The organism is Streptomyces speibonae (assembly GCF_984686075.1).
Map to the genome: position 1 here is coordinate 2834275 of NZ_OZ480260.1, position 112917 is coordinate 2947191.

General features: G+C 71.2%; 101 protein-coding genes and 6 pseudogenes (2 of these 107 cut by a window edge). 44 read left to right on the forward strand and 63 right to left on the reverse strand.

Features of this window, described 5'->3' with window-relative positions:
• Positions 1-392: the 5' portion of a succinyl-diaminopimelate desuccinylase gene (gene dapE, locus AC5L3C_RS12520; RefSeq protein WP_493649062.1), read on the reverse strand. 688 nt of this gene lie to the left of the window's left edge; the window shows 392 of its 1080 coding nt (coding positions 1-392); the start codon lies at positions 390-392; its stop codon lies beyond the left edge, outside the window.
• 84 nt (positions 393-476) lie between these two features.
• Here dapE and AC5L3C_RS12525 point away from each other — a divergent pair, with 84 nt between their 5' ends.
• Together AC5L3C_RS12525 and AC5L3C_RS12530 are read left to right on the forward strand one after the other, a co-directional pair.
• Complete coding sequence (locus tag AC5L3C_RS12525; RefSeq protein WP_493649063.1) at positions 477-1505, forward strand: VldE C-terminal domain-containing protein; 1029 nt, start codon at positions 477-479, stop codon at positions 1503-1505.
• A 127-nt stretch (positions 1506-1632) separates the two neighbouring features.
• Positions 1633-1911 carry an ATP-binding protein gene (locus tag AC5L3C_RS12530; RefSeq protein WP_493649064.1) on the forward strand — a complete coding sequence of 93 codons (279 nt, stop codon included), beginning with the start codon at positions 1633-1635 and terminating at the stop codon, positions 1909-1911.
• Positions 1912-2309: 398 nt separating this feature from the next.
• Here AC5L3C_RS12530 and AC5L3C_RS12535 read toward each other — a convergent pair whose 3' ends face one another.
• A complete protein-coding gene (locus AC5L3C_RS12535; protein WP_493649065.1) occupies positions 2310-3407 on the reverse strand; it encodes a bifunctional succinyldiaminopimelate transaminase/glutamate-prephenate aminotransferase in 1098 nt (365 codons plus the stop codon).
• 118 nt (positions 3408-3525) lie between these two features.
• Positions 3526-3843: a ferredoxin gene (fdxA, locus tag AC5L3C_RS12540; RefSeq protein WP_073947263.1), complete on the reverse strand. Its 318-nt coding sequence runs from the start codon at positions 3841-3843 to the stop codon at positions 3526-3528.
• 140 nt (positions 3844-3983) lie between these two features.
• Here fdxA and AC5L3C_RS12545 point away from each other — a divergent pair, with 140 nt between their 5' ends.
• Together AC5L3C_RS12545 and AC5L3C_RS12550 are read left to right on the forward strand one after the other, a co-directional pair.
• Positions 3984-5039 (forward strand): GNAT family N-acetyltransferase, encoded by a 1056-nt coding sequence (locus AC5L3C_RS12545; RefSeq protein WP_493653846.1) that lies wholly within the window; start codon positions 3984-3986, stop codon positions 5037-5039.
• A gap of 17 nt (positions 5040-5056) precedes the next feature.
• Positions 5057-5929 (forward strand): transglutaminase family protein, encoded by an 873-nt coding sequence (locus tag AC5L3C_RS12550; RefSeq protein ID WP_125504383.1) that lies wholly within the window; start codon positions 5057-5059, stop codon positions 5927-5929.
• Positions 5930-5978: 49 nt separating this feature from the next.
• Here the strand turns inward: AC5L3C_RS12550 and AC5L3C_RS12555 are convergent, their stop codons facing one another.
• The 6 genes from AC5L3C_RS12555 to AC5L3C_RS12580 form a co-directional block, all read right to left on the reverse strand.
• Positions 5979-8231 carry a hypothetical protein gene (locus AC5L3C_RS12555; RefSeq protein ID WP_493649066.1) on the reverse strand — a complete coding sequence of 751 codons (2253 nt, stop codon included), beginning with the start codon at positions 8229-8231 and terminating at the stop codon, positions 5979-5981.
• A 194-nt stretch (positions 8232-8425) separates the two neighbouring features.
• Positions 8426-8818, reverse strand: coding sequence for a DUF6113 family protein (locus tag AC5L3C_RS12560; protein WP_125510067.1), 393 nt, complete (start codon positions 8816-8818; stop codon positions 8426-8428).
• Positions 8819-8835: 17 nt separating this feature from the next.
• On the reverse strand, positions 8836-9705 hold the full coding sequence (gene mshB / locus AC5L3C_RS12565) for an N-acetyl-1-D-myo-inositol-2-amino-2-deoxy-alpha-D-glucopyranoside deacetylase (protein WP_493649067.1): 870 nt from the start codon (positions 9703-9705) through the stop codon (positions 8836-8838).
• Between the two features lie 54 nt (positions 9706-9759).
• Positions 9760-10362: a Uma2 family endonuclease gene (locus AC5L3C_RS12570; protein ID WP_125504386.1), complete on the reverse strand. Its 603-nt coding sequence runs from the start codon at positions 10360-10362 to the stop codon at positions 9760-9762.
• A 52-nt stretch (positions 10363-10414) separates the two neighbouring features.
• Positions 10415-11305: a helix-turn-helix domain-containing protein gene (locus AC5L3C_RS12575; RefSeq protein ID WP_493649068.1), complete on the reverse strand. Its 891-nt coding sequence runs from the start codon at positions 11303-11305 to the stop codon at positions 10415-10417.
• 228 nt (positions 11306-11533) lie between these two features.
• Positions 11534-11986 carry an ATP-binding protein gene (locus tag AC5L3C_RS12580; protein ID WP_493649069.1) on the reverse strand — a complete coding sequence of 151 codons (453 nt, stop codon included), beginning with the start codon at positions 11984-11986 and terminating at the stop codon, positions 11534-11536.
• 154 nt (positions 11987-12140) lie between these two features.
• On the opposite strand from AC5L3C_RS12580, the gene AC5L3C_RS12585 reads away from it, so the two are divergent.
• Positions 12141-13016: a helix-turn-helix domain-containing protein gene (locus AC5L3C_RS12585; protein ID WP_493649070.1), complete on the forward strand. Its 876-nt coding sequence runs from the start codon at positions 12141-12143 to the stop codon at positions 13014-13016.
• Positions 13013-13285: a DUF397 domain-containing protein gene (locus AC5L3C_RS12590; protein WP_125504389.1), complete on the forward strand. Its 273-nt coding sequence runs from the start codon at positions 13013-13015 to the stop codon at positions 13283-13285. Before AC5L3C_RS12585 ends, AC5L3C_RS12590 begins: the two co-directional genes overlap by 4 nt.
• Positions 13286-13535: 250 nt before the next feature.
• Here AC5L3C_RS12590 and AC5L3C_RS12595 read toward each other — a convergent pair.
• Positions 13536-15273 (reverse strand): annotated as a pseudogene (locus AC5L3C_RS12595) (IS1634 family transposase).
• Between the two features lie 158 nt (positions 15274-15431).
• On the opposite strand from AC5L3C_RS12595, the pseudogene AC5L3C_RS12600 reads away from it, so the two are divergent.
• Both AC5L3C_RS12600 and AC5L3C_RS12605 read left to right on the forward strand, forming a co-directional pair.
• A pseudogene (locus AC5L3C_RS12600) lies at positions 15432-15665 on the forward strand (Scr1 family TA system antitoxin-like transcriptional regulator); the annotation flags it as partial.
• Positions 15662-15871 carry a DUF397 domain-containing protein gene (locus tag AC5L3C_RS12605; protein ID WP_125504390.1) on the forward strand — a complete coding sequence of 70 codons (210 nt, stop codon included), beginning with the start codon at positions 15662-15664 and terminating at the stop codon, positions 15869-15871. The pseudogene AC5L3C_RS12600 and the gene AC5L3C_RS12605, both read left to right, overlap by 4 nt.
• Positions 15872-15883: 12 nt before the next feature.
• Here AC5L3C_RS12605 and AC5L3C_RS12610 read toward each other — a convergent pair whose 3' ends face one another.
• From AC5L3C_RS12610 to AC5L3C_RS12640, 7 genes and pseudogenes are all read right to left on the reverse strand, one after another.
• Complete coding sequence (locus AC5L3C_RS12610; RefSeq protein WP_240661162.1) at positions 15884-16264, reverse strand: hypothetical protein; 381 nt, start codon at positions 16262-16264, stop codon at positions 15884-15886.
• 416 nt (positions 16265-16680) lie between these two features.
• A complete protein-coding gene (locus AC5L3C_RS12615) occupies positions 16681-17562 on the reverse strand; it encodes a phosphatase PAP2 family protein (protein WP_125504391.1) in 882 nt (293 codons plus the stop codon).
• A 95-nt stretch (positions 17563-17657) separates the two neighbouring features.
• Positions 17658-18617, reverse strand: a complete 960-nt coding sequence (locus tag AC5L3C_RS12620) for a hypothetical protein (protein WP_493649071.1) — start codon at positions 18615-18617, stop codon at positions 17658-17660.
• On the reverse strand, positions 18614-18955 hold the full coding sequence (locus tag AC5L3C_RS12625; RefSeq protein ID WP_125504393.1) for a PadR family transcriptional regulator: 342 nt from the start codon (positions 18953-18955) through the stop codon (positions 18614-18616). Before AC5L3C_RS12625 ends, AC5L3C_RS12620 begins: the two co-directional genes overlap by 4 nt.
• Before the next feature lie 494 nt (positions 18956-19449).
• Positions 19450-20147, reverse strand: a pseudogene (locus AC5L3C_RS12630) (IS3 family transposase); the annotation flags it as partial.
• Between the two features lie 480 nt (positions 20148-20627).
• A complete protein-coding gene (locus AC5L3C_RS12635) occupies positions 20628-22067 on the reverse strand; it encodes an amidase (protein ID WP_493649072.1) in 1440 nt (479 codons plus the stop codon).
• A gap of 87 nt (positions 22068-22154) precedes the next feature.
• Entirely contained in the window at positions 22155-22349 is a 195-nt protein-coding gene (locus tag AC5L3C_RS12640; protein ID WP_125504395.1) for a hypothetical protein, read from the reverse strand.
• Positions 22350-22525: 176 nt separating this feature from the next.
• On the opposite strand from AC5L3C_RS12640, the gene AC5L3C_RS12645 reads away from it, so the two are divergent.
• The gene (locus AC5L3C_RS12645) at positions 22526-24664 is read left to right on the forward strand and encodes a S9 family peptidase (protein ID WP_493649073.1); all 2139 of its coding nucleotides are present in this window, start codon (positions 22526-22528) and stop codon (positions 24662-24664) included.
• 148 nt (positions 24665-24812) lie between these two features.
• Here AC5L3C_RS12645 and AC5L3C_RS12650 read toward each other — a convergent pair whose 3' ends face one another.
• From AC5L3C_RS12650 to AC5L3C_RS12695, 10 genes are all read right to left on the reverse strand, one after another.
• Complete coding sequence (locus tag AC5L3C_RS12650; RefSeq protein ID WP_493649074.1) at positions 24813-25844, reverse strand: ABC transporter ATP-binding protein; 1032 nt, start codon at positions 25842-25844, stop codon at positions 24813-24815.
• On the reverse strand, positions 25837-26811 hold the full coding sequence (locus AC5L3C_RS12655) for an ABC transporter ATP-binding protein (protein WP_493649075.1): 975 nt from the start codon (positions 26809-26811) through the stop codon (positions 25837-25839). Before AC5L3C_RS12655 ends, AC5L3C_RS12650 begins: the two co-directional genes overlap by 8 nt.
• Positions 26812-26817: 6 nt before the next feature.
• Positions 26818-27801: an ABC transporter permease gene (locus tag AC5L3C_RS12660; protein WP_493649076.1), complete on the reverse strand. Its 984-nt coding sequence runs from the start codon at positions 27799-27801 to the stop codon at positions 26818-26820.
• Complete coding sequence (locus AC5L3C_RS12665; protein ID WP_493649077.1) at positions 27794-28717, reverse strand: ABC transporter permease; 924 nt, start codon at positions 28715-28717, stop codon at positions 27794-27796. Before AC5L3C_RS12665 ends, AC5L3C_RS12660 begins: the two co-directional genes overlap by 8 nt.
• Before the next feature lie 6 nt (positions 28718-28723).
• Complete coding sequence (locus tag AC5L3C_RS12670; protein ID WP_493649078.1) at positions 28724-30349, reverse strand: peptide ABC transporter substrate-binding protein; 1626 nt, start codon at positions 30347-30349, stop codon at positions 28724-28726.
• Between the two features lie 200 nt (positions 30350-30549).
• Positions 30550-31671, reverse strand: a complete 1122-nt coding sequence (locus AC5L3C_RS12675) for an ABC transporter ATP-binding protein (protein ID WP_493649079.1) — start codon at positions 31669-31671, stop codon at positions 30550-30552.
• A gap of 15 nt (positions 31672-31686) precedes the next feature.
• The gene (locus AC5L3C_RS12680) at positions 31687-32748 is read right to left on the reverse strand and encodes an ABC transporter ATP-binding protein (protein WP_493649080.1); all 1062 of its coding nucleotides are present in this window, start codon (positions 32746-32748) and stop codon (positions 31687-31689) included.
• 10 nt (positions 32749-32758) lie between these two features.
• Positions 32759-33736, reverse strand: a complete 978-nt coding sequence (locus tag AC5L3C_RS12685) for an ABC transporter permease (RefSeq protein WP_125504404.1) — start codon at positions 33734-33736, stop codon at positions 32759-32761.
• 105 nt (positions 33737-33841) lie between these two features.
• Complete coding sequence (locus tag AC5L3C_RS12690) at positions 33842-35644, reverse strand: ABC transporter substrate-binding protein (protein WP_125504405.1); 1803 nt, start codon at positions 35642-35644, stop codon at positions 33842-33844.
• Between the two features lie 100 nt (positions 35645-35744).
• On the reverse strand, positions 35745-36791 hold the full coding sequence (locus tag AC5L3C_RS12695; RefSeq protein WP_125504406.1) for an ABC transporter permease: 1047 nt from the start codon (positions 36789-36791) through the stop codon (positions 35745-35747).
• Positions 36792-37233: 442 nt separating this feature from the next.
• Here AC5L3C_RS12695 and typA point away from each other — a divergent pair, with 442 nt between their 5' ends.
• A complete protein-coding gene (gene typA / locus AC5L3C_RS12700) occupies positions 37234-39150 on the forward strand; it encodes a translational GTPase TypA (RefSeq protein WP_493649081.1) in 1917 nt (638 codons plus the stop codon).
• Positions 39151-39220: 70 nt separating this feature from the next.
• Here typA and AC5L3C_RS12705 read toward each other — a convergent pair whose 3' ends face one another.
• Entirely contained in the window at positions 39221-41521 is a 2301-nt protein-coding gene (locus AC5L3C_RS12705; protein WP_493649082.1) for an ABC transporter family substrate-binding protein, read from the reverse strand.
• A gap of 290 nt (positions 41522-41811) precedes the next feature.
• On the opposite strand from AC5L3C_RS12705, the gene AC5L3C_RS12710 reads away from it, so the two are divergent.
• Genes AC5L3C_RS12710 through AC5L3C_RS12725 form a run of 4 tightly spaced genes read left to right on the forward strand, consistent with a single transcriptional unit; the run spans position 41812 to position 45700 of the window.
• A complete protein-coding gene (locus AC5L3C_RS12710) occupies positions 41812-42105 on the forward strand; it encodes an Rv0250c family protein (protein ID WP_493649083.1) in 294 nt (97 codons plus the stop codon).
• A 46-nt stretch (positions 42106-42151) separates the two neighbouring features.
• A complete protein-coding gene (gene sdhC, locus AC5L3C_RS12715; RefSeq protein WP_493649084.1) occupies positions 42152-42988 on the forward strand; it encodes a succinate dehydrogenase subunit SdhC in 837 nt (278 codons plus the stop codon).
• A 16-nt stretch (positions 42989-43004) separates the two neighbouring features.
• Entirely contained in the window at positions 43005-44939 is a 1935-nt protein-coding gene (locus tag AC5L3C_RS12720; RefSeq protein WP_493649085.1) for a fumarate reductase/succinate dehydrogenase flavoprotein subunit, read from the forward strand.
• Positions 44936-45700, forward strand: coding sequence for a succinate dehydrogenase/fumarate reductase iron-sulfur subunit (locus AC5L3C_RS12725; RefSeq protein ID WP_493649086.1), 765 nt, complete (start codon positions 44936-44938; stop codon positions 45698-45700). The genes AC5L3C_RS12720 and AC5L3C_RS12725 overlap by 4 nt, the downstream gene beginning before the upstream one ends.
• 4 nt (positions 45701-45704) lie before the next feature.
• On the opposite strand, the gene AC5L3C_RS12730 is transcribed toward AC5L3C_RS12725, so the two are convergent.
• The 8 genes from AC5L3C_RS12730 to AC5L3C_RS12765 all read right to left on the reverse strand — a co-directional run bounded on the left by AC5L3C_RS12730 (position 45705) and on the right by AC5L3C_RS12765 (position 55146).
• A complete protein-coding gene (locus tag AC5L3C_RS12730; protein ID WP_493649087.1) occupies positions 45705-46778 on the reverse strand; it encodes a glycoside hydrolase family 18 protein in 1074 nt (357 codons plus the stop codon).
• A 121-nt stretch (positions 46779-46899) separates the two neighbouring features.
• On the reverse strand, positions 46900-49539 hold the full coding sequence (locus AC5L3C_RS12735; protein WP_493649088.1) for a SpoIIE family protein phosphatase: 2640 nt from the start codon (positions 49537-49539) through the stop codon (positions 46900-46902).
• A 267-nt stretch (positions 49540-49806) separates the two neighbouring features.
• Complete coding sequence (locus AC5L3C_RS12740; protein ID WP_493653848.1) at positions 49807-50214, reverse strand: ATP-binding protein; 408 nt, start codon at positions 50212-50214, stop codon at positions 49807-49809.
• Positions 50215-50398: 184 nt separating this feature from the next.
• The gene (locus AC5L3C_RS12745) at positions 50399-50812 is read right to left on the reverse strand and encodes a (deoxy)nucleoside triphosphate pyrophosphohydrolase (RefSeq protein ID WP_493649089.1); all 414 of its coding nucleotides are present in this window, start codon (positions 50810-50812) and stop codon (positions 50399-50401) included.
• A 47-nt stretch (positions 50813-50859) separates the two neighbouring features.
• Entirely contained in the window at positions 50860-51048 is a 189-nt protein-coding gene (locus tag AC5L3C_RS12750; RefSeq protein WP_493649090.1) for an SPOR domain-containing protein, read from the reverse strand.
• A gap of 361 nt (positions 51049-51409) precedes the next feature.
• Positions 51410-52162, reverse strand: coding sequence for a GntR family transcriptional regulator (locus tag AC5L3C_RS12755; protein WP_493649091.1), 753 nt, complete (start codon positions 52160-52162; stop codon positions 51410-51412).
• 305 nt (positions 52163-52467) lie between these two features.
• Positions 52468-54048 (reverse strand): S8 family peptidase, encoded by a 1581-nt coding sequence (locus AC5L3C_RS12760; RefSeq protein WP_493649092.1) that lies wholly within the window; start codon positions 54046-54048, stop codon positions 52468-52470.
• A 267-nt stretch (positions 54049-54315) separates the two neighbouring features.
• Entirely contained in the window at positions 54316-55146 is an 831-nt protein-coding gene (locus AC5L3C_RS12765) for an SDR family NAD(P)-dependent oxidoreductase (RefSeq protein WP_493649093.1), read from the reverse strand.
• A 90-nt stretch (positions 55147-55236) separates the two neighbouring features.
• Between AC5L3C_RS12765 and AC5L3C_RS12770 the strand changes: the two genes are divergently transcribed.
• From AC5L3C_RS12770 to AC5L3C_RS12795, 6 genes are all read left to right on the forward strand, one after another.
• Entirely contained in the window at positions 55237-56175 is a 939-nt protein-coding gene (locus AC5L3C_RS12770) for a LysR family transcriptional regulator (RefSeq protein ID WP_493649094.1), read from the forward strand.
• Positions 56176-56553: 378 nt separating this feature from the next.
• A complete protein-coding gene (locus AC5L3C_RS12775; protein WP_493649095.1) occupies positions 56554-57192 on the forward strand; it encodes a hypothetical protein in 639 nt (212 codons plus the stop codon).
• Positions 57176-58873: a GH3 family acyl-acid amido synthetase gene (locus AC5L3C_RS12780; RefSeq protein ID WP_493649096.1), complete on the forward strand. Its 1698-nt coding sequence runs from the start codon at positions 57176-57178 to the stop codon at positions 58871-58873. Before AC5L3C_RS12775 ends, AC5L3C_RS12780 begins: the two co-directional genes overlap by 17 nt.
• The gene (locus AC5L3C_RS12785; protein WP_493649097.1) at positions 58873-59736 is read left to right on the forward strand and encodes a class I SAM-dependent methyltransferase; all 864 of its coding nucleotides are present in this window, start codon (positions 58873-58875) and stop codon (positions 59734-59736) included. Before AC5L3C_RS12780 ends, AC5L3C_RS12785 begins: the two co-directional genes overlap by 1 nt.
• On the forward strand, positions 59733-60899 hold the full coding sequence (locus tag AC5L3C_RS12790; RefSeq protein ID WP_493649098.1) for a hypothetical protein: 1167 nt from the start codon (positions 59733-59735) through the stop codon (positions 60897-60899). The genes AC5L3C_RS12785 and AC5L3C_RS12790 overlap by 4 nt, the downstream gene beginning before the upstream one ends.
• Complete coding sequence (locus AC5L3C_RS12795) at positions 60896-61648, forward strand: DUF6182 family protein (protein WP_493649099.1); 753 nt, start codon at positions 60896-60898, stop codon at positions 61646-61648. The genes AC5L3C_RS12790 and AC5L3C_RS12795 overlap by 4 nt, the downstream gene beginning before the upstream one ends.
• 257 nt (positions 61649-61905) lie before the next feature.
• On the opposite strand, the pseudogene AC5L3C_RS12800 reads toward AC5L3C_RS12795, so the two are convergent.
• Together AC5L3C_RS12800 and AC5L3C_RS12805 are read right to left on the reverse strand one after the other, a co-directional pair.
• A pseudogene (locus AC5L3C_RS12800) lies at positions 61906-62151 on the reverse strand (sensor histidine kinase); the annotation flags it as partial.
• A 24-nt stretch (positions 62152-62175) separates the two neighbouring features.
• Positions 62176-63156 carry an aldo/keto reductase gene (locus tag AC5L3C_RS12805; RefSeq protein WP_493649100.1) on the reverse strand — a complete coding sequence of 327 codons (981 nt, stop codon included), beginning with the start codon at positions 63154-63156 and terminating at the stop codon, positions 62176-62178.
• A gap of 231 nt (positions 63157-63387) precedes the next feature.
• Between AC5L3C_RS12805 and AC5L3C_RS12810 the strand changes: the two are divergent.
• Positions 63388-63495: pseudogene (locus AC5L3C_RS12810) on the forward strand (glycoside hydrolase family 6 protein); the annotation flags it as partial.
• Positions 63496-63524: 29 nt separating this feature from the next.
• On the opposite strand, the gene AC5L3C_RS12815 reads toward AC5L3C_RS12810, so the two are convergent.
• From AC5L3C_RS12815 to AC5L3C_RS12850, 8 genes are all read right to left on the reverse strand, one after another.
• Positions 63525-64751 (reverse strand): ABC transporter permease, encoded by a 1227-nt coding sequence (locus AC5L3C_RS12815; protein WP_493649101.1) that lies wholly within the window; start codon positions 64749-64751, stop codon positions 63525-63527.
• Positions 64748-65464, reverse strand: coding sequence for an ABC transporter ATP-binding protein (locus AC5L3C_RS12820; RefSeq protein WP_493649102.1), 717 nt, complete (start codon positions 65462-65464; stop codon positions 64748-64750). The genes AC5L3C_RS12815 and AC5L3C_RS12820 overlap by 4 nt, the downstream gene beginning before the upstream one ends.
• Positions 65461-66717 (reverse strand): peptidoglycan-binding domain-containing protein, encoded by a 1257-nt coding sequence (locus AC5L3C_RS12825; protein ID WP_493649103.1) that lies wholly within the window; start codon positions 66715-66717, stop codon positions 65461-65463. Before AC5L3C_RS12825 ends, AC5L3C_RS12820 begins: the two co-directional genes overlap by 4 nt.
• Positions 66714-67247, reverse strand: coding sequence for a hypothetical protein (locus AC5L3C_RS12830; RefSeq protein ID WP_493649104.1), 534 nt, complete (start codon positions 67245-67247; stop codon positions 66714-66716). Before AC5L3C_RS12830 ends, AC5L3C_RS12825 begins: the two co-directional genes overlap by 4 nt.
• A 158-nt stretch (positions 67248-67405) precedes the next feature.
• The gene (locus AC5L3C_RS12835; protein WP_493649105.1) at positions 67406-68902 is read right to left on the reverse strand and encodes a sensor histidine kinase; all 1497 of its coding nucleotides are present in this window, start codon (positions 68900-68902) and stop codon (positions 67406-67408) included.
• Positions 68902-69627: a response regulator transcription factor gene (locus AC5L3C_RS12840; RefSeq protein WP_206302300.1), complete on the reverse strand. Its 726-nt coding sequence runs from the start codon at positions 69625-69627 to the stop codon at positions 68902-68904. The genes AC5L3C_RS12835 and AC5L3C_RS12840 overlap by 1 nt, the downstream gene beginning before the upstream one ends.
• 154 nt (positions 69628-69781) lie before the next feature.
• Entirely contained in the window at positions 69782-70381 is a 600-nt protein-coding gene (locus AC5L3C_RS12845; protein ID WP_493649106.1) for a TetR family transcriptional regulator, read from the reverse strand.
• A 40-nt stretch (positions 70382-70421) separates the two neighbouring features.
• On the reverse strand, positions 70422-71219 hold the full coding sequence (locus AC5L3C_RS12850; RefSeq protein ID WP_493649107.1) for an SDR family NAD(P)-dependent oxidoreductase: 798 nt from the start codon (positions 71217-71219) through the stop codon (positions 70422-70424).
• Between the two features lie 141 nt (positions 71220-71360).
• On the opposite strand from AC5L3C_RS12850, the gene AC5L3C_RS12855 reads away from it, so the two are divergent.
• The gene (locus tag AC5L3C_RS12855; protein WP_493649108.1) at positions 71361-72284 is read left to right on the forward strand and encodes a tannase/feruloyl esterase family alpha/beta hydrolase; all 924 of its coding nucleotides are present in this window, start codon (positions 71361-71363) and stop codon (positions 72282-72284) included.
• Here AC5L3C_RS12855 and AC5L3C_RS12860 read toward each other — a convergent pair.
• On the reverse strand, positions 72226-72582 hold the full coding sequence (locus AC5L3C_RS12860; protein WP_493649109.1) for a hypothetical protein: 357 nt from the start codon (positions 72580-72582) through the stop codon (positions 72226-72228). The genes AC5L3C_RS12855 and AC5L3C_RS12860 overlap by 59 nt on opposite strands.
• A 96-nt stretch (positions 72583-72678) precedes the next feature.
• Between AC5L3C_RS12860 and AC5L3C_RS12865 the strand changes: the two genes are divergently transcribed.
• On the forward strand, positions 72679-73221 hold the full coding sequence (locus AC5L3C_RS12865) for a hypothetical protein (RefSeq protein WP_493649110.1): 543 nt from the start codon (positions 72679-72681) through the stop codon (positions 73219-73221).
• Positions 73222-73239: 18 nt separating this feature from the next.
• Here AC5L3C_RS12865 and AC5L3C_RS12870 read toward each other — a convergent pair whose 3' ends face one another.
• From AC5L3C_RS12870 to AC5L3C_RS12880, 3 genes are read right to left on the reverse strand one after another with little or no spacing between them, the layout of a single operon-like run.
• Positions 73240-73701 (reverse strand): hypothetical protein, encoded by a 462-nt coding sequence (locus tag AC5L3C_RS12870; protein WP_493649111.1) that lies wholly within the window; start codon positions 73699-73701, stop codon positions 73240-73242.
• Positions 73698-74234: an NUDIX domain-containing protein gene (locus AC5L3C_RS12875; RefSeq protein WP_493649112.1), complete on the reverse strand. Its 537-nt coding sequence runs from the start codon at positions 74232-74234 to the stop codon at positions 73698-73700. Before AC5L3C_RS12875 ends, AC5L3C_RS12870 begins: the two co-directional genes overlap by 4 nt.
• Before the next feature lies 1 nt (position 74235).
• Positions 74236-75591 (reverse strand): NsdA family TPR-like regulatory protein, encoded by a 1356-nt coding sequence (locus AC5L3C_RS12880; RefSeq protein WP_493649113.1) that lies wholly within the window; start codon positions 75589-75591, stop codon positions 74236-74238.
• 223 nt (positions 75592-75814) lie between these two features.
• On the opposite strand from AC5L3C_RS12880, the gene AC5L3C_RS12885 reads away from it, so the two are divergent.
• The 4 genes from AC5L3C_RS12885 to AC5L3C_RS12900 all read left to right on the forward strand — a co-directional run bounded on the left by AC5L3C_RS12885 (position 75815) and on the right by AC5L3C_RS12900 (position 78830).
• Positions 75815-76564 (forward strand): hypothetical protein, encoded by a 750-nt coding sequence (locus AC5L3C_RS12885; RefSeq protein ID WP_493649114.1) that lies wholly within the window; start codon positions 75815-75817, stop codon positions 76562-76564.
• Positions 76565-76641: 77 nt separating this feature from the next.
• Entirely contained in the window at positions 76642-77553 is a 912-nt protein-coding gene (locus AC5L3C_RS12890) for an aminoglycoside phosphotransferase family protein (RefSeq protein WP_493649115.1), read from the forward strand.
• A gap of 1 nt (position 77554) precedes the next feature.
• Positions 77555-78247 (forward strand): class I SAM-dependent methyltransferase, encoded by a 693-nt coding sequence (locus tag AC5L3C_RS12895; protein WP_493649116.1) that lies wholly within the window; start codon positions 77555-77557, stop codon positions 78245-78247.
• Positions 78248-78281: 34 nt separating this feature from the next.
• A complete protein-coding gene (locus AC5L3C_RS12900; RefSeq protein ID WP_493649117.1) occupies positions 78282-78830 on the forward strand; it encodes an HAD domain-containing protein in 549 nt (182 codons plus the stop codon).
• A 78-nt stretch (positions 78831-78908) separates the two neighbouring features.
• On the opposite strand, the pseudogene AC5L3C_RS12905 reads toward AC5L3C_RS12900, so the two are convergent.
• Positions 78909-79802 (reverse strand): annotated as a pseudogene (locus tag AC5L3C_RS12905) (relaxase/mobilization nuclease domain-containing protein); the annotation flags it as partial.
• Here AC5L3C_RS12905 and AC5L3C_RS12910 point away from each other — a divergent pair.
• A complete protein-coding gene (locus AC5L3C_RS12910) occupies positions 79792-80631 on the forward strand; it encodes a tyrosine-type recombinase/integrase (RefSeq protein WP_493649118.1) in 840 nt (279 codons plus the stop codon). The pseudogene AC5L3C_RS12905 and the gene AC5L3C_RS12910 overlap by 11 nt on opposite strands.
• A gap of 290 nt (positions 80632-80921) precedes the next feature.
• On the opposite strand, the gene ychF is transcribed toward AC5L3C_RS12910, so the two are convergent.
• Complete coding sequence (ychF, locus tag AC5L3C_RS12915) at positions 80922-82010, reverse strand: redox-regulated ATPase YchF (protein WP_125504433.1); 1089 nt, start codon at positions 82008-82010, stop codon at positions 80922-80924.
• Between the two features lie 182 nt (positions 82011-82192).
• Here ychF and AC5L3C_RS12920 point away from each other — a divergent pair, with 182 nt between their 5' ends.
• Positions 82193-82801, forward strand: a complete 609-nt coding sequence (locus tag AC5L3C_RS12920) for a DUF6542 domain-containing protein (RefSeq protein ID WP_493649119.1) — start codon at positions 82193-82195, stop codon at positions 82799-82801.
• Between the two features lie 9 nt (positions 82802-82810).
• Here the strand turns inward: AC5L3C_RS12920 and ppgK are convergent, their stop codons facing one another.
• The gene (gene ppgK / locus AC5L3C_RS12925; protein ID WP_125504435.1) at positions 82811-83560 is read right to left on the reverse strand and encodes a polyphosphate--glucose phosphotransferase; all 750 of its coding nucleotides are present in this window, start codon (positions 83558-83560) and stop codon (positions 82811-82813) included.
• 70 nt (positions 83561-83630) lie between these two features.
• On the reverse strand, positions 83631-84656 hold the full coding sequence (locus tag AC5L3C_RS12930) for a 4-hydroxy-3-methylbut-2-enyl diphosphate reductase (RefSeq protein ID WP_493653850.1): 1026 nt from the start codon (positions 84654-84656) through the stop codon (positions 83631-83633).
• 66 nt (positions 84657-84722) lie between these two features.
• Between AC5L3C_RS12930 and xseA the strand changes: the two genes are divergently transcribed.
• Together xseA and AC5L3C_RS12940 are read left to right on the forward strand one after the other, a co-directional pair.
• Positions 84723-85931, forward strand: coding sequence for an exodeoxyribonuclease VII large subunit (xseA, locus tag AC5L3C_RS12935; protein WP_493649120.1), 1209 nt, complete (start codon positions 84723-84725; stop codon positions 85929-85931).
• A 10-nt stretch (positions 85932-85941) separates the two neighbouring features.
• Positions 85942-86199 carry an exodeoxyribonuclease VII small subunit gene (locus tag AC5L3C_RS12940; RefSeq protein ID WP_493649121.1) on the forward strand — a complete coding sequence of 86 codons (258 nt, stop codon included), beginning with the start codon at positions 85942-85944 and terminating at the stop codon, positions 86197-86199.
• Between the two features lie 813 nt (positions 86200-87012).
• On the opposite strand, the gene AC5L3C_RS12945 is transcribed toward AC5L3C_RS12940, so the two are convergent.
• Together AC5L3C_RS12945 and AC5L3C_RS12950 are read right to left on the reverse strand one after the other, a co-directional pair.
• Entirely contained in the window at positions 87013-87918 is a 906-nt protein-coding gene (locus tag AC5L3C_RS12945; RefSeq protein ID WP_493649122.1) for a cyclase family protein, read from the reverse strand.
• 47 nt (positions 87919-87965) lie between these two features.
• Positions 87966-88472 carry a DUF4245 domain-containing protein gene (locus AC5L3C_RS12950; RefSeq protein WP_493653852.1) on the reverse strand — a complete coding sequence of 169 codons (507 nt, stop codon included), beginning with the start codon at positions 88470-88472 and terminating at the stop codon, positions 87966-87968.
• 144 nt (positions 88473-88616) lie between these two features.
• Here AC5L3C_RS12950 and glpX point away from each other — a divergent pair, with 144 nt between their 5' ends.
• Complete coding sequence (gene glpX / locus AC5L3C_RS12955; protein ID WP_125504440.1) at positions 88617-89651, forward strand: class II fructose-bisphosphatase; 1035 nt, start codon at positions 88617-88619, stop codon at positions 89649-89651.
• A 75-nt stretch (positions 89652-89726) separates the two neighbouring features.
• Here glpX and AC5L3C_RS12960 read toward each other — a convergent pair whose 3' ends face one another.
• Both AC5L3C_RS12960 and AC5L3C_RS12965 read right to left on the reverse strand, forming a co-directional pair.
• The gene (locus AC5L3C_RS12960) at positions 89727-90101 is read right to left on the reverse strand and encodes a WhiB family transcriptional regulator (protein WP_493649123.1); all 375 of its coding nucleotides are present in this window, start codon (positions 90099-90101) and stop codon (positions 89727-89729) included.
• A 108-nt stretch (positions 90102-90209) separates the two neighbouring features.
• The gene (locus AC5L3C_RS12965; RefSeq protein WP_493649124.1) at positions 90210-90917 is read right to left on the reverse strand and encodes a DUF1707 SHOCT-like domain-containing protein; all 708 of its coding nucleotides are present in this window, start codon (positions 90915-90917) and stop codon (positions 90210-90212) included.
• Between the two features lie 146 nt (positions 90918-91063).
• Between AC5L3C_RS12965 and AC5L3C_RS12970 the strand changes: the two genes are divergently transcribed.
• The 5 genes from AC5L3C_RS12970 to AC5L3C_RS12990 all read left to right on the forward strand — a co-directional run bounded on the left by AC5L3C_RS12970 (position 91064) and on the right by AC5L3C_RS12990 (position 99234).
• Positions 91064-92743: a fumarate hydratase gene (locus AC5L3C_RS12970; RefSeq protein WP_493649125.1), complete on the forward strand. Its 1680-nt coding sequence runs from the start codon at positions 91064-91066 to the stop codon at positions 92741-92743.
• 355 nt (positions 92744-93098) lie between these two features.
• Positions 93099-94523, forward strand: coding sequence for a M28 family peptidase (locus AC5L3C_RS12975; protein ID WP_493649126.1), 1425 nt, complete (start codon positions 93099-93101; stop codon positions 94521-94523).
• Between the two features lie 113 nt (positions 94524-94636).
• Positions 94637-96040 carry a class II fumarate hydratase gene (locus AC5L3C_RS12980; RefSeq protein ID WP_493649127.1) on the forward strand — a complete coding sequence of 468 codons (1404 nt, stop codon included), beginning with the start codon at positions 94637-94639 and terminating at the stop codon, positions 96038-96040.
• Positions 96041-96111: 71 nt separating this feature from the next.
• Positions 96112-96804: a cytidylyl-2-hydroxypropylphosphonate hydrolase gene (gene fomD / locus AC5L3C_RS12985; RefSeq protein ID WP_493649128.1), complete on the forward strand. Its 693-nt coding sequence runs from the start codon at positions 96112-96114 to the stop codon at positions 96802-96804.
• 273 nt (positions 96805-97077) lie between these two features.
• A complete protein-coding gene (locus tag AC5L3C_RS12990; RefSeq protein WP_493649129.1) occupies positions 97078-99234 on the forward strand; it encodes a SpoIIE family protein phosphatase in 2157 nt (718 codons plus the stop codon).
• A gap of 85 nt (positions 99235-99319) precedes the next feature.
• On the opposite strand, the gene AC5L3C_RS12995 is transcribed toward AC5L3C_RS12990, so the two are convergent.
• Positions 99320-101617: a transglycosylase domain-containing protein gene (locus tag AC5L3C_RS12995; RefSeq protein WP_493649130.1), complete on the reverse strand. Its 2298-nt coding sequence runs from the start codon at positions 101615-101617 to the stop codon at positions 99320-99322.
• A 270-nt stretch (positions 101618-101887) separates the two neighbouring features.
• On the opposite strand from AC5L3C_RS12995, the gene AC5L3C_RS13000 reads away from it, so the two are divergent.
• The 5 genes from AC5L3C_RS13000 to AC5L3C_RS13020 all read left to right on the forward strand — a co-directional run bounded on the left by AC5L3C_RS13000 (position 101888) and on the right by AC5L3C_RS13020 (position 106740).
• The gene (locus AC5L3C_RS13000; protein ID WP_493649131.1) at positions 101888-102823 is read left to right on the forward strand and encodes an SPFH domain-containing protein; all 936 of its coding nucleotides are present in this window, start codon (positions 101888-101890) and stop codon (positions 102821-102823) included.
• On the forward strand, positions 102820-103065 hold the full coding sequence (locus tag AC5L3C_RS13005; RefSeq protein ID WP_260604967.1) for a type II toxin-antitoxin system antitoxin: 246 nt from the start codon (positions 102820-102822) through the stop codon (positions 103063-103065). The genes AC5L3C_RS13000 and AC5L3C_RS13005 overlap by 4 nt, the downstream gene beginning before the upstream one ends.
• 125 nt (positions 103066-103190) lie before the next feature.
• Positions 103191-103715, forward strand: a complete 525-nt coding sequence (locus AC5L3C_RS13010; protein ID WP_125504452.1) for a PadR family transcriptional regulator — start codon at positions 103191-103193, stop codon at positions 103713-103715.
• Positions 103712-104407, forward strand: a complete 696-nt coding sequence (locus AC5L3C_RS13015; protein WP_493649132.1) for an ABC transporter ATP-binding protein — start codon at positions 103712-103714, stop codon at positions 104405-104407. The genes AC5L3C_RS13010 and AC5L3C_RS13015 overlap by 4 nt, the downstream gene beginning before the upstream one ends.
• Positions 104404-106740 (forward strand): ABC transporter permease, encoded by a 2337-nt coding sequence (locus AC5L3C_RS13020; RefSeq protein WP_493649133.1) that lies wholly within the window; start codon positions 104404-104406, stop codon positions 106738-106740. Before AC5L3C_RS13015 ends, AC5L3C_RS13020 begins: the two co-directional genes overlap by 4 nt.
• An 18-nt stretch (positions 106741-106758) precedes the next feature.
• Here the strand turns inward: AC5L3C_RS13020 and AC5L3C_RS13025 are convergent, their stop codons facing one another.
• On the reverse strand, positions 106759-107703 hold the full coding sequence (locus tag AC5L3C_RS13025) for a LysR substrate-binding domain-containing protein (protein WP_493649134.1): 945 nt from the start codon (positions 107701-107703) through the stop codon (positions 106759-106761).
• A gap of 134 nt (positions 107704-107837) precedes the next feature.
• Between AC5L3C_RS13025 and AC5L3C_RS13030 the strand changes: the two genes are divergently transcribed.
• Positions 107838-108392, forward strand: a complete 555-nt coding sequence (locus tag AC5L3C_RS13030; RefSeq protein WP_125504455.1) for a peroxiredoxin — start codon at positions 107838-107840, stop codon at positions 108390-108392.
• A gap of 6 nt (positions 108393-108398) precedes the next feature.
• Positions 108399-108932, forward strand: a complete 534-nt coding sequence (locus tag AC5L3C_RS13035; protein WP_493649135.1) for an alkyl hydroperoxide reductase — start codon at positions 108399-108401, stop codon at positions 108930-108932.
• Between the two features lie 265 nt (positions 108933-109197).
• Here AC5L3C_RS13035 and AC5L3C_RS13040 read toward each other — a convergent pair whose 3' ends face one another.
• The 3 genes from AC5L3C_RS13040 to phoH2 form a co-directional block, all read right to left on the reverse strand.
• Positions 109198-110550: an AI-2E family transporter gene (locus AC5L3C_RS13040; RefSeq protein WP_493649136.1), complete on the reverse strand. Its 1353-nt coding sequence runs from the start codon at positions 110548-110550 to the stop codon at positions 109198-109200.
• A 146-nt stretch (positions 110551-110696) separates the two neighbouring features.
• Positions 110697-111395, reverse strand: a complete 699-nt coding sequence (locus AC5L3C_RS13045) for an aggregation-promoting factor C-terminal-like domain-containing protein (RefSeq protein WP_493649137.1) — start codon at positions 111393-111395, stop codon at positions 110697-110699.
• Positions 111396-111816: 421 nt separating this feature from the next.
• Positions 111817-112917, reverse strand: partial view of an RNA 5'-3' helicase PhoH2 gene (phoH2, locus tag AC5L3C_RS13050; protein ID WP_125504459.1) — the 3' portion only. 225 nt of this gene lie beyond the right edge of the window; only the last 1101 of its 1326 coding nucleotides appear in the window; its start codon lies beyond the right edge, outside the window; the stop codon is at positions 111817-111819.

The window sequence follows — 112917 nt, forward strand, 5'->3', positions numbered from 1 at the left end:
ACCTCTTCGTTGTCGTAGAAGACGAAGGTCAGATCGCGGTTGGGGGCGGGGACGGTGGCCGCGATCCGCAGCTGGACGGCCACGCCCGCCTTCATGTCGCAGGTGCCGCAGCCCCACAGCGTGCCGTCGGCGTCGAGCCGGGAGGGGACGTTGTCCGCGATGGGGACCGTGTCGATGTGCCCGGCGAGGATCACCCGCTCCGCGCGCCCGAGCCGCGTGCGGGCCACGACGTTGTTGCCGTGCCGGTCGACCGTGAGGTGCGGCAGGGTGCGCAGCGCGGTCTCGATCGCTTCCGCGAGGGGCTTCTCGGTGCCGCTCTCGGAGGGGAGATCGACGAGCTGCGCGGTCAGCCGCGCGGCGTCCAGCGTGAGGTCAAGCGGGGTGTCGGCCATGCCGTCGACCCTAGCGCGCCGTGGAAAGCGCCCACTGTTCACACCCACCTCACATGGAACCGTACTCTCCAGTACCTTGTACGCGTGCCAGAGCCGTCCCTTCCTTCCAAGCGCACGCTTCGCGGTCGTCTTCTCCGCTGGAGCGCGGGTCTTGCGGTGCTGTCCGCGGTCGCCGGTTACATCGTGGTCCAGTACGACACCGGGGGCACCGGAGGTCCCGGCTGCAAGGTCGTCTCCGGCAAGGACGACGGGGCGGCCTACGAGTTCACGCCCGAGCAGGCGGTGAACGCGGCGACGATCACCGCCGTGGGCACGGCGCGCGAACTGCCCGAGCGGGCCGTGACGATCGCGCTGGCGACCGCGTTGCAGGAGTCCGCGCTGCGCAACATCGACTACGGCGACAAGGACTCGCTGGGGCTGTTCCAGCAGCGTCCCTCGCAGGGCTGGGGCACGCCGGAGCAGATCATGGACCCGGCGTACGCGGCGGGGAAGTTCTACGAGCACCTGGAGGAGGTGCGGGGCTACACCCGGCTGCCGCTCACCGTCGCCGCGCAGCGGGTGCAGCGCAGCGGCTTCCCGCAGGCGTACGCCAAGCACGAACCGGACGCCGCGCTGCTGGCCGCCGCGCTCACCGGGCGCTCGGGTGCCACGCTGACCTGCGAGGGGCGCCCCTCGGCGACCCGGGCCGCGAGCGCGGACACGGTACGGGCCGCGCTGGCCCGGGACTTCGGGCGGGACGTGCTGGAGCCGGCCGGTGCGGAGGTGGACCGCACGGGGGCGCACGGTGCGGGGGCGCACGGCACGGAGGCGCGCCCGGCGTCCTCGCGGAACGGAGACGGCCCGGGCGCCGCCGGTTCCGGGCGGACCGTGACGCTTCCGGTCACCGCCGGGAGCGGCGCCGGGGCCGGGCGGAACGCCGGGGCGCGGGGGTGGCAGCTGGCGCACTGGGCCGTGGCCAACGCCTCCGCCCTGCACATAAGGCGGGTCTCCTACGCCGGACGGGAGTGGGTCGCCGGGCACGCCAACAGCGAGTGGCGGATGCTCGACGGCAAGGGGTCCGCGGGCTCGGGCGACAGGGGCGCGGGGGCGGTCCGGATCACGACCGCGCAGTAGTACGGGCGCTCACCCGAGGGGGTTCATTGCGTGGCCGCGCCGCAACCTTCGCGGCGGTCGAGCGGTAGTCACTGCGTCCGGGCCCGGTGGCCGGGCACACATCGTCGTCTGCCGTCGAAGGAGCATCATGTCTCTCCCCCTGACCCGTCGGATCGCCCGTGCCGCGCTGCTCGTCGCTGCGGGAGCGGCCGCCGGGGTCGGCGCGGCCGGTACCGCGAGCGCGGCTCCCGGGCTGCCGTCGGCCTCGAACCTCGGGCTGAGTGTCCTCGACGGGGTTCCGGGCAGCACCGTGGACGATGTGGCCAAGGAGGTCGGGGAGGCCGCGCCGGACACGGACGTGGCGCCTGCGGCGGGCAAGACGGTGACGAAGGCGGTGCCGGCGGTGCAGGACCTCCCGCTCGGCTGACGCCCACCCCGCAAACGGGGCCCGGGGTACTCCCCCCGGGCCCCGTTTCCTGTGTGCGCCGGCGGTGGGGCTGGGCCGGGGGGGTGTTCCGCAACCCGGCGTTGCGGGGTGCCTCCCCCACTCTCGGCTTCTCCCCCACTCTCGGCTTCGCTCGAGCGGGAGGTGCCCCCATGAGCGGGCGGTACCCCCACCGCCCACCCGTGCCGCCCCTGGGGGTACCTCCCAGGCCCTTAAGGCTCTGGGGGAGGCACGACTGCCCGCAGTTGGGGGACCGCTGTAGGTAGTCGTTCCGCAGGGCGATGGGGGTCCCCCCGCTCGAGCGAAGCCGAGAGTGGGGGAGGGTGGGCACAGCCCACCGGCACGGGGTGCCGTTCAGCGCACGGTCACTGGACCCGGGGTCAAACGGTAAGGCGGTGAGCGGCAGCGGATACGTGGGGGTCCGTCGCGGTGAGGGCGATGCGGACGAAGTTCGCGCCGGCGGGGCCGTAGAAGTCGCCCGGGGCGACCAGGATGCCCAGCTCCGCGAGGTGCGCCACCGTGTCCCAGCAGGACTCACCCCGTGTCGCCCACAGATAGAGGCTGGCCTCGCTGTGCTCGATGCGGAACCCGTGCGCGAGCAGCGCCTCGCGCAGCACCGCACGCCGCGCCGCGTACCGCTCCCGCTGCACCCGGACGTGGTCGTCGTCGCTGAGCGCCGCCACCACGGCCGCCTGCGTCGGCGCGGACGTCATCATCCCGCCGTGCTTGCGGATCTCCAGCAGCGGCCCGAGGACCGCAGGATCGCCGGCCAGGAAGGCCGCGCGGTAACCGGCGAGGTTGGACCGCTTGGACAGCGAGTGCACCGCGACGATGCCGTCGTAGGAGCCGCCGTTGACGTCGGGGTGCAGCACCGAGACCGGGTCCGCCTCCCAGCCCAGCTCGACGTAGCACTCGTCGGAGAAGACAAGGACGCCGTGCTCGCGGGCCCAGGCGACGGTCCGGGTCAGCTCCTCCTTGGACAGCACCCGGCCCGTCGGGTTGGACGGGGAGTTCAGCCACAGCAGCTTCAGTCCGGCCGGGTCCAGCTCGGTCGGGTCGTCGTACGTGACGTGCTCCGCGCGGGCGAGGCGGGCGCCGACCTCGTACGTCGGGTAGGCCAGGCGCGGGTGGGCGACCGTGTCGCCGGGGCCCAGTCCGAGCTGGGTGGGCAGCCAGGCGACCAGCTCCTTGGAGCCGACGATCGGCAGGACGTGCCGGTGGGTGACCTCACGGGCACCCAGCCGGTGCTCCACCCAGCGGGTGATCGCGTCGCGCAGTTCCGGCGTGCCCCAGACCGTGGGATAGCCCGGTGAGTCCGCCGCGGCGATCAGGGCCTTCTGGATCGGCTCGGGGACCGGGTCGACGGGCGTGCCGACCGAGAGGTCGACGATGCCGTCGGGGTGCGCTGCGGCCGTCTTCTTGTACGGCGCCAGCTTGTCCCAGGGGAAGGTGGGCAACCGGTCGGAGACTGCGGACACGGGGCGGGGCTCACTTTCTGGTACGGCGAACGCCTCGGCCCCGTACGGCGGTCCCGGAAGGGGCCGGGCCGTACGGGACCAGGGCGGCACGTCGGTGCGGAGGCCGCTTGCGGGACGGCTACGCCTGCGGCGGCAGCGCGGCGATGATCGGGTGGTCCCGCTCGATCAGACCCAGCTTGCTGGCGCCGCCCGGCGAGCCGAGCTCGTCGAAGAACTCGACGTTCGCCTTGTAGTAGTCCTTCCACTCCTCGGGAGTGTCGTCCTCGTAGAAGATCGCCTCGACCGGGCAGACCGGCTCACAGGCACCGCAGTCGACGCATTCGTCCGGGTGGATGTACAAGGACCGCTGGCCCTCGTAGATGCAGTCGACCGGGCACTCCTCGATGCACGCCTTGTCCTTCACGTCGACACAAGGCTGCGCGATGACGTAGGTCACGCTGTCGTTCCTCCTCGATAGGGCGCTGGCGGGCCTCCTCAGGCTCCGCCGCCTGGCGCGCGGGAGCGCGGCGTCGTCGATGCCCGCCCCTAGTATCTCCGTTCCTGGGCATGATCCGAACAGGAGGGGTGAACCGACCCGTGGAAATCTCTGCCGCCGGGCGCCTCGAGGTCCGTATCACCGCTGCTGACGTGGGAAAACGGGTCTCCGTACGGTGTTTGATCGAACATGGTCCAACGGGTGAGAAGTTCACCGACGCGGTCGGCGTTCTCACATCATGGGACAACGGTGTGCTGCGAATCACAAAGAAGGACGGAGAAAGCGTCCGCGTGGCGGAGTCCGCACTGGTCGCGGGCAAGGTGGTTCCCCCCGCACCGGCGCGCCGTCGCGGCCCCGCGGCCTCGTACGAGGAGCTGGCGCGGGTCGCCGCGCGGGGGTGGCGTCCCGTGGAGAGCGAGCGGCTGGGCGCGTGGGAGCTGCGCGCGGCGGCCGGCAAGGAGGCCGGGCGGCGGGTGGGCTTCACCCGGCGGGCCAACTCCGTGCTGCCGCTCGGTGACCCGGGCATGCCGCTGGACGAGGCGCTGATGGCCGTACGCGGCTGGTACGCGGCGCGCGGGCTGCCCGCCTACGTCCAGACCGCGACCGGCGCCGAGGGGGCGCAGGAGCTGCTCTGCGCGGAGCTGGAGCGGCGGGGCTGGGTGCGGGAGGTGACCGCCGAGCTGTGGGTGGGCCCGCTGGCGCCGGTCGCCGACCTCGGCGGGGAGCCGTCCGGGGTGCGGCTGTCGCGGGAGGCCGACGAGGCGTGGCTGGCCCGGTACCAGCGCAAGGGGGTGAGCGAGGTGGCGCTGCGGGTGCTGGGGAGCGGAGCCTCGGTGTGGTTCGCCACGGTGCCAGGGGCGGAGACGCCCGCGGCCATCGGGCGGTGTGTGGTGGACGGGCGGTGGGCCGGGTTCGCGGCGGTCGAGGTGGACCCGGAGCAGCGCCGGCGGGGTCTGGCGACGGCCGTGATGGCCGCGCTGGCCCGGCGGGCGCTGGACGAGGGCGCCTCGGCGGGCTGGCTCCAGGTGGAGGGCGACAACGCGGGCGCGCGGGCGCTGTACGAGCGCCTGGGCTTCGCCCCGCACCACGCGTATCACCACTACCGCGCCCCCGCCTCACCGGAATCGTCGGCTCCGGCAGGTGACGGAGCGCCGTGAGCGGGCAAGGACCCGGTATGCGTTCCCCGTACCCGCCGCCGCACCCCCCGCCGCCCGAGCGTTCGGCGGAGCTGCGCCGGCGGTTCGCCGAGGAGGCCCGCTGCGAGCGCCCCGACCTGGCCACGCTCTGCCTGCTGGTGGGCGCGGAGGCGGACGGCACGCTGGACGAGGCCGGGATGGACGCCGCGGAGGTGGAGCTGGACCGGCTGGCCGGAGAGCTGCCCTACCGGCCGGGCTCGCCGCGCGCGTGGGCGGTGGCGCTGCGGGACCTGCTGGGCGAGCGGTACGGCTTCCACGGCGTGCCGGACGACTACCAGCGGCTGGAGTCCTCGCTGCTGCACGAGGTGCTGCGGCGGCGGCGCGGGCTGCCGATCCTGCTGTCGGTGGTGTGGATCGAGGTGGCCCGGCGGGCGGGGGCCCCGGTGTACGGGGTGGCGCTGCCGGGGCATTTCGTCGTCGGTTTCGGCGAGCCGGGCGCGGGGGCGGGGCAGGTGCTGGCCGACCCGTTCGACGGGGGGCGGGTGCTGAGCGAGGCCGACGCGCAGACGCTGGTCGCCGGGGCGACGGGGGCGCCGCTGGACGCCTCGATGCTGGCGCCCGCGGGGGTGCTGGACGTCGTCCTGCGCATCCTGAACAACGTACGGGCGTGGGCGGCGGCCCGGCCGGAGCGGTCGGACGTGTCGCTGTGGGCCGTGGAGCTGTCCCTGCTCCTCCCCGCGCACGCGGCGCGGCTGCGCTACGAGCGGGCGCAGCTCCTGGTGCAGCGCGGCGACTTCCAGGACGGCGCGCGGGAGCTGGAGGCGTACGCGGAGGTGGTGGCGGCGGTGGACGAACCGGCGGCGGAGCAGGTGCGCGGTCAGGCCCGGGCGGCCAGGGCCCTGCTGAACTGAGCGAGGGCACCCGGTGACGTCACCGGGTGCCCTCGGACGACAGGCCGCGTCAGCTGGGGTCGGTGTCGATGACGGCGACCCGGTCGGTCTTGCTGACCAGCGCCTTGCGCAGGGCGCCGTAGACGTCCTGCGGCGTGACGGCCGTCTTCTCCCCGTTGCCGCGGGCGATGAGCACGCCCTCGAACGTCTGGCCGTAGAGCCCCTTCAGGGCGTTCAGGTCGGGCTTCTCGACGAGCTTGTCGTTGACGGGCACCACCCGGAGGAACTTCCAGAGCGACTTCTCGGGGCTCATCGGGATCGAGTGCGCCGGATCGGTCTGCACGGTGACGATGCCCGACATCGCCGGCTCGGCGAACTCCTTCATCATCCGGTCGACCTCGGCCTTGGAGACCTTGGGCTGCTGGACGGTGGTCGGGACCTTCACCGGGGAGGAGTTCCCGGTCTCCACCGCGGTGCGGTACGCCTGCGTCACCACGTCGGAGGCCTTGGCCACGTCGATGCCCTGGCCCGCCTCGGGATACACCGGGACGGCCTTGCCGGACTCGAACGTGATCCCGCCCTCGGTCACCGAGCCGGCGCCGCCGGCCGCGTTCTCCAGGGCGGCCTGCAGCTTCTCCTCGTCGACGGGCATGTTCGGTTCGACGACGCGCTGCTGGCCGAAGAGGGAGCCGATCACGTTGACCGGGTTGTAGTCGCTGGTGGCGGCCGCGCCGACGGTGGCGTCGGCGTCGAACTGCAGGCCCGCGTTGTCCGGCTGCAGCTCGACGGTCTTGCCGTCGACCGACAGGGTCAGCGGCTTGTTCAGCCGGTCGCCGAGGGCGGCGTTCAGCTTCTTCACCGCGTCGTCGCGGGTGCCGCCGCCGATGTCGACGCCGAGCACAGTGGTGCCCTTGGGCACGTCGGAGCGGTTCATCAGCAGGCCGGCGCCGTAGGCGACACCGACGAGGAAGAGCACACCGCCGCCGAGCAGGACGAGCTTGTTGCGCCCCTTCTTCTTCGGCGCCCTGGAGGAGCTCGCCGGGGCCGGGGAGGCCGGCTCGGGCCGCTTCGGAGGCGTCTGCGGGCCGGAGCCGCCGTCCGTTCCGGGACGGTCCGGCGCGTCGAAGGCCGCGCTCGGCGGGACGACGGGGATGCCGCTGGTGACGGTGTGCCCGGAGACGTTGTCGTGGCGGGGTCCGTAGCCCGGGGTGCCCGGCTCGGCGGGCTGCTGGGGCGTGAGGATCGCCGTGTCGTCGCTGAGACCGCCGCCCGGGGTGTCCGGGCGGCCCTGCTGAGCGCCGCCGGGGCGGCCGGGGCCGCCGGGAGCGCCCGGAGCGCCCGGAGCGCCGCCGGGCGGCATCGTCGGGGCGTCGCCGGTCACCGGGCCGCCGGTGGGGCCGGCGGGGCGCTGCGGGCCGCCGTATCCGGGCGGGAGGTCCTGCCTCCGCCCTCCTCCCGGGCCACCGCCGGGACCGTGCTGTGCAGGCGCCGCGCCGGGTCCGTCCCCGGTGAAGAACGGCAGGTCGTCGCGGCGGGGCTCGCCGGTGGGGTGCCCGCCCGGACGGGTGCCGCTGCCCGCCGGTCCGCCGGCCAGGGCCTCGGTCACGTCGAAGGAGCCGGTACCGCCGCCGTGCCCGGGGGCCACGGGCCCGCCGGTCGCGCCGGTCGTGCCGGTGGGTCCGGGACGCGTCGCCCCGCCGGGGCGGGCGGCGCCCAGCGCGCCCATGGAGCCGACCACGCCGCCGGGGCGTCCGGCGCCCGGCCGTGCGCCGCCGGGCGCACCCGGGCCCGCCGGAGCGCCGCCGCCCGTCGCGGGTGCGCCCGGCGCGCCGCCGCCCGTCGCGGGACCCGAACCGCCGGGCCCACCTGCGCCGTTGGCGGAGCCGCCGCCCGTACTGCCCTTGCCCGTCGCCGGTTTGCGGGGCGCGAACCAGTCACTGGCCGGCTTCTCCTCGGCCGCCGGGGCGGCAGGGGCCTGAGCCGGCGGAGCGGGCCGACCGGGAGGCTCGACCGCGGCGGGGGACGGAGCCGGCGCCGGGGACGGAGCCGCCGCCTCGGCGTCGGTGCGCTCCTTGCTCTCCGCGTCCTTGACGGGCTGGCGCACGACGACCGGCGGAATGGGCCGCGATCCGGGGATGTTGATCCGGATACGGGTCGTCAGCGTGGTCTCGGTCTTGCGTTCCTCCGGCCGCGCGGCCGAACGGCCCGCGTCCGTACCCGCGTCCGGAATCGCCGGAATCCCGTAGGGCGGGGTGCCCGACGGATAGGCGGCTCCGCCGTGCCCGTTGGGCCCGGAGGACGGAGTGTCAGTTTCACGACTCAAGGCAGGTTCTCCCGGTTGGCTCCGCCGCCCGTCACGACCTCACGGTGGGGGTCCCCCCTGCTCGGGCGAAGCCGAGGGTTCGAGGGAGGCTCGGCGGCGCGCACCACCTTACTGGCCGCATCCGGCCCGTATCCCAGTACCGGCGGGGAAACCCACACGGGACCCGCACGCCCGGGACACGGCGAAGTGGTACGTCACTTGCCAAGTCGGGCGGAGGCGCCTCGCGGTTGCCTCCCGCCGCCGAGGGTGGCACAGATCACAGCGACGCCGATGCCGCCGAGCAGGAACAGATAGGTGCCGGCGACCGCGGCGAACAGGAAGTCGCCCTCGGGGCGGCTGGTGGTGAGCAGGATGACGACGAGCATCCAGCCCGCCGCGACCGCCCCGCCGCCGGCCCGGCTGCGCATCACCCGCGAGGCCCCCAGCACGAGTCCGGCCTCGCCGGCGAGGGCCAGCAGCAGCCCGCCCGGGAACCAGGCGGGCTGGATGAGCGCCCCCGCCACGCCGACGACGCCACCGAGCACGAAGAGCAGCAGGTAGGCGCCGGCCCGCGCGGCGGAGGGCGGCCGAAGCGGCTGCGCCATCATGGGCGTGCGGTCCCCGCTCACGGCATCTCCCCCGCACCGTTGCCGATTCCGGCGAACAGGTCGCTTTCCCGGCTTCCGGGACGTTCACCGCGCACCAACTCGTAGTACTCGGTGGTGAACAGCGGCTGGACGAGCTCGTTGGACAGCGCGAAGTAGGGTTCGGCGACGGTGATCTGCGTGGCGTGCGCGCGCATGGCGTCGGCCTTGGCGGCGGCGTACGCGGTGCCGTCGATCGCGGTGGTGATGTGTCCGTCGTCCACCACACCCGGTACGTCGTCCACGGCGGCGCTCTTGTCGAAGGGCAGTGTGGCCAGGTCGTCGTCCAGCCGGGCGAAGGCCTCCTCGGCGACGGACCGGGGCACGCGGTTCCAGTACACCTTGGGCACGTCCCAGCCCGCCTCGGCGGCGAGCCCGACGGCGCGCATGGCGACGCGGTGGGTCTGGATGTGGTCGGGGTGCCCGTACCCGCCGTTGTCGTCGTACGTGACGAGAACCTGCGGCCGCACCTCCAGGATCACCTCGGCGAGCAGCCCGGCGGCCTGACCGACGTCCGCCTGCCAGAAGCAGCCGGGGTCGTCGTTGTCGGGCAGCCCCATCATCCCGGAGTCGCAGTACCGCCCGGCCCCGCCGAGCAGCCGGAAGTCGGTCACGCCGAGCGCGCGCATCGCCTCCCTGAGCTCTCCGAGCCGGTGCCCCCCGAGCGCGGCCCCGCTCAGGTGCCGCAGCTCCGGCGGGATCACCTCCCCCCGCTCACCGAGCGTGCAGGTGACCAGCGTCACACGAGCGCCCTCGGCGACGTACCGCGCCATGGTCGCGCCGTTGTTGATCGACTCGTCGTCCGGATGCGCATGCACCAGCATCAGACGCCGTGGGGGCAGTTCCGTCATGGGGTCCACCCTATGAGGCGCGGGTGGTCACTCCTCGCGCCCCGGCCTTTCATGTCATCCCTCATCGTCCTGATAGCGCGGGAGTCCGCTGGTGGAGATGGTCCACTCGCCGATGGTGACGTCCTCGCCGTAGACGAAGTCCTTGCGGGTGGCATACCGGGGGCCGTCCGGCGTGGGGTGGATGTCGGTGAGGACCGCGCCGGTGCCGGTACGGGGGTCGAAGATCGCGTAGACAGGGATGCCGAGCAGCGGATAGTCACGCATCTTGCCCACCCAGTCGTTCCGCGGATTGGAACGGGAGACGACCTCGATCGCCGCGATGAGCGTACGGGCGTCGAAGGGACCGTCGATGTCCATGTCCTCCTCGGCGATCACCATGACGTCAGGACGGCGCATGACGCCCTCGGGCTCGTCCTCCACATCGGGCTCGCCCGTATGGGCCACGAGCTCTTCCGGCATCACCTTCTCCAGGCGCTTCCGGAGCCGCAGTGTGGTCAGCTCATGCCGACCGCTGGGCGACATCATGTCGTGGACGATCCCTTCCTTGGTGATCTCGAATTTGCCCGGCAACGTGTCGTCCGTGGACTGAACGAAGTCGCGCATGGCCCGGTACATGTGGGAGGCGCTCTGGTGCGCGCCGTCGGGTGCGATGGTCATGGCGCTCGCTCCTCGTCGCTTGTGCCCAGGGGCAAGGATCGTCACGTTCATGCTAGGCGGCCTCCTGGAGGTCGGTGCGGCAGTCGCGGCAGCGGCCCGGGTGCGGTGCGCGGAACCCGCGATCGCAGCCGTCGCAGTTCTGCATCGGGTGCCGCGCGGGTGACGGCGGAACGGCGGCCGGCGCACGGAGCGGGACCGGGGGCGGCAACTGAACGGTGAGGCGATGGGCCAGGAAGGCGGCGGGGCGGCGCACGCCCTCGGGTGGCAGGTCCGCGGTCAAGGCACGGCGTACGGCGTCGGGGGCGACGTCCCTCTCCAGCCAGGCGGCGACACCCGGGGCCAGGTGGGCCGTGTCGGCGGCGGACAGAAGCATCTGCGGGTGATGCCGGTGCAGGCTCGCGAGGAGGTCGGCGGCGGCCCGGAAGAGGGCGGGGACGTTGCACTCGGGGCGCGGTACGGCGGGGAGCGCTCTGCGCTCGCGTGCACTTGCCTGCGGGCGCGGTTGCGGCTGCGGTTGCGGTTCCGCCGCCGGGGGCTCGGGGTGGGGGCGCCGGAGCGTCGCCGGCTGATTGCAGGAGACCGTGCGGCTCACGATGCGGCCGGTGGACGTGCGGTGGCGTTCGCGGCGCAGGTAACCGTGGCATTCCAGCTCGCGCAGAGCGGCGGCGATACGGGTGGCTCCCTCGGGGAACCTCGCGGCGAGGCTCTTGATGTCGGCCGGGGCGCCTTTGGGCAGCGACTGGAGGTGCACTCCGAGCCCGATGGCGAGAAGCGAGAGCTCCCGGTGCTGAGCGAGGTGATTGCCGATCACCGTGAAGCGGGTGGTGTGGCGGGTGTTGTCGTGGTGCAGCCCACTGCCGGTGCGGTGGGACCGGTCCGGGTGGCTGTTGCCCGTAAGGCGGGCTTTGGCGTGCAGGCGCACGCTAGGGTTCTGGGTACCCATCGGGAAGGGCCTTCTTCCTCGGTGGTCAGGCCCTCGCACTGGGATTGCCGTCCCGGCGGGGGCCGTCTCATGTCAGCGGTTGTGGGGGTGCGTTCCTTGCGCTGAGCGTCGGGCCTCGGCGACCCGAAAATCCAGCCGGACCGGCGATGTTCACCCGCCCGAGTGAGTACGGCCACGGGCGGGAGGGTCGGGTTTGGTGGGGGTGCTTTTCCCGGAGTTCTTTGTCTTTCAGCGGCCGGCGGCACCGGAGCACGAAGACGCGGGTTCCGGTGCCGAGAAGGCCAGTTCGGCCCAGACCGTCTTGCGCGGGAACCATCCCTCGGTCACGCCCCAGCGGTCGGCCAGCGCCTCCACGAGTTGCAGTCCTCGCCCCGATTCCGCGTCCGGCTCCGGCACGTGCGGCTCGGGCATCCGCTCCCCGCGGGTGTCGGTGACTTCGATGCGGAGCGTGCCCCCGATCACGTAGAGCGTGAGCCGGAAGCTGCGTCCGGGGAGACGGCCGTGGGTGGCCGCGTTGGCCGCCAGTTCCGCGATGACATGGCTCGCCCGCTCGTGCGGAAGCCCCCAACTGCGGAGCGTGTCCACCGCGAGCAGGCGGGCCAGGCGAGCGCCTCGCGGGGTGGACGACAGCAGCGTGCTGAAGTTCTGGACGATTTCGGCGGCCTGAGTTTGCTGATTCACATCACTGAGCGTGGCCGACTGGACATACTGATTTGAGTAGTTGAGCTGTTACGTAGAGCTACGGTCCAGGGTTCGACGAGCCCTGTCCAAGCTGTCGAAGTAGCTCCTGCGAACAGGTCGGAGCAGTACGTCGCGGCATCACGGAGGGGCACACATGTCGGTGAACGGTGAGGCGGTGCGGGTCGGTACCGAGACGGACGAGCCGGGGTGGGAAGTCGACCCGGACGACGACTGGGCACTCGCCGTAGTCGCCACGGTGGGACGGCAGTTGAGGCTCCGCAGGGAAGCGGCGGGGATGCGGGTCAACGACTTCGCGACGGCGGCCGGATACGGAGCGGATCTCGTGTACAAGATCGAGACGGGGAAGCGGATCCCGAGGCCCGAGTACTTGGACACGGCGGACGAGGTGTTGGACGCCGACGGACTCATCGCTGCGATGAAGGAGGACGTCAAGAAGGTCCGGTATCCGAAGAAGGTTCGGGATCTCGCACAGTTGGAAGGGCGAGCTGTCGAGATCGGCCTCTACGTCTGCCACAGCATCAGCGGGCTTCTCCAGACGGCCGATCACGCACGGGCGGCGTTCGAGTCACGGCAACCCGCCTACAGCCAGGACGAGATCGAGCGAATGGTGGCTGCTCGCATGGATCGACAAAGCATCTTCCAGAAGGACCCGGCACCTACGCTCAGTTTCGTCCTGGAAGAGGCCCCACTACGGCGTCCGCTCGGAGGCACAATGGTGTGGCGCGCACAACTGGAGCGTCTGCTTGAAGTGGGCAGGCTGCGCTGTGTGACGCTTCAAGTGATGCCGACGCACTGCGAATCTCACCCGGGGCTTGATGGGAAGATCGAGTTGCTGAAGTTCGAGGACGGTTCCGCGGTGGCACGCTGCGAGGGGGCGTTCAACGGCCGCCCGATCTCGGACGTTCGGCAGCTCCGCATCGCCGAACTACGCTATGGCAGCATCCGCGCGCAGGCTCTCCCACCTCGGGAGTCGCTGGCCTTCATCGAGGAACTGCTGGGGGAAACATGATCCGCAAGGTCTCCAACCACCACACCTCCGGCCTCGCGTGGTTCAAGAGCAGCTACAGCGACGGCAACGAAGGTGACTCCTGCGTCGAGGTAGCGGGCGCCTGGTTCAAGAGCAGCTACAGCAGCGGAGCCGAGACCGACTCCTGTGTCGAGGTCACCACCCGGCCCGGCACCGTCCACGTCCGCGACTCCAAAAACGTCGACGGCCCCCGCCTCGCCTTCGCCCCCGCGGCGTGGGCAAACTTCATCCCGTACACGGCCCGGGGCTGACACGGCGGGCTTCTCGGCATCGCATCTGCACCCTTCCCTTCCGGGAACCGGACGCGCCCATGTCCTCACGCAATGACCGTGAGTCCCCGACCACCGGAGTAGGTACATATGACGAGACTCAAGCGAGCGGCCAAAAGCCTGCGTTCCGCGTAATTCAGCGGCATAGAGTCACGAACCTGTGGTCTGAGCTGCGCAGACATGGGTGAGGGCGCCTGAGAGGCGTTTCTCTAGGCGCTGGTGTTCGTGCTGGTCAGCGGGGTGTGGGTTCGAGGGCGATGATCTGCTTCGGTGTGGGGATGGCGAGCGTGGCCAGGAGATCGATCTGGGGCTTGGTGAGGGTGGTGACCTGCTGGAACAGGCCGGTGGGGCCGGTGAACGTGCCGAGGTGGAGCCGGTCGAGTTCGCGGCGGACGGTCGGCCAGGTCGCGCCGGTGGTGGTCTCGGTGATGCGGATCAGCAACAGGGCGAGCCAGCAGAGGATGACATGCGCGCGTATGCGTTCCTCGAGCCGGTGATAGACGGGCGGCAGGTCGATGATCTGCTTCATGTCCCGCCAGCCCCGCTCGACTTCGAGGAGCTGCTTGTAGCCGAGGGCGATGTCCTCGGCGGACAGGTGCGGGTCGGAGCATCGCAGCAGGTACTTGCCGTCGAGGTTCTCCTCGGCCTTGATCTTCGCGGTGTCGATGCGGAGCTTGCCGGCCGGGGTCGTGCGGAGATAGCGGTTGAGGCCGGGCTTGTCGGCGATCCTCCCGCGGAGTTCGCCGCGCTTGAACTCGCTGAGCTTGTCGGTGCCGTCGATGAGGGTGGTGAGCTGGGCGACGAGCTGTTCGCGTATGTGCTGGTCACGGGTGGCGGCTTCGGGGTTGTGGCAGATCACGAACCGTTCGGTGTCGGAGATCCGCACCTCCTTGACCCGCATGTTCTGGGCGATCTCGCCGTAGCGGCCCTGCCGGGACAGGGCGGCCTTCACCTCCGGGCTGCCTGAGCGGAGTTTCTCGCCGACGATGTAGGCGTTGTCGCCCTGGCGGAGGTAGCGGCGGTTGCGTTCGCTGGAGAATCCCCGGTCGGTGACCCACACGATCTTGCTGAGGGTCCAGTCGCGCATGTCGTCCTTGACCTGCCGGATCAGCTTCTGGTCACCGGTGTTGCCGGGCCAGGACCAGACGCGGACCGGGATGGCCGTCCCTGGTGACGGCCATCCCGATCACGATCTGCGGCAGGTCGTCGCGGGAGTCCTTCGATTTGCCGAAGGTCCTGAACCCGCCCTGGTCCGGGGCGTCACCGCTGTCGTCGGCGTCGGCGGGAGTGTCGTCTGCGGCGGGCAGGAGGCGGCCCTTGTCGTCGCGGGCGACGGGCGCGTCGGCCTCCTCCAGTTCGAAGTAGGTGCTGGTGGTGTCGAAGAACAGCAGGTCGACCTCGAGGTTGAGAAGGTTCGCGACCTCGTCGAACACCCGTTTCTCCAGGTCGTCCTGGACTTCGTGGAGCCAGTCCATCGCCCGGTAGCAGGCGTCGTCGTCGATGGCCGGCAGGCCCTCGACATGCACGTCGTGCGTGACCCAGTCCGCGGCGGCCAGCTTCGACGACGGAGCCAGGGCCCGGTTCGCAACCAGGGAGAACAGCACCCGCTCGGTCACCGACATGTCCCGGCGCCGGCCCCGCTTGGGCTGCCCGACCTGCCCGACGATCCTGTCGATCTTCAGCCGGCGCCACAGATGATCGAGGACGTAGGTGCCGCCGAACGGGACCGAGGAGACGAACTCCAGGTCACCCGCCGCGGTCGACGCCAGTGCCTCGCCCGGTTCCAGCAGCCGCGATAGAGACGCGACCAGGCGCTTCACCGCGTCCCGGTCGAGGTCGTCCTCACGGCCGAACGTGAACAGCACCTTCGGGACCGCCCGGCCCTTCACCGGATCACACTCGTTGTGATCCAGGTGCAGGTACCGGACCGTGCCGGACTTGTTCTCCCGCTTCGTCGTCTTCACATACACGACTCCAGACCATACGGAGCAAGACCAGTTCAGCGCAGGCGAATCCGCAAAATCGCGTCTCTAGGCGAATCCGGCCGTGTCACCAGACTCCAACCCGCTGACCTGTACCTTCACCTCGGAAGGGACTCCAGAACCCCTGAATTGCGCGGAACGCAGGTCAGGTGATGCCGATGGACCACGAGGAGCATGTCGGTCTGGCAGGCGGCATCGAGGTGCTGAAGTTCGAGGACGGCTCGATGGTGGGGCGCTCACCGGCAGTTGCCAACGGCCGACCGGTTTCCGAGCCGAGGCAGCTCCGTATCCTGGAACTTCGGTATGGCATCATCCGAGCCCAGGCCCTCACGCCACGTGAGACCGCCTCATTCATCGAGCAACTGCTGGGGGAGACATGAGCCGCAAAACCTCGTCTGGAGCAGCCTCCGACCTGGCGTGGTTCAAGAGCAGCTACAGCAGCAGCAGCGAGGGCGACTCCTGCGTTGAGATCGCCACCGAGCCCGGCACGGTCCACATCCGCGACTCAAAAGACATCGGCGGCCCTCAACTGGCCCTCACCCCTACCGTGTGGTCCAGGTTCGTACCGTACGCGGTCGAGGGCTGATCCAGCACGCTCCTACTCGTCCTCGACCTCCAGTACGTCCACGTCGCCGCCCAGGGAACGGGCAATGGCGGTGAACTCGTTCAGGGCGGACTGGAGGTCGCGGACGATCTCCTCGGCGATGACCTCGGGCGGCAGGCCGCTGTCGGCGTCATCGAGGGCCGGGTCGCTCATCCACGTGATGTCGAGGTTGACCTTGTCGCGGGCGATCAGGTCCTCGTAGTCGAACTTTTTGAACGGGCCGTTCTCGTCCTCGGACTCGACACGGGAGGAACGGGGCTCGCCCACGCGGTAGGCCGCCACGAAGTCGTCCAGGTGGGCGCGGGTGAGCGGGCGCTGCTTGAGCGTGAAGTGCTGGCCGGTACGGAAGTCGTAGACCCCAGGAAGCAGGGCCACGTCGAGACAGTCCGGCACCCGGCCCGAACACCTCACGGGCCGGGTACGACATCAGCCGGCCCGCTTCGGGTGGACGCGCTCGCCGAGCAGCTCCCGGTCGGCTCAGCGTGTGGCTGGGCAGGATGATCTCGACTTGCTTGATCAGATGGATTGCCCCACTGAGCAAGCATTCATCGAGCACCTGCCGGGGGGAGCCATGAGCCCCAGGACCTCGACCGGGGACGCCTCCGGCCTGGTGTGGTTCAAGAGCAGCTACAGCAGCGGCGAGGCAGTTGGTTGAGCGGTTCCGCGGCTACTGGACGACCTTGGCACCGTTGGTATCGAAAAGCCCCGTGTGCGGTGGGCCGCCGGGCGGGGTGCCGGCCCGCAGGGGCTGCCCCTTTGACCGAATGTTCCGCCTGTAGTCGGCCGGATGGTCAGGCCGGTGCGTGGCGTGTGCGGCGTGCGGGGCCCTCCGTCGCGGTGTACCAGAGCAGGGCTGCGCACCCAAAGGCCGCGGCGGCGGCGACCAATGAACGCGTGAGGGAGTCGCTGCGTACGCCGGCGGCGAGCACGACGGCCGCGGACAGTGCCAGGGTGACGGACGGCAGCGCACGGGGACCGCGCGTGCTGTCCGGTGCGGCGGCGGGCAGCAGCCAGGACACGAGGCTGTAGCAGATGCAGGCCAGCAGTGTTGCCCCCAGGACGTCACTTTGCCGGTGGTGACCAAGGGCCTGGACGGCGGCGGCGATGCAGGCCAGCCACAGCACGCCGGCCGTGGTGACGTAGGGGCGGACGCGGGGCGACGCGACGAGAAGGGCGCCGAGGGTCAGCGCGGCGGGGATGGCCGTGTGCCCGCTGGGGAAGCTGCCCTCGCTGAGTATATCCGGGGCGTTCACCAGGTCCGGGCGGGGCAGGACCGGCTTGAGCACCTCTTTGGCCCCGATCGTGACGACAACGATCCCGACCGCCGCACAGCCCTGCAACCAGCACCTGCGCACCACGGTCACGACCGCGATGACGGCCAAACCCACGATCAGGGTTTTGATGTGGCTCATCTCCAGCGGTGGCAAGGGTGTCGAGCCGTAGGTCGCTCCCGACCAGGGATAGATCCATGCCTTCTCCGCGTCGGGCGAACCGAGATCGAACACGGCGTTCTCCACCCTCTGCCCGACCGGAGTGCACACAGCGAGCAGGTAGACCGCCAGGAGCCCCAGGGAGTACACGAGAGTTGGGGTCCACGGCCGCCTAGTCGTCCACCGGGGGCCGGGGCCGGTGGGCTCGTGCGTGGGCAGGGTGGAGGCATCGTGCTGGGTCATCGCTTGCTTTCTTCCGTGAGAGCAGTTCGGTCACGCGCTCTTCTTGTTGCACGCGGTAGGTCGACGGGATCGGCCGGCCCACCAGGGATCTGCTCCTATTCGAGGAGCGCCCGGTTCTGCCGACGCTGGGCGGCGATCGCCAGGACCGGGAGGGGTGCGATCAGGAGAAGGAGGACCACCAGGTCCGGCAGGGACTCCATGAAGGTGTGCGGCTGGGCGACGATCGCCTGGGTACGGACGAACGCGACCGCTCCCACGGGGATGAGCCACCGGTAGTCGCCGGTGGCGGACGTCGCCACCCACGCGGCGATCAGCGCGGCAACTTCGAGGGCGAACAGGCCGCGTTGGAAGGTCGGACTGACGGAGATGATGTGCATGCCGCCGGCCACGAACAGGGCGAACACGACAAGGACCAGCCAGCGGTACGAGCGGCGCCGCAGCCGGCCGGGACGGCAGGCCGCCAGCACGGCGCACGCAGTGCACAGCGCCCCGGACAGCACCAGGTCATGGGCTGTTATCGGGGCGCCCAGCCCGTAGTACCCCAGGCCGGCCTTGCCCTCGTCGCCGAACAACGTCGTGCTGTTGAACGTGGCTCCGGCGTAGATCATCACCGTTGCGGCCGGCAGTGCGATCCAGGCCCTGCCACGCAACAGGGCGATCAGACAAACCAGCGGAAGCAGCCCGTAGGGCAGCAGCCGGGTCCGGGTGCCGGGACCTTGCGCCCACGGGTACCAGCCGGAGAAGTGGAAGGCGATGGCATGCCGGCCGGGATCGATGTGCAGTGCCCAGTGCCACACATCCTGCAGGTACGGCACCAGCGCCAGCGCGGCGAGGACGAGAGCGGTCAGATGAATGCCGTCCAGCCACCAGGGCCGGGCCGTGTCGTCGACGACGGCACGGGCGCGGACCTGCACTCCGGCACGGGCCAGGGCGAGCACCTCGCGCGGCGGGGGCCAGGAACGACCGGGATAGGCCTCGGACAGGCAGGCGAGCAACTCCTTGCCGTGCCGGGAGCGGTAGGGCTCGGAGTAAGCCGCGAGCAGCAGCCGGTTCATGCCGGGGCCACCCCGGCATCCCCCGAGCGCCCCATGACGACAGCCGCCGCCTGCTGCATCCGCAGCGCCTCCCGGGCGAGCGCCTCGGTGCCGTCCTCCGTGAGCCGGTAGTAGCGCCGTGCCCGTCCGTCCACGATCTCCTCGTCGCCGGCCGCCACCAGCCCGGCCCGCTCCAACCGTTCCAGCGCGCCGTAGAGGGTGCCGACAGCGATCCGGAGCCGCCCGTCGGTGGCCTGCTCGGCAGCCTTGATGATGCCGTAACCGTGCAACGGTCCATCCATGAGCGCAGCAAGGATGAAGTACTGCGGTTCCGTCAGGGACGGGTTCCGTCGTGTCATGTGTCGAGCATATATCGGGCTACGAAATATATCCGGCGGAATGAGCATGCCACCGACGAACGTCTCCCCGGGGTCGTGACCGGGGTCGTATGCGGCGCCAGCCCCGGCTCGCCTCCCTCAGCCATGTCGTGGACGATTCCCTCTTTGGTGATCTCGAGTTTGCCCGGCACCACGCCGTCCGCGGTCCGAATGAAGTCACGCAGGGCGCGGTACCTGTTCACGTTCACCGTGGGCAATCTCCTGGAGGCCGGTCCGGCAGTCACGGCAGCGAGCGCCGGGCTCGGAAGAGCGGATGCCCCGGTCGCAGCCGTCACAGTTCTGGATGGTGCGCCGTGGCCGGACGGGAGGCGGCGGGGCGGCCGGCTCCCGGTACGGGGCCGGAGGCGGAAGCTGGGCGGTGAGGCGGTGGGCCAGGAAAGCGGCGGGACGGCGTACGCCCCCGGGCGGCAGGTCGGCGGTCAGGGCGCGGCGTACGGCGGCGGGGGTGACGTCCCCTTCGTGTTCGGCTTGCGTGCCGTGAAGTCGCGGCCGATCAGGTCCGGGGCCTTCGCCGCGGCCGGGTCCGCGATCGTGGTGCGGTGCCTGCGACGCAAGCGCACGCCTGCCAAGCCGATGATTCGCATCACGCGCGCGATCCGCTTGTGGTTGACCCGCTCGCCCGCCTCGCGGAGCTCGGCGGTGATCCTGGGGACGCCGTAGGTGCCGTCCGACTCGCGGTGCACGGTCCGTATCCGTGCGGCGAGAGCGGCGTCGGCCGCCTGCCGGGCGGCCCGGTCCGCGGCCGTGCGGCGCCAGTAGTAGAAGCTGGAGCGGGCGATGCCCAGGATGGTGCACAGCCGCTTCACGCCGTAGCGGCGCTGGTGGTCGGCGACGAACTGGAAGCGGTTCACCAGCGCGTCTCCCCGGCGAAATACTTCGCCGCCTTCCGCAGGATCTCGCGCTCTTCCTCCAGCTCACGGACCTTCTTCCGTAGAGCGGCGTTCTCCGCCTCCAACGGCGTCGGCGGCTCGGCCGGCACCTCCGCCCGGCGCCCCCGGGGCCGGCTCGCTCCGGCCGCCCGGACCCAGTTCCGTAGCGTCTCGGGGTTGATCCCCAGATCAGAGGCGACCTGCCTGATCGTCGCCTCGGGCCGCGACTGGTACAGCGCGACCGCGTCCGCCTTGAACTGCGGCGGATAGTTCTTCATGACCACGAGATGTCCGTTCTCAGATCCTCAGGATCCAGTGTCTCGTGTGTCCAGGATCAAGGGTCAAGGCCCCCGCCGGGCCACTCGGATACTTAGACCGAGAACGCTCACTTGACGCTGGCATAGTCGCCGTGCTTGCGGAACTCCAACGGGTCCGGACCGTCGCGGCACGCCATCGTCCGAGTCTTTCCGACGACACAGCAGGACCATGGGCACCTGGTCACCACTCGTAACACGGCGCGCCATTGCCTGGCGGAAAGCCGCATGTGCAACTGGAGCTTGCGTCCTCATACCGCGCGCCACCTGCCCTCGCCGGCTGCACGGACGCCCCGCCGCACCCGACGCGGCCCCCGCAGGTGAGCGAGAAGACGGCCTCCAAGGCCGTGTTCATGGTCTGGCCGGAGCATCTGCCCTCGCCGCGGGTCGCGGTGGAGGAGGTCCTCGGGGGGCCGGTGGGAGGGTGAGGGCGGTCCGGGCCGGGAGCCGTCAGGGGGTGCGGAGGCTCGGGAACGGGTGGTCCGCTTCCAGTTCGTAAGCCAGTTCCAGGAGTGTGCGTTCCGCGCCGGGGCGGGCGGAGAACATTACGCCTATGGGGAGGCCGTCCGCGGTGGTGCGTAGGGCCGGTACCGAGAGGGACGGGGTGCCGACGATGTTGTTGACCGGGGTGAAAGCCACGTAGTTGACGAGGCGTTCGATCAGGGTGGCGTAGGGGACGTTCGGGCTGAGGTGGCCGAGCCGCGGGGTGGTGTGGGCGAGGACCGGGGAGAGGATCACGTCGAGCCCGCGGAAGCCGGCCGCGTACGCCTCGCGGGTGCGCTTCAGGCGGCGCAGGACGCCCGGTGTGGTGCGCCAGTCCCGCAGGTACTGCTCGCGCAGGCCGCGGCTCAGCCCGTCCATGCGGCGGCGGTCGAAGTCCGTGCCGAGTCTGCGGCCGGTGACGCCGATCAGGAACGACAGCAGGCCCCAGTAGGTGAGGAAGTCCTGGGTGAAGCGCGGGTCGATGGGCAGGTCCACCGGCTCCACGGTGTGGCCGAGCCCCTCGAGCCGCCGGGCCGTCTCCTCGACCGCCGCCCGGGTGTCGGCGTCGGAGCGGACGCCGTTCGGGGAGTCCGTCAGCAGGCCGATGCGCAGGCGCCGGTCGGAGGGGCCCTCGACCAGGCCCACGGGCGGCAGCTTGGGGTTGCGGTAGTGCTGCTCGGCCGCCGCGAGGAAGGCCGCGCTGTCGCGCACCGAGCGGCTCACGACGCCGTCGGTGATGATGTCGATGGGCAGTTGGCGGCTCTGCGCGTTCAGCGCCACCCGGCCCAGGGTCGGCTTCAGACCGACGAGGCCGCAGCAGGCGGCGGGGATGCGGATGGAGCCGCCGCCGTCGTTGGCGTGCGCGATGGGCACGGCCCCGCAGGCCACGAGTGCCGCGCTGCCGCCCGACGAACCGCCCGCCGAGTGGTCCGGGTGCCACGGGTTGCGGACGGGCTCGCCCGCCTCGTACTCCGTGGTGGGGCTGAAGCCGAATTCGGGCAGCTTGGTCTTGCCGAGCACCGTGACGCCCGTGCTCAGGAACTGGCGGGCGAACGGCGCGTGCCGGCGGGCCGCGCGGGGCGCGAAGGCGGCGCTGCCGTGGCCGGTGGGCAGTCCCTGGTAGTCGGTGTTGTCCTTGACGAACGTCGGCACCCCGGCGAGCGCGCCGCCGGGCCGCGCGGCGTGGGCCGGGGCGTCGAGGTGGACCTGGACGGCGTGCAGCCGGTCCTCGACGTCCCGGACGCGTGCCGCCGCGTCCCGGGCGGCCTCGGCCGCGCTCACCTCGCCCCGGCGGATCGCCTGCGCGAGCCCGACCGCGTCGTGGTCACCGAGGGCGTCGTCGCGGAAGACGTGCACCCTGTCCCGCGTCTCGCTCCGGCCCTCGCTCTGTTCCTCGGAAGTCGTCACCGTCGGCTCCGCCCTGAACGCGTGGATGCTGGTCCACGCCATCATGACTTACCGACGAGTAACACGCGAGGGGTCCGCCGGCCGGGATCAGAACTTGATGCTGCCGATCATCCCCGCGATGTTGTTCGTCAGCTCGCTGATCGTGGGGGCCATCGTGGAAGAGGCGAGGTAGAAGCCGAGCAGCATGCACACGATGGCGTGCCCGGCCTTCAGGCCGGACTTCTTGATCAGCAGGAAGACGATGATCGCCAGCAGCACCACCGCCGAAATCGAGAGTGCCACGGCGGCTCACCTCCAAGGATCCCAAGGGCGCGGGGGTAGGAATATGGGGGCAGATAAATCCACACAGCAGCCAGCAGGTTCATACCCACTATGCGCTAACGATCATAACTATCCGTACGTGCGCATCGATCGGCGCACTGCCGCACAAGGGGGCGCATGGCCAATATGGTCAAGGCATGACGACCGAGGCTGACTCCTTCCCCCGACGGCACGCCCGCACCCTGCGCTTCACGCTCGGCGCGCCGCGTTCGTTCACCGTGGCGCCCGACGGCTCGCGTGTCGTGTTCCTGCGCTCGGGTTCCGGTACGGACCGGGCCCAATCGCTCCGGGTCCTCGACACGGAAGGCGGCGAGGAGCGCATGGCCGCCGACCCGCGCGCCCTGCTGGGCGGCGCCCTGGAGCACCTCTCCGCCGAGGAGCGCGCGCGGCGCGAACGGAGCCGTGAAGGCGGTGCCGGCATCGTCGGCTACGCCACCGACGCGGGGGTCGAGCTGGCGTCTTTCGCCTTGTCAGGGCGGCTTTTCACGGCCGAGCTGCGGGCCGGCACGGCACGTGAACTGCCCACGCCGCAGCCGGTGATCGACCCCCGCCCGTCGCCCGACGGACGGTACGTCGCCTACGTCGCCCGCGGTGCCCTGCGGGTGACCGGGGCCGAGGGCGGGGAGGACCGCGCGCTCGCGGCACCCGAGTCCGAGCAGGTCACCTACGGTCTGGCGGAGTTCATCGCGGCCGAGGAGATGGGGCGTTCGCGGGGCTTCTGGTGGGCGCCGGAGTCGGACCGGCTGCTGGTGGCACGCGTGGACGACACGCCGGTGCGGCCGTGGTGGATCTCCGATCCCGCCCGTCCGGAACAGGAGCCGAGCCCGGTCCGCTACCCGGCGGCGGGCACCCCGAACGCGGAGGTCCGGCTGTTCGTCATCGGCCTCGACGGCACGCGCACCGAGGTCGCCTGGGACCGCGCACGCTACCCGTATCTGGCACGAGTGCACTGGTCAGCGGCGGGTGCCCCGCTGCTCCTCGTGCAGTCGCGCGACCAGCGCGCCTCGCTGATCCTGGCCGTGGACCCGGACACCGGGGCGACCCGGATGGTGCACGCCGACGAAGATCCAACTTGGCTGGAACTTTTCCCCGGGGTGCCCTGCTGGAGCCCCTCGGGTCAGCTGGTGCGGGTCGCGGACGAGGGGGGTGCGCGACGACTCGCCGTGGGCGAACGGCCGTTGACCGGGCCGCAGTTGCACATCCGCGCGGTGCTCGACGTCTCCGACGACGACGTGCTGGTCTCGGCGTCGGCGGGCGAGGAGGCGGCCGATCCGGAGATCGGCGAGGTGCATGTGTACCGGGTGAACGAGTTGGGTGTGGAGCGCCTTTCGCAGGAGCCCGGCGTACACTCGGCGGTCCGCGCCGGGGGCGTGACCGTGCTCGTCTCCGCGACGCCGGATCGGCCAGGTTCGCGGGCGCGGGTGCTGCGTGACGGGAAACCGACGGCGACTGTCCGGTCGTATGCCGAAAACCCGGGAATGTCCCCCCGCGTGACGCTGACACAGGGGGGCGCACGCCGTATTCCGTGCGCCGTGCTTATGCCTCGGGACTACGCCGGTGACACCCCCCTGCCGGTGCTCATGGATCCCTACGGCGGTCCGCACGGGCAGCGGGTGCTCGCCGCCCACAACCCGCATCTGACCTCGCAGTGGTTCGCCGACCAGGGGTTCGCCGTGGTGGTCGCGGACGGCCGCGGCACCCCGGGCCGCTCGCCCGCCTGGGAGAAGTCCGTCCGGGACGACATCGCCGCCGTCGTGGTCCAGGACCAGGTCGACGCCCTCCAGGCGCTCGCCGCCGACTTCCCGCTCGACCTGGACCGGGTCGCCGTCCGGGGCTGGTCCTTCGGCGGCTATCTGGCGGCCCTCGCCGCCCTGCGCCGCCCCGACGTCTTCCACGCGGCCGTGGTCGGCGCCCCGGTCACCGACCTCCGCCTCTACGACACCCACTACCAGGAACGCTACGTCGGTCTCCCGGACGAACAGCCGGACGTCTACCGCCGCAACTCGGTGATCGACGACACGGGCCTGGTCGACGCCGTCGCACCGCACCGGCCGATGATGATCATCCACGGCCTCGCGGACGACAACGTGGTCGTCGCGCACTCGCTGCGGCTGTCCTCGGCGCTGCTGGCGGCCGGCCGGCCGCACGAGGTGCTGCCGCTGTCCGGCGTCACGCACATGACCCCGCAGGAGGAGGTCGCCGAGAACCTGCTCCGGCTCCAGCTCGACTTCCTCAGGCGCTCCCTGGGCCTGGCAAACGGGGACGAACCGCGTTAACACACCGGCAACTCCGCGGAAGCGGTTCCGATATACGGACGGGGAACGCTGATCAGCGTACGGCCGTGCGGGTGCCGTAAGCGGGCCGGGATGCGCCATGTCATCCCGGCCCGCCACCGTTTCCGCCCCGCCTCACGGGCACCCCGCCTCACGGCACCACCTGCTTCTCCGCGGCGAAGTGACAGGCCGACGGATGCGCCGCCGGGCCCCCGTCCGCGGCGAACGGCTCGGGCACCGCGAGCACCGGCACCTCCCGCGCGCAGCGCTCCCGCGCCTTCCAGCAGCGGGTCCGGAAGCGGCAGCCGGAGGGGACGTTCGTGGGGGACGGGACGTCGCCGCTGAGGATGATCCGCTCCCGGCGCTCCCTGGCCTCCGGGTCCGGCACGGGGACGGCGGAGAGCAGCGCCTGGGTGTAGGGGTGCGTGGGATGGTCGTAGATCTCGGTGTCGGTGCCGGTCTCCACGATCCGGCCGAGGTACATCACCCCGACGCGGTCCGAGATGTGCCGCACGATCGACAGGTCGTGCGCGATGAAGAGGTAGGCGAGGTCGAACTCCTTCTGCAGGCGGTCCATCAGATTGATCACCTGGGCCTGCACCGAGACGTCCAGCGCGGAGACCGGCTCGTCGGCGACGATCACCTCGGGCCGCAGCGCCAGCCCCCGCGCGATGCCGATGCGCTGCCGCTGACCGCCGGAGAACTGGTGCGGATAGCGGTTGATGTGCTCCGGGTTGAGGCCGACGACGTCCAGCAGCTCCTGCACCCTGCGGCGCCGGTCGCCCTTGGGCGCCACCTCGGGGTGGATGTCGTAGGGCTCCCCGACGATGTCGCCCACCGTCATCCGGGGGTTGAGGGAGGTGTACGGGTCCTGGAACACCATCTGGATGTTGCGGCGTACGGCCTTCAGCGCGCGCCCGGACAGCCGGGTGATGTCCTCGCCCTTGTAACGGATCGAACCGGCCGTCGGCCGCTCCAGGTTGACCAGCATCTTCGCCACCGTCGACTTGCCGCAGCCGGACTCGCCGACGATGCCCAGCGTCTCGCCCCGGCCGAGGCGGAAGTCCACGCCGTCGACCGCCTTCACCGCGCCGACCTGCTTGCGCAGGACGACGCCCCGGGTCAGCGGGTAGTGCTTGACCAGGTTGCCGGCTTCCAGGACCGTCTCGGCCGGCTCAGCCATCGAGGCACTCCGTCCAGAAGTGGCAGGCACTCCCCCGCGTCGGCGACACCTCGTACAGCGGGGGCTCCTGGGTGCGGCAGACGTCGCGGGCCAGCGGGCAGCGGGGGTGGAAGGCGCAGCCGGGCGGGACGTGGGTGAGGTGGGGCGGCAGGCCCTTGATGGCGTAGAGCTCCCGGCCCTTGTGGTCCAGGCGCGGGATGGAGTCCAGCAGGCCCCGGGTGTAGGGGTGCGCGGGTGCCTTGTAGATGTCGTGCACGGGCGCCGACTCGACGATGCGGCCCGCGTACATCACGGCGATGCGGTCGGCGACGTCGGCGACCACGCCCAGGTCGTGGGTGATGAGGACGAGGCCCATGCGGTACTCGCGTCGCAGCTCCGCGAGCAGCTCCATGACCTGGGCCTGGACGGTGACGTCCAGGGCGGTGGTCGGTTCGTCGGCGATGATCAGGGCCGGTTCCAGGGCCAGCGCCATCGCGATCATGATGCGCTGGCGCATGCCGCCGGAGAACTGGTGCGGGTACTGCCGGACCCGCTCCCGGGCGGCGGGGATGCGCACCCGGTCCATCAGCTCGACCGCCTTGGCCCGCGCGTCCCTGCGGGACATGCCCCGGTGCACGGTGAACATCTCGCCGAGCTGGTCGCCCACGGTGAGCACGGGGTTGAGGGACGACAGCGCGTCCTGGAAGATCATCGCCATCTCGGCGCCCCGGACGCGCCGGCGTTCGTCCTCCTTGAGCCCCAGCAGGTCCCGCCCCCGGAAGACGACCTCGCCGCGTGTGATCCGGCCGGGCGGCATGTCGAGGATGCCCATGACGGCCTGCGCGGTCACCGACTTGCCGGAGCCGGACTCGCCCAGCACGGCCAGCGTCTCGCCGGCCTCGACGCCGTAGCTCACGCCGTTGACGGCCTTCACGACCCCGTCCCGGGTGTGGAACTCCACGTGCAGGTCCCGTACTTCGAGCAGCACGGCGGATCACCTCAGTTTCGGGTCCAGGGCGTCGCGCACCGCGTCGCCGAGCATGATGAACGCCAGCACCGTGACCGCGAGGGCCCCGGAGGGCCACAGCAGCGCGTGCGGGGCGTTGCGGATGTACGGGGAGGCGGCGGAGATGTCGATGCCCCAGGAGACGCTGGGCGGCTTCAGTCCGACGCCGAGGTAGGACAGGGTGGCCTCCAGCGAGATGTACGTCCCCAGCGCGATGGTCGCCACGACGATGACCGGCGCGACGGCGTTGGGCGCGATGTGCCGCAGCACCAGGCGGGCGTTCGAGGCGCCCAGCGCCCGCGCGGCCTGGACGTAGTCGTTCTGCTTGGCGGTGATGACGGCGCCGCGGGAGATGCGGAAGATCTGCGGCCAGCCGAGCAGCACGATGAAGCCGATGACGGGCCAGATGGTGCTGCTGGTGATGACGGACAGCAGCACCAGTCCGCCGAGGACGACCGGGATGGCGAAGAAGACGTCGGTGACCCGGGACAGGACCGCGTCCCAGACGCCGCCGAAGAACCCCGCGAGGGCGCCGAGGACGCTGCCGAGGACGGCGACACCGAGCGTGGCGAGGACGCCGACCGCCACGGAGGTGCGGGCGCCGTACACGGTGCGGGTGTAGACGTCGCAGCCCTGGCCGTCGAAGCCGAACGGGTGCCCGGCCTGTGAGCCCTGCCGGGCCTTGGACAGGTCGCAGGCGAGGGGGCTGCCGGAGGCGATGGCCGAGGGCCACAGGGAGATGAGGACGAGGAAGGCGATGACCAGGGCCGAGACGATGAAGACGGGGTTGCGGCGCAGGTCCCGCCAGGCGTCGGACCACAGGGAGCGGGGCCGTTCCCGCTCCTCGGCGGGGCCGTCCGGGCCGTTCGGCCCCTGCTGGAGGGTCTCCGCCGCGTCGAGGCTCACGTCCACGGTGCCGCCCGCCGGGGTGGCCGCGACGGCGCGCTCGGGGTCGTAGGGCTGGTCAGACATAGCGGATCCTCGGGTCGAGCACGGCGTACAGGAGGTCGACGAGGAGGTTGGCGAGCAGGAACACCAGCACCAGCACGGTGACGAAGCCGACGACGGTCTGGGTGTTCTGCCGGAGGATGCCCTGGTAGAGCTGGTAGCCGACGCCGTGGATGTTGAAGATCCGCTCGGTGACGATGGCGCCGCCCATGAGGAAGCCGATGTCGGCGCCGATGAAGGTGACCACGGGGATCAGCGAGTTGCGCAGCAGGTGCCGGACCACCACCCGGTGCCGGGGCAGGCCCTTGGCGACGGCGGTGCGCACATAGTCGGAGCGGCGGTTCTCCGCGATGGAGGTGCGGGTCAGCCGGGTGACGTAGGCGAGGGAGACCGAGGCCAGCACCAGGCCGGGCAGCACCAGTTCACCGAAGGGCGCCTCGGAGGAGACCGAGGGGCGGATCCAGTCCCACTTCACGCCCAGCAGCAGCTGGAGCAGCAGGCCGGTGACGAAGGTGGGCACGGAGATGACGACGAGGGTGACCAGCAGGACACCGGTGTCGACGGGGCGGCCCCGGCGCAGTCCGGTGAGCACGCCGAGGGTGACGCCGACGACGATCTCGAAGAGAATCGCGATCAGGGTGAGCCGGACGGTCACGGGGAAGGCCGTCGACATCAGCTCGGTGACCTCCTGGCCGTTGAAGGCCGTGCCGAAGTCGCCGGTGAAGACGTTGCCCATGTAGGTCAGGTACTGCCGCCAGACGGGCTGGTCGAGGCCGAACTCCCGCTTCAGCCGGGCGGCGGTCGCCTGATCGCACTGGCGTTCGCCGCACAGTCCGGCGATGGGGTCGCCCATCACATGGACCATGAGGAAGATCAGCAGCGTGGCCCCGACGAACACCGGGATCATCTGGAGCAGACGCCGGACGACGTAGCGCCCCATGGCGGATCAGCTCACCTTGATCTGGTCGTACACGGGGACGCTGAACGGGTTGAGCTTGACGTCGGACAGCCGTTCGGACCAGCCGGCGCTGCCGTTCTGGTACCAGAGCGGGATCGCGGCCATGTTGTCCCGGACGACCTCCTCGGCCTGCTGGAACAGGCCGACGGCCGTGGCGGTGTCGGTCTCCCGGTTGGCGCGGTCGACGAGATCGTCGAACTGCTGGTTGGACCACTTGCCGTCGTTGGAGGAGGCGTCGGTGTAGTACAGCGGCTGGAGGAAGTTCTGGATGAGCGGGTAGTCCATCTGCCAGCCCGCCCGGAACGGGCCGGTCATCTTCCGCCCGGTGATCTCGTTGCGGAAGTCGGCGAAGGTGCCGACCGGGTTGGCGGTGCAGGCGCGCTCGTCGTCCAGCGCGTTGTTGATGGAGTGGCACACGGCGTTGACCCATTCGCGGTGGGATCCGGTGTCCGCGTTGAAGGTGATCGTCACCTTGCCGCCGGGCAGGCCGCCGCCCTCCTCGATGAGCTTCTTCGCCCCCTCGGGGTCGTACTCGCAGGCCTTGCCGCACAGCCCGTCCTGGAAGCCGCCGTCCTCGCCCAGGACGGGTGAGGTCCAGTCGGTGGCGGGGGTGCGGGTCTTCTGGAAGATCGTGTCGGTGATCTGCTTGCGGTCGATCGCCATGGACAGGCCGGTGCGGACCTTCTCCGAGCCGGGCTTGTTCCAGTCCTCGTCGTAGAAGGGGAAGGCGAGGGTCTGGATGATGCCGGCGGGGGTGTTGAGGTAGCGGCCGCCCAGGTCGTCGCGCACGTTCTTCAGCTGCGGGGCGGGCACGTCGTCGACCAGGTCGAGGTTGCCGGCCAGGAGGTCGGTGTAGGCGGTGTTGTTGTCGGTGTAGACCTTGAGGTCGACGCCGCCGTTGCGCGCCTTGTCGGGACCCGGGTAGTCCGCCCAGGTGCGCAGCGACATCTGCGAGCCGCGGGTGTAGGAGTCGACCAGGTAGGGACCGTTGCCGACGGGCTTCTTCACCCAGGCGTCGTGGTCGTCGAAGAAGGCGCGGGGCAGCGGGGCGAAGGCGTTGTAGCCCAGGGTGTCGGGGAAGGTGGAGAACTTCTGGGTGAGCGCGACGGTGAAGGTGCGCTCGCCGGTGACCTTCAGCCCGGACAGGGTGTCGGCGCTCTGCTCCCCCTCCTCGGGGTGGACCTCGTCGTAGCCCTGGATGTAGCCGAAGAAGTACGCGTTGCGCTGGTTGTTGCGCAGGCTCGCGCCGTAGTTCCAGGCGTCGACGAAGGACTGGGCGGTGACCTTCTCGCCGTTGCTGAAGGTCCAGCCGTCCTTGACGGTGATGGTGAAGTTCTGCGAGTCGGAGGTCTCGATCTTCTCGGCGAGCATGTCCTGGGCCTCGCCGGTCACGGGGTCGTAGCGCTTGAGCCCCCGGAAGATCATGTCGAGGACCTTGCCGCCCTGCACCTCGTTGGTGTTCGCCGGCTCCAGCGGGTTCTGCGGGTCGCCCCAGGAGGCGCTCAGCACGGCGCCGGCGTCGCCGGCGCCGCCGTCCTCGTTTCCGCAGGCGGTCGCGGCGAGGGCGACCGCCATCGCGCAGACGGCCCATCGGGCGTGCGTGGCTCGGCGCATGGGGTGCCTCCTCGTACGTGCGCTGACTGTGTGCGGTGATCCTTGACGCCAATATCGGCGCACAAGGTGCATGGCGCACATGTACGGCACCTGTACGGGGGCCGACTCCAGCCGTTTGCACGTACGGCGGACACGACAGCAGCGGCTGCCGTCCGCCCCCGTGAGGGGCGATCGGCAGCCGCTGCTGCGTCGGGGTGCGGTCAGTCCTTCTCGACCGCGGTCTCCTCCAGCGCCTTCAGCGCCGGGTCGAGGACGACGTCCTCCGCACGGGCCTCGGTGCTGGGGTCCTCCGGGAAGTGGCAGGCCGTCAGGTGTCCCTCGCGGCTGTCGGAGAGCCGCACCAGCGGCGGCTCCTCGGTGGCGCACTTGTCCTGCGCCTTCCAGCAGCGGGTGCGGAAGCGGCAGCCGGACGGCGGCATGATCGGCGACGGCACGTCACCGGAGAGGCGGATGCGCTCCCGGTTCTCCTGCTCGTCGTCCATCGCCACCTCGGGCACGGCCGACAGCAGCGCGTGGGTGTAGGGGTGCCGGGGCCGGTTGTAGATGGAGTCCCGGTCGCCGACCTCGACCACCTTGCCGAGGTACATCACGGCCACGCGCTGCGAGAAGTGCCGGACCACCGCGAGGTCGTGGGCGATGAACAGGAACGCGATGCCCAGCTCTTCCTGGACCTTCTGCAGCAGGTTGACGACCTGCGCCTGGATCGACACGTCCAGCGCGGAGACCGGCTCGTCCGCGACGATCAGCTTCGGGTTGAGCGCCAGGGCACGGGCCACGCCGATGCGCTGGCGCTGGCCGCCGGAGAACTCGTGCGGGAAGCGGTTGTAGTGCTCGGGGTTGAGGCCGACGAGCTCGAGCAGCTCGCGCACCTTCTTCTCCCGGCCGCCGGCGGGGTCGATCCCGTTGACCTCCATGGGCGACTTGATGATGGTGCCGACGGTCTGCCGCGGGTTCAGCGAGGAGTACGGGTCCTGGAAGATCATCTGGATCTCGGACCGCACGGGCGCCAGTTCCTTGCGCTTGGCGTGCGTGATGTCGCGGCCCGCGTACTCGATCCTGCCGCCCGTCGGCTCGAGGAGCCGGGTGATGAGCCGGCCGGTGGTCGACTTGCCACAGCCCGACTCACCCACGAGGCCCACGGCCTCGCCGACGCCGACGGTCAGGTCGACCTTGTCGACCGCCTGGACGGCGCCGACCTTCCGCTTGATCGGAAAGCCGCCGTAGATCGGGAAGTGCTTGGTCAGGCCCTCCACCTTCAGCAGCGTCTCGGTGGACGCGCCGGTGGAGCCCTGCTGTGCGGGGAGGGTGAGGTTGTCGCTCATGTCTCGGATCTCTCCCTAGCGCAGCCGGGGCTGGATCGTGTCGATGAATATGGTCTGCTTCTGCTCCGCCGTCAGATGGCACGCCGCGGCACGGCCCTCGCCGAGCTGCGGCCGCTCGGTGCTGCACCGGTTGCCCGACACCTGGCCGGTGAACGCGCAGCGCGGGTGGAAGGGGCAGCCGGACGGCGGGTTGAGCAGGCTGGGCGGGGACCCGGGGATCGGGTTGAGCGCCTGCGAGGTGTCGCCGCCCAGGCGCGGCATCGAGCTGAGCAGGCCCCAGGTGTAGGGGTGCTTGGGCTCACGCAGCACCTCGCGGACGCTGCCGCGCTCCACGGCCCGGCCCGAGTACATCACCAGCAGGTCGTCGGCCATGTCGGAGATGACGCCGAGGTCGTGGGTGATGAAGATGATCGCGGTGCCGAACTCCTGCTGGAGGTCCTTGAGCAGGTCCAGGATCTGGGCCTGCACCGTCACGTCCAGGGCCGTGGTCGGCTCGTCCGCGATCAGCAGGTCGGGGTCGCAGACCAGCGCCATGGCGATCATGGCGCGCTGGCGCATACCGCCGGAGAACTGGTGCGGGTAGTCGTCCACCCGGGACTCGGGCTGCGGGATGCCGACCTTGGTCAGCATCTCGATCGCCCGGGCCCGCGCCGCCTTCTTGGAGGCGCCGGTGTGCTTCATGAACGGCTCGGCGATCTGCCGGCCCACCGTGTAGTACGGCGAGAGCGCCGTCAGCGGGTCCTGGAAGATCATCGCGACCTTGTTGCCGCGGAGCCTCTCCAGCTCCTTCTCGGACGCGGTGATCAGGTCCTGCCCGTCGAGGACGATCTCGCCCTCGACCGTGGTGCTCTTGGGGTTGTGCAGGCCGAGCACCGTCAGGTTGGTGACGGACTTGCCGGAGCCCGACTCGCCCACGATGCCGAGGGTCTTGCCGCGCTCGACGTCGAAGGACAGTCCGTCGACCGCCTTGACGATGCCGTCCTCAGTGGAGAACCGCACCCGCAGGTCGCGGACCGAGAGGAAGGCACCGGACCCGGACGGGGCCTTGTCACCTTCGGTCTTGGTCAGTGTGGTCACGGTGTTTCTCCTAGCTGAGCCGCACGCGCGGGTCGATGTACGCGTAGACGAGGTCCACGAGGATGTTCAGGAGCAGGATGAAGAACGCCCCGAACAGCATGACACCCATGGTCACCGGCAGGTCCTTCGTGAGCGAGGAGTCCACCGCGAGACGGCCGACACCGGCCAGGTCGAACGTGAACTCCGTGACCACCGCGCCGGACAGCAGCGCGCTGAGGTCGATGCCGAGGATGGTGACGATCGGGATGAGCGAGCCGCGCCAGGCGTACCGGAAGAAGACGTAGCTCTGCTTCATGCCCTTGGCGCGCGCGGTGCGGACGTGCTCCTCCTGGAGCTGCTCGATCATCGTGGAGCGCGACATACGGGTGTACTGCGCGGTGAAGATGGTGGCCATGACCGCCCACGGGATCAGCAGGCCGGCGGCCCAGGTGAGCGGGTTGTCCGTGAACGGGTGGTACTTGGGGTTGTCCATCCAGCCCGTCTGGTAGACGACGATGCCGAGGACGATCGGGCCGAGGAAGTAGATCTGGAACGAGCTCAGCACGATGGAGGCACCGCTGACGGCACGGTCGGCCACGGTGCCGCGCTTCCAGGCGGCCAGCAGACCGGCGCCGAGACCCACGACGAGGAAGATCACCAGACCGCCGACGGTCAGCGAGAGCGTCAGCGGGAAGCGGTCCAGGATCGAGTCCCAGACGAACTCACCGGTGCTGAAGGACTGCCCCAGGCAGGGCGCGGAGCAGTGGCCGGTCGCGAAGTCCCGCCCGGTGACGATGCCCGACATGAACTCCCAGAACTGGGTGGTGATGGGCTTGTCCAGTCCGAGGTTCTCGCGGATCACGGCGAGGTTCTCGGGCGAGCAGTTCTTTCCGCAGGACAGCGCGGCGAAGTCCTGAGGAACCGTATAGAACAGGAAGAACGTGAAGGCGCCGATCAGGAACATGATGACGACGGCGCCGATCAGCCTGCGGATGAGGAACTGAAGCATGGCGGGTGGATGCTCTCTTCGAAACGCGGCGGCGGGGAGGGGGGAACCGTCCGCGGGGGTGCGCTCCGCCTGGCGCACACCCCCGCGGTCAGCCGAACTGACGGCTTACGGCTGCTTCAGGTACAGGTCGTTGAGGTCGACGTAGCTCGACCGGGTGCTGTACTTGGCGCCACCGATGTTGGAACCGTAGAGCTGCATCGCCTTCGCGTAGTAGACCGGGGCGGCCGGGTTGATCTCCTCCACGATGCGGTGGTGAGCCTGCTCCCAGGTCTTGGCGGCCTCCTCCGGCTCCTGCGTCAGGGCCTTCTGGATCAGCTTGTTGACCTGCTCGTCGTCGATGTGCGAGTAGTTCGACGCACCATCCTGGATGAGCTCACCGTCGTAGACCGGCGTGACGACCGTGGACGGCGACGGCCAGTCCTGGCCCCAGCCGGTCATGTAGATGTCGTACGGGTTGTCCAGCTTGCCGACCTGCTCGTAGAAGCTGGCCCGGTCGATCTCCTTGGCCTGGACGTCGAAGCCGATCTTCTCGAGGGCGTCCTTGATGATGACCTGCTGCGCCTGGCCACGCGGGGTGTTGGAGTAGGCGTAGCTGATCTTGGTGCCCTCCTTGAAGCCCGCCTCCTTCAGCAGCTCCTTGGCCTTCTCCGGGTCACCGTTGGGCTTCTTCAGCTTGCCGAACGGGTCGTACTCGGGGTCGAAGTTCGGCAGGGTCGGGGCGAACAGACCGCCGGCGACCTCACCGCCGTAACGGCCGCCGTCCGCCTGGACCATGGACTGGCTCGGGATCGCGTGGGTGATCGCGTCCCGGATCTTCTTGTCCTTCATCCGGTCCAGGTTGAAGGTCAGCTGCCACACGTAGGGCTGGTAGCCCTGGACGGTGCGCTTCTTGGCGCTCGCGTCACCGATGACGGTGGACATCTGCGCCGGGTCCACCTGGTCGGTGAACTGGATGGCGTTCTTGGCCTCGCCCTGGTCGGCGATCAGGCGCTTGGTCTGGCTGGCCTGGTCGATGGTGGAGCTGAAGTTGTAGCCGTCGACGTACTGGTGACGCACGGCGTCCGTCTTCGGGTCCCACTGGTCGTTCTTGACCAGCTTCATCGACTTGCCCGGCTTGTACTCGGCGATCTTGTAGGGGCCGAGCGCGGCGGGGGCGTCGTCGTACTTCTCCTTCGTGTCCTGCTTCTCGGGCACGATGGCGTAGCCGGCCATGGCCAGGGCCTGCGGGAGGTCCGGCTGCGGCTTGTCGAAGTGGAAGACGACCGTCTTGTCGTCCGGGGTCTCCAGGACGGAGTCCGGCAGGTGCTTGCCCTTGTAGGGGCCGTCCGGCAGCGCCTTGCGGTAGTCGCTGCCCGAGAGCCAGGACTGCACGAAGGTCGGACCGTCGAAGATGACCTTCGAGTACAGGCGCTCGATGGTGTGGCGGACGTCGGCCGAGGTGATGGCGTTGCCGTCCTCGTCCTTGACGCCGTCCTTGAGCGTGTACGTCCAGGTCTTGCCGTCGTCGGAGGACTTGCCGGAGTCGGTGGCGATGTCACCGACGACCGTGAGGTTGCCCTCCTCGTCCTCCTGGTAGTTGGTCAGACCGCGGTGGATCAGGTTGGAGAACTGACCGGCGTCGGAGACGTAGATCTGGCCCGGGTCCATGTGGGTCAGGTCCGACTGCATGTAGACGTTGATGAAGCCGCCGGACTTGGCTCCGGAGACCTCCTCGGCCGGGCCGGTGGAGGCGGCGGCGTCACCGTAGGCGACAGGATCCTGCTGTTCGGCAGCGTCCTTCTGGTTCTTCGCGTCGTCCTTGCCCTTGCTGCCACCGCCGTTGTCGCCGGAGCAGCCGGTCAGCGCCAGCGAGCCGGCCACGAAGGCGACTGCGATGGCACGCGCGGTACGCGTTCTGATGGGCTTCATGATGCCGATGCACCTACCTGTCAATAGTTGTCCACGAGTGCTGCCTGACGGTCCGGTCGCCCGGCACGGGGGCGGCAGCTCCCCCACCACCAATGGACGATTACCGTCCGGTCTTGGGGTCGAATGCGTCCCGGACGGAGTCTCCGAGAAGGTTGAAGGCGAGAACGAACATCACCAGCGCCACGCCCGGGAAGAACATGAACATCGGGTCCTGCTCGTACACGTCGGCACCGATGGCGAACATCCGGCCCCAGTCGGGGGTCGGCTCCACGAACCCGACACCGATGTACGAGAGGAAGGCGATGGAGAGGATCGTCCCCGGGAGGATGTAGGTGGCCTGCACCAGGATCGGGGTGACGATGTTCGGCAGGATCTCCTTGCGCACGATGCGCCACGGAGAGGCGCCGGACACCTTGGCCGCCTCGACGAACTCCCTCTCGGCCAGCGAGAGTACGGAGCTTCGGACCAGACGGGCCAGGCCCATCCAGCCGAGGAACCACATGACCAGGGTGATCGCTATGGCCCGCAGGTAGGTGGGGGTCTCGTCCTGCGGGTCGACGAACATCGCGACCACCACGGGCATGAAGGCGATGAAGAACAGCTGCTGCGGGAAGGCCAGGAAGAAGTCGGTGACCCGCCCCAGCCAGTAGTCCACGCGGCCGCCGAAGTAGCCCATGACCATGCCGATGACGACACCCGTGATCACACACAGTGTCGTGACGACCACGGCCATGTACAGCGAGGTCCGGATGCCGTACAGCAGCATGGTGAACACGTCGCGGCCCAGCCTGGGCTCCACGCCGAACCAGAACTCGCCCGACATGCCACCGAAGGAACCGGTGGGCATGGCGAAGTCGTCCAGGAGGAAGGGGTACTCCGGCTCCTGGGCGTACAGCGTGTAGGGATCCTTCCCGTACACCTTCGCGATGAGCGGAGCGCACGCGGAGACGACGAAGAAGAAAATCACTACGCAAGCGGAGACGACCCCGGTACGGTCGCGCTTGAACCGCTGCCACATCAACTGGCCGGGGGAACGACCCTCGGGCTGCTTCGCGCCCGAGGCGACCGATTTTTCGGCGGTCGCCGCGAGCTCAGGGTCCAAGACAGCCGCGGACCCGGAGTCCTCGGCCTTGATTGGACTGGTCATCGTGTTCGTCCCCCGGGGGGTTGGAGAGTTGAGCGCAGCACAGATACCGGCAGGTTCTGTGGTTTGGGGGGAACTTTCGCCAAGACCGTCAACGCGCGTCAAGGGCGCAAGACATAGGGATCTCCCTACCGTCCATATTTTGAGCAAAAATTGCAAAGATTGACATCTGCGCGCGCTTGACACCCCCGCCGATAAACCGGCAATTCGGGCATTTAGGTGCACCATTTTGTTTACATGTCCGAAACGTGTTCGGGGGCACACCGATATCCGAACGAGACTTCTCACATCCCGGGAGACGCGGGGGGCTGGTGAGCTCGCGACGGCGGACCGTCCGGCGGGCCGTACCATGGGGTGAGGCCGTGGCGTGTGTCAGCCCGGCAGGGCCCGCACACCACAGATGCTCGTGCAGGGCATTCCTCAGCACTCCGGGAGTACGCCTTTTATGGCTCCGTCCGCAACACGTCACGACATCCGCAACGTCGCCATCGTCGCCCACGTCGACCACGGCAAGACCACCATCGTCGACGGCATGCTCAAGCAGGCCGGCGCCTTCGCCGCCCACCAGCTCGACTCGGTCGACGACCGCATGATGGACTCCAACGACCTGGAGCGTGAGAAGGGCATCACGATCCTCGCCAAGAACACGGCGGTGAAGTACCACCCCAAGGACGGCGGGGAGCCCATCACGATCAACATCATCGACACCCCGGGCCACGCCGACTTCGGCGGCGAGGTCGAGCGCGGCCTGTCGATGGTCGACGGTGTGGTGCTGCTGGTGGACGCCTCCGAGGGCCCGCTGCCGCAGACCCGCTTCGTGCTGCGCAAGGCGCTCCAGCAGCGGCTGCCGATCATCCTGTGCATCAACAAGACGGACCGCCCGGACGCCCGGATCGACGAGGTCGTCAACGAGACCTACGACCTCTTCCTCGACCTGGACGCCGACGAGGAGCAGATCGAGTTCCCGATCGTCTACGCCTGCGGCCGCGACGGCGTCGCCTCCCTGACCAAGCCGGCCGACGGCACGGTCCCCTCGGACTCCACCAGCCTGGAGCCGTTCTTCTCGACAATCCTGGACTACATCCCGGCCCCGGTCTACGACGCCGAAGCCCCGCTCCAGGCCCACGTCACCAACCTCGACGCCGACAACTTCCTCGGCCGCATCGCCCTGCTCCGCGTCCACCAGGGCGAGCTGAAGAAGGGGCAGACCGTCGCCTGGATGAAGCGCGACGGCTCCGTGGCCAATGTGCGCATCTCCGAGCTGATGATGACCGAGGCGCTCACCCGCAAGCCCGCCGAGAAGGCCGGCCCCGGTGACATCTGCGCCGTCGCCGGCATCCCGGACATCATGATCGGCGAGACCCTGGCCGACCCGGAGAACCCGGTTCCGCTGCCGCTGATCACGGTGGACGAGCCGGCGATCTCCATGACCATCGGCACCAACACCTCCCCGCTGGTCGGCCGCGGCGGCACCGGCAAGGGTGCCGACAACAAGGCGGCCGTCAAGGACCGCAAGGTCACCGCCCGCCAGGTCAAGGACCGCCTCGACCGCGAGCTGATCGGCAACGTCTCGCTCCGCGTGCTGGACACCGACCGCCCCGACGCCTGGGAGGTGCAGGGCCGCGGCGAGCTGGCGCTGGCCATCCTGGTGGAGACCATGCGCCGGGAGGGCTTCGAGCTCACCATCGGCAAGCCCCAGGTGGTCACCAAGGACGTCGACGGCAAGGTCTACGAGCCCGTCGAGCGCATGACCATCGACGTCCCCGAGGAGCACATGGGCGCGGTCACGCAGCTCATGGGCGTCCGCAAGGGCCGTATGGACAACATGTCCAACCACGGTTCCGGCTGGGTGCGCATGGAGTTCGTGGTGCCCTCGCGCGGTCTGATCGGCTTCCGTACGGAGTTCCTGACCCAGACCCGCGGCACGGGCATCGCCCACTCCATCCACGAGGGCCACGAGCCCTGGTTCGGCACGCTGACCACCCGCAACAACGGCTCCTTGGTCGCCGACCGCTCCGGCGCGGTCACCGCGTTCGCGATGACCAACCTCCAGGAGCGCGGCGTGCTCTTCGTCGAGCCGGGCACCGAGGTGTACGAGGGCATGATCGTCGGTGAGAACTCCCGCTCCGACGACATGGACGTCAACATCACCAAGGAGAAGAAGCTCACCAACATGCGGTCGTCCACGGCCGACGTGGCCGAGTCGATCGTTCCGCCGCGCAAGCTGTCGCTGGAGCAGTCCCTGGAGTTCTGCCGCGACGACGAGTGCGTGGAGGTCACCCCGGAGGCCGTCCGCATCCGCAAGGTGAACCTGGACGCCCGCGAGCGCGCCCGCGCCGCGAGCCGCGCCAAGCACGGCTGATCCGGCAGGCACCCGTACGTCGGCGGCCCACCTCGCTCGGGGCGGGCCGCCGACGTGTGCGGCGGGGCGGTCAGTCCCCGGCCGGCGACTCGGTGCTCCGGGCGCCCGGCGAGCCCGCCGGGCCCTGGGCGGACTTCTTCAGGTAGCCCATGTCCTCGTACACCGGCGTGCGCAGACCGAAGGCGCCGGCGTTGGCCAGGTTCTTGCGGGCGGCGACGAGCTGGGGGCGCTGGTAGAGGGGGATCGAGCCGGCCGCCGCCCAGATGCGGGAGTCGGCCTTGCGGATCAGGGCGTGCCGCTCGGCGTCGTCGAGGGTGCCGATGGCCTGGTCGAAGAGCTGGTCGACCTGGTCGGTGCCGACGCGGGTCCAGTTCTGCTGCACGTTCAGGGAGCCGTCGGCGGCCGGGACCGGCTTGGCGTGGACGGGGCCGGCGTCGGTGGCCGGGAAGGCGGTCGCGGGCCACGAGTACAGGGCGAGGTCGAACTCGCCGGAGGCGATGTGGTCCTTGAAGTAGCTCTCGTCGTCGACCTTGCTGATGTCGGTGCGGATGCCGATCCGCTTCAGCATCTTCGCGATCCGGTCGGCCACGGTGGCCAGCGTGTCCGAGCCCGGTCCGGTGGGCAGGACGAAGCGGAGGGTGAGCGCCTTGCCGTCCTTGGCGACGGGGGCGTTCTCCGCGCGGGCCGGGGCGGCAGTGCCCTCCGGGGCGTAGGCGCCGGGGGCGTTCTTCTGCCGCAGCTGCTTGGTACCGGTGTCGGAGTCGCGCGGGGCCTTGTCGTCCCCGTCCCCCTCGCCGTTCCCGTCCCCCTCGCCGTTCCCGTCCCCTTCGCCGTCCGTATCGCCGTCCGTGTCGTCTTCGCCGACGATGTACACGCCGTCGTCGCCGCCCTCCGACTCGCTGCCGGAGTCCTCCCCCGAGGCCTCGTCGGAGGCGCCCTCGGAGGTGTCCACGGAGGCGTCCTCTCCCTCCGCGCCTGCCGCCTCCTCGCCCTCGTCCTCCTTCTTCTCCTCCTTGACCGGACCGCCCGGCACCCAGCCGGCGTCCGCGAGCAGCGCCCGGGCCTCCTTGACGTCCTGCTTGCCGAGGGCGCCGCTGCTGTCGGCGTAGGCGGCCTGGCCGGCCAGCGCGAGGTGGCTGCCGACGGGCTGGGCGGGCAGGCCCAGCGGTTCCAGCACCGTCTCGGCGAGGGCCCGGCGGTCCAGGGCACGGGCCACGGCGCGGCGGACCCGCTCGTCGGCGAGGGGGCCGTCGGCGCCGTTGAGGGCGAGCTGGGTGTAGGCGGGCTCCAGCGACTTGCGCACCTCGAAGCCGGTGAGGGCCTTCTGCTGGCGGGCGTACTTGGCGGCCTTCTTGCGCAGCTTCTTGCGGGCGGAGATCTCCTCGTCGGCGGCCTCCTCGTCGGAGCCGTGGGCCACCGCCCAGGAGCGCAGATCGTCCGCGGCGGACCGGTCGGCGCCGGGGCCCATGAGAGGGCTGGACTCGCTCCGCGGCAGGGCGGCGACGGTGATGCGGCGGGCGGCGGAGGGATCGATCTCGGCCAGATCGAGGGTGCCGTCACTGAGCGCGGAGATCCGCTTGTCGCGGGGCACGGCGCGCAGCACGATCTTCGACAGCCTGGCCGGGTCGCCCCACCAGCGCTTGTTGCGCACGAGGGTGACCTCGTCCTCCTCGGTGTCGACCTTCTGCACCGTGAAGGGCCCGGCGGTGACCTTCAGCTTCTTGCGCGCCCCGTCGTTGAAGGCGTCCGGGGTGCCCGTGACCTCCTTGGGGTACAGCGGCGTGAACAGGGACTTCCAGTCGGCGTAGGGGCGGCGGAAGGTGACCTTGACCTCGAGGTCGTTGTCGCCCCGCTCGATCTTCTCGATGCGGTCGTAACCGGCGTTGCGGGCGGTCCAGTAGGCGGTGTCCTTGCCGGACAGGGCGCGCCACTGGGCGGCGAAGTCGGCGGCGCCGATCTCGCGGCCGTCGCTCCAGACGGCCTGCTGGTTGAGCCGGTAGACGACCACCTGCCGGGGCTCGGTGTCGACGACCTCGGCGGACTCCAGATAGTCGGGGTTGCGCACCGTCCGGCCCCGGCGGTCCATCCGGTACATCGACGGCAGGACGGCCTGGGCGATCTTGGAGGTGGTGGCGTCGGCGTCCGCCTGGAAGGTGTTCAGGGTGTCCGGGACGGAGTCCACGGCCCAGCGCAGCGTGCCCCCGTCCGCGATCTTCGCCCGGTCGGCGCGTGCGATGTCCGCCCCGGCCGCCGGCTCGCCCGCGGGATCGTCGGACCCGCATCCGGCCAGTGCCGGCACCGTGAGGATGCCGGCGGTCAGGAAGGCGACCGAGCGCAGAGCCGCGCGCGGGCCGATGCCGTCGTGGGACATCTCTGGGTACCTCCGGAAAGCCGCGGGCGTTACGATCACTTTTGGTGGTATTTGGAGCTCATCCGATCTATGCGGCCCACTGAAGAGGAAAGGGTTCGGCAACTCAGGGCGACACGGCGGCCACGGGTGTCAAGGCCACCCGTGCGGCGCAACGCACCATCCGGTGCACCCATACGCCTCGGCCAATCGATGCACATCCCTTCACAGCGCAAGGTGTGACACGCAACACTCTCAGGCGCATGAACGTTGCCGCCTTGGGCCAGAAGGACCCGTGGAAGTGAGGGCAAGTCATGTCCGTGCACGATGAACTGACAACCGTCCAGCGCTGTCTCGACGACCTGCTCCGGTCGGTGGGGCGCCTGGAGAAGCAGCTGGGCAGCGGCGGCCTGGAGATGCGCCGCGTCCGAGCCGACACCAACCACCTGCGCGAGAGCATCGCGCTGCTGCGGGAGACGGCGGCCGCCAAGGAGGCCCCGCCGAAGCGGCCCGACCTGGTGACCATCCCCGACACGCCGTACGACCCCTCGCTGTGGGTGGACACGGACGACGAGGGCCTCGGCGCCCGCGGCCGTCGCGCCCCCTGACCCCCGCCGATCGCGGCGTCCCCCTGACCCCTACCGGAGTGGACAAGTGGCCACTGGCACGGAACCTCCTGCCACCGCATCCGATCGCCCGCGCGGCGGCGTGAGAACCGGTACGCGCGCCGCGATCGCCGCCCCGCACCTGCGGACCGACCGCTGGTGGCTGGCCCCGGCCGCCACCGCGGCCGGTCTGCTCGCCTTCGTCGTCTATTCGACCTGGCGGGCCTTCGCAGGCGCCGACTACTACGCGGCGCCCTACGTCTCGCCGTTCTACTCGCCGTGTCTGGCGGAGAACTGCGTACCGATGAAGGCGGGGCCGAACTGGGAGCTCTTCGGGAGCTGGTGGGGCATCTCGCCGGCGATCATCATCCTGATCTTCCCGCTCGGCTTCCGGCTGACCTGCTACTACTACCGCAAGGCCTACTACCGGGGCTTCTGGGCGTCCCCTCCGGCCTGCGCGGTGGCAGAGCCGCACGCCTCGTACACCGGGGAGACCCGCTTCCCGCTGATCCTGCAGAACATCCACCGCTACTTCTTCTACGCGGCGCTGCTCGTCGCCTGCATCCTGACCTACGACACCGTGCTCGCCTTCCGCGACGAGGAGTACAACTGGGGCCACATGGGTCTTGGCACCCTGGTGTTCCTGGTCAACATCGCGCTGATCTGGCTGTACACGATCTCCTGCCACTCCTGCCGGCACATCGTCGGCGGGAAGCTGAAGCACTTCTCCCGGCATCCGGTGCGCTACCGGATGTGGCAGTGGGTGGGCCGGCTGAACGCACGGCACATGCAGCTCGCCTGGGCGTCGCTGCTGAGCGTGGCGCTCGCCGATCTCTACGTGTATCTCGTCGCGTCCGGTGTCTTCGACGATCCGCGCTTCTTCTAACTGGGGGCCTTCACTGATGTCCATGGTCGACCGACAGGAGTGGGACGTCGTCGTGGTGGGGGCCGGCGGCGCCGGTCTGCGCGCCGCGATCGAGGCGCGCGAGAGGGGCGCCCGTACGGCCGTGATCTGCAAGTCGCTGTTCGGCAAGGCGCACACCGTGATGGCCGAGGGCGGCATCGCGGCCGCGATGGGCAATGTCAACGCCGGTGACAACTGGCAGGTGCACTTCCGCGACACCATGCGCGGCGGGAAGTTCCTCAACCAGTGGCGGATGGCCGAACTGCACGCCCAGGAGGCCCCGCAGCGGGTGTGGGAGCTGGAGACCTGGGGCGCGCTGTTCGACCGGACGAAGGACGGCCGGATCTCGCAGCGCAACTTCGGCGGCCACGAGTACCCGCGCCTCGCCCACGTCGGCGACCGCACCGGACTGGAGCTGATCCGCACCCTCCAGCAGAAGATCGTCTCGTTGCAGCAGGAGGATCACCGCGAGACCGGGGACTACGAGTCCCGGCTGAAGGTCTTCCAGGAGTGCACGGTCACGCGCGTGCTGAAGGACGGCGAGAAGGTCAGCGGCGTCTTCGGGTACGAGCGCGAGACCGGCCGGTTCTTCGTCCTGGAGGCGCCCGCCGTGGTGATCGCCACCGGCGGGATCGGCAAGTCGTTCAAGGTGACGTCGAACTCGTGGGAGTACACCGGCGACGGGCACGCCCTGGCGCTGCTGGCCGGGGCCCCGCTGCTGAACATGGAGTTCGTGCAGTTCCATCCGACCGGCATGGTCTGGCCGCCGTCGGTGAAGGGCATCCTGGTCACCGAGTCGGTGCGCGGCGACGGCGGGGTGCTGCGCAACTCCGAGGGCAAGCGGTTCATGTTCGACTACGTCCCGGACGTCTTCAAGGAGAAGTACGCCGAGTCCGAGGAGGAGGGCGACCGCTGGTACGACGACCCGGACCACAACCGGCGCCCGCCCGAGCTGCTCCCCCGCGACGAGGTGGCCCGCGCGATCAACGCCGAGGTGAAGGCGGGCCGCGGCTCCCCGCACGGCGGGGTCTTTCTGGACGTGTCCACGCGGATGCCGGCCGAGGTGATCAAGCGCCGGCTGCCGTCGATGTACCACCAGTTCAAGGAGCTGGCGGACGTGGACATCACGGCGGAGGCGATGGAGGTCGGGCCGACCTGCCACTACGTGATGGGCGGCATCGCCGTCGACTCCGACTCGGCGGCGGCGCGCGGGGTGCCGGGGCTGTTCGCGGCCGGTGAGGTGGCCGGCGGGATGCACGGCTCCAACCGGCTCGGCGGCAACTCCCTGTCGGACCTGCTGGTGTTCGGGCGCCGGGCGGGCTGGCACGCGGCCGAGTACGCCGGGGCCGCGGGAGACGAGCGGCCCCGCGTGGACGACGTACAGGTCGACACGGCCGCCGCGGAGGCACTGCGCCCGTTCTCCGCGGAGAGCGGGGAAGCGGCCGAGGGGCCCCCGGAGAACCCGTACACGCTGCACCAGGAGCTCCAGCAGACGATGAACGACCTGGTCGGCATCATCCGCCGCGAGCACGAGATGGAGCAGGCCCTGGACAAGCTCGCCGAGCTGCGGGCGCGGGCCGCCCGGGCCGGGGTCGAGGGGCACCGGCAGTTCAACCCGGGCTGGCATCTCGCCCTGGACCTCAGGAACATGCTGCTGGTCAGCGAGTGCGTGGCCCGCGCGGCGCTGGAGCGCACCGAGTCGCGCGGCGGCCACACCCGCGAGGACCACGCGGGCATGGACCGGGCCTGGCGCAACGTCAATCTGCTGTGCGCGCTCGCCGACGGCGCGGACGCTCCCGCGGCCGACGACGCCGCGCGCGGCCGGATCGCCCTCACCCGCGAGACCACCGAACCCATCCGCCCCGACCTGCTCGCTCTCTTCGACAAGGAGGAGCTGGTCAAGTACCTCGCCGAAGGGGAGCTGTACGAGTGAGCAGCTATGAGGCCCGCTTCAAGGTGTGGCGGGGGGACGTGCAGGGCGGCGGCCTGGAGGACTTCACGGTCGAGGTGAACGACGGCGAGGTGGTCCTCGACATCATTCACCGCCTCCAGGCCACCCAGGCCCCCGACCTCGCCGTGCGCTGGAACTGCAAGGCAGGCAAGTGCGGATCGTGCTCGGCGGAGATCAACGGGCGTCCCCGGCTGCTGTGCATGACCCGGATGTCGGTGTTCGACCGGGACGAGACCATCACCGTGACCCCGCTGCGGACCTTCCCGGTGATCCGGGACCTGGTGACGGACGTCGGCTTCAACTACACCAAGGCCCGGCAGGTCCCGGCCTTCGTCCCGCCGGAGGGGGTCGGTCCGGGCGAGTACCGGATGATGCAGGAGGACGTGGACCGGTCGCAGGAGTTCCGCAAGTGCATCGAGTGCTTCCTGTGCCAGGACGTCTGCCATGTGGTCCGGGACCACGAGGAGAACAAGCAGGCGTTCGCCGGGCCGCGCTTCCTGATGCGGGTGGCGGAGCTGGACATGCATCCGCTGGACGCGGCCGAGGAGACCGGCCTGGACCGCAAGCGCACGGCCCAGGACGAACACGGGCTGGGCTACTGCAACATCACCAAGTGCTGTACGGAGGTCTGCCCCGAAGGCATCAAGATCACGGACAACGCGCTGATCCCGATGAAGGAACGGGCGGTGGACCGGAAGTACGACCCGCTGGTGTGGCTGGGCTCGAAGATCAGGAGGCGCTGAGGCTTCAGGGGGTGCCCGGGCGCAGCCAGCCCTCCCGGTACTCCTTCCAGTTCGTCTCCGTCGCCGCGAAGTCGATGTACGGGGCGACGCCGAAGAGCTTCCGGCCGGGGTCCGTCCGGGAGAGGCCAAGGCGGGCGCCGCGGACGGCGGCAGCGACGGTCTCGGCGTGGCCCCAGTGGTCGAAGTTGCTCTCGTAGTAGAACGGCAGACCGATCAGCAGATGGGTGGTGGGCGGGGTGACCTCCAGGGCGAGGGAGGTCTGCTGGGCGACGTAGCCGCCGTAGGTGCCCTCCAGCGGCTGCGCGGTGTCGTACGTCATCACGGCGATCTGGTCGACGCGCCGGGCGACCTGGCCGAAGAACTCCTGCGACCACCACTTGGGGTGCTCGGCGAAGACACCGAACACCGTGTGCAGGGCGGGGAGCGGGTCGATCTGGTGGGCGGCGACGGACAGCTGCGCGTCCTCGGCGCGGGTGACCGCGCGCAGCTCGTCGAGGAGGGAGAGGTAGTCCCGGTCGCCGGAGTGCAGGGGCTCCAGGTCGAGGTGGACGCCGTCGTAGCCCGCGTCCAGGACCTGGCCGGCGCTGCGGACGACCGCCGCGCGGGTGGCGGCACGGTCCAGGTGCAGGCCGTCGGGGCCGCCGTTGGCGAGGACGTCGCCGAGGAACGCCTGCACGCGGACGCCCGGAAGCTCGCGGTGCACGGCGTCGATCAGCCAGCGGGCGCGCGGGTACGCCGACTTCGGCAGGGTTCCGTCGTGCTCCAGGGGCCCGGAGTGGACGTAGAGGTCCCGGATCCCCGTGCCCTGGAGGCGGCGGGCGAGCGCGGTGACGTCGGCGTCCTTCTTGCGCCCGTCGACCCAGGCGTGCCCGAGCCACATGGCGTCCCGGTCCCGGCTGTACGTCCCCTCCGCCGGATCCCCCATGTAGTTGACCCGCAACGCCACCTCGACGGCGAGCACCGGCACGAGCACCACCAGCGCGAGCACGAGCACGGCCCAGCGCCCCCGGCGGACCCAGGGTCTGCGGCGCCGCTCCGGGGCCGGCGTCGCTGGTTCCCGCGGCTCCGTGTGCTCCATGCCGGCCACCCTTCCCCCCGTCGGCTCCCCTGGGCAGCCGCGTTGTTGATGTTGGGGGTAGGACGACGGGAACAGGTGTTCCGGTTGCGATACGCGGGACGGGGGGCCGGCCGGGGTCGTCTCAGAACAGGCTCAGCAGGGCCTCCGCCGGGTCGGTGAGGGTGGTGTCGGTGCCGGGGAGGGGGAGTTCGAACCAGACGGTCTTGCCCCGGGGCGTGCGGCGCGAGCCCCAGGCGGCGCTGAGCAGGCCCACGAGCTGGAGGCCGCGGCCCCCCTCGTCGGTGTCCCGGGCCCGCCGGCGGCGGGGCTGGACCAGGCCGGCGTCCCAGACCTCGCAGACCAGGGTGCGGTCGAGGAGGAGCCGGAGTCTGATCTCCCCCTCGCCGTACCGCAGGGCGTTGGTGACGAGTTCGCTGACCAGGAGCTCCGTGGTGTCGACCAGGGGCTCCATGTCCCAGCTCAGCAGCTGCGACCGGGCGTACTCACGGGCCCGGCCCACGCTGCGCGGCTCCCGGGGCAGGGTCCAGTCGCCGACGGAGTCGGCGGGCAGGCCCTGGACGCGGGCCATCAGCAGGGCGATGTCGTCCTCGCCGTGGTGGGTGTCGAGGGTGTTCAGGACGTGGTCGCAGACGTCCTCCAGGGGGGCGGAGGGGTCCGTCAGGGTACCCACGAAGGCCTGGAGGCCCTCGTCGAGGGGGTGGTCGCGGCTTTCGACCAGTCCATCCGTGTACAGGGCGAGCAGGGCGCCTTCGGGCAGTTCGACCTCGACCTCCTCGAAGGGCTCCCCGCCCACGCCGAGCGGCATGCCGGGCGGCACGTCCAGCATCAGCGCGGGCTCGCCGGGTTCGACCAGGACGGGCGGCAGGTGGCCCGCGTTGGCGAACGTGCAGCGCCGGGTCACCGAGTCGTAGACGGCGTAGACGCAGGTCGCCAGGTACACCTCGGACAGGTCCGCCTCGCGGGGGCGGCGGGCGGCCCTGGTGGCCTGCTGGACGCCTCCCGCGAAGGCCTGGGAGGGGCCGCCGGGGGCGCCGAGCCCTCGGGCGATCTCGTCCAACTGGGAGAGCACCTCGGCGGGTTCCAGGTCGAGCTGGGCCAGGGTGCGCACGGCGGTGCGCAGTTCGCCCATCGCCACGGCCGCGCGCAGTCCGCGCCCCATGACGTCGCCGACGACCAGCGCGGTGCGGTGGCCGGGCAGTTCGATGACGTCGAACCAGTCGCCGCCGACCTCGCCGGCCCGGCCGGTGGCCGCGGCCCCGGGCAGATAGCGGCAGGCGATGTCGAGCCCGGAGGCCTCCGGGTCGCCGGGCGGGAGCAGGGACCGCTGCAGTATCAGCGCGCGCTCGTGCTCGCGCCGGTACAGGCGGGCGTTGTCGATGCAGACCGCTGCGCGCGCGGCGAGTTCGACCGCGAGGTCGCGGTCGCGGTCGCCGAACGGCTCGCTGCCCTTGGTGCGGGCGAACCGGGCGAGGCCCACCACGGTGTCGTGGGCGACCATCGGCACGGCGAGGGTGGACTGCACCAGTCCGCCGTCCTCGTTGGGGACGGTCTGCGGGCGGGCGGTGCGCAGGGCGTCGGCGCAGGGCGAGTTGAACGCGTAGTGGTGGACGGCGCCGAGCTTGACCGGCTCCCCGGTGCCGCCGAGCGGGGCGTCGGAGACCGCGCTGGCGAAGGCGACCCTGCGCACCTCCGCGCTGCCGTCGGCGAGCCCGGGCGGGGTCTCGTCGCCGACCAGCAGCCCCTGGTAGAGGTCGACGGTGGCCAGGTCGCAGAAGCCGGGGACGACGACGTCGAGGAGTTCGCGGGCGGTGGTCTCCAGGTCGAGGGAGTTGCCGATCCGGGCGCCCGCCTCGTTGAGGAGGGCCAGATTGCGCCGGGCGGCGGCGGCCTCCCGGGCGGCGGCGCGGCGGGCGGTGATGTCGGTGCCCAGCCAGGCGATGCCGATGGGCCGGCCGCTGCCGCTGTGCACGCGGTAGAGGTTGACGGACCAGTGGCGGCGCTCGTCGGAGCCGGGGACGAATCCCGAGACGTGCATGTCCGTGATGGAGTCGCCGGACTGCAGTACCCGCCGCAGGGTCGCGGCGACCCGCTCGGCCTCCCCGCGTGGCAGATAGTCGTGGACTCCCTTGCCGCGGTGGTCGTCGGGGGTGCCGCCGAAGATGGACGCGAACCGCTGGTTGGCGCGGCGTACCCGCAGGTCGGGATCGATCAGCAGGAAGCCGAAGGGGGATTGACCGAATATGGCCTGCGAGGCCGCGAGGTCGGTCTCGATACGGCGCAGGGTGCGGACGTCGACGACGATGCAGACGGCGGCCTTCTCGCCCTCCTCGGTCCGCGTCGGCATGACGTAGACCTCGGCGAGGCCCTCCCGGTCGCGCTCGTCCGCCACCATGGTGTCGGGCAGGCGGAAGGGCACCACTCCGGTCCACTCGCGGCCGTCGAGGATCTCGGCCATCTTGCGCTGGCCGCGCTCCCGGCGGACGGGTTCGATGAACGCCTCGATGGGGTCCGTGCCGACGGCGCGCTCCGCGGGGATGCCGAAGATCTGCTCGGCGCGCAGGCTCCACTGGTCGACCAGGCCGTCCGGGCCGATGGAGAAGGAGGCGACCTTGATGTAGTCGTACATGGAGCCGGGCGGACTGCTCTGCCACATGCCGTCGGCGAGCGGAGCGTCGCCGGGGATGGGCCCGTCGGCGGCCCTTCCCCTCGCGCCGCCCGTCGAGTCCTCGGACTCCGTGGCCTTCGCTGGTATCTCGCTCACGCGAACCGTCCCCTCCAGCTCACCGCGTCCGGCACCGGTCACCGGGGGCGGCTGCCCGCAGTATCCAGCACTACGGCGCCGCACAACACGGTGTTCACGATCACAGCACGGTCCCGATGCTTTTCGGTCCGCGCCGTGAGAACACTTCCAGTCTTCTAACCAGCGGACACGTCGTCGAATCCCCCTCTTCGACAACCTCCACAGGCCGGAACAGGTCACTCGACGGAAGGTTCCGCCGCGTACACCGGTGAACGCCCGTGCGAGGCCTCATCCGGGCACCGCCAGTTCGAACCACACGGTCTTGCCGGAGGCGCCGGGCCGGGTGCCCCAGCGGCGGGAGGCGGAGGCGAGGAGCCGCAGTCCCCGGCCGCCCTCGTCCTCGGGCCGGGCGTCGCGCTCGCGCGGCGGGTCGGGGAGCGGGTCGGAGACCTCCACCAGCAGGACTTTCCCGTCCTCGGAGGGGCGTACCAGGCGTACCCCGACGGGGCCGGTGGCGTGCCGCAGGGCGTTGGTGACGAGTTCGCTGACCAGGAGGGCGGCGAGGTCACCTACGCTGTCGAGGCCCCACAGCCGGAGCTGGTCGCGGACGGCGGTGCGGGCGGCGCGCACGGCGCCCGGATCCGCGTTGAAGGTCCATGCGGCCCAGTCGCCGTCGCCGTCGGTCACGCGGATCACTTCCCCGCCGAGGGAGTGCGGGAGTCCGGTGCGGAACCCCACCCATGTCCGGTTTCATGGGGTTAATGGGCACATACCCGATATCCCGGACCGCGTACCCCGTTCGACGGCGCATCGTGGCACGCACGGCGCGGGACGGCGCCCACGCCCCGTCACACCCGCGCCCGCACGCCGGAGTCGCGCTTCACACGCCCTCGCGCAGGCCGAGGTGGGCGAGGGTGTCGCGGACGGCGGGCACGTCGTGGTCGAGCCAGTCGACATCCCAGATCCGGTCGGGGGTGAGCCAGCGCAGTTCGTCGTGGTCCTGGAGGGGCCGCGCGGCGGCGGACCCGGGGCGCAGCCGCGCCGTCCACACCTGCATCACATACGGCGCCCGCAGCGCCCACTCCCCCGGCACCCGCTCCCCCGCCTCGGCGTCGACGCCGAACTCCTCGCGCAACTCCCGCACGACGGCGGCCTCCGGTGCCTCTCCCGGCTCGACCTTGCCCCCGGGCAGCTCCCAGCGCCCGGCGAGCTCGGCGGGCGCACTCCGGCGGGCGGCGAGCAGCCGCCCCTCGTGCCACAACGCCGCTCCGACCACCACGACCCGCTCACTCATGCGCCGGAGCCTACGGCAGGCCGGGGCCGATGCCGCCGGTGGCCGGGTCAGTCCGCGGAGGTTGCGTTCTGGCTGATGCGCTCGACCCAGTAGAGCTGCTGGTGTTCACGCCCGTCGAGGCTGTCCGCGATCTTCTCGGCCTCGGCGCGGGTCGCGTACCTGCCGACCCGGTAGCGATTGCCGTTGTCGTCCTGGCGCACGACGAGCCAGGGAAGAGTCACCGTGCCGTCGTTCATCGCTCCCCTCCACTTCCCGCCCGTGACCTGTGCCGCGCCCCGCCCGGTAAGGAAACCGCAGTCCGCATATGCCCGAGCCTACGCCTTACCTTCACTGAGCGAATACGCCTTTTCACAAAGAGGCACGCAACCGGCCAGTACGCAGGGGCGCACGGTGACGGATGCGCCGTGCGCGCGGGCCGACGCGTCCGGTCAGCGGCATACCGCCCGGTGCGGCACGCTCCGGGGGCGACCTGCGAGAACGGCCAGATTGCTACGGCGGCGGGGCAGCGCCGGGCCCGCCCGCGCGCCGGGGCGGACGCGCGGGCCGGGGGGCGCGCGGTGGAGCGCGAGGGGGTGGTGGGGCGGGAGCGGAACGGCGCTACTTCACCGGAAGGTGGTACGCGGCCCGGTAGCGGTCGGCGGGAATGACCACGTCCGCCGTCTCCACCGGCCGGCCGGAGGCGAAGTACGTGCGCTGGATGACCAGGACGACATGGCCGGGGACGCCGCCCAGCAGGACCAACTCCTCGGCGAGGCCGGGGCGGGCGCCGACCTCCTCGGTGACGTTGTCCACGATCACGTCGATGGCGCGCATGCGCTCGACGACGCCCATGCCGCCCAGCGGCCCCTTCTCGGGGAGCATCACCGGGGTCCGGCCGGTGAGGGCGAGCGGCTCCCAGGAGGTGGAGAGCATCATCGGCTCGCCGGCCTCCCGGAAGAGGTACTTGGTGCGCATCACGCGGTCGCCGCACTCGATGGCGAGCCGCCCGGCGACGGCGGCGCAGGCGTCCGTCTGCTCACTGCGGGACTCCCAGGTGCCGCGGACGCCCGCGTCGGCCTGCTCCTGGCGGAACGGCGTGGCCCCCCGCTCCGGACGGAACCCGGAGCGGGCCACGCGCCGGGGCACCGGGCGCTCGCGCACATACGTCCCCGAGCCGGAGCGGCCCTCGACGAGCCCCTCGGCCATGAGCACCTTGCGCGCCTCCAGCGCGACCGTGTCCGAGACGCCGTACTCCTCGCGGATCCTTGCCTGGGAAGGGAGCCGGGTGTGCGGGGGCAGCCGGCCGTCGACGATCTTCTTGCGGAGATCACCCGCGACGCGCAGGTACGCCGGCTGCTCACCGAAGGTCACGGGCCACTCCCATCAGGTTGTACAGACAGCAACAGCGTGGCAACCGTAGGTCGTGCCAGGCAAGCAAAGGCCAGAGAATCACTCGATGTGATGACATCTGCCGCGTGAGGGCTTTACCCAGGCACTTTCTCCCCGCTATGAGGGCCATCACACCTCCGTCGCACCGCTTTCCGGCGCCCTCCCACCGCTCTCGCGGTGCACGTGCGGGAGACGCCCCGGCCCAAAGCCTTGCGGGCGGTGACGGGCCTCGCCCCCGGGGAGATGCTCCCCGGGGGCGAGAGTGTGTCCGTGCGCGGGCGGCCGCGTCAGAACTGCAGGGCCCAGCCGTTGAGCCGGCCGGTGTCCCACCACGCGTTGTCGCTGACGCGCAGCTTCCAGGTGCCGTTCGCCGGCTCCGCGGAGGCGTCGACGGTGTAGGTGGTGCGGATGTCGTTCGCGCTGCCGCCGCTGCCGTACGACTTCAGCGTGTACGCCGTGCCGTCGGGGGCGACCAGCTGGATCTGGAGATCACCGATGTAGGTGTGGGTGATGTCGACCTCGACGGCCAGGTCCGAGGGAGCGTTGCCGGAGACACCGGAGACGGTCACCGGGGACTCGACGGTGGAGCGGTCGGCGATGGTGTAGCCGCTCGTGTTCTCGAAGCGGTCGCCGGGCGGGGGCGGGGTGGTGTCCCCGTCACCCACGTACAGCAGGCGGTTGGGCGATCCGCTGCCCGGGTTGCCGACGACGCCGGTGGTGGCGGCGGAGGTCAGCGCGGAGGAGACCTCGGCGGGGGTGGCCGAGGGGTGGCCGGCCAGGTGGAGGGCGGCGGCGCCGGCGACGTGCGGGCTCGCCATGGACGTACCGGAGATGGTGTTGGTGGCCGTGTCGCTGGTGCGCCAGGCGGAGGTGATGGAGGAACCCGGTGCGAACAGGTCCAGGACGGAACCGTAGTTGGAGTAACTGGCCCGGGCGTCGCCGGAGGTCGTGGCGCCGACGGTGATTGCCTCGGCCACCCGGGCCGGGGACTTGGTGGAGGCGTTGGTGGACTCGTTGCCGGCCGCGACGACGAAGGTGACGCCGGAGGCGATGGCGCCCCGGACGGCCGCGTCGAGGGTGCTGTCCGCCCCGCCGCCGAGCGACATGTTGGCGACGGCCGGCTTGACCGCGTTGCGCGCCACCCAGTCGATGCCGGCGACGACCTGGGCGGTGGTGCCGGAGCCGGAGTTGTTCAGCACCCGCACGCCGACGACCCGCGCCTTCTTCGCCACGCCGAAGGAGCTGCCCGCGACGGTGCCGGCGACGTGCGTGCCGTGGCCGTGGCCGTCCTGGGCGGTGTTGTCGTTGTCGACGGCGTCATAGCCGTAGGAGGCGCGGCCGCCGAAGTCGTTGTGGGTGATGCGGACGCCGGTGTCGATGACGTACGCCGTCACGCCCTCCCCGCCCGAGTCCGGGTAGGTGTAGGAGTTGTCGAGCGGAAGGCCGCGCTGGTCGGTCCGGTCCAGGCCCCAGGAGGGCGGGTTGGGCTGGGTGCCGGTGACGTGGAAGGTGCGGTTCTGGACCACGGTCGCGACGGCCGGGTCGGCGGCGAGACGTTTCGCCTCGGCCTCGGAGGCCTCCACCGCGTAGCCGTTGAGCGCCTTGGTGTAGGTGCGCTCGATGTCGGCGCCGTACTTCTCGGCCAGGGCGCGGCCCTCGGCGGAGCCGGAGCGGGCCTCGTCGGCCTTCAGGGTCACGAGGTAGCTGCCGGGGACGGCGTTCGGGGCGCCCGCGTACTGGATGCGGCCTTCGGGTGCGGCCGGGGCCGCGCCCGCGGGGAGAGCGGAGACCAGGCTCGCCACGAGGGCCGCGGTGGTCGCGGCGCCGAGGGTGGCCAGTCTTCGCCGGGGGTGACGCGTCACTGCCATGTGAGGGTTCCTCCTCGGTCGGTGGTGCGTGTGCTGTGGGGGGTGGTGCGCTCGACGCACACGTCGCGCGTGTGGCGCAACGAACCGGCCATTGGCAGGATCATGACAAACCACGGCGGCCAAGTCCGTGCGTCAGCGGAAAGATTGAGGGGTCCACAGGATTTGCACAAGGGGCCCTGCACCGACGTGACGGCCGGGACGGTGACAACGCGACACCGGGCGGCCCGCCGCACGGGGCGGGCCGCCCGGTCGGGTCCGGGTGGGTCCTCAGCCGTCGAAGGCCGTGGCGCGGGTGTGCTTCTCCCAGGCCAGGACGTCCTGGCGGACCTGGTCGAGATGGCCGAGGACCGTGTCCACCCCGTCGTCGCCGAGCGGCAGCCGCAGCGGCGCGTCCTGCGCCTCCAGGGCGGCCAGGATCACCGCCGCCGCCTTCGCGGGGTCGCCGGGCTGGCTGCCGTCACCGCCGGCGACCATCGCACGGGTCTCGGCGGCCTTGGCGTAGACGCCGCTGTCGGGACTCACCCCGGCCCTGCGGGTGTCGAACAGCGACGTCCGGAAGGAGCCCGGCTCGACGATCAGCACCCTGATGCCGAACTCCCGCACCTCGTCCGCCAGCGCCTCCGACATGCCCTCCAGCGCGAACTTGGTGCCGCTGTAGGCCCCGAATCCCGCGAAGGACATCTGCCCGCCCACGCTGCTCATCTGCACGATCGCCCCCGAGCGCCGCTCGCGCATGCCCGGCAGCGCGGCCCGCACCAGCGCGGCGGGCCCGAAGACGTGCACGTCGAACAGGTCGCGCAGCTCGTCGTCGGTGGTCTCCTCGAACGCCCCGACATGCGTACGGCCCGCGTTGTTGACCAGGACGTCGATCCACCCGTGCCGCGCCACGACGTCCCGCACCAGTTCCCCGGCGTCCTCGACGTCGGCGACGTCCAGACGCAGCGCCTCCACCTGGTCCGGGTGGGCGGCGACCAGGTCGTCCAGGGTCTCCGGCCGGCGCAGGGCGCCGACCACCACATCGCCGTCGGCGAGGGCCGCCTCGGCGATGGCCCGGCCGAACCCGCTGCCGGCTCCCGTGATCAGCCACACCTTGTTCATCTCGGCTCCTCGTGCCTCGGCTGTCCGTCGTTCCACCGACCACCCTGCCGCCGTGCCGTCCGGCCCGTCCAAGACCTACGCTGATAACCAATGGCTATGACGACCGACGTCCACCTGCGGGATCTGCGCTACTTCCTGACCGTGGCGGAGGAGCTGCACTTCACCCGAGCGGCCGAGCGCCTGTACGTCTCCCAGCCCGCCCTCAGCAAGCAGATCCGGGCGCTGGAGCGGCAGCTGGGCGTCACCCTGTTCCGGCGCGACCGGCACGGCGTGGCGCTCACCCCCGCCGGCGCGGAACTCCTTCCGCACGCCCGGCGCGTGCTGGCGGGGTGGGCGGAGGGGGCGGCCGCGGTGGAACGGGCGCGGGCCGCGCAGCGCAGCACGCTGGTCGTCGGCATGAGCACGAGCCCGGGCCGCGGGGGCCCGCTCCCGGCGATCCGGTCCCGCTTCACCGCCGCCCATCCCGACGCCGTGGTCCGGCTGCGCCAGGTCACCTGGGAGGACCCCACGGCGGGGCTCGCGGACGGCGAGGCGGACGTGGCGTTCGTCTGGCTCCCGCTGCCCGACGCCGGCCGGTACTCCTGGACGGTGGTCGCCGAGGAGCCGCGTCTGGTCGCCCTCCCCGACAGCCACCCGCTGGCCGCCCGCACCGACCTCACCCTCGCGGACCTCGCCGACGAGCCGTTCCTGGCCCTGCCCGAGGCCTCGGGCGTGCTGCGCGACCACTGGCTGGCCCTCGACGAACGCCCCGGCGGCCCGCCGCGCATCGGCGCGGAGATCGCGGGCACGGAGGAGACCTACGAGGCGCTGGTCGCCGGCCTCGGCATCTGTCTGGTGGCCCGGGGAAACGCCCCTCTGATCACCCTCGGCGGCGTCACGACCCGGCCCGTGCACGGCCTCTCCCCCTCCCGCTACGCCCTGGCCTGGCGCACCGAGGACGCCGGCCGCCCGCTGGTACGGGGGTACGCGGAGGCCTGCCGGACGGTGGCCCGGCGGGCCGCTCCGCCCCCGTCCGCGCCCTCCCGGTAGCCGGGCGGGTCCGGCGCAGGCGCGGCCCCCCGCGCTGTGCCGCACGCCTCACTCTCCGCGAGGTTACGCGCAATCAACAGCCCCTGCCCGTAAGGTTTTTGGCGCGACCCGGACAGGGGTCGGTACGGGTTGACGCGCGGGCGGAAAGGTCAGGAACAGATGATTCCGGGTCGTGACCTGCTCGCGCGCCGAAGGTGGCCGCTCCGCCGGAACCGTGCCCGCCGGCCGGCGCACAAGCTCCGAAGAGGAAGACGTGGACGCATGACCGCACCCCCCAGTCCCCAGGGCACGGCCACGGGCTCGTTATCGGGCTCGTTATCGGGCTCGTCACCGGGCCCGTTACCGGGGCCGTTGTCCGGGCTCCCGGCGCATCCGGAGATGCCGCCCTTCACCGTCCTGCTGGGCACCGACTACGCAGGCAAGTCCACCGCGCTGGCGGAACTCGCCCGGATCTCCCCCGAGGTACGGATCGTCTCCGCCGACGAGGAACTGCTCGGCCCGGGACACTCGCTGATCACCCGGCTGCGCCGCGCACTCGTGGGCGATGTGATGCCCGCCCTGCACCGCGACTACTCGCCCGACTTCATGCTCACGATGCTCCAGACGGCCGTGCTGCACCTGCGGGACAGCATCGCGCGCAGCGGCGGAGACACCCCCGTGCTGGTGGACTCGTACTACTACAAGATCCTCGCCAAGTGCCGCCTCGAAGGGCTGGACCGGCACCCCCTGTTCGACTGGTGGCGCTCCTTCCCCCAGCCCCAGCAGGTCATCTTCGTGGGGGTGTCCCCGGAGACCGCCTGGCTGCGCTGCGGCAAGGGCCGCGACCTCAACCCGCTCGAGTACTACGGCACCCGCCCCGACCGGGTGTCCTTCACACGGTTCCAGGCGGACCTGCACCTGGCGATACGCCAGGAGATCGGCTCGCTGCCCGTGTCGTTCATCGGCGAACAGGACCGGGTGTCCTCCGTCGCCCAGGGAATACGAGAGGTGCTGGTCGCGCATGAACCTGTCCGATGAATGGGCGAACCCCGACCGTGTCCGCCGCTACCGGGAGCGGGTCCTCGGTGAACGGGAGGGCATGGCCGCCGCCCTCGGCGACGCCGCGGAGCAGCAACGGCGCGTGCTGCGCGAGCTCGTGGAGTTCAACGCGGACACCGAGTACGGGCGCGCCCACGGATTCGCGTCCGTGCGTGAGGCGGCCGACTTCCGCAAGGCCGTCCCCGTCAACGACTACGCCGCGCTGTCGCCGTACATCGAGCGCATGGCAGCCGGGGAGAGCGCGGTGCTCAGCGCCGACGACCCCGCCGTCTACTTCACCAGCAGCGGGACGACGGGCAAGCACAAGAAGATCCCGGTCACCCCGGCCTTCATGCGGCACACCTTCTTCCCCTTCTACTTCGCCGCCTGGGCACCGCTCATCGAGGCCCACCCCGACGTGCTGGAGCGGCCCGACGCGGTCCTGAACCTCAAGCACGACCCCCTGTCCGCACCTCCCGTCACGGCCTCCGGGCTGCCCCATGTGGGCGCCAGCCAGGTCGACTTCGGCGCCAAGTTCGGCGAGCCGCTGTCCGCCGAGCCCGGCACGGGAGCGCCCTGGGGCGTCCTGCCGGTGCCCGTCGAGGCGAACGAGCACCTGGAGAAGGCCTACCTGCGGCTGCGGCTCGCGGCCGTGAGCGACGTGCGCCTGGTCATCGGGATCAACCCGGCGATGGTGGCGGCACTGCCGTACCAGCTGCGGCTGTGGTGGCCCCGGCTGGTGAAGGACATCCACGACGGCACGCTCGGCGGGCTGCCGCACACCCACCCCGACCCGGCGCGGGCGCGCGAACTGGAGCGGCTCGCCGGCCACTTCGGCACCATCCGCCCGGCGCACCTGTGGCCCCGGATGCGGGCGCTGTTCTGCTGGACCACCGGCATGGCATCCCTGTACCTGCCGCGGCTGCGGGAGGAGTTCGGGGCCGGAGTGGCAACGTTGCCAGCGCCCGTCGCCGCATCCGAGGGACCGGTCGGCGTGGCCCTCGACCGGCACACCTCGGCCTGCTCCCTGACGGTCGGCGCGTCGCTGTACGAGTTCCTCGACGCCGACGAGGACCTGACCCCGGACGCCACGACGCTCACCTGGGACGAGCTGGAGGAAGGGCGGGACTACCACGTCGTCTTCAGCCACATCGGCGGGCTGTACCGCTACGCGGTGGGTGATGTGGTGCGTGTCGTCGACCGCGTGGCCGGGGTGCCCCGGGTGTCGTACGCCGGGCGTGCCACCCGGTCCAGCGTCGCCGGGGAGCGCCTGCGCGACGCCCAGGTCATCCGGGCGCTGGACGAGGCGGGCCGGAGCACGGGGCTCGACGTGCGCAACGCGGCCTGCCGGGCCGACGACGGGGACGGCGGTGTGCCGTTCTACACGTTCGCGCTCGCCGGGTACGGGGCGTGGTCGGCCGCGGAGACCGAGCGTTTCGCCGCCCTGCTCGACACCGCGATCGGCCGTGAGTCGCGGGACTACCGCGCGGCGCGCGCCGAGGGCCGGCTGGGCGCGCCGACGGTGCGCCTGCTGGACGAGGAGGCGTTCCTGAGGGACTGGCACACCGCCGTCGCGACGGGTGTCCGGCCCACCCAGGTGAAGGACCGGCTCTTCCGGCAGGACCCCGCCCTGTGGGAACGACTGACCGGCACCGCGGTGCCCGGTCGGGAAGGACAGTGATGACCGGCACCCTGAACGCGGTCGAGCGTACCGCCCTGCTGACCGCCGCCCTGCGCGCGGCGGAGACGGGCCGCGAGGACCGGCTCTTCGACGACCCCTACGCCGCCCCGCTGGCCGGGGACACGGGATTCGCCCTGCTGCGGGAGCTGCGCGAGGCGACGCTGCCGCCCGGCGAGGAGCGCAGCGCCCCGAGCACCCCGGACTACAACGCCATCCGCACCCGCTTCCTGGACGAGTACCTCCACGACGCGGTCCACCGCGACGGCGTCGCGCAGATCGTCCTGGCGCCCGCCGGCATGGACTCGCGCGCCTACCGCACCGACTGGCCGGCCGGCACCCGCTACTTCGAGCTGGACCGGCCCGCCGTACTCGCCCACAAGGAGGAACGCCTCGCCTCGGAGCGGCCCCGGGTGGACCGGCGTGCCGTGCCGCTCGACCTCGCCGCACCCGGGTGGGAGGACGAGCTCCTGCGGGCCGGCTACGACCCGGACCGCCCGTCGGTCTGGCTGGTGGAGGGGCTGCTCTACTACCTCGCCGAGGAGGACGCGCACCGCCTGCTGGAGCGGGTGGCCGCCCTCATGGCACCGGGCAGCCGGATCGCCGCCGACCTCGTCAACGCGGCGGCGCTGACGCTGCCGGACGTCCAGGTGCTGCTGAAGGTGTTCGCCGACTGGGGCTGTCCCTGGGTGTTCGGCACGGACGAGCCCGAGGCGCTGTTCGCGGCGCACGGCCTGAAGGCCGAGGCGGTACAGCCCGGCGAGCCGGCCGCCGACTACGGCCGCTGGCCGGATCCGGTGCCTCCCCGCTCCGTGCCGGGGGTGCGGCGGGTGTTCTTCGTCCACGGGCGGAAGCAGCCGGCGTGAGCGGCACCGTGACCGCACCGGAGAGGACCGCCGACGGCCGGGAACGGCCGCCGGGCAGGCCCCGTGTGCTGCTGGCGCCGATCACCGTCACCCCCTCCAAGCCGCTGACCCCCAGTCACCTCAAGGGGCTGCTGTGGACCGACGTGATGTACCGGGCGAGCAGCCGGGTCGCGGACGTGACGTACCGCTACAGCCCCACCGCCTATCACCTCACCGAACAGACCCTGGGGTTCTGGGAGTACCTCGACCGCGCGGTCGGGGACGCCGACTACTCCGGTCTGTCGGAGGAGGAGATAGGGGAGCTGTACGTCGGGTACCGGGCGGAGGAGGAACGGCCCGGCGCCGCCGCGCTGCGGCCGTACGCCGAGGCGGTCGAGGAGGACGGCTGGGTGCATCCGGCCGGGGCGCGGGTGCTCCAGCTGTGGGCCGGGCACTACGCGCGCCTGGGCATGCACGACCCCGGGCTGCGGGAGCACCAGCCGCCCGCGCTGGGGGCCGAGCAGTCACTCGAGCGCCTCGCCGAACTCGGGTTCTGCCTCGATCTGCGCCACTGCGGCGGCCCGGTGTACCTGGACGCCACCCGGTACGGGCTGCCGCTGCGCCAGATCGTCGACCCCGACGGCCGCCCGAACTACCTGGCGTGCATGATGCGGGAGCTGCTGCCGCTGGCCGGGTCCTTCGACGAGATCGTGCTGCTCTACGACCGCGAGCTGGAGGCCGACTACCACCTGGTGGAGCGGGTGCTGGCGGCGAGCGGCGCCGCGGTCCGCCGGGTGGTGCTGGGCCGGGTGCCGATCGACGGCCGGATCCGGTCGGCGCGGCACGGCGGCTGGGAGGGGCACACCGTCGGCGCGCTGCTGCGGGAGCTGGGCGAGGAGTACGACGACCAGGTGCTGCGGCTGGGGGTGCGCCTGTACTTCATCGCGGTGCTCGGCGCGGGACAGCAGCAGTCGTTCCGGTGGGAGGTGCTGCGCCAGAGCATGGCCCGGGCCTCCCGGCTGCTCTCCGGCGACCGCGCGCGGGACCCGGCGCCGGTCGCGGAGGTGCTGGCCCGTCACCGCAAGGACCACCTCCACGTCAATCCCTACCGCCTGACCGCCGGCCTGCTGGCCAGGCATCGCCCCGCTCCCGCCCGGGACCTCCTGGAGGCGGTCTACCTGTGATCATCTCCCAGCAGTTGCTGCGCGCCGAGAACGCCCGGCGCATACGCGAGGCGCGGCCGGAGCTGGCCGAGCGGTTCGACCTGCTGACCGAGGAGGGGCTGCTGGCGGCCCAGCGGGACATGGCTGCGGTGGGCGCGGAGCCGAAAGTGCTCGCGGTGTGCGTGCTGCGCGACCTCGACCTGCCGTCCTGGATCAGGGAGACGTACGCGTTCGCGCGCGGCGTCCGAGGGGAGACGGCGGCCGCCTGGCGGCGCGACTTCACCCGGACGGTGTTCCTGGTCGGCAATCCGGCCCAGGTGCGGGAGCGGTTCCGCTTCGCTCACATCGCCCAGGACGCCTCGACCGCCTGGCTCGGGCCGGGGCCCGCCGAGGAGAGCACCGCCCTGCGCCGGCTGCTCAAGCTGTTCCCGGCGACCGCCGGGCCGCCCGCCGTGCCCCGGACGGCCGTGGAACTGCCCGCGGACGGACCGCCCGGCGACCGGGCCCCGGTGCAGCGGGAGCTGTACCTGGCCACGGCCGGTCCGACGGCCGCGGACCGCCTGGTCCATCTGCACCATCTGCTGAGCGAGGCGGTGCTCGACGGTGTCCTCGGTCCCGGCGACCGGCTGCTGCTGCGGCCGGTCCCGCGCCTGGTCGGGATCGCGGGCCCGTTCGGGGCCCTGCGGATCGTTCCCTCGCCGGAACGGCCCCAGGAACTGCACGCCCTCGCCGCCCTCGGTCCGGCCCGTCTGCTTCGGCAGGAGGAGTGAGGAAGGAGGCGGCGCGGGGCGCGTCGGGCGCGGCACGACGTCGCCCGAGGGGGCCGAGCGGGCCGACGCGGTCCTGAGCGCGGGTGGCGTCCGGGTGTGCGCACACCCGGACGCCACCCGAGGGGCCACGGGCCCACGCAGTCCTGAGCGCATGAGGCACGCGGACGTGCGCGTACCCGGACGCCGCGTCGCCTTGCGGCGTGCGGCATCGGGTGCGCCTCACAGGCCATGGCTGAACGTGGGGCGACGAGCGGTGGTCAGGTGGCCGGGGTCCGGTGGGAGGACAGGGCGCAAGGCAGCTCGACGGTGACCCGGGTGGGACCGCCGGCCGGGCTGTCGAGGGCGAGGGTGCCGTCGAAGGCGCCGAGCCTGCGCTCGATGCCGGCCGGCCCGCCGCCCCGCGCCGGATCCGCGCCGCCCCTGCCGTCGTCGGTCACGGTGATCCGCAGCCTCCCGTCGTCGTGGCGCAGGTCGACCGGGACGTGCTCGGCCTCTATGTGCTCGGCCACGGCCGGGGGCGGTGCTGCCTACACCCCGACGGTCCGCTGATCCAGCAGCCCCTCGCCGCACAGCTCTGTCCACAGCTCCGGCGGGACCGGTGCGGCGAACGCCTCGGCATTGCGCCGCACCTCCTCGGCGGTGCGCATGCCGACGGCGATGCCCGCGACCGCGGGGTGGAGCAGCGGGAAGGCCATGGCGGCCTGGGGGACGGTGACTCCGTGCGCCTGGCAGACGTCGGCGATCCGGTGGACCCGCTCCACCAGTTCGGGGGTCGCGGAGCCGTAGTCGTAGCGGGCTCCCGCGGAGGGCCGCTCGGTGGCCAGGAGACCGGAGTTGAAGACGGACGCGGCCACCACCGACACTCCGTGCTCGAGGCAGGCCGGCAGCAGATGGTCCAGGGCGCTGTGGTCGAGCAGGGTGTAGCGCCCGGAGAGCATCACCACGTCCGGGTCGGCCTCCCGCACCAGGCGCGTGAGCTTGCCGGCGTCGTGCATGCCCGCGCCGATCGCCCCGACGAGGCCCTCGGCGCGCAGCTGAGCCAGCGCGGGGTAGCCGTCGCGCAGCGCGTCCTCGAAGTGCTGTTCGGCGTCGTGCAGGTAGAGGACGTCGATCCGGTCGAGGCCGAGGCGGGTGAGGGAGTCCTCGACGCTGCGGCGGATGCCGTCGCGGGTGAAGTCCCACACCCGTCGGTGAGTGGCCGGGACGGCGAAGGAGTCGTCCGTCCGCCCCCGCGCGTCCTGCGGCACGAGCAGCCGCCCGACCTTGGTGGACAGCGTGAACCCGGCCCGGGGCTTGCCGCGCAGCAGGTCCCCGATCCGGCGCTCGGAGTGGCCGATGCCGTAGTGCGGCGCGGTGTCGAAGTAGCGGATGCCCGACTCCCAGGCGGCGTCCAGCGCCCGGGCCGCGGTGGCGTCGTCCAGCGGCTCGAACAGTCCGCCCAGCGGACCGCCGCCGAACCCCAGCCGGGTGATCTCGGCATCCGTACGCCCCAGCCGATGGGTCTCCATGAGCCGTCTCCCCTTCGCTCCCCGCACAGCTCGGTCAACGGGACCCACCTTGCCACGAAGCGGGGCGTGCGGCCGCCGAGTTATTGCCTCGAGCGATCACGCGGGGCTCCACCCGACGGCGGGAACGGGCGGGCCGGCCACGGCCCGCCCCCCGAGGGCGCCGACGGCCCCCGGTCCGCGACTCGCGCCTCAGGCCGACTCCCGCAGCACCAGTCGGTCGTCTCCTGGCTCGGCCACGACGCGAAGTTCGTGACCGACACCAGCCGCAACGGCAACGGATCGAACGGCGAGTGGTGCAACCCGCCCGGCCGCCGACTCGGCACCCCGGCCCAGGTGGGCGCCGACCCCACCGGTGGCGGGAGGGTGTCTCAGGTGGCTGCGAGGGCCTCTGTGGGTGGCAGGCGGGCGGCTCGCACGGCTGGGTAGAAGCCGGCCAGGCCGCCGATGACGAGTGTCGCGCCGAGGCCGCCGGACATCGCCCACGCGGGTACCACGGAGGGCCAGCCCTGGTAGGTGGCGTAGCCGCCGGTCACGCCGATGCCGAGCAGGATGCCTCCCACTCCGCCGAGGGCGGACAGCAGCAGGGACTCGCACAGGAACTGGGTGCGGATCTGGCCGCGGGTCGCGCCCAGCGAGCGGCGCAGGCCGATCTCGGCGCGGCGTTCCAGCACGGAGATGACCATGGTGTTGGCGACGCCGACGCCGCCGACGAGCAGCGCGACCGCGCCGAGGCCGAGCAGCAGCCCGCCCAGCGTCTCGTCGGTGGCTTCCTTGGCGGCGAGGGCGTCGGAGGGTCGGGAGACCTCTACGGCGCTGGGGTCCTCGGGGTTGGCGGTGGCGCCGAGCACGGCCTGGACGTCGGAGACCGCCGCGGGCTGTGCGCGGGTGTACACGGTCGTCGGATGGCCGTCGTAGCCCAGCTCCCGCTCGGCGACCGGCCGGCCGACCAGCGCGGCGGAGTCCAGTTCGGGGACGAGCTCGTTGGCCGCGAGGAGTCCGACCACGGTGAACCAGCGCCCGCCGAGCCACACCTGGACGTCGGGCCCCGACTCGTGCACGGCCAGCTGTTCGGCGGCCTTCAGGCCGAGGACGACGGCCGGGTACCGCTCGTTGGCGCTGTTGAGCCACTGACCGTCGGTGATCTCGGTCCCCAGCGTCTTCATCAGGGCGGTGTCGGCCGCGTAGACGCCGATGCCGCCCGTCTCCGTCGCCGGGACGTGGTCGTTGCGGTAGACCTTGGCGTCCGTCAGACCGACCGCGGCGGCCGACTCGACGGGGCCGATCCGCTGGACCATCTCCACCGCCTCGTAGGGCAGACGGGCCTCTCCCCCGCCGAAGGACTGGCCGGGTCCGACGGTGAGCAGGTTGGTGCCCAACGCATCCAGCCTGCGGTTCAGTTCCTCCTGGCTGGAGGTGGAGATGCCCACGACGCCGATCATCGCGGCGATGCCGATGGCGATGCCCAGTGCGGAGAGGAAGACCCGCAGGGGGCGCGAGCGCAGGCCGGAGCCGCCGACCCGGAGCACGTCCGCGGGGGACAGCCGGGCCGGGCGGGGGCGTTCCCGCCCGGGGCGGGGTGGTGCTGCCGTGCTCATGTCCCCATCCCCTGGTAGCTCCCTCGCCGGCCTGCGGCCTGGATGTCCGAGTCGTGTTCGATACGGCCGTCCTTGATCCGGACCTCGCGTGGCAGGGAGGCGGCGATGTCCCGGTCGTGGGTGATGACCACGACCGTCGTTCCGGACCGGTGCAGGTCGTGCAGCAGTCCCATCACGACGGCGCCGGAGCGGGAGTCGAGCGCGCCGGTGGGTTCGTCGGCGAGCAGGAGCGGCGGATCGCCGAGCACGGCGCGGGCGATGGCCACGCGCTGCTTCTCCCCGCCGGACAGCTGGTGCGGTTCGTTGTGGAGCCGGTGTCCGAGACCGACGCGGCGCAGCGTGCGCTCGGCGAGGCGGCGCCGCTCGGCGCGCGGCTTGCTGCTGTAGAGCAGTCCGTCCGCGACGGAGTCCACGGCCGGCACACCCGGGGCGAGGTGGAAGGACTGGAAGACGAACCCGATCGTCCCGGCGCGCAGCGCGGACAGCTCGCGGTCGCTGAGGTCCTCGACGGCGTGACCGTCGACGCGGACCGTGCCGGCCGAGGGACGGCTCAGTGTCCCCATGATGTTGAGCATCGTGGACTTGCCGGAGCCCGACGGGCCGACGATGGCGAGCAGTTCGCCGCGGCGGACGGTCAGATCGGCGCCGGCCAGGGCGGTCACGTCCCCGTACGTCTTGGACACCCCGGCCAGTTCGATCACGGGCGCGGTCACTTCGGGACCCCCACGACCAGGCCGTCGGTGACGCCCTCACCGGACACCTCGACCATGCCGCCCGCGAACATGCCGAGGTCGACCGGAAGGTACTCGATGCCCGTGCTGCCCACGGTCTCCAGGGCGTAGCCGCCCTCCCGCAGTGCCACCAGCGCGTTGACCGGCACCGTGAGCACGTCCTCGCGGGACTCCGCGGCCAGGGTGACCTCGACCGGGGCCGCCTGGTAGCGGCCGAGCCTCTTCTGGTCCCCGACCTTCAGCTCGACGGGAAGGGTGGCCTCCCCGGCACCGCTCCCGCCGGAGCCGGCCCCGCCCTCTTCGCCGCCGGCCACGGCCGTGGCCGCGGTCCCGATGTCGGACACCTCGGCGTCGACCGAGGTGCCGTCCGGGAGTTCGACCGTGGCCCGGGTGGCGTTCTCGCCGTCCTCGACGAGGTCCTCGAACTTCGCTTCGAGGTCGACGGTGATGATCCGCTCCGTGCCGGTCCAGGTGAGCACGTCCCCGGCGGGAGCGGAGCCGCGTGGGGCCCTCACCTCGGCGACCCGCCTGGCGCCGGAGGCGACGACCGCGTCCCCGGCCCGCACGGTGCCGGTCTCCTCGCGGCCGAGGTCCTCCTGCCAGGCACGTACGGCGTCGTCCGTGCCCTGCGTGAACTCCTCGTCGACGGTGAAGCCCGTGTAGCCGAGGGCGGAGAGGTTCTTCTCCAGCAGTTCGACGTCCTTGCCCTCGCTGCCCACGGCGAGCGTGCGGTAGAGCGGGGTGGAGCCGTACAGCAGCGGCACCTTCTCCTCGTCGACGCTGTAGACGGCCTCGCCGCGTTCGATCGTCTCGCCCGCGGCGGGCAGCCAGGTGATGATGCCGGCGCCGGTGTCGCCGGACGACTGGCCGGACTGGCCGCCCTGAGCGGACGGGTCGCCGGAGCCGCTCGCGGCGGGGGCCCGGACGGCGGTGGCGCTGCCGTATCCGAGCGTGCCGTCGACGGTCTCGGTACGCGTCAGCGTGGTGCGCTGCACCTTGGCGGTCCTGGGCGGGCCCGACGGGGCCGCGGCGACGGGTTCGCCGTCACCGCCGAGGGCTCCGGTGGCGGCGACGGCACCCGTCGCGGTCACGGCGATCGCGGCGAGCAGGATCAGTGAGGTGCGCAGCCGGTGCCGCCTGCGGCGCGTGGCCGGCGCGGACTCGGCCCGGTCGTCCTCGTGGTTCGCGCCGTCCATGAGAGGGTGCGGCTCCCGCGCGGTGTCCTGGGTGGTCACTCTCCGGCGCTCCCGCTTCCGGCCGGCATCGTGTCGCGGCACTGCTCCATGGCGTCCTGGAACCCGGGATCGTCCCGCTGCTCCCGCACACTGTCGTCGAAGCCCTCGGGGCCCGGGTCCTCCATGTCCACGCCCTGTTCCCGCATGCAGCCGGCGAACTTCCGGGCCTCCTCCTGATCGAACTGCCGCTCAGTGGCCAGGGACTGCGGCATCAGGTCCCGGCACGCGGTCATGACCTCTTGCATCTTCTCCGTGTCCACGCCACCGCCCGTGACGCTGCCGCGGTTGAGCTCTCCGGTCTCCGGGTCGGGGTCCTCCATGGCGACACCGTGCTCACGCACACAGTCGACGAATTCCTGGGACTGCTCGGCATCGCTCCTGTCCGCACCGGGGGCGGCGGAGGTGCCGTCGCCCACGGAAGCGACCTGCGACGTCTCGTCGCCGGAGCTGCCACACCCCGTCAGCAGACCCAGTGCCAGCACCGCGGTGGCGGGCACGGTGAGTGCGCGGATCATCAAGGTCCTTCGCATCGTTGCCACTCCTCTTCTCGGTACGCCGCCGGCTGCGGACCAGCCGGCCGGCCGTACGGGTGGCGATGCTGGCAGGGCAGGTTCAAAGCAGCCTGCGGTGAACCTCGAAGCCACCTGGGAATAGCTGTGTCTCCGCGCCCGCGCGCGATCGGCCGCGGCTACGTCGCTGCGGTGCACGGCAGGACGACCCGGAACGTGGCACCCGCTCCCGGTACGGCGGCGGCCAGCTCGATACGCCCCCCGTGTGCCTCGACGAGCGCGGCGGCGATGGACAGGCCGAGTCCGCTGCCGCCGCCCGTGCGGGCCGGGTCGGCGCGGTAGAGGCGCTCGAAGACGTACGGGGCGTGCTCGGGCGGGACGCCGGCTCCGGTGTCCGCCACCTCGACCACGGCCACGGGCGTGCCGGGCGGCGGCGCGGTGCCGACCCCCACAGCGGCCGGGCCGGCGAGCGGGGCCCGCGCCGGTCCGAGGCGGACGGTGATCCGTGCCTGTCGCGGTGTGTGCCGGTCGGCGTTGACGAGGAGGTTGGCGAGGACCTGCCGCAGCCGGAGCGGGTCGCCGGTGACGGTGACCGGCCCGGGGGAGCCGGTCCCGCCGAGACCGGTCAGCCGCACCGTGCGCAGCGGCGAGCGGGCGTGCAGATCCCGTACGACCTCGGCGGCCAGCTCCAGCAGGTCGACGGGGCGCCGCTCGGGCAGCCGCCGCTCGTCGAGCCGCGCGAGCAGCATCAGATCCTCGACGAGCACGTCCATCCGGCAGGCCTCCTCCTCGATGCGCCGCATCCCGTCGTCGGCGTCGCCGCCGCGCCGGGAGAGCTCGGCGAAACCGCGGATGGAGGTGAGCGGGGTGCGCAGCTCGTGCGAGGCGTCGGCGAGGAAGCGCCGCAACCGCTGCTCGGAGGCCGTACGCGCGGCGAATTCGGACTCGACCCGGCCGAGCATCAGGTTCATCGCGCGTCCGAGCCGCCCCGGTTCGGTGTGCGGGTCGGTGTCGGTGACCCGCCGGGTGAAGTCACCGGCCGCGATGGCCTCCGCGGTCGTCTCCATCCGCGTCAGCGGCCGCAGGCCCAGGCGGACGACCAGCGCGGCGGCGCCGCCGAGCAGGGCGAGAACGACCGCCATCACGATCGCGTCGATCAGCAGCAGCCGGTCGGTGGTCTCCTCGACCTGCTGAAGACGGGTGGCACCGACGGTGAAGGCACCGGTCGCCGACGGCTCGCCGACGTGCACACGCCAGTCGCTGCCGCCGTCCGCGGCCGGCACCGTGAACAGCGATCCGGCCCTCTCCAGCAGCTCCGCGGCGTCCGGCAGCGCGGGCTCGCCGTACTCGGGCTGCTCGGGGACGCCGGTGACCGGCTCCCCGTCCTTGTAGAAGTAGATGATCGAGTCGAACCGCAGGGCGAGCAGGTCGTCCGCGTCCGACCGGCCCTTGGCGAACCGCTCCAGCTCCTGTGGGCCGGCTCCGTCGAACCGTTCTGCCTGGGCCCGTCCGCTCATGGACCTGAGCTGCGCGTCGACCCGGTCGACCAGGTAGGAGTTCAGCAGGAGCAGCCCGGCGGCGTTGGCCCCGAGCACCGCCAGCGCGGTCAGCCCCGTGGCGATCACCGTCAGACGCGAGCGCAGTGTCCAGTGCTGCCAGCTGCGCGGACGCGGCATCAGCCCTCCCCGCGAGGCAGCCGCAAGGTGTACCCCACGCCGCGCACGGTGTGCAGCAGCGGCGGTCCCGCTGAGTCGATCTTCTTGCGGAGGTAGTAGACGTAACTCTCCACGATGCGGCTGTCGCCGCCGAAGTCGTAGCTCCACACCCGGTCCAGGATCTGCGCCTTGCTGACGACACGGCCGGTGTTCTCCAGCAGGAAACGCAGCAGGTTGAACTCGGTCGGCGACAACGCGACGGCGCGCCCGCCACGCTGGACGGTGTGGGCGTCCTCGTCGAGCTCCAGGTCGGCGTAGCGCAGCACGCCGTCGCGTCCGGGCTCCTCCCGCGCGCTGCCCGCCGCCTGCGTGCGACGCAGAATCGCACGGATACGCAGCACGATCTCCTCGAGGCTGAAGGGCTTGGTGACGTAGTCGTCGCCACCCGCCGTCAGGCCGGCGATCCGGTCCTCCACGGTGTCCCGGGCGGTGAGAAAGAGGACCGGCACGTCATGGCCGGTGGCACGCAGCCGTCGCGCGACCTCGAAACCGTCGATGTCCGGCAGCATCACGTCGAGAACGACGATGCCCGGCCGTGCCGACTCCGCCGCCGTCAGCGCCTCGAAACCGCCGGCCGCGGTGACGGTCCCGAAACCGACGAGACGCAAGGTCTGCGAGAGCAGATCGCGGATGTTCGGCTCGTCGTCGACGACGAGCACCGTGGTCCGGGCAGCGGCATCAGTCACGGCACCATCCGTACAGCAGGAACCTCAAAGAATCCTGAGAGCCGCGGACGCCTCCGCCGGTCGCACCGGAGGCGTTCCAGCCGTCGGCGGGGCCGCGGGGTTCTCCTCGACGGCTGCGGAGACGAGACCAGGAAACCGAACGGGATCCGCACCCTCATCCGCGATGTACGGCGTCCAGGGCTTCGGTGAAGTAGACGGCGAGCGGCCGGTCCGCGTCGGCTCGGGTCCAGGCCTCTCCGGCAACGTCGAGACATGTGATCGCACTCGCCACGACGGCCGCGGCACGCAGGTCGGCCGTTTCCTCGGGCGGGCCAAGGCGCCGGCGCACCTCGGGGAGGAGGTCGGACTGCCAGCGCAGGTGCTTCTCGATGCTGCGGGCTCGCAGGGACGGGCTGCCGTACATCATCCGTGCGACCGCGAGCGTGCGCTCGTCGTCCTCTTCCGCGTCTCCGACGGCCAGGATCGCGGAGCGCAGCGCCGTCCACAGATCCTCTTCATCGGGACGCTTGGCGAGTTCGGCACTCACCTTCGCGCCCTCATCGGCAAGGTCGCCGAGGACGATGTCCTCTTTCGTTCCGAAGTAACGGAAGAACGAGCGCCGGGACACGCCCGCCACGGAAACGATCTCGTCGATCGTGGTCCGGTCGAACCCCTTCCGGAGGAAGAGGTCCATGGCGACCTGGGCGATCTCCGCCTGGACGGAACGACGTGTCCGGTCCCACAGCCGCTCCGCCGAACCTGCGCTTTCCGTCATGCGATCAGCATAGCCACGCGTCACCCCTGCCTTTCGGCGGTCATCGGCTCTGTGCCATGGCGCGGGTCATCGTCCGTCCGACGGTTCGGGTCATCCGACGGCGGCCGAGCAGACGCGAGACACCGGCGACGACCCGGTTCCCGCCTCCGACGATGACGCTCGGCTGCGGGTTGCGGCGGTCGAGCGCCCCCAGCGCTGTCCGGACGACCGCCGAGGCCGGCATCCGCCGGGCGTTGCCGCTCGCGCTCTCGCCCGCCACGTCGAAGAACTCCGTCTGCGTCGCCCCCGGGGAGACGGCGAAGACCGTCACGCCCGAACCCCGCTCCTCGTACCAGAGCGCCTCGGTGAAACTGAGCACGAACGCCTTGGACGCACCGTAGACGGCCATGGTGGGACTCGCGCTGTACGCGGCCATGCTCGCGATGTTGATCAGGAAGCCCTCTCCCCGCTCGCGAAGGCGCGGCAGGAAGGCATGGCTGATCTCCACGACCCCGAGGACATCGAGCGCGACCTCGGCCTTGAGCCGATCGAGCTGTTCGTCGCGGAAGAACCCGTGGTTGGCGACACCTGCGTTGTTCACCACTCCGGCGACATCGATCCCGAGCCGGTCCGTCTCGGCACGCAGCGCTTGCCCCGCCCCCGGTTCCGTCAGATCCATCGGCAGGGCCACGGCACGAGCGCCGTGGGAAGCGGACAGCTCCGAGGCCAGCGCCTCAAGGCGGGCGGCGCGGCGGGCGACGAGCACGGTGTCATGGCCGCGGCCCGCGAGCTGTCGTGCGAACTCGGCGCCGATGCCCGAACTCGCCCCGGTGACGAGTACCGCTCCCGATGTGTTCATACCTTTCCCGCCTTCTCGTGTGCATGGGTTGGTCCCTGACCAACACAGTTACCGTATGCCAGTCTGGCACCAAGTGCCAGGATGGCATACGGTCACCTCACCACGGGAGCGACGCTCCGTCGCCCCAGAGAGGAAAGGGCCATGAGCGAAGCGACCCACCCATCCGCGGCGCAGCGGAGAAGCAGAGGTCGTCACGTCCTGTTACTGATCACGTCGGCGGTGGTGGCGTGGACCCTGGCGACGTCCCTGCCCACGCCCCCGTTCGTTCCCACCGCCGGCACCCGTTCCGCTGACGCTCCGCCGACGAGCGGGTCGCCGGTTCGTTCGTGCGAGAGCATGATCGACGTGCGGCTGCCCGGCAGGACGGTCGAGAGCGCCACTTCGGTCAGTGCCTCGGAAGACCTCCCGGCCTACTGCGACCTTCAGCTCACGGTGACCGACCCTCCGTCCGATGCGTCCTTCCGGGTCGGGATGTTCCTCCCCTCCTCGGCATGGAACGGGCGGTTCGTCGGTACCGGTGGCGGTGGCTTCGTGGGCGGGGGGCCGGACGAGCCGTGCGGCCGGTACGACCCGTGCTCCCTGGCTGCCGGATACGCCACGGCGAACACCGACGCCGGAGTACCGACGACGGACAACCAGGGGGAGTTCGCGCTCAACCCCGACAACACCCTCGACACGCCCGTCATCAACGTCTGGAATCACCTGTCGATCCATCAGACAGCCGTCAGCGCCAAGAAGCTGATCGCCGCCTACTACGGCAGGGGCCCCGTCCATTCCTACTTCCACGGCGGCTCGGCCGGTGGCCGGCAGGCGATGATGGAGGCACAACGCTACCCGAACGACTATGACGGTCTCGCCGTGTTCTGGCCCGCGGTGAACCTGTCGCGCCGGTCGCCAAGGGGTCGGGGTGGTAGGGAAAACCGGGCAACTCCTCGGACATGCCTGTCACGCTACCTGCGCGCAGGAAGGCCGTGCCGGACTGCACCCGCCCTCGGTCCGAAGGCGGTCACGGCCGCAGCAGCCGAGCCTGCGGGTCATAGCAAACGAGCCCCATCGATGCCGTGAGATCGGCGGCGTAGGCCGAAGCCTCCTCGGCCATGCTGTACCGCATCGGGAAGTAGATGAACGGCCCGGACGCCTCGCCGATCAACGGCCCCGTCGACCAAGGGGAGGTGTCCTCCTCGTCTTCCGTGAGATCTACCCACCGCGCCAAGAGCCCAGCAACGTACTCCGCGATACGCGGTGAGGGTGGAAACTCTTCCTCCGTGTCGATGTAGCGGTCGTACATCTGCGTGAGGACCTCGCCCGCGATCACATCGTCAGCGGGCTTGCTGCCTTCCCACACCGCCAGGTCGTAACTCATGGCCGAACTGTGCCACGCCCTACTGACAGCACCGGCTGGCGTCGACCAGCAGGCCAGCCGCACCAGACGTCCGACGGCGCTGTTACGTTCCGTCCCATGACCGCATCAGACGCCCTGCTCCGCCGGATCGAGCAGGAGCCTTCCCTTGCCACCGCGCTCGCCTGGCCTGGCGATTTCGATATTGAGCGCCGGGATCCCATCGAGGAACTTGCCCTTTCTACCAGGATCCCCCTACACGCGATAGCCGGTTGCGGCGCCGGCGGCACGTACTACCTGTGCGGGGATGCTGAGGCCGACGAGAGGCCCGTCCTCTACGCCGACTCTGAGGGACAGGCCACACTGATCGGCGCCGACCTCGTCGAGGCCATCACGCTCATCGTGGTGCTGCCCTTCTGGCGCGACCTGGCGAAGGGCTTCGCGATCAGCGAGCTTGGCTCGGACCTTCGGGCCGACCACCCGGACTTCGACGCCGAGCGCGACCGCCTTCTGCACGCTCTCGGGCTTGCCTCCATCCCCGAGGAGGAGGCTGCCGCTCGCCTGCTGGCTGTGGCTGCACGCACGGCCGCGGACTACGTGCCGCGCGTAGCGGACGACGATCACCTGCCGTACGAGCTTCTGTTTCCGAGCAGCCCTGCATAGCGAAGCCAGCGCTTGACGTCAGTACCGGGCGATGACCTGTCGCAGGACCGTGCCCAGGAGGTCCTCCAGCGCCTGGATGCTGGCTGGTGGTAGTGGCAGCTCGCATTCTGGGTCTGTGGTGACAAGGCTGTACCTGGCGAAACCCACAGCCTCGACGTAGTCGAGGGCGTTCAAGTCCGTCTGGGCAGAGCAACAGGGCATCGTCACGTCAAGCGCGTCGAAATAGCCGTCCGGCAGGGCTGCCGTGTCCATCGCGTCGCCCCACCAGTCTTCGATGTCGGAGCCGCATACGGGGCACCGGACACCACACCAGTTCTCCCCGGCATCAATGAAGGCTGTGCCTGGGATGTCCCAGACGTCGTAACCGCCCAACGCCTCAGGAACCAGTTGTCGTAGCCGGGCTTGCGCAGCCTCGCTCGCAGCGGGCGCAGGCGAAAAGTGCGGGTCCTTGGGTATGAGGTGGAGCAGCGTGATGCTCACGCTGCCGACCAGCCGTCCAGCGAGACCTCCGAGCCGTCATTCAGGTAATGGTGGAGGGCGCTGGCGGTGGTGTCGACGAAGGCTTCGGGGATGGCGTTGGCGTCGACCCAGCAGACCTGCGAGTGCTTGCGGGGTTCGCGGTTCTCGGGTTCGCCGGTCCATTCGTGGGCGGCGAAGACGACCGTGAGGAAGCCGTTGGGGGCTTCGACGCCCCAGGCGCCGTGGATGATGTGGGCAACCTTAAGGGACTCGGGCTTCACGGTGAGGCCGGTCTCCTCGTAGAGCTCGCGGACCGCGGTCTCCGTGATGGGCTCGCCTGGTTCGCTCTTGCCGACGGGGAGGTCCCACAGGCCCTGAGCGAACTTGGCGTTCTCGCTGCGCTGGAGGAGGACGACGCGGTTGGTGGTCTTGTCGTGGACGATGACGGCGGCGACCAGCAGGGTCATGGATTCGAGCGCCGGCTTCAGGGCCTTCGGCTGATCGTCGGTCTGCTGGGCCACGGTGTTCCCTTCGTCGGATGGGTTGTTGGGCATGTTAGGCGAGGGCCTCGCGGGCGCGGCGGGCGAGATCGGCTGCGCCGGGAACGCGGCGGCGTTGGTAGACCGCGAGGGTGGAGCGGATCGAGGTGATCGCCTTGCGGGTGCGGTCGGAGGTCATGCCCTCCATGAGAACCAGGGCCTGGGTCCAGGCGGCGACTGCTTCGTCGGCGCGGGCCTGGGCGGCGAGGCTGTCGCCGAGGTCGGCGTGGGTGAGGGCGTGGACGCGCTTGTACTTCTCGGGGTCCCAGCGGGTGAGGGCGTCTCGGTGCTGCTGCTCGGTGCCGATGTGGTCGGCGAGGTCGGTCAGGGTGCGGGCGGTGTGGCTGGCCACGGTGCCGGCGGCGGGGCCGCTCACGCGGGAGTAGCTGGGCTGGGGGCCGTCGTCTCGTAGGAGGGCGTCCTCGGCGGCGAGCAGGGCGCGCGCGGCCTGGGGGTTCTCGTTCACGGCGGCGTAGGCGCGGGCGTGGGTGATGTGGAGGAGAGCCTCGGTCTGACCGTCGACGTGGCCGAGACCCGTGCGGAGGGCGCCTTCGACGAGGTCTACGCAGTGGTGGGGCTGTTTGAGGCTGAGGGCCTGGTGGGCGAGGGCGCGCATCATCCAGGCGGCGTGGCCGTAGGGGTCGGCTTCGCAGGCGAGCTTGTAGCCGACCTGGTAGTAGCGCTGGGCGGCCCCTTCCTGGCCGAGGTCGTGGTGCTTCCACCCTGCGAGGTAGGCGAGTTCGGCGACGGCGCCGAAGGCTGCCCGGCGTAAGGCTTCATTGGGGAAACGTCCGCGCAGCATGGGGGCGGCTGTGTCGGCGAGGTACGCGGTGACGGTGGTCAGTCCGTGCCCGCCGCCGAGGCGCTCGTCGGCGGCGCTGAAGGCCGCCGTGATCTGCCGTACGACGTCCACGTCCTCTGCCCCGACCACGGACGTGCCGGTGCGGGCGCGGAGCATGCGGGCAGTGGCTTCGTGGTCGTATCCGAGCGGCATGGCGACGCCGGCGGTGGTGAAGGCCGCGATGGCGAGGAAGCAGCGGCGCTCGACGTCGGCGCGGCCCAGGTCGGTGGCGGCGAGGACAGGGTCGGATTCCGCCGGCGCTTCGTCATCGCTGGCCTGGAGGCCGATCTCGGTCTGGGTGACCGTGCGCCCCGCTCGGCGGGACAGCGCCTCGGTCAGGTACTGGCCTACCCGGCCCGACGGGGCGCGGGTGCCGTTCACCCAGTGCGAGATGGCCGACTTGTTGGTCTGGAGGATCTCGCCGTTCTCGGCCGCGATGCGCCGCACGTCTCTGGCGAGGGCCTCGTAGGTGCAGTCGACCGCCGCGATGACGTCGCGCAGACGGGAGTTGGGTTCTCTCGGCGCCGCCACGATCGCCTCCACTCCGGAGCTGTAAACCGCGTATACCGCTTCAACTGCCTTCCACCGTACCCACTGAGCGTGACCACCGGTTCACTTATCAGCAGCCGCCCGGAACGGCACGACCGTGATCCAGGCTCCCCCTTGGTCCGGGCGCCACCCCGAAGTTCCGTACGCCCACACCGGGCTCGAGCATTCCTGTGCCCGAACCCGGCCAATCAGAGACGGAGACACGGTGACCACCATCGACACCACGGCCATCACGGTCGAGCTGCCCGAGGCGTTCGACCCGCGCTGGAGCCGCCTGCCCGGCATCCAGGTCGACGGCCGGCGCATCACGATCGACCCGGCGCAGTACTTCTTCCGCTTCGAGTCGAACACCTGGCTCGTCGCCGACTGGGAGCTGGTCAAGTCCCAGCTCCTGGAGGTGGACGAGACGACCGAGAGCACGGTCGAGCAGCTCGCGCTCGACTTCATCAAGCAGCACAGCGAGTCCACCTCCGACGCCGCCCGCGTCGTGGCCACCGCGTACGAGGTGTACGCCTACATCTTCCGCGACGAGCACCTGGCCGGCCTCGGCCTGCCGCAGATCACCGCCGAGCACCTGCGGATGCTGCGCGAGGCAGCCACGTTCATGGCGCTCAACAAGGTCGAGTTCGACGGGCACATCTCCAACGTCGGCCCGTGCTGGTTCTTCCCCGCCGCCACCTCCGTCGTCTTCGACCTCGACGACGAGATGGGCGGGATGCTCGACGAGGTCTACCACGGCGGCTGGTTCAACGAGCACCGCCGGATCGAGTCCATCAAGGCCCACGCGGCGCTCGGCGGCCGGCTCGTGCACGGCTGCCAGTCCGTGCCGGACCAGTCCGGCGGCGTGGTCGCGCCCTACGGTGCCTCGATGGCGAACTTCCGCGACGACCTCGCCGCGTTCAAGGCGGGCTGGATCGAGCAGGTCTACGCCCACCGCGTGAACCCCGCCGCGTAACCCCACCCGATCAAGCTCCGGGGCGGGCCGGCACCCCTCGCCCGCCCCGGACGCCACCGTCTCCCCGGAGCCTTCCCGTGACCACGAACCCCAGCGCCGAACTCCTCGACAACCTGCTCACCGCGACCGGCCAGACCACCGCCGCACGGAAGGAGGTACGCGTGTGGTCCATGTCCGGCGTCGAACGCGTGGCCTTCCCCGACGGCTCCACGGCCATCTTCAAGTACGCCAAGAAGCCCTTCGACAGCGAGGACCAGGCCCTCCGCCTGGCCCACACCCTCGGCGTACCCGTCCCCCAGGTCCACGCCTCCGCCGTCCTGGAGGGCTGGCTCGGCATGCTCATGGAGGACCTCGGACCGTCCGTCCGCGAGGCCGACGACCTCGACGGCGTCGCCGCGGCCGTGATCCTGCACGGCACCCGCACGGCTCCGCCCTTGCCCGTCCTCGACCAGGACCGGCTGCGGACGCTCCCGGCAAGGGCGCTGGAGCACCTCGAACGGCTGCCCAAGGCCAACCGGTGGCAGGATGCCGACGATGTCGAGGATGCGCTCGACCGTATCGCTCAGGCCGCCGAGGCTCGCTCGGCCGGAGCGACGCTGGAGCCGTTCGGCTGGGTGCACTCCGAGTTCCACCCCACCAGCCTCCACATCGGCGAGCGTGGCTGGCGGCTGCTCGATTTCGCCCGCGCCTTCACCGGCCCCGGCCTGCTCGACCTCGCCAGCTGGCACGGCACCACCGAGTCCCCGCACCCCGTCCGTCTGCGCGTCTTCCTGGAGCAGTACGTCACCGCCGGCGGCACCCCCGACGCACTCGCCCCGCGCGGCGGGCTCACCGCCGAGAACTGGGCCCTGGGCTGGCACCGCATGTGGGCCGTCGAGTGGTTCATGGAGCAGGCCGTCCGCTGGATCAACGAACCGGCCACCGACCCCGCCTACAGCAAGGCCGTCCGCCGCCACCTCACCGACGTCCTCCACCTCCTGGAGATCTGACGTGCTCGCCCAGGCATCCCCCTGGCACGCCCACGCCCTCCAGCGCACCGCCGCCGGACTCGCCGAACCTCTGGCCGTACCCGCCCGGATGGAATGGACGACGAGACCCGGCCAAGGTCCCGGCGCCGACGCCCTCGGCCCCGACCTGCGCGGCAAGCGACTCCTGGAACTCGGCTGCGGCCCCGGCCACAACGCCGCCCATCTCGCCACCCGCCATGGCACCCGTGTCACCGGCGTCGACCTGGTCGGCCTCCAGGTCCGCCGCGCCCGCTCCCACTACGGACGGCTGAACAGCCTCACCTTCGTCGCCGGCCACGCCCTGCACTACCTGCACGCCTCCGACGAGCAGTTCGACGCGATCTACTCCGTCTTCGGCGCCGTCGGCCTCGTCGCCCCCGACCTCCTGTTGCCGGCCGTGGCCCAGCGCCTCACGCCCGGCCGGGTACTCGTCTTCTCTGTCCCTCACCCGCAGCGCGGCGGCCGAAGCCCCTCGGGCGACGACCGACCTCGTCGCGACCACGTCACTCTTCCCGATCGCACCCGCCTACCCATCGCCCGCTGGGAGTTCTCCACGGACCGGTGGGAGAAGCACCTCAGCCAGGCGGGTTTCTGGCTCACCTCAGCCCAGGAGTTCCACGACCCCCGCATGGGCCACTGGCCCACCACCCTGCTGATCCGCGCCCGCAAGCTCTGACAGCCACCCGCCCGGCTTCCCCCCGGAGGAACCGATGCGCCCGCCCTACCTGCTTCTCGACATCGACGGCGTCCTCATACCCTTCCCCGACGAGCACGGCTCGACCCCGGCCACGCACGCCCGCCACGACGTCGTCCCCGCCGGCCGCAGCACCAACAACCCGGTCACCGTCTGGCTCAACCCCGACCACGGCCGCCTGCTCATGGACGTCATCCGTACCGGCTTGGTCACTCCGGCCTGGTGCACCAGCTGGCGGCAGGACGCCACCACCCTCATCGGGCCCCTTCTGGACCTCCCGGCCCTGCCGTACGTCGATCTCCCGCGTCCGCAGATCACCACCAGCCACCCCAACGGCTACCTGTGGAAGCGCGACCACGTCGACGCCTGGCTCGGCGACGCCCCCGCCGTCTGGATCGACGACGACTTCACCGGCCTCGACCATGAATGGGCGGCGGAGCGCACTGCGAAGGGAACGTCGACCCTCCTCATTCAGCCCGACCCACACCACGGGCTGCAGCCCGAGCACCTGACCGGGCTCATGACGTGGGTCTCGCAGTTACCCACAGCCGGGTACGGGCGGTAGGCGATCTGTATCGGCTGCTCCTCAATCAGGAGCAGGTGTTTCCGGCGACCACTCCAGCAGCCTTAATCCTGGCCTATCAGTGGGGTCGGCGAGGATCCGGTCGGCGTGGTCGGGGAGGGCCGCACGAACGTCCTGCTCGAAGCGGCGGGCGGTTGCGGCTCGCGGTGCTCGGCGGGCCAGGTCCGCCAGGACGGGTCGGGCGGCCTGCTGGTAGCCCGCGTGAAGGTGGCGGAAGGCTTCTTCAGCCGCAGCGGCCTGTTGTTCGTGGCCGCGCTGTTCGTGCCACTTGGCGGCGGCGCGGGCCAGGTGCATGGTGGCGAAGAGCAGGGCGATGGCGAGTCCGCCCGGCTCGTTGGAGGCGTAGGCGAGTTCCTTGGCGGCCTTGCGCAGGGCGGTGGCGGCTTGGTGGTCGGCGCGGGTGGCGGAGCGGCGGGCGCGGTTGAAGGCCATCGCCGCCGCTCGTAGTTCCGCTCGGTGTGGGCCGGTCGTGGCGCTGGCGATGTTGTAGAGAGCGTCGCCGAAGGCGGCCAGGTGGCCCTGGGCGGCGGCATCGTCACCGGAGTCGAGGACGGCGCGTGCCGCATGTATGGCGGTGGTGGTGTGGCGCCATGGGTCGGCTGGGTCCGCCACATACCGCGGGTGGTCGGCCACCTTCTGGTCGGGGAGGCGGTCGCGTAGGCGGTTGATGGAGAGGTCGGGGGCGAGTTTCGAGCCGCCGTACCAGACGGGCTCGCCGGCCACGTTGGTGTCGCCGGGTGCGGCAAGGCTGTAGCCGATGACGTCGCCGGTCTCGGGGCCGAGGCGTGTTTTGACCTTGATGCCGAGGGACTGCAGCACGGTGAAGTAGTCGGCTTCGTTGCCTACGGCGGCGGCGACCGCGTACGCCTGCTCTCGCAGCCACTGCCGTGCCGTGACCGTCTGGCCTTGACGCTCGGCCTTGGCGCGTTCGGCGCCGGTGGGAGTGCTCGACGCCCAGCGATGGATCGACGAGGTCACGGCCAGCCTGGTCACCGGCCAGTACGTCGACCCGCGATCGGCGAAGAAGCCCTTCAAGGAGTACGCGGAGGAATGGCGGGCCATCCAGCCACACCGGCCTTCCACGGCCAAGGCGGTGGCCCAGCACTTGCGCTGCTATGTCTACCCGGCTTGGGAGAAGCGGGCACTCGGCGCCATCAAGCCCGGCGACGTACAGAGCTGGGTCACCAGCCTCACCACCACGCACGGGCTGGCCGCCAGCACCTCACGGACGGTCTTCAACACGGTCAACGCCGTCTTCCGGGCGGCCGTCCGTGACCGGATGATCCCTCACGACCCGTGCGCCGAGGCGAAGCTGCCCTCCGTACCACGGAAGAAGATCGTGCCCCTGGCCGTCGAGCAGGTGCGGACGCTGTCCGAGGAGATACCCGCCCGATACAAGGGCGTCGTGCTGCTCGGCGCGGCCACCGGGCTCCGCCCCGGCGAGCTGTTCGGCCTCCAGCTCCGGCACGTGGACCTGCTGACCGTCTCGGTCGAGCAGCAGATCCAGCAGACCGCCAGGCACGGCGTGTTCGTCTGTCCGCCCACGACCGCTCGCTCGCACCGCACGGTCCCGCTCCCCCGCATGGCGGTGGATGCGATGAAGGCCCACCTGCGGGACTTTCCCGCCGATGGGCCCGAGGGCTGGATCTTCACGGCACCGCAGGGCGGACCCGTGGTCCACACGCACTTCATGGATGGGTCCTGGCGGCCCGCCTGCGCGAAGGCCGTCTACCGAAGGGCACCGGACCCCACGCCCTCCGGCACCACTACGCCAGCCTGTTGATCAAGCACGGCGAGTCCGTGAAGAACGGTCTCCGAGCGCCTCGGCCACACCAACGCGGCCATGACGCTGAACATCTACACCCACCTGTGGCCCGCTCCGAGGAGCGGACCCGGGCCGCCGTCGACAAGGCGTACGCGGACCAGTCCGCCGAGGCTCAGCCACAGGTCGACGAAGCGGCGTAACCGCGCCCCCGCGTGCCGGACCCATCCAGCACGCTGCGGACTCTGTGCGGACCGCAAAGGCCGCCCAACCCGCTCCGCCGCAGGTCAGACGGCCTTTCGCCAGACGTATTAGACGTTGAAGCGGAACTCCACGACGTCGCCGTCCTGCATCACGTAGTCCTTGCCCTCCATGCGGGCCTTGCCCTTGGCGCGGGCCTCGGCCACCGAGCCGGTTTCGACCAGGTCGGAGAAGGAGATGACCTCGGCCTTGATGAAGCCCTTCTGGAAGTCGGTGTGGATGACACCGGCGGCCTCGGGGGCGGTGGCGCCCTTCTTGATGGTCCAGGCGCGGGACTCCTTGGGGCCGGCCGTGAGGTAGGTCTGCAGGCCGAGGGTGCGGAAGCCGACGTGGGCGAGGGTGGCGAGGCCGGGCTCTTCCTGGCCGACGGACTGGAGGAGCTCCAGGGCCTCGTCCTCGTCCAGTTCGGCGAGGTCCGCCTCCAGCTTGGCGTTGAGGAAGATCGCCTCGGCGGGGGCGACCAGTTCGCGCTGCTCGTTCTTGAAGTCCTCGTCGGTCAGCTCGTCCTCGTCGACGTTGAAGACGTAGAGGAAGGGCTTGGTGGTGAGCAGGTGCAGGTCGTGGAGGAGCTCCGCGCGCTCGGTGCCCTGGACGATGCCCTGCGAGAACAGCGTGTCGCCCTTCTCCAGGATCTCCTTGGCCTCCTCGACCGCCTTGACCTTGGGCACGATGTCCTTCTTGATCCGCGACTCCTTCTGGAGGCGGGGCAGGACCTTCTCGATGGTCTGCAGGTCGGCGAGGATCAGCTCGGTGTTGATCGTCTCGATGTCGTCCTTCGGCGAGACCTTGCCGTCGACGTGGACGACGTTCTCGTCCTTGAAGGCGCGGATGACCTGGCAGATCGCGTCGGACTCACGGATGTTCGCGAGGAACTTGTTGCCCAGGCCCTCGCCCTCGGAGGCGCCGCGCACGATGCCGGCGATGTCGACGAAGTCGACGGTGGCCGGGAGGATGCGCTGGGAGCCGAAGATCTCCGCCAGCTTGGTCAGGCGGGGGTCGGGGACGCCGACCACGCCGACGTTCGGCTCGATCGTGGCGAACGGGTAGTTGGCCGCCAGCACGTCGTTCTTGGTCAGGGCGTTGAACAGGGTCGACTTGCCGACATTCGGCAGACCGACGATTCCGATCGTGAGCGACACGTTTGCGACTTCCCGTACGTGAGGATGAGGGCGAGGACCGGTCCTACGGGGCCGTACGGACCGATCCACCAGTCTACGGCGTGCCCGCACCCGCCCGGCCGAGGCGTCGGACGCCCGCCCGGGGCGCGGTCCCGGCGTGTCCGACGGATGGTTCGGCACATAAAACGACCTAAGTTGGTCCAGTGGAGCAACACAGGACGCGACCCGCGCAGCACGGACCGCGACGTGACCCGGCGCCCGGGCCGCCGGGGCCGTCCAAGCCGCCGAGGCCGTCCCGGCCGGTGAAACCGCCGGTGAAGCCGCCGGTGCCGCCGCAGGCGAAGCGAGCGGCGGGCGGCGGGGTCGTACGGTCCGCGCGGCCGGACCGGCCCGTTCCCCCGCCCGCGGCCCGCCGGCCGCGGCTCACCGGGCTGGGCGGCGGGCTGTTCTGCGGGGCCGTGATGCTCGTCCTCGGGCTGCTGACCGAGGTCCTGTTCGGGGCGTCGCAGACGGTGTACGGGGTGCTGTTCCTGCCGGTGTGCGTGCTGACCGCGCTGTGGGTGCGCGAGTCGGAGCTGTTCATCGCGCCCATCGTCGTGCCGATCTCCTTCGCCGTGGGGATGGTCCCCCTCGCCGACGAGGGCGAGGGCGGCACCATCGACTGGCTGATGGGCATGGTGACCGGCCTGGCCACCCAGGCCGGGTGGCTCTACGGCGGGACGCTGATCGCGGGTGTGATCGTGCTGATGCGGCGGGTGCGCCGGGTGCGCGCGATCAACCGCCGCCTCGCGCGCGGGCGCCCCCGCCCCTAGCGCGGGCGGCTACGCGCCGCCCGTCGCCGCCCGCATCGCCGCCCCCACGATGCCCGCGTTGTTCTGCAGCTGGGCGGGGACGATCTCCGCCTTGATGCCCTTGATGTGGTGCAGGAACTTGTGGGCCTTGCGGCTGACCCCGCCGCCGATGATGAACAGCTCCGGCGAGAACAGCATCTCCACGTGCGCCAGATACTTCTGCACCCGGTGCGCCCACTCCTCCCACGACAGGTCGTGGTCGTCCCTGGCCTTGCTGGAGGCCCGCTTCTCCGCGTCGTGGCCGTGCAGCTCCAGATGGCCCAGCTCGGTGTTGGGGACGAGGACGCCGTCCGCGAAGAGGGCGCTGCCGATGCCGGTGCCGAAGGTCAGCACGATCACCGTGCCCCGGCGGTGCCGGCCGGCGCCGAAGTGCATCTCGGCGACGCCCGCCGCGTCCGCGTCGTTCACCACCGTCACCGGCAGGCCGCCGAGGCGGTCGCCGAGCAGGACGCGCGCGTCGGTGTCGACCCAGCCCTTGTCGACGTTGGCCGCCGTGCGGATGGTGGCGCCGTCGGTGACCACACCGGGGAAGGTGATGCCGACCGGGCCGGTCCAGCCGAAGTGGTCGACGACCTGCTCGACCCCGTCCGCCACCGCATCGGGCGTGGCGGGGTGCGGGGTGAGGACCTTGCAGCGCTCCTGCGCCAGGTCCCCCTTGTCCAGGTCCACCGGGGCACCCTTGATCCCGGATCCGCCGATGTCCACGCCGAAGATCTGCATGTCCCTACGTTACGTCGAACGACGGACCGTCACGAAAGCAGCCGCCCGGCCGACTTGCGTGCCGTCACCGTCACTGCGCCGCGTCCGCGCCGGTCCCCGTGCCGCCGCGCTCGGCCACCAGGGTGGCGGCCTCCTCGCGCAGGTCGCGGCGGAGTTCCTTGGGCAGGGAGAAGACGATGGACTCGTCGGCCGCCTTGACGATCTCGACGTCCTCGAAGCCGCGCCGGGACAGCCACTCCAGCACCTGCTCGACCAGGACCTCCGGCACCGAGGCCCCCGAGGTCACGCCGACCGTGGTGACGCCCTCCAGCCAGGCCTCGTCGATCTCGTCGGCGAAGTCCACCAGATGCGCGGCGCGGGCGCCGGCCAGCTTGGCGACCTCCACCAGGCGCTTGGAGTTGGAGGAGTTGCGCGAGCCGACCACGATCACCAGGTCGGCCTCGGCACCCATCTGCTTGACCGCGAGCTGGCGGTTCTGCGTGGCGTAGCAGATGTCGTCGCTGGGCGGGGAGATCAGCTGGGGGAACTTCTCCTTGAGGGCGTCGACGGTCTCCATGGTCTCGTCGACGGAGAGGGTGGTCTGGGAGAGCCAGACGACCTTCGACGGGTCGCGGACCTCGACCTTGTCCACGTCACCGGGGCCGTCGACGAGCTGGATGTGGTCCGGGGCCTCACCGGAGGTGCCGATGACCTCCTCGTGGCCCTCGTGGCCGATCAGCAGGATGTCGTAGTCGTCGTTGGCGAACCGGACGGCTTCCTTGTGGACCTTGGTGACCAGCGGGCAGGTGGCGTCGATGGTGGCGAGCCGGCCGCGCTGGGCCTCCTCGTGGACGACAGGGGCGACGCCGTGCGCGGAGAACATCACGATGTTGCCCGGCGGGACCTCCTCCGTCCGTTCGACGAAGATCGCGCCCTTCTTCTCCAGCGTCCGCACGACGTACTTGTTGTGCACGATCTCGTGCCGGACGTAGACGGGGGCCCCGTACTGTTCCAGGGCCTTCTCGACGGCGATCACGGCGCGGTCCACACCCGCGCAGTAGCCACGGGGGGCGGCGAGCAGGACACGGCGGCCAGGCGAAGCGGTCATGCCCACCATCGTAAGGGCCCGGTTCAAGGGGTCCGGTCACGGTGCGTTGTCGGTGGGGCGCACTACTCTCGCGGCATGGCTGTCAACACGTCTGCGGAGGCTCCCATCCCGGTCGGGGAGGTGTCGCGGCTCATCGGCGGGTGGATCGACCGGCTCGGCGCGGTGTGGGTGGAGGGTCAGATCACCCAGCTGTCGCGGCGGCCCGGCGCCGGGGTGGTGTTCCTGACGCTGCGCGACCCCTCGTACGACATCTCGGTGGGGGTGACCTGCTACCGGCAGGTGTTCGACGCCGTCGCGGACGTCGTGAGCGAGGGCGCGCGGGTGGTGGTGCACTGCAAACCGGAGTGGTACGCGCCGCGCGGGCAGCTGTCGCTGCGGGCGGCGGAGATCCGGCCGGTGGGGGTCGGGGAGCTGCTGGCGCGGCTGGAGCAGCTGAAGAAGTCGCTGGCGCGGGAGGGGCTGTTCGCGCCGGAGCGGAAGAAGCCGCTGCCGTTCCTGCCGCAGCTGATCGGACTGGTGTGCGGGCGGGCGTCGGCGGCCGAGCGGGACGTGCTGGAGAACGCCCGGCACCGCTGGCCGGCCGTGCGCTTCGAGGTGCGCAACGTGGCGGTGCAGGGGGTGCACGCGGTGCCGCAGGTGGTCCAGGCCGTGAAGGAGCTGGACGCGGTCGACGAGGTGGACGTGATCGTCGTGGCGCGCGGCGGCGGGAGCGTGGAGGATCTGCTGCCGTTCTCCGACGAGCAGCTGGTGCGGGCGGTGGCGGCGTGCCGGACGCCGGTGGTCTCGGCGATCGGCCACGAGCCGGACAGCCCGCTCCTGGACCAGGTGGCCGACCTGCGCGCCTCCACGCCCACCGACGCCGCGAAGAAGGTGGTGCCGGACGTGGGTGAGGAGTACGAGCGGGTACGGATGCTGCGCGACCGTGCGCGGCGCTGTGTGGGGGCGCTGGTGGACCGGGAGGAGCGCGGGCTGGCCCATGCGCTGGCCCGGCCCTCGATACAGGATCCGCACCGGATGATCGACGCCCGCGCCGAGGAGGTCACGGCGCTGCTGGAGCGGGGGCGGCGCTCGCTGCGCCATCAGCTGGACCGGGCGGACTCCGAGCTGACGCACACGCACGCGCGCGTGGTGGCGCTGTCCCCGGCCGCGACGCTGAAACGGGGCTACGCCGTGCTCCAGCGGGCGGACGGGCACGCGGTGCGCGCTCCGGGCGAGGTGCGGGGCGGTGAGGAGCTGCGGGCGCGGGTGTCCGAGGGCGAATTCACGGTACGGGTCGACACGTAGGGTGGGCGGAATGACCAGCAGGACGGAAACCGGGCAGCCGGCGGGGACGGCCGAGGCGCTCGGGTACGAGCAGGCGCGGGACGAGTTGATCGAGGTCGTACGGCGCCTGGAGGCGGGCGGGACGACGCTGGAGGAGTCCCTCGCGCTGTGGGAGCGCGGCGAGGAACTGGCCAAGGTGTGCCGCCGCTGGCTGGACGGAGCACGGGCCCGCCTGGACGCGGCGCTGGCGGAGGAGGCGGAAGCGGAGACCGACTCCGAGGAGTCCTGATCCGCGGGCCGGTGCAGCGGGCCACCGCGGCCGGGGCGCGATGACACGCGCGGCGTCTCCGGCTCGCGGCCGGTCCGGGCCAACGTCTCGGTGACCGCGGCCCGACCCGGCCGAGGCCCGCCGACCAGCCCACCCCGTGGGTGGACCTGCCCCCGGACCGCCCGGTCCCCACGCGACCCCCGCCCCCACGGCAACCGCACACCACGCCACCACCACCGGACACCGTGCCCGTGACCATCCCGGACACCGGCCTGCCCACACCGGTCCCACACCCCCCCGCCGGGCCGGGCCGCACCCCCGCCGGCCCACCTGCTGGACGGGTTCTCGTCTCCCCGGGCCGCCCGGTCGCCGCGCGACTGCCAGGCTCCACACGGCACGCACCCCACGCCACCACCACCGGACACCGTGCCCATGACCATCCCCGGACACCGGCCTGCCCACACCGGTCCCACACCCCCCCCGCCGGGCCGGGCCGCACCCCCGCCGGCCCACCTGCTGGACGGGTTCTCGTCTCCCCGGGCCGCCCGGTCGCCGCGCGACTGCCAGGCTCCACACGGCACGCACCCCACGCCACCACCACCGGACACCGTGCCCATGACCATCCCCGGACACCCCAACCGACCACCGGACGCCCTGCCCCACCGTTCCGTCACGCCGGACCCTGCGCCGATACCGGGCCCGCACCCCCGCCGGCCCACACCCACACCGGGCCATCCCCTCGCCGGGTCCGCGCCGATACCGGGCGAGCCCCCGCCGGGCCGCGGGCGCTGTCCGGCGGCCCGGTGGAGGGGGGCCATGGTCACCGGCCCTGGATCAGAAGATCGCCAGGGGGTTCACCGGGACGCCCGTGAGGCCGTGGATGCGGGGTGGGGCGGCTGTGAACAGGAACGCGTAGCGGCCGAGTTCCGCGCTGACCGACGCCAGTTCGTCCAGCTCGGCCGCGTCGACCAGCGGCATGCCCAGCATCGGGAGGGCGACGCCGTGCATCGGCGCGGGTGACGCGGGGTCCAGCGGCGGATGCGCGTCGCCGATGTCACCGACGTAGAGCGCGACGCCACGCTCGTGCATCCACCGCAGCGCGTCCATGCTCATCCCCGGCATGGCCCGGGCGGGATCGGGCGTCATGGGCCACCCACAGCGCACCACCAGGGCGTCACCGGACTCCAGCCGCACCCCCTGACGTTCCTCGGCGGCTTCGAAGTCCGCCGAGGTGACGGCGTGGCCGCTGGGCAGCGGGCCGTCGAACGCCAGGTCGAGGAGGACGCCCCGGGTGACGATCCCGGAGGCGTACGACGTCGTGGAGGCGTGCGTGGCCCCGGCCGGGGTCACGCTCTCGCCCAGGGGCCGGCCCGGGTAGACCTGCCCGTCGCGCGGGATGTGCGCCAGCGCGTCGAGGTGGGTCGAGCGGGGATGGTGGTTGGTGACGACCATCACCTCGGCCGTCGCCATCGCCGGAGAGCCGGTGTACACCATCACCTGCTGGACCGGCGAGGCGTCCTGGGTGGAGGGCGCGAAGGGACCGCTGATGAGCGGCGTCGGCCGGATCGGCAGCGCCAGCGACACCGCCCGTCCCGTACGGGCCTCGGCCGCTCCCCTGGCACGGGCCTCCTCGGTGATGAGGTTGAGCGTGCCGTGCTCGTCGTCGTCACCCCAACGGCCCCGATTGCTCGGTAAGTCCTGAGGGCCGCCGACGGCGGTGTGCGTGCTGTTCTCGTTCATGACGGCGACCGTACTGGACGCGACCGTTCACTACTAGCCGTGGCCGTTCACTCGGTGCGGAGGGCCCCGGCCATCTTGGTCAGCTGCCCGAACGACCCCGTGCCCGTCACGATCGTGGTCGAGCCCTCGGTCCCCTCCAGGACCAGCGCGTCGTAGTGGTCGCCCTCGTAGCGCGTCCACGTCCGGCCGTCGATCTCCTGCGTGGTCCCGGTCTTCGTCGCGCCCTGCGTCGCGTCCTCGATGAACGCCGAGCGCTTGCCCGCGGACTGCTCGACCGCCACGTACTCCCCGTCGGGGGCGTGGTAGCCGAGGTGCCACGCCTCGGACTCCGCGCCCTGGAAGCGGACCGAGGTGGGCTTCCACTCCTGGGGCAGCCCCTCGGGCGCGGCCACGGGGTAGGAGGCGGCCCGGCGGGCCGTGAGCAGGTCGACCCGGTAGTCGACCCGCTTGATGTCGGGTTCGCCGTCCTCGTGCGGGATGAACAGCCAGACGACTCCCGCGGCGAGCACGATGAGAGCCAGGGACAGGATCATGTCCCTGGCCGACTTCTGCATGCTGCTCGTTCCTGCCACGCCCCCTATCGTCGCAGGTGCCCGAAGCGCTCATCCGTGGGGGGCCCTGCTCATTTTGTCTGCCTGGCGATAGAGTCGTGGCCCATACCCTCAACCGGCCGTCGTCGTACAGAAAGGTGCGCTCCGATGACCGAACACCATCACCTGCCGTCCGAGCTCGATGTCCCCTCCGAGGCACCCGACCGGAACCTCGCCCTGGAGCTCGTACGGGTCACCGAGGCAGCGGCGATGGCCGCGGGCCGCTGGGTGGGGCGCGGTGACAAGAACGGTGCCGACGGTGCCGCGGTGCGCGCCATGCGCACCCTCGTCTCCACCGTCTCGATGAACGGCGTCGTCGTCATCGGCGAGGGCGAGAAGGACGAGGCCCCGATGCTCTTCAACGGGGAGCACGTGGGCGACGGGACCGGACCCGAGTGCGACATCGCCGTCGACCCGATCGACGGCACCACGCTGACCGCCAAGGGCATGACGAACGCGATCGCCGTGCTGGCCGCCGCCGAGCGCGGCTCGATGTTCGACCCCTCCGCCGTGTTCTACATGGACAAGCTGGTCACCGGTCCGGAGGCGGCCGACTTCGTCGACATCAACGCCCCGGTCGACGTGAACATCCGCCGCGTCGCCAAGGCCAAGCGGGTCACGCCCGAGGACGTCACCGTGGTGATCCTCGACCGGCCGCGGCACGAGGGCATCATCCGGGAGATCCGGGAGACCGGCGCGCGCATCAAGCTGATCTCCGACGGCGACGTGGCCGGCTCGATCCTCGCGCTGCGCGAGGGCACCGGCATCGACCTGCTGCTCGGCATCGGCGGCACCCCCGAGGGCATCATCTCGGCCTGCGCGGTGAAGTGCCTGGGCGGCACGATCCAGGGCAAGCTGTGGCCGAAGGACGACGACGAGCGGCAGCGGGCGGTCGACGCGGGGCACGACCTGGACCGGGTGCTGACCACGGAAGACCTCGTCACCGGGGACAACGTGTTCTTCGTGGCGACCGGGATCACCGACGGCGAACTGCTGCGGGGGGTGCGCTACCGGCCGGAGACGGCCACGACGGACTCGATCGTGATGCGGTCGAAGTCCGGGACGGTGCGCAGGATCGACTCCGAGCACCGGTTGAGCAAGCTGCGGGCGTACAGCGCGATCGACTTCGACCGGGCCAAGTGAGACCGGCCGCGCGGTAGCGGCCCTGAAAATGCGCCCCCTGTGCGGAGGGGGCGCATTGTCCGCGTGTGCGCGGTGCTAGCCCGCCGCCGCTATGCGGCTCGGGCCCGCCGTCTTCTTCAGTTCCATGTCGCGGCGCCTGCGGCGGGCCAGGACCACGCGGCGCTCGGCCGCGGTGAGGCCGCCCCAGACGCCGTAGGGCTCGGGCTGGAGCAGGGCGTGCTCACGGCACTCGACCATGACCGGGCAGCGGGCGCAGACCCGCTTGGCCGCCTCCTCGCGGGAGAGCCGGGCCGCGGTGGGCTCCTTGGACGGTGCGAAGAACAGTCCCGCCTCGTCGCGCCGGCACACGGCCTCGGTGTGCCAGGGGGCGTCCTGGTCCCTCTCCCGCGCTGCCGCTCGCTGCACCGGGACGGCGGCTACCTGCAGGGACGAATGCGGCGGTTGCAGCACGGTCTACTCCTGACGACGGCTTCGCGAGCGAGAGACGATGCAGCAAGGCTTACCCGATGTGCGCGTGCCTATGCACTGAGTCCCCGACGGGGCTCCGCCGGTGCCGGGTCAGTGGCCGAGATGTTTGCGCATGCTCTTGTCGACCGTGCGCTGCACCCGGTCGAGGATGTCCGCGACGAGCTTGCCGCGCCGGGGCCGCGCCTCCACGCTGCCCAGCACCGCCCAGCCGTCGACGAAGACCACCGGGGCCTCCTCGTCGGTCGCGTCGAGGGTGTCCACCTCGAAGGAGCCGAGGACACCGCCGCCGGTGCCGCGCAGCGAGATGTTCTCCGGGACGCGGATCTCGACGCTGCCGAACACGGAGAACGCCTTGATCATGACCTGCTGGTGGTCGAACATCGCCTCGCTGAGGTCGATCTCGACGCTGCCGAAGACCGCCCAGGCGTGGATGCGGCGGCCGGTGCGCCAGCGGCCCTTGCGGGCGGCGGCGCTGAACACCGCGACCACGTTGTCATCGGGGTCGGCCGGAATCGCGCCCAGGGTGGGGCGGCTGGGGGCGGAGGAGGGCGCCGTGCGCCGCTGGTGGGCTATCGGCAGGTCCTGGACGAACGCGTCCAGTTCGCCCACCGTCTTGGCGGCCAGCACACCCTCGACGCGCTCCGCGTGCTCGTCGGCGGTCAGCCGGCCCTCGGCGAGGGCCTCGCGCAGGAGGTCGGCGATACGGTCCCGGTCGGCGTCCGAGGCGCGCAGTCCGGCGGCCCCCGCCGCGGTCTCGGGTGCGGTGTCCGGCTGCTGGGCGTGCTTCTGAAGGTCCACGGCAGCAGCGTACCCAAACGCGATAGATCGCGACTACCCTTCGGGACGGACAACTGAGGACAACCTCACAACTTCGCCACCGGGGGCAGGTCCTAGGCTGGAGCGCGCCCGCCGACGGAGGCGGGCGGTCTTCCGTCGAGTGAGGAATGGGCGAGATGCCTGAGTTCGAGTACGCCGATCTGCTCCCCATGGGAGAGGACACCACCCCCTACCGGCTGGTGACCTCCGAAGGTGTGTCCACCTTCGAGGCCGACGGCCGGACGTTCCTCAAGGTGGAGCCGGAGGCGCTGCGCAAGCTCGCCGAGGAGGCCATCCGCGACATCCAGCACTATCTGCGCCCCGCGCACCTGGCGCAGCTGCGGCGGATCATCGACGACCCCGAGGCGTCGGCCAACGACAAGTTCGTCGCCCTTGACCTGCTGAAGAACGCCAACATCGCGGCGGCGGGCGTGCTGCCGATGTGCCAGGACACGGGCACGGCGATCGTCATGGGCAAGCGCGGGCAGAACGTGCTGACGTCGGGGCGTGACGAGGAGGCCCTGAGCAAGGGCATCTACGACGCGTACAAGAACCTGAACCTGCGCTACTCGCAGATGGCTCCGCTCACCATGTGGGAGGAGAAGAACACCGGGTCGAACCTGCCGGCGCAGATCGAGCTGTACGCGACGGACGGCGGGGCGTACAAGTTCCTGTTCATGGCCAAGGGCGGCGGGTCGGCCAACAAGAGCTTCCTGTACCAGGAGACCAAGGCCGTGCTGAACGAGGCCTCCATGATGAAGTTCCTGGAGGAGAAGATCCGTTCGCTGGGTACGGCCGCCTGCCCGCCGTACCACCTGGCGATCGTGGTCGGCGGCACGTCGGCCGAATACGCGCTGAAGACCGCGAAGTACGCCTCCGCGCACTACCTGGACGAGATCCCCGCCGAGGGGTCGCCGCTCGGGCACGGCTTCCGGGACAAGGAGCTGGAAGAGAAGGTCTTCGAGCTGACGCAGAAGATCGGCATCGGGGCGCAGTTCGGGGGCAAGTACTTCTGCCACGACGTGCGCGTGGTGCGGCTGCCCCGGCACGGGGCCTCGTGCCCGGTCGCGATCGCGGTGTCGTGTTCGGCGGACCGGCAGGCCGTCGCGAAGATCACGGCCGAGGGCGTGTTCCTGGAGCAGTTGGAGACGGACCCGGCGCGGTTCCTGCCGGAGACGACGGACGAGCAGCTCGACACCGACGGCGACGTCGTGCGGATCGACCTCAACCAGCCGATGAAGGCGATCCTGGCGGAGCTCAGCAAGTACCCGGTGAAGACCCGGCTGTCGCTGACCGGTCCGCTGGTCGTGGCGCGCGACATCGCGCACGCGAAGATCAAGGAGCGGCTGGACGCGGGCGAGGAGATGCCGCAGTACCTGAAGGACCACCCGGTGTACTACGCCGGGCCCGCGAAGACGCCGGAGGGGTACGCCTCGGGCTCCTTCGGTCCGACCACGGCCGGGCGCATGGACTCCTACGTCGAGCAGTTCCAGGCGGCGGGCGGGTCCAAGGTGATGCTGGCGAAGGGCAACCGCAGCAAGCAGGTCACCGACGCGTGCGGCACGCACGGCGGGTTCTACCTGGGCTCCATCGGCGGCCCCGCCGCGCGGCTGGCGCAGGACTGCATCAAGAAGGTCGACGTCCTCGAGTACGAGGAGCTCGGCATGGAGGCGGTCTGGAAGATCGAGGTCGAGGACTTCCCGGCGTTCATCGTCGTGGACGACAAGGGCAACGACTTCTTCCAGGACCCCGCCCCGCAGCAGCCGACCTTCACGTCGATCCCGGTACGGGGCCCGGGTCTGGCGTAACGCCCAGGAGCCGCGTGACGGGACGGGCGGGTGCGGACCGCTCCGCGCCCGCCCGTCGCGCGCCCGAGCGCCATCGGCCCGCGTCAGGGGCGCAGCACCGTCGCGGTCCACAGCTCGCCGTCGGCCGGCCGGGGTATGCCGACACCGGGGTCGATCGTCACGTCTGACATCTGCTCACACCCAGCCGTCCGAATATCGGATATCGTGTGCTCCTTTCGGACAATATCGGCTTCGGCCCGCCCGTTCCGTTGACGGGATCAACCATCGCTGTGAGTCTTCTCGTCACTCCGACATGCACATGCCATGTCAATCCTTGTGTGGCTCACCCCCACAGCCACCTCCCGGAGGAGACAAGGTGATACGAAGACTCGCCGTCGCGGGCGTCTCGCTCGCCGTCGTGCTGGGCTGCGGAACACTCCCCGCCGTGGCCGCCGACTCCCGGACCACCACGGACACCACCACCGCCGCCGCGCCCGACGTCGACGTGGACAAGGTGCAGGAACACCTCAGTGAGCTGAGCGCCATCGCCGCGCGCAACGGCGGCAACCGCCGTTCCACCGGCCAGGGTTACGACGACTCCGTCGCCTATGTGAAGGGCAGGCTCCAGGCCGCCGGCTACACCGTGACCGAGCAGCCGTGCACCTCCGGCTGCTCCAGCGGGGCCGGCCCCAACCTGATCGCCGAGTGGCCGCACGGCGACGCCGGCACCGTGCACATGTTCGGCGCCCACCTCGACGGCGTCTCCGCCGGACCGGGCATGAACGACAACGGCTCCGGCTCCGCCGCCCTCCTCGAGACCGCCCTGACGCTGGCCCGGCAGAACCCGGCCATGCGCGACCGGGTCCGCTTCGCCTGGTGGACCGACGAGGAGCAGGGCCTCAACGGCTCCGACTTCTACGTCCGTTCGCTGTCGTCCGCCGAGCGCGCCAGGATCAGGGCGTACTACAACTTCGACATGGTCGCCTCCACCAACGGCGGCTACTTCATCAACCACATCACCTCCGCCGCCGCCGCGCCGATGAAGGCGTACTGGGACTCGCTCGGCCTGCAGCCCGAGGAGAACACCGAGGGCGCCGGACGCAGCGACGACTACTCCTTCGAGCGGTACGGGATCCCCACCTCCGGCTACGCGATGGGCGCCGGCGCCCGCAAGACCTCCGCGCAGGCCGCCAAGTGGGGCGGGACCGCCGGGTCCTCCTACGACCCCTGCTACCACCGGTCCTGCGACACCCTCGCCAACATCAACACCACCGGCCTCGACCGCGCCGCCGACGGCATCGCGTACACCCTCTGGCAGCGGGCCGTGGACACCGGCACGGGCGGCGACTGCGACACCGCCGGCGCCCTCACCAACGGCGGGTTCGAGAGCGGCACCTCGCCCTGGACCGGGAACACCGGCGTCATCGGCGCCCACACCGGCGCCTCCGCCCACGACGGAACCCGCTACGCCTGGCTGGGCGGGAACGGGTACACGAGCACCGAGTCGATCGGCCAGACGGTGACCGTGCCGGCCGACTGCTCCCGGGCGACGCTGAGCTACTGGCTGCGCGTCGACACCGACGAGTCCGGCTCCCGCGCGTACGACCGGTTCACCGTGCGGGCCGGCAGCACCACGCTCGCCACCCTGTCCAACGCCGATGCGGGCGGCGGCTATGTGCGGCGCTCGGCCGACCTGTCGGCGTACGCCGGACAGACCGTGACCGTGACCTTCACCGCCAGTGAGGACTACAGCCTGCGGACGAGCTTCCTCCTGGACGACGTGATGCTGCTCAACGGCTGACCCTTCCCCCCACGGGCCCTCCGCCCCGCCGTGCGCCCGCGCGGCGGGGCGGAGGGCATGTCCGGGAATACGCTCGTCGGGGACCGCTGCTGTGACTCCTCGGAGGTACCACGATGACGACCACGGACGACGACCGGCGCTACCGCATCGAGCACGACTCCATGGGGGAGGTGAAGGTACCGGCCGACGCCAAGTGGCGCGCGCAGACCCAGCGCGCCGTGGAGAACTTCCCGGTCTCCGGGCAGCGTCTGGAGCGGGCCCACATCGAGGCCCTCGCCCGCATCAAGGGCGCCGCGGCGAAGGTGAACGCCCGCCTCGGGGTGCTGGACAAGGACATCGCCGAGGCGGTCCAGGAGGCGGCCGGCGAGGTCGCCGAGGGCCGCTGGGACGAGCACTTCCCGGTGGACGTGTTCCAGACCGGGTCCGGGACCTCGTCCAACATGAACACCAACGAGGTCATCGCCACGCTCGCCACCGAGCGGCTGGGCCGCGAGGTGCACCCCAACGACCACGTCAACGCCTCGCAGTCGTCCAACGACGTCTTCCCCTCCTCCCTCCACATCGCCGCCACCGCGGCCGTCACCCGCGACCTGATCCCGGCCCTCGGCCACCTCGCCGCCGCCCTCGAGCGCAAGGCGGAGGAGTTCGCCGACGTGGTGAAGTCCGGGCGGACCCATCTGATGGACGCCACCCCGGTGACGCTGGGCCAGGAGTTCGGCGGGTACGCGGCCCAGGTGCGCCACGGCATCGAGCGGCTGAACGCCTCCCTGCCGCGCCTGGCCGAACTGCCGCTGGGCGGCACCGCCGTCGGCACCGGCATCAACACCCCGCCCGGGTTCTCCGCCGCCGTCATCGAGGAGGTCGCGCGCGCGACGGGGCTGCCGCTGACCGAGGCGCGCGACCACTTCGAGGCACAGGGCGCCCGGGACGGCGTCGTGGAGACCAGCGGGCAGTTGCGGACCGTCGCCGTCGGGCTGACGAAGATCGCGAACGATCTGCGGTGGATGGCCTCGGGCCCGCGCACCGGGCTCGCCGAGATCCGGCTCCCCGACCTCCAGCCCGGCTCCTCGATCATGCCCGGCAAGGTCAACCCGGTGGTCCCCGAGGCCGTGCTGATGGTCTGCGCCCAGGTCACCGGCAACGACGCGACCGTCGCCGCCGCCGGCGCCTCGGGCAACTTCGAGCTCAACGTGATGCTTCCGGTCATCGCGAAGAACGTGCTGGAGTCGGTGCGGCTGCTCGCCAACGTCTCCCGCCTGCTCGCCGACCGCACCGTCGACGGGATCGTCGCCGACCGGGAGCGGGCCCGGGAGTACGCCGAGTCCTCGCCGTCCGTGGTCACCCCGCTCAACAAGTACATCGGCTACGAGGAGGCCGCGAAGGTCGCCAAGAAGTCGCTGGCGGAGCGCAAGACCATCCGGCAGGTGGTCCTGGAGGGGGGCTACGTCGAACGCGGCGACCTCACCGTCGAACAGCTCGACGAGGCCCTGGACGTCCTGCGGATGACCCACCCGTGACGCATCGTGGCCCGGCGAGAACCGTGACGGGCGCCGCAGCGTCGTATGCCTGGGGCACCTAAAATCTGCTCATGACAGAGGGCGGAGCGATGAAGCGCGAGGAAGCGGGGCGTGCGGCCGCACACTGGACGCCCGGGACGCAGATCCTGTGGCGTTACCGGGAGAACGGCGGCGCGCACATCCATATCGTGCGCCCCGTCACGGTCGTACGCGACGACTCGGAGCTGCTCGCCGTGTGGATGGCGCCCGGCACCGAGTGCATGCGGCCGGTCCTCGCGGACGGCACGCCCGTGCACGAGGAGCCGCTCGCCACCCGGTACACCAAGCCGCGCACCGTGCGGCGGGGCCGCTGGTTCGGCACCGGCGTGCTGAAGCTGGCCCGGCCCGGCGAACCCTGGTCGGTGTGGCTGTTCTGGGAACCGGGCTGGCGGTTCAAGAACTGGTACGTGAACCTGGAGGAGCCGCTGACCCGTTGGGCCGGTGGGGTGGACTCCGAGGATCACTTCCTGGACATCTCCGTGCACCCGGACCGCGGCTGGCACTGGCGCGACGAGGACGAGTTCGCGCAGGCCCAGCGGGACGGCCTGATGGACTCCGCGCAGGCCGCGCGGGTACAGCGGGCCGGGCGGGCGGCGGTCGCGGTGATCGAGGACTGGGGGCCGCCGTTCTCGGACGGATGGGAGAACTGGCGCCCCGATCCGGCCTGGACGGTACCGTCACTCCCACAGGACTGGGACCGCACTCCCGCCCATGCGTCCTCGTGAGACCCTTGCTGCGCCCCGGGGCGGGAACCGTAGGATCGTCGTCCGCAAGGGCGCGGAGAACAATTGCCGGAGCGCGCGCTGGGCTTGACCAAACGTCACCGAGGGGCGGCAGGACGTGAGCGAGGGGTACGGAAACACCGGTACCGGCCGGGTACGGTCAGCCGGCGGCGCAGGAACAACCTCTGACCACACGCGGAATCCGTTCCGGGGGCACGTATTCCGGGTATCGGAGTTTCGGCGGGACGAACCGCGCGCACGGCGTGCGCCGGACGGATGGACTCGACACGCGTGACGGAGCAGCCGACCTCCTTCGAGCGCCCGCAGCCGGGCGTGGACCCCGCGGATCCCCGCGGGGCGCTCCTGCGTACCCCGCCACCGGCCCGCGTGCCGGACACCGGGGCCGCCTTACCTGTACAGGGCCGCTCCGGCGCCGAGCCGCCCGCGACCGGGGCCGCGTCCCCGGGGTCGCCGGGCGCCGCCACGCCGGGCGCGGTGACACCGGACGGCACCGAGCAGGCCCCCGCGGACACCCCGGAGTCGGAGCACTCCCAGCCGGGCGCCGGACAGGGCGCCGGAGCGGACACGCACCGCCCGCGTCCCGCACCGGAGGGCATCCCGGTGCAGCCGGCCGCGGGGCAGGAGCGTTCCCCCGCGCAGGCACCCGGCGGCAAGGAGCGCCGCACCGGGCAGGTGACACTGCCGGGGCGGCCGACGCCGATGCGGCGGGACGGCGACCGGCTGCGGTTCGTCGGCGCCGCCACCCGGCGGATCGCCCGCGGCATCGACCTGGACGAGATCGTGATGGGGCTGTGCCGGGCCACCGTGCCCACCTTCTCCGACGCGATCCTGGTCTATCTGCGCGACCCGCTGCCGGTCGGCGACGAGCGGCCCACGGGCCCGCTGGTGCTGCGGCTGCGCCGCACCGACCGGATACCGGCCGAGCGGGACACCGAGGGCGGGTTCGCCCCGGTCGCCCTCCCCCCGGAGCCGTCCGAGCTGGACTCGGTCGGCGAGGAGCTGTGCACGGTGCGGCCGGGCAGCGCGCTCGCCGAGGTGCTGCGCGGGGTGCGTCCGGTGTTCACGGACGCGCCGGCCGCCCGGGCCGCGCTGCCCGAACTCCTCGGCGCGGACGGCGCCTCGGCGGTCCCGGACGGACAGCGGGCGATCCTCGCTCCGCTGCGCGGCCGGCGCCGGGTGATCGGCGCGGCGCTGTTCCTGCGCCGTCCCGAGCGCATCCCGTTCGAGGCCGACGACCTGCTGGTCGCCGCCCAGCTCGCCACGCACAGCGCCCTCGGCATCGACAAGGCGGTGCTGTACGGGCGGGAGGCGTACATCGCGGACGAGCTGCAGCGCACGATGCTGCCGGAGAACCTGCCGCGCTGCACCGGGGTGCGGCTGGCCTCGCGCTACCTCCCGGCCGCGGAGACGGCGCGGGTCGGCGGCGACTGGTACGACGCGATCCCGCTGCCGGGCAGCCGGGTGGCGCTGGTGGTCGGCGACGTGATGGGGCACTCCATGACGTCGGCGGCGATCATGGGACAGCTGCGCACCACCGCGCAGACCCTGGCCGGTCTCGATCTGCCGCCGCAGGAGGTGCTGCACCACCTCGACGAGCAGGCGCAGCGGCTCGGCGTGGACCGCATGGCGACCTGCCTGTACGCGGTGTACGACCCGGTATCGCACCGCATCACCATCGCCAACGCCGGTCATCCGCCGCCGATCCTGCTGGAGCTGGGCGGCCGCGCCGAGGTGCTGCGGGTGCCCGCGGGCGCCCCGATCGGCGTGGGCGGGGTGGACTTCGAGGCCGTGGAGCTGGACGCGCCCGCCGGGGCGACGCTGCTGCTGTACACCGACGGCCTGGTGGAGTCCCGGCTGCGGGACGTGTGGACCGGTATCGAGCAGCTGCGCGAGAAGCTCGCCGCGACCGCGCAGCTGACCGGCCCGGACCATCCGCCGCCGCTGGAGGCGCTGTGCGACGAGGTGCTGGACATGCTCGGCCCGGGAGACCGGGACGACGACATCGCGCTGCTGGCGGCCCGCTTCGACGGGATCGCGCCGAGCGATGTGGCGTACTGGTTCCTGGAGCCGGAGGACGCCGCCCCCGGCCGGGCCCGGCGGCTGGCCCGGCGGGCGCTGTCCCGCTGGGGCATGGAGGACCTCAGCGACTCGGTGGAGCTGCTGGTCAGCGAGGTGGTGACGAACGCCGTGCGGTACGCGACGCGGCCGGTCACCCTGCGGCTGCTGCGCACGGACGTGCTGCGCTGCGAGGTCGGTGACGACGTGCCGCAGCTGCCCCGGCTGCGGCAGGCGCGCGCCACGGACGAGGGCGGGCGCGGGCTGTATCTGGTGAACCGGCTGGCCCGCCGCTGGGGTGCAACCCGGCTGAGCACGGGCAAGGTGGTGTGGTTCGAGCTGAACCGCGGCGGCTGAGCCGCCCGTACGGCGAAGGGGCGCCCGGTGCGTTCACCGGGCGCCCCTTTCGTGCGCCGTCCGCGGGTACCTGTCCGCGTGCCGCCTACTGGTCCCCGTCGAACCCCGGGTCCCCCGGATCGTCCGGGTCGCCCGGGCTTGTGAAGGTCGGCGAGTTCGTGGGCGTCTTCGTCGGCGGCGGAGTCGTCTCCGGCGGGGTCGTCGGCGGCTCCGAGGTCGGCGGCGCTGACGAGGTCTCCGGCGGCGCCTGGGTGGTGGGCGCCTCGCTCGTCTCCTCCTGGCTCGGCGTGTTCGAGGGCGACTCCGGCGGCGACGACGACCGGGGCGGCTTCACGGCCGCGCCCTGCTCGGTGTCCAGGTCGAACTTTCCGCCCTCGGCGGCGACGCCGAAGGTGTACTCCGCCCAGATCCGGGCGGGCGGCCCACCGCCGTTGACGCGGTCCTCGCCGAGGGCCCCGTACATTTCGACCTGCGGGTGCGGGGGCTTGTCGTCCTCGCCGAACAGCCCGACGGAGGTCACCAGGCCGGGTGTGAAGCCGGTGAACCAGGCCGACTTGTTGTTGTCCGAGGTACCGGTCTTGCCGGCGACCTGACGTCCGTCGCGCCGCGGGTTGTCCCGCACGGCCTTCTGGGCCGTACCGTCGTCGACCACGCCGGTGAGCACGGAGGTCACGGTGTCGGCGGCCTGACGGCTGATGACCTGTTCGCCGACCGCGTCGGGCATGGTGACCGTGCGGCTGCGGTGCTCCGCCGACTTGATCATCGTCGGGGTGGTCTTCTTGCCGTGGTTGTCGAGGGTGGCGTAGACCCCGGCCATCTCCAGCGGGCTGGCGCCCATCGAGCCCAGGGTCTGGGCGGGCACGGCCTCCAGGCCCTCGACGTCCATGCCGAGGTCGCCCGCAGTCTCCATCACCCTGTCCATGCCCACGTCGACGCCCATCTGCGCGAAGACGGAGTTGACGGACTTGTTCATCGCCGTCTGCACGGTGATGTCGCCGTAGTCCTGGTCATCCTCGTTCTCGGGGGCGAAGCCGACCCTCCTGCCGTTGTCGACCACTGGGCGCTTGCTGGTGCCGTCGTAGACGGTGTCGGCGTCGATCGGGTCGCCGTCCTGGGTCTCCGCCTCCTCCTCGAGGGCGGCGGCCAGGATCACCGGCTTGAAGGTGGACGCGGGCTGGTAGTCGTCGCGGGTGGCGTTGTTGGTGAAGTGCTTGAGGTAGTCCACGCCGCCGTACATCGCGACGACCGCGCCGTTCTTCGGGTTCACGGAGACGGCGCCGGCCTGGATGTCGGCGTCGACCTTGCGTTCCTTCGCATCGAGCTGGTCGGTGAGCTGCTTCTTGACCGACTTCTCCAGCGCGGCCTGCTTCTTCTTGTCGATGTTGAGGGTGATCGTCCAGCCGCCGGCGTCGACGAGCGCGTCGGCCTGCTTGGTGTCCTCCGCCGTGCCGTCCGCGACGAGTTGCCGCTTCAGCTCGTTGTTCGCGGCCAGCACCAGGTAGCCGGTCTGGCCGGCCATGCCCGGGTCGCCCTTGGGCTCCTTGGGCACGGGGAACTTCATGCCGGAGCGCTCGGACCGCTCCAGCCAGCCCTCCTCGACCATGTTGTCCAGGACGTAGTTCCAGCGCTGCTGGACCAGCTTCTTGGTGTTCTCGGAGGCGACCGCCCAGTCGTACTGGCTCGGTGCCTGGAGCAGCGCGGCGAGGTAGGCGCCCTGCTCGACGGTGAGGTCCTCGGCGTCGACGCGGTAGTAGGCCTGCGCGGCGGCCTGGATTCCGTAGGCGTTGCGGCCGTAGTAGCTGGTGTTGATGTACCCGGCGAGGATGTAGTCCTTGGACTTCTCCCGGTCCAGCTTCAGGGAGATGACCAGCTCCTTGAGCTTGCGGGTGACGGTCTGTTCCTGCGTCAGGTAGTAGTTCTTGACGTACTGCTGGGTGATGGTCGAACCGCCCTGCGTGCCCTTGCCGGTGAGGGTGTTGACCAGGCCGCGCGTGGTGCCCTTGATGTCGACGCCGGCGTCCTTGTAGAAGCTCTTGTTCTCGGCGGCGACGAAGGTGCGCTGCACCGGCTTGGGTATCTGCGCCAGGTCGACGACCTCGCGGTTGACCTCGCCGTCGCGGGCCAGGACCGAACCGTCGCTGTACTTGTAGACGTTGCTCTGCCGCTTGGCGTCGGCGTTGCCCTCGGGGATGTCGATCATCATGTAGAGCACGATGAAGGCGCCCATGCCGAGCAGGCAGAGGCCGAAGAAGGTACCGAGGATCTTCTTCCAGGTGAAGAAGCGGCGGATGCCGGTGCGGCCGGCCGCGCGCGACGAGCGGCCCTTGGGTGCCGCACGGCGCCCACCGCGCTGTCGTGCGCGTCTTTCTTCCGCTCGTCCCATACGCCCGTTCCGTTCCGCTTCGCTCGTGTGTGCTCAACTGCCACACAGGTTCGCCGCTCAGGTCAGCTCAGAAAGCTAACACCGGGAGCTGTGACAAAGGGCTGCCGATCCGGCCTTTACGGACGTGACAATCAGCACCCGCTTCACAGGAACCGACCTACGAGACCTGTGCGGGGTTGCTGCGATCAGGTAATGTGTTATCACTTTGATTAGCAGGTGCTAGCGCGTGGAATCCACGCCAAGGGCGCCCGGAGGAACGGGGGATCACCCATGTCCGCGCATGACACGCACGTCACCGCCGACGCGCCCGAGATGCCGGCTCCGCGCGTACGGGAGTCCGCGGCGCACAGCATCGGGGGCGGGCTCGCGCTGGTCCTCGGACTGGCCGGACTGCTCGGCGGCGTGGGGCTGGCCGTCTCCGCCACGGCCGTCTCCTCGGCCGGCGCCAAGGCGGCGCTGATCGTCGGCGGCATCCTGGTCGTGATCGCCGCGTTCCTCACGATGCGCGGGCTGCACATGGTGGCGCCGGGCGAGGCGAGGGTGGTGCAGCTCTTCGGCCGCTACCGGGGCACGATCCGCCAGGACGGCCTGCACTGGGTGAACCCCTTCACCTCGCGCACCAAGATCTCCACACGGGTGCGCAACCACGAGACCGCCGTACTGAAGGTGAACGACGCCTACGGCAACCCGATCGAGCTGGCCGCGGTCGTGGTGTGGCGGGTGGAGGACACCGCGCAGGCCACCTTCGAGGTGGACGACTACGTCGAGTTCGTCTCCACCCAGACCGAGGCGGCCGTGCGGCACATCGCCATCGAGTACCCCTACGACGCCCACGACGAGGGCGGCCTCTCGCTGCGCGGCAACGCCGAGGAGATCACGGAGAAGCTCGCGGTCGAACTGCACGCGCGCGTGGAGGCGGCCGGTGTGCAGATCATCGAGTCCCGCTTCACGCACCTCGCGTACGCCCCCGAGATCGCCTCGGCGATGCTCCAGCGGCAGCAGGCGGGCGCGGTCGTGGCGGCGCGGCAGCAGATCGTCGAGGGCGCCGTGGGCATGGTCGAGTCCGCGCTGACCCGGATCGCGGAGCAGGACATCGTGGAGCTGGATCCGGAACGGAAGGCGGCGATGGTCTCCAACCTGATGGTGGTGCTGTGCGGCGACCGCTCGGCGCAGCCGGTCCTCAACACCGGGACGCTCTACCAGTGACGGCCCCGTCCGGGGGCCCGGCCCCCCAGGGCCGGCCGCAGCGCAAACAGGTGCTGCTGCGGCTCGACCCGTCGGTGTACGAGGCGCTGGCGCGCTGGGCCAACGACGAACTGCGCTCGGCGAACGCGCAGATCGAGTTCCTCCTGCGACGCGCGCTCGCGGAGGCGGGCCGCCTTCCCGGCGACGCGGGGCCCCTGCCCCGCCGCGGACGTCCGCCCGGGAACGGGGCACCGCCTCAGTAGGCGCCGCACCGGCCCAGTAGCAGAACCGTGACAATCGGCCGTCACCTGGGCTCTCCTACACCCCGCCATGATCTCCACACTCGGCGTATACATCCCGCGTATACACACTGTGTAGAGTGCTCCGCATGTCCATCGGTCACACCCTCCTGGGGCTCCTGGAGTCCGGCCCGCGCCACGGTTACGACCTGAAGCGGGCCTTCGACGAGAAGTTCGGTCACGACCGGCCGCTGCACTACGGCCAGGTCTACTCGACGATGTCCCGGCTGCTGAAGAACGGGCTCGTCGAAGTCGACGGCATCGAGGCCGGCGGCGGCCCCGAGCGGAAGCGGTACGCGATCACCGAGGCCGGCATCACCGATGTCGAGCGCTGGCTCGCCACGCCGGAGAAGCCGGAGCCGTACCTCCAGTCGACGCTCTACACCAAGGTCGTCCTGGCGCTGCTCACCAGCCGCGACGCCGCCGACATCCTCGACACGCAGCGCTCGGAGCATCTGCGCAGCATGCGGATCCTCACCGACCGCAAGCGCAAGGGCGATCTGGCCGACCAGCTCATCTGCGACCACGCCCTGTTCCACCTCGAGGCCGATCTGCGCTGGCTCGAGCTGACCGCGGCACGCCTGGACAAGCTCCGCGCGGAGGTGACCCGGTGACCGCCTCCCCGCCCCCCGGCTCCCTGCTCACCGCCCAGGACCTGCGCAAGGTCTACGGCCCGACCACCGCGCTCGACGGCGCCGGGTTCTCCATCCACCCCGGTGAGGTCGTCGCCGTGATGGGGCCCTCCGGCTCGGGCAAGTCGACGCTGCTGCACTGCCTCGCCGGCATCGTCACGCCCGACTCCGGCTCGATCACCTACAACGGGCGTGAGCTGACCGCCATGAGCGACTCCGAGCGCAGTGCGCTGCGGCGCTCGGAGTTCGGCTTCGTCTTCCAGTTCGGGCAGCTCGTCCCGGAGCTGACCTGCGTGGAGAACGTAGCCCTGCCGCTGCGGCTCAACGGCACGCCCCGCAAGGAGGCCGAGCGGGCCGCGCTCACCTGGATGGAGCGCCTCGAGGTCGACGACGTCCGCAAGAAGCGGCCCGGCGAGGTCTCCGGCGGCCAGGGCCAGCGGGTCGCCGTGGCCCGCGCGCTGGTCACCGGTCCGCGCGTGCTGTTCGCCGACGAGCCGACCGGCGCCCTGGACTCCCTCAACGGCGAGCGCGTCATGGAACTGCTCACCGAGGCCGCCCGGTCCGCCAACGCCGCCGTCGTCCTCGTCACGCACGAGGCGCGGGTGGCCGCGTACTCCGACCGCGAGATCGTCGTCCGCGACGGCAAGTCACGGGACATGGAGCGCGTCGTATGAGTGCGGGTCAGTGGGCGCGCGACCTCGGCATGGGCATGCGGTTCGCCTTCGCCGGCGGACGCGAGGGGTGGATCCGGGCGCTCCTCACCGCCGTCGGCGTCGGGCTGGGCGTGGCGCTGCTGCTGCTCACCACCGCCCTGCCCGGCGCGCTGGCGGAGCGCGACCGGCGCGGGGAGGCCCGCCTCAACTACGCCTTCGGCGAGCCCATCGAGAGCCCGGCCGACAACACCGTGGTGACCGCGGACACCGACACCGTCTTCGGACAGAAGGACATCCGCGGCCGGCTGCTGGAACCGGAGGGCGACCGGGCCCCGCTGCCGCCCGGGCTGAAGGAGTTCCCCGGCCCCGGTGAGATGGCGGTCTCCCCCGCGCTGAAGGAGCTCCTCGACGCGGACGGCAGCGAACTGCTGCGCGACCGGCTCGACTACGACATCGTGGGGACGATCGGCGAGCAGGGGCTCATCGGCTCGCAGGAACTCGCCTACTACGCGGGCGCCGAGGACCTCGCGGAACGGATGGGCGACGGGACGGTCAACCGTATCGACTCCTTCGGGAACCCGAACCCGGTGGAGGAGGAGGCCGATCCGGTCCTCGTGCTGCTCGTCCTGGTCGTCTTCGTGGTGCTGCTGATGCCGGTCGCGGTGTTCATCGCCGCGGCGGTGCGCTTCGGCGGCGAACGGCGCGACCGCAGGCTGGCCGCACTGCGGCTGGTCGGCTCCGACGGCGGCATGACCCGGCGGATCGCCGCGGGCGAGGCGCTCGGCGGAGCACTGCTCGGTCTGGTGTTCGGCACCGGCTTCTTCCTGGCCGGGCGCGAGTTCGCCGCGTCCGTCGAGGTGTTCAACATCAGTGTCTTCCCCAGCTACCTGAACCCCTCGCCGCTCCTCGCGCTGCTGGTCGCGGTGGCGGTGCCGGCGGCCGCGGTGCTGGTGACCCTGCTGGCACTGCGCGGGGTGGTCATCGAACCGCTGGGCGTGGTGCGGACGGCGCGGCCCGCCCGCCGCCGGCTCTGGTGGCGGCTGCTGCTGCCGCTCGCCGGAATCGGCATGCTGGTCCCCATGATCGGCCAGGGCCGGGAGAACGGGGACTTCAACGGGTACCTGGTCACCGGCGGTGTCATGTGCCTGCTCGTCGGGGTGACGGCGCTGCTCCCCTGGATCGTGGAGACGGTCGTCGCCCGGCTCGGCCCGGGCGGCGTGTCCTGGCAGCTGGCGGTGCGCCGGTTGCAGCTGAGCAGCGGCGCGGCGGCCCGCATGGTCAACGGCATCGCGGTGGCCGTGGCCGGCGCGATCGCGCTGCAGATGCTGTTCACCGGGGTCGAGGGCGACTACACCGAGAACACCGGCTTCGACTTCTCGCGGGCGCAGATGCAGGTACGGGTGCCGCAGGGCGAGCAACTGGCCGCGGCCACCGTAGAGCTGGAGAAGACCGAAGGTGTCCGCGAGGTCATCGCGCTGTCCGAGGGGTCTCTCAGCGACCGGCCCTTCGACGAGGAGCCGGAGCACTGGACCGAGCTGACGGTAGGCGACTGCGCGACCCTGCGCGAGGTGGCGAAGCTCCCCGCCTGCGCGGACGGCGACGTGTTCGCGCTCCGGGGCGGCGAGTACGACATCGACACCCCGTCGCTGAGCAAGCCGGGCCAGAAGCTCTACCTGGACCGGGGCGGCGCCGACGGCGATCCGCCGGACCTCGTCTGGACCCTTCCCAAGAAGCTGAAGGAGGCCGACTCCATCGAGGACCCGACCGGGAGGAAGCGCGGCGGCTTCCTGATGACACCGGCCGCGGCGCCCGCGGGCATGCTGAAGGCGCTCCGGGGCCAGCTGTACCTGTCGCTCGACGCGTCGGTGCCGGACGTCCGTGAGCACGTGCGCAACACCGCGGCCCGGGTCGACCCGCTGGCGTACCCGACGACCTGGACCACCACCGAGCGGACCGAGCGCTTCGACGCCATCCGCACGGGTCTGTTCGCCGGTGCCACGGCCGTCCTGGCGCTGATCGGGGCGAGCCTGCTGGTCTCCCAGCTGGAGCAGCTGCGCGAACGCCGCAAGCTGCTGTCGGCGCTGATCGCCTTCGGTACCCGGCGGCGCACGCTGAGCCTGTCGGTGCTGTGGCAGACGGCGATCCCGATCGGTCTGGGCCTGCTGCTCGCCTCGGTGGTGGGGATGGCCCTGGGCGCGGTGCTGCTGCGGATGACCTCGACGCCGGTGAGCGTGGACTGGCCGAGCGTGCTGCAGATGACCGGCATCGGCGCGGGCGTGGTCCTCGTGGTGACGCTGCTGAGCCTGCCCCCGCTGCTGCGGATGATGCGGCCCGACGGGCTGCGCACGGAGTAGGTCCGCCGCCGGTGCGGGTCAGTCCCCGACGGTCCGCACCGGCAGGTCCCGCATCGCCTCGCGCAGGGCCACCGCCAGCTGCTCGTACTCCGCCGCCCTCGCCGCGCCCGTGCGCATGGCGAGGGCGATGCGGCGGGTGGGGGCCGGGTCGGTGAAGCGGGCGGTGAGCAGCCGGCTGGAGCGGCTGGTCTCGACGTCGACGGCGGTGCGCGGGAGCAGCGTCACACCGAGGCCGCCCGCCACCAGCTGCACCAGCGTGGACAGTCCGGCCGCCGTGGTGGTGGCCGGGACTCCCCCGCGACCCGCCTCACGGCAGATGTCCAGGGCCTGGTCGCGCAGGCAGTGCCCCTCGTCGAGCAGCAGCAGGTTCAGCTCGCGCAGCACCGCACGCGGGAGCTCCTCCCGGCCGCCGAGCCGGTGGCCGAGCGGGGTGACCAGCACGAAGTCCTCGTCGAAGAGAGGGAGTTCGGTCACTCCCGGCACGCCGAGGGGGACGGCGAGCAGCAGCAGGTCGAGCCGGCCGCCGGCCAGCCCCTCCAGCAGGTTCGCGGTCTGCTCCTCGTGCACCTGGAGGTCGAGGTGCGGGTAGCGGTCGTGCACCAGCCGCAGGACGGTCGGCAGCAGATAGGGTGCGACGGTCGGGATCACACCGAGGCGCAGCGCCCCGGTGAACGGCGCCCGCAGCGCGTCCGCCTCCTCCATCAGCGCGCCGACCTCCGCCAGTACGGCCTTGGCGCGGGCGGCGAGCCGCTCGCCGGCCGGCGAGAGCAGCACCTTGCGCGTCGTGCGCTCCACGAGGGTGACACCCAGCGTCTCCTCGAGCGCCGAGACGGCCCCGGACAGCGTCGGCTGGCTCATCCCCATGGCCGCGGCGGCGTCCCGGAAGTGCAGATGCTCGGCGACGGCGGCGAACGCCCGGAGCTGCGCGAGGCTCGGCTGCCTGCGCCTCTTACCCACGGTCACTGATAGGTCCCTCCGATCAACACGACCGAGTGTAGCTATTTCACTAATCAATGCACCCTGTGCCAACATCAACAAGGTCCAACCCCATGGGAATCACCCGCAACATGGGTGCTTCCTCGCTGCAAGGAGAGCCTGTGCTCACTGTCGGTGACAAGTTCCCCGAGTTCGAACTGACCGCCTGTGTCTCGCTGGAGAAGGGCAAGGAGTTCGAGACGATCGACCACAAGACCTACGAGGGCAAGTGGAAGATCGTGTTCGCGTGGCCCAAGGACTTCACCTTCGTGTGCCCGACCGAGATCGCCGCCTTCGGCAAGCTGAACGACGAGTTCGCCGACCGTGACGCCCAGGTCCTCGGCTTCTCCGGCGACTCCGAGTTCGTCCACCACGCCTGGCGCAAGGACCACGAGGACCTGCGCGACCTGCCGTTCCCGATGATGGCCGACCCCAAGCACGAGCTGATGCGCGACCTCGGCATCGAGGGCGAGGACGGCTACGCCAAGCGCGCCGTCTTCATCGTGGACCAGAACAACGAGATCCAGTTCACCATGGTGACCGCGGGCTCCGTCGGCCGTAACCCCAAGGAGGTCCTGCGGGTCCTGGACGCCCTGCAGACCGACGAGCTCTGCCCGTGCAACTGGAGCAAGGGCGACGAGACGCTGGACCCGGTCGCGCTGCTGGCCGGGGAGTGAGCTGACATGTCACTCGACTCCCTGAAGTCCCGTATACCGGACTACGCCAAGGACCTGAAGCTCAACCTGGGTTCGGTCATCGGCAACTCCGACCTGCCGGCGCAGCAGCTGTGGGGCACGGTGCTGTCGACGGCGATCGCCTCGCGCTCGGCGATCGTGCTGCGCGAGCTGGAGCCGGAGGCGAAGGCGAACCTGTCGCCGGAGGCGTACACGGCCGCGAAGGCCGCCGCCGCGGTGATGGCGATGAACAACGTCTTCTACCGCACCCGTCATCTGCTGTCGGACCACGAGTACGGCAACCTGCGGGCCGGGCTGCGGATGAACGTCATCGGCAACCCGGGTGTCGACAAGGTCGACTTCGAGTTCTGGTCGTTCGCGGTCTCCGCGATCAACGGCTGCGGGATGTGTCTCGACTCGCACGAGCAGGTGCTGCGCAAGGCGGGGCTGGAGCGCGAGGTGATCCAGGAGGCGTTCAAGATCGCGGCGGTGATCCAGGCGGTCGCCGCCACCCTGGACGCGGAATCAGCCCTGACGGACTGACCCCGCCCCCCTCTCACGGGCCCGCCCACACCCAGTGGCGCGGGCCCGACCCACATCCGCGCAGTCCGCGCCCCGCGCACGCCGCCCCCTCTCCGCGCACTGCACAACTCCGCGCAGACCACGCAGACCGCGTAGGCCGCGTAGGCCGCGTAGGCCGCGTAGGCCGCGGGCAGTCGTGCCGCAGGGCGGCACGAGTGGGCGGTGGGGGTACCTCCCAGGCCCTTAAGGCACTGGGGGAGGCACGACTGCCCGCAGCTGCGTGGCGTCAGTCGTTCTCCGGGGGCTCCGGGGGCTTTTCCATCGCGGTTGCCGGAGGCTCCGGGGCGTCCGGGGCGGACAGGGCCGTGGCGCTCCGGGGCCGGGGGGTCTGGAGCACCGCCGTTTCGTGGGCGTACGCACGGAGGTACCCGACCACCGTGTTCGTCACCGCGACCAGCGGCACCGCCACCACCGCACCCCCGATCCCCGCCACCATCCCGCCGGACGCGACCGCCAGCACCACCGCCAGCGGATGCACCCGCACCGCGCGCCCCAGGATGAACGGCTGGAGGATGTGCCCCTCGATCTGCTGCACCGCCAGCACCACCACCAGCGTCATCACGCCCGTGAACACGCCCTGCGTGACGAGCGCGACGACCACCGCCAGCGCTCCCGACACCACCGCACCCACGAGCGGGATGAAGGAGAACAGGAAGATGAAGACGGCGAGCGGCACCGCCATCGGCACATCGAGGAAGTAGATGCCGAGCCCGATGAAGATCGCGTCGATCAGAGCCACTATCACCGTGCCGCGCACATACGCCGTCAGCGTCCGCCACGCCGCCGGCCCGGCGCCGGCGACACCCGGACGGGCCGCGGCCGGAACCAGCTTGAGCGACCACTCCCAGATCCGCTTGCCGTCGTAGAGCAGGAACAGCGTCGAGAAGACCGCCAGCAACGTGCCGGTGAGCGCCTCGACGACGACCGTCACGCCCTCCAGGCCCGCCGAGGTGATCTGCTCGGTGTTGGCGCCGACCGCCTCACGCAGGTTCTTGGCGATCTCGTTGATCTGCTTGTCGGTGACGTGGAAGGGGCTGTTCAGCAGCCAGTTGCGCAGCTCGTCGATGCCGTCCTGGATCTGGTCGGAGAGGTTGTCGATGTTCTCCATGACCTGCCAGGTCACGAACCAGCCGATGAGGCCGATCACCACGAACCCGAACAGCGCCGTCAACGCCGTGGCCGGACCGCGCGGCACGCCGATCCGTCTGAGCCGGGCCACCGTCGGCTGGAGCAGCGCGGTGATCAGCAGCGAGGCCACGAACGCCAGCACCACCAGCTGGACGGCGCTGATGACCCGCATCAGCACCCAGACCGTGCCGGCCAGCACCAGCAGCCGCCAGCCGGCCTCGGCGGCGACCCGCACCCCCCAGGGCACGGCCTGCGCCGGGTCCGGGCGGACCGGGACGGCGACGTACTCGGCCGACGGCGTCTGGTCGGGGCGCGGGGCGGCCTCCCGTCCGGAGTCCTCGTCGCCGGACCGGCCTTCTCCCGCCGCCTCGGCGCGGCGCTCCTCCAGCCGCTTGCCGGCAGCGGTCAGCCCCGCTCCGACACGGCTGAGCCATCCTGGCACTCGCGACATGATCCGTCCTCTTCCCCCGTCGCTCCCCACCACTCCCCCTGGAGTCGTCGGTCAGACCGTACATGGCGAAAGCCCCACACCGTAGGACGGTGCGGGGCTGCGCCGGGGTTGAGCGGCGGCCGGGATCGGGCGGGGCCGCGTTGCGTCTAGTAGTAGTGGTTGGCCTGCCAGAAGTTCCAGGCGTCGCACGGGCTGCCGTAGCGGTCGTTCATGTAGCCCAGGCCCCACTTGATCTGCGTGGCGGGGTTCGTCGCCCAGTCGGCTCCGGCGGAGGACATCTTGGAGCCCGGGAGGGCCTGCACCAGACCGTAGGCGTCGGAGGTGGGGTTGTCGGCCTGGTAGTTCCAGCTCGACTCCCGCTGCACGATGTTGCTGAAGCACTGGAACTGGTCCGCCGGCACGAGCTGCCGGGCCATCGCCTGGACCTCGGCGATGGTGTAGGACGACTGGACGGGGAAGCTGGACGCGTCGCGGACCGCGGAACGGCTGGCGGCGGCCTTGGCCGCCGCGCGCTCCTTGGCCTCCCGCTCCGCCTTCTCGGCCGCCTCCTTCTTCTTGGCGACCGCGGTCTCGGCGGCAGCCTTGCGGGCGGCCTCCTCCGCGTCCTTCTTGGCGGTCGCGTCCGCGGCGATGGCCATGGTTTCGGCCTGCTGCGTCAGGGACGCGGTCTGCACCTGGGCCTGCTGGCCCGCGGGGATGTCCGCGAGCAGCGTGGTGCCGCTTGCCGTCGCTTCGGCGTCGTTGTTCTGCGCGGTGCTGCCCGAGGCAACGCCGACGACGCTTCCGACAGCGGTGACCGCCGTGGCCGAGGCCACTGCGAATCCCCGGACCGAGATCCGGCTCACACGGTTTCCTTCCAGCATCGACCGCTTCGGTGACCCTCGCGGACGCAATCGTGCCCCTGAACACTGGCCTCCCCAACTACGGGTCACGGGAGGCACGGGCCCGGTGGGCAACTCCCACGAGGGGAGCACCGCGTAGTGCTCGGGCGGCATACGGCGACGCTATGGAGTTGGAACGGTGTACTGCTGTGGTGCCGTACCGCTGGGGGTGCGGCTGTGCCGTATGCGGGGCCTGACAGGATTGAGACTCTGCCGTAACCCGACGGCGCAAGGCAATTCTCCGTTGCGTGTGAAAGCTCACATCCCGTTTGGCCCCAGTGATTGTCGGAAAGCCGCACGCACGCCGACGCCGCCCGGCTAGGCTCTACGCCTTTTCCGGACGGCGCCAACTACTGCGTAACCGACCCTTGTTGGGATGGGCGGGTCAGATCTGCCCGTCTTCGAGCATTTCGGTCACAAGGGCGGCGATCCGGGACCTCTCGGACCGCGTCAGGGTGACGTGGGCGAACAGCGGATGCCCCTTCAGCTTCTCCACGACGGCGACCACACCGTCGTACCTCCCGACCCTCAGATTGTCCCGCTGGGCGACATCATGGGTCAGAACGACCCGTGAATCGGCCCCGATCCGGGACAGAACGGTCAGCAGCACGTTCCGTTCCAGCGACTGCGCCTCGTCCACGATCACGAACGCGTCGTGCAGCGAGCGGCCCCGGATGTGGGTGAGCGGCAGGACCTCCAGCATCCCGCGCGCGGTGACCTCCTCGATGACCTCCCGGCTGGTGACGGCCGACAGGGTGTCGAAGACCGCCTGCGCCCAGGGGCTCATCTTCTCCGCCTCGGTACCGGGCAGATAGCCGAGCTCCTGCCCGCCCACCGCGTACAGCGGACGGAAGACCATCACCTTCTGGTGCTGCCGGCGCTCCAGGACCGCCTCCAGGCCGGCGCACAGCGCCAGCGCCGACTTGCCGGTGCCGGCCCGGCCGCCCATGGACACGATCCCGACGTCCGGATCGAGCAGCAGGTCCAGCGCGATGCGCTGTTCGGCGCTGCGGCCCTTGATGCCGAACGCCTCCCGGTCGCCGCGCACCAGCCGCACCTGGCCCTCGGCGGTGACCCGCCCCAGCGCCTTGCCGCGCTCGGACTGGATGGTCAGGCCGGTGTGCACGGGGAGGTGGGACGCCTCGGGCACGTACACGTGCCCCTCCTCGAAGAGGATGTCCACCTGCTCACCGGGCAGGGTCAGTTCGGACATTCCGGTCCAGCCGGAGGCGTCCGTGATGGCGAGCTCCGCCCGGTACTCCTCGGCGAGCAGTCCCACGGAGGACGCCTTGATCCTCAGCGGGAGGTCCTTCGACACCACGGTGACGTCGAACCCCTCGGCCTGCAGATTGCGGGCGACCGCGAGGATGCGGGAGTCGTTGTCCCCCAGGCGGTAGCCGCTGGGCAGCACACTGGGGTCCGAGTGGTTGAGCTCGACCCGTACCGTGCCGCCGAGGTCCCCGGTCGGAATGGGGGCGTCGAGGCG

What these genes read in the sequence shown, in the direction of transcription:
- AC5L3C_RS12530 (WP_493649064.1), top strand. Translation starts at nt 1,633, where the DNA reads ATGTCTCTCCCCCTGACCCGTCGGATCGCCCGTGCCGCGCTGCTCGTC.
- AC5L3C_RS12550 (WP_125504383.1), top strand. Translation starts at nt 5,057, where the DNA reads ATGCGTTCCCCGTACCCGCCGCCGCACCCCCCGCCGCCCGAGCGTTCG.
- AC5L3C_RS12560 (WP_125510067.1), bottom strand. Translation starts at nt 8,818, where the DNA reads ATGATGGCGCAGCCGCTTCGGCCGCCCTCCGCCGCGCGGGCCGGCGCC.
- mshB (WP_493649067.1), bottom strand. Translation starts at nt 9,705, where the DNA reads ATGACGGAACTGCCCCCACGGCGTCTGATGCTGGTGCATGCGCATCCG.
- AC5L3C_RS12570 (WP_125504386.1), bottom strand. Translation starts at nt 10,362, where the DNA reads ATGACCATCGCACCCGACGGCGCGCACCAGAGCGCCTCCCACATGTAC.
- AC5L3C_RS12575 (WP_493649068.1), bottom strand. Translation starts at nt 11,305, where the DNA reads ATGGGTACCCAGAACCCTAGCGTGCGCCTGCACGCCAAAGCCCGCCTT.
- AC5L3C_RS12585 (WP_493649070.1), top strand. Translation starts at nt 12,141, where the DNA reads ATGTCGGTGAACGGTGAGGCGGTGCGGGTCGGTACCGAGACGGACGAG.
- AC5L3C_RS12590 (WP_125504389.1), top strand. Translation starts at nt 13,013, where the DNA reads ATGATCCGCAAGGTCTCCAACCACCACACCTCCGGCCTCGCGTGGTTC.
- AC5L3C_RS12605 (WP_125504390.1), top strand. Translation starts at nt 15,662, where the DNA reads ATGAGCCGCAAAACCTCGTCTGGAGCAGCCTCCGACCTGGCGTGGTTC.
- AC5L3C_RS12615 (WP_125504391.1), bottom strand. Translation starts at nt 17,562, where the DNA reads ATGACCCAGCACGATGCCTCCACCCTGCCCACGCACGAGCCCACCGGC.
- AC5L3C_RS12620 (WP_493649071.1), bottom strand. Translation starts at nt 18,617, where the DNA reads ATGAACCGGCTGCTGCTCGCGGCTTACTCCGAGCCCTACCGCTCCCGG.
- AC5L3C_RS12625 (WP_125504393.1), bottom strand. Translation starts at nt 18,955, where the DNA reads ATGACACGACGGAACCCGTCCCTGACGGAACCGCAGTACTTCATCCTT.
- AC5L3C_RS12645 (WP_493649073.1), top strand. Translation starts at nt 22,526, where the DNA reads ATGACGACCGAGGCTGACTCCTTCCCCCGACGGCACGCCCGCACCCTG.
- AC5L3C_RS12650 (WP_493649074.1), bottom strand. Translation starts at nt 25,844, where the DNA reads ATGGCTGAGCCGGCCGAGACGGTCCTGGAAGCCGGCAACCTGGTCAAG.
- AC5L3C_RS12660 (WP_493649076.1), bottom strand. Translation starts at nt 27,801, where the DNA reads ATGTCTGACCAGCCCTACGACCCCGAGCGCGCCGTCGCGGCCACCCCG.
- AC5L3C_RS12665 (WP_493649077.1), bottom strand. Translation starts at nt 28,717, where the DNA reads ATGGGGCGCTACGTCGTCCGGCGTCTGCTCCAGATGATCCCGGTGTTC.
- AC5L3C_RS12670 (WP_493649078.1), bottom strand. Translation starts at nt 30,349, where the DNA reads ATGCGCCGAGCCACGCACGCCCGATGGGCCGTCTGCGCGATGGCGGTC.
- AC5L3C_RS12675 (WP_493649079.1), bottom strand. Translation starts at nt 31,671, where the DNA reads ATGAGCGACAACCTCACCCTCCCCGCACAGCAGGGCTCCACCGGCGCG.
- AC5L3C_RS12685 (WP_125504404.1), bottom strand. Translation starts at nt 33,736, where the DNA reads ATGCTTCAGTTCCTCATCCGCAGGCTGATCGGCGCCGTCGTCATCATG.
- AC5L3C_RS12690 (WP_125504405.1), bottom strand. Translation starts at nt 35,644, where the DNA reads ATGAAGCCCATCAGAACGCGTACCGCGCGTGCCATCGCAGTCGCCTTC.
- AC5L3C_RS12695 (WP_125504406.1), bottom strand. Translation starts at nt 36,791, where the DNA reads ATGACCAGTCCAATCAAGGCCGAGGACTCCGGGTCCGCGGCTGTCTTG.
- typA (WP_493649081.1), top strand. Translation starts at nt 37,234, where the DNA reads ATGGCTCCGTCCGCAACACGTCACGACATCCGCAACGTCGCCATCGTC.
- AC5L3C_RS12705 (WP_493649082.1), bottom strand. Translation starts at nt 41,521, where the DNA reads ATGTCCCACGACGGCATCGGCCCGCGCGCGGCTCTGCGCTCGGTCGCC.
- AC5L3C_RS12710 (WP_493649083.1), top strand. Translation starts at nt 41,812, where the DNA reads ATGTCCGTGCACGATGAACTGACAACCGTCCAGCGCTGTCTCGACGAC.
- AC5L3C_RS12720 (WP_493649085.1), top strand. Translation starts at nt 43,005, where the DNA reads ATGTCCATGGTCGACCGACAGGAGTGGGACGTCGTCGTGGTGGGGGCC.
- AC5L3C_RS12730 (WP_493649087.1), bottom strand. Translation starts at nt 46,778, where the DNA reads ATGGAGCACACGGAGCCGCGGGAACCAGCGACGCCGGCCCCGGAGCGG.
- AC5L3C_RS12745 (WP_493649089.1), bottom strand. Translation starts at nt 50,812, where the DNA reads ATGAGTGAGCGGGTCGTGGTGGTCGGAGCGGCGTTGTGGCACGAGGGG.
- AC5L3C_RS12750 (WP_493649090.1), bottom strand. Translation starts at nt 51,048, where the DNA reads ATGAACGACGGCACGGTGACTCTTCCCTGGCTCGTCGTGCGCCAGGAC.
- AC5L3C_RS12760 (WP_493649092.1), bottom strand. Translation starts at nt 54,048, where the DNA reads ATGGCAGTGACGCGTCACCCCCGGCGAAGACTGGCCACCCTCGGCGCC.
- AC5L3C_RS12765 (WP_493649093.1), bottom strand. Translation starts at nt 55,146, where the DNA reads ATGAACAAGGTGTGGCTGATCACGGGAGCCGGCAGCGGGTTCGGCCGG.
- AC5L3C_RS12770 (WP_493649094.1), top strand. Translation starts at nt 55,237, where the DNA reads ATGGCTATGACGACCGACGTCCACCTGCGGGATCTGCGCTACTTCCTG.
- AC5L3C_RS12775 (WP_493649095.1), top strand. Translation starts at nt 56,554, where the DNA reads ATGCCGCCCTTCACCGTCCTGCTGGGCACCGACTACGCAGGCAAGTCC.
- AC5L3C_RS12780 (WP_493649096.1), top strand. Translation starts at nt 57,176, where the DNA reads ATGAACCTGTCCGATGAATGGGCGAACCCCGACCGTGTCCGCCGCTAC.
- AC5L3C_RS12785 (WP_493649097.1), top strand. Translation starts at nt 58,873, where the DNA reads ATGACCGGCACCCTGAACGCGGTCGAGCGTACCGCCCTGCTGACCGCC.
- AC5L3C_RS12805 (WP_493649100.1), bottom strand. Translation starts at nt 63,156, where the DNA reads ATGGAGACCCATCGGCTGGGGCGTACGGATGCCGAGATCACCCGGCTG.
- AC5L3C_RS12815 (WP_493649101.1), bottom strand. Translation starts at nt 64,751, where the DNA reads ATGAGCACGGCAGCACCACCCCGCCCCGGGCGGGAACGCCCCCGCCCG.
- AC5L3C_RS12830 (WP_493649104.1), bottom strand. Translation starts at nt 67,247, where the DNA reads ATGCGAAGGACCTTGATGATCCGCGCACTCACCGTGCCCGCCACCGCG.
- AC5L3C_RS12835 (WP_493649105.1), bottom strand. Translation starts at nt 68,902, where the DNA reads ATGCCGCGTCCGCGCAGCTGGCAGCACTGGACACTGCGCTCGCGTCTG.
- AC5L3C_RS12845 (WP_493649106.1), bottom strand. Translation starts at nt 70,381, where the DNA reads ATGACGGAAAGCGCAGGTTCGGCGGAGCGGCTGTGGGACCGGACACGT.
- AC5L3C_RS12850 (WP_493649107.1), bottom strand. Translation starts at nt 71,219, where the DNA reads ATGAACACATCGGGAGCGGTACTCGTCACCGGGGCGAGTTCGGGCATC.
- AC5L3C_RS12855 (WP_493649108.1), top strand. Translation starts at nt 71,361, where the DNA reads ATGAGCGAAGCGACCCACCCATCCGCGGCGCAGCGGAGAAGCAGAGGT.
- AC5L3C_RS12860 (WP_493649109.1), bottom strand. Translation starts at nt 72,582, where the DNA reads ATGAGTTACGACCTGGCGGTGTGGGAAGGCAGCAAGCCCGCTGACGAT.
- AC5L3C_RS12865 (WP_493649110.1), top strand. Translation starts at nt 72,679, where the DNA reads ATGACCGCATCAGACGCCCTGCTCCGCCGGATCGAGCAGGAGCCTTCC.
- AC5L3C_RS12875 (WP_493649112.1), bottom strand. Translation starts at nt 74,234, where the DNA reads ATGCCCAACAACCCATCCGACGAAGGGAACACCGTGGCCCAGCAGACC.
- AC5L3C_RS12900 (WP_493649117.1), top strand. Translation starts at nt 78,282, where the DNA reads ATGCGCCCGCCCTACCTGCTTCTCGACATCGACGGCGTCCTCATACCC.
- ppgK (WP_125504435.1), bottom strand. Translation starts at nt 83,560, where the DNA reads ATGCAGATCTTCGGCGTGGACATCGGCGGATCCGGGATCAAGGGTGCC.
- AC5L3C_RS12930 (WP_493653850.1), bottom strand. Translation starts at nt 84,656, where the DNA reads ATGGTGGGCATGACCGCTTCGCCTGGCCGCCGTGTCCTGCTCGCCGCC.
- xseA (WP_493649120.1), top strand. Translation starts at nt 84,723, where the DNA reads ATGGCTGTCAACACGTCTGCGGAGGCTCCCATCCCGGTCGGGGAGGTG.
- AC5L3C_RS12940 (WP_493649121.1), top strand. Translation starts at nt 85,942, where the DNA reads ATGACCAGCAGGACGGAAACCGGGCAGCCGGCGGGGACGGCCGAGGCG.
- AC5L3C_RS12945 (WP_493649122.1), bottom strand. Translation starts at nt 87,918, where the DNA reads ATGAACGAGAACAGCACGCACACCGCCGTCGGCGGCCCTCAGGACTTA.
- AC5L3C_RS12950 (WP_493653852.1), bottom strand. Translation starts at nt 88,472, where the DNA reads ATGCAGAAGTCGGCCAGGGACATGATCCTGTCCCTGGCTCTCATCGTG.
- glpX (WP_125504440.1), top strand. Translation starts at nt 88,617, where the DNA reads ATGACCGAACACCATCACCTGCCGTCCGAGCTCGATGTCCCCTCCGAG.
- AC5L3C_RS12970 (WP_493649125.1), top strand. Translation starts at nt 91,064, where the DNA reads ATGGGCGAGATGCCTGAGTTCGAGTACGCCGATCTGCTCCCCATGGGA.
- AC5L3C_RS12980 (WP_493649127.1), top strand. Translation starts at nt 94,637, where the DNA reads ATGACGACCACGGACGACGACCGGCGCTACCGCATCGAGCACGACTCC.
- fomD (WP_493649128.1), top strand. Translation starts at nt 96,112, where the DNA reads ATGACAGAGGGCGGAGCGATGAAGCGCGAGGAAGCGGGGCGTGCGGCC.
- AC5L3C_RS12990 (WP_493649129.1), top strand. Translation starts at nt 97,078, where the DNA reads ATGGACTCGACACGCGTGACGGAGCAGCCGACCTCCTTCGAGCGCCCG.
- AC5L3C_RS12995 (WP_493649130.1), bottom strand. Translation starts at nt 101,617, where the DNA reads ATGGGACGAGCGGAAGAAAGACGCGCACGACAGCGCGGTGGGCGCCGT.
- AC5L3C_RS13000 (WP_493649131.1), top strand. Translation starts at nt 101,888, where the DNA reads ATGTCCGCGCATGACACGCACGTCACCGCCGACGCGCCCGAGATGCCG.
- AC5L3C_RS13010 (WP_125504452.1), top strand. Translation starts at nt 103,191, where the DNA reads ATGTCCATCGGTCACACCCTCCTGGGGCTCCTGGAGTCCGGCCCGCGC.
- AC5L3C_RS13020 (WP_493649133.1), top strand. Translation starts at nt 104,404, where the DNA reads ATGAGTGCGGGTCAGTGGGCGCGCGACCTCGGCATGGGCATGCGGTTC.
- AC5L3C_RS13035 (WP_493649135.1), top strand. Translation starts at nt 108,399, where the DNA reads ATGTCACTCGACTCCCTGAAGTCCCGTATACCGGACTACGCCAAGGAC.
- AC5L3C_RS13040 (WP_493649136.1), bottom strand. Translation starts at nt 110,550, where the DNA reads ATGTCGCGAGTGCCAGGATGGCTCAGCCGTGTCGGAGCGGGGCTGACC.